89 protein-coding genes, 4 pseudogenes and 1 riboswitch are annotated in these 102,105 nt (G+C 35.0%); of the genes and pseudogenes, 61 read left to right on the top strand and 32 right to left on the bottom strand.

Annotation, left to right across the window (positions count from 1 at the left end; genetic code table 11):
• Positions 1 to 126: 126 nt before the first annotated feature.
• A complete protein-coding gene (locus tag ACQKIH_RS16040) occupies positions 127 to 675 on the bottom strand; it encodes a DinB family protein (protein WP_236706938.1) in 549 nt (182 codons plus the stop codon).
• Between the two features lie 136 nt (positions 676 to 811).
• On the bottom strand, positions 812 to 1,327 hold the full coding sequence (msrA, locus tag ACQKIH_RS16035) for a peptide-methionine (S)-S-oxide reductase MsrA (RefSeq protein WP_427767842.1): 516 nt from the start codon (positions 1,325 to 1,327) through the stop codon (positions 812 to 814).
• 182 nt (positions 1,328 to 1,509) lie between these two features.
• On the opposite strand from msrA, the gene ACQKIH_RS16030 reads away from it, so the two are divergent.
• Entirely contained in the window at positions 1,510 to 2,454 is a 945-nt protein-coding gene (locus ACQKIH_RS16030) for an LCP family protein (protein WP_057989828.1), read from the top strand.
• A 75-nt stretch (positions 2,455 to 2,529) separates the two neighbouring features.
• Positions 2,530 to 3,762, top strand: coding sequence for an AI-2E family transporter (locus ACQKIH_RS16025; protein ID WP_427767840.1), 1,233 nt, complete (start codon positions 2,530 to 2,532; stop codon positions 3,760 to 3,762).
• A gap of 50 nt (positions 3,763 to 3,812) precedes the next feature.
• Here ACQKIH_RS16025 and ACQKIH_RS16020 read toward each other — a convergent pair whose 3' ends face one another.
• A complete protein-coding gene (locus tag ACQKIH_RS16020; RefSeq protein ID WP_427767838.1) occupies positions 3,813 to 4,976 on the bottom strand; it encodes an aminotransferase class I/II-fold pyridoxal phosphate-dependent enzyme in 1,164 nt (387 codons plus the stop codon).
• Between the two features lie 156 nt (positions 4,977 to 5,132).
• Here ACQKIH_RS16020 and ACQKIH_RS16015 point away from each other — a divergent pair, with 156 nt between their 5' ends.
• Positions 5,133 to 5,948, top strand: coding sequence for an ATP-binding cassette domain-containing protein (locus ACQKIH_RS16015; RefSeq protein WP_427767837.1), 816 nt, complete (start codon positions 5,133 to 5,135; stop codon positions 5,946 to 5,948).
• A 60-nt stretch (positions 5,949 to 6,008) separates the two neighbouring features.
• Here ACQKIH_RS16015 and ACQKIH_RS16010 read toward each other — a convergent pair whose 3' ends face one another.
• The 3 genes from ACQKIH_RS16010 to ACQKIH_RS16000 all read right to left on the bottom strand — a co-directional run bounded on the left by ACQKIH_RS16010 (position 6,009) and on the right by ACQKIH_RS16000 (position 8,446).
• On the bottom strand, positions 6,009 to 6,863 hold the full coding sequence (locus tag ACQKIH_RS16010; RefSeq protein ID WP_427767835.1) for a hypothetical protein: 855 nt from the start codon (positions 6,861 to 6,863) through the stop codon (positions 6,009 to 6,011).
• A gap of 31 nt (positions 6,864 to 6,894) precedes the next feature.
• Positions 6,895 to 7,413: an RNA polymerase sigma factor gene (locus tag ACQKIH_RS16005; RefSeq protein WP_427767834.1), complete on the bottom strand. Its 519-nt coding sequence runs from the start codon at positions 7,411 to 7,413 to the stop codon at positions 6,895 to 6,897.
• A 238-nt stretch (positions 7,414 to 7,651) separates the two neighbouring features.
• Positions 7,652 to 8,446 (bottom strand): enoyl-CoA hydratase/isomerase family protein, encoded by a 795-nt coding sequence (locus ACQKIH_RS16000; protein WP_427767832.1) that lies wholly within the window; start codon positions 8,444 to 8,446, stop codon positions 7,652 to 7,654.
• A 172-nt stretch (positions 8,447 to 8,618) separates the two neighbouring features.
• Between ACQKIH_RS16000 and ACQKIH_RS15995 the strand changes: the two genes are divergently transcribed.
• From ACQKIH_RS15995 to ACQKIH_RS15940, 12 genes are all read left to right on the top strand, one after another.
• Positions 8,619 to 9,497: a tyrosine-type recombinase/integrase gene (locus ACQKIH_RS15995; protein WP_427767830.1), complete on the top strand. Its 879-nt coding sequence runs from the start codon at positions 8,619 to 8,621 to the stop codon at positions 9,495 to 9,497.
• Positions 9,498 to 9,568: 71 nt separating this feature from the next.
• A complete protein-coding gene (locus ACQKIH_RS15990; RefSeq protein ID WP_427767828.1) occupies positions 9,569 to 9,964 on the top strand; it encodes a hypothetical protein in 396 nt (131 codons plus the stop codon).
• Between the two features lie 179 nt (positions 9,965 to 10,143).
• Positions 10,144 to 11,415, top strand: coding sequence for an MFS transporter (locus ACQKIH_RS15985; RefSeq protein WP_427767827.1), 1,272 nt, complete (start codon positions 10,144 to 10,146; stop codon positions 11,413 to 11,415).
• A 173-nt stretch (positions 11,416 to 11,588) separates the two neighbouring features.
• Positions 11,589 to 12,269: a VCBS repeat-containing protein gene (locus tag ACQKIH_RS15980; protein ID WP_427767824.1), complete on the top strand. Its 681-nt coding sequence runs from the start codon at positions 11,589 to 11,591 to the stop codon at positions 12,267 to 12,269.
• Between the two features lie 467 nt (positions 12,270 to 12,736).
• A complete protein-coding gene (locus tag ACQKIH_RS15975) occupies positions 12,737 to 13,687 on the top strand; it encodes a tyrosine recombinase XerC (protein ID WP_057989818.1) in 951 nt (316 codons plus the stop codon).
• Positions 13,688 to 13,837: 150 nt separating this feature from the next.
• A complete protein-coding gene (locus ACQKIH_RS15970) occupies positions 13,838 to 14,644 on the top strand; it encodes a HipA domain-containing protein (RefSeq protein WP_427767821.1) in 807 nt (268 codons plus the stop codon).
• Positions 14,637 to 15,035, top strand: a complete 399-nt coding sequence (locus ACQKIH_RS15965) for a hypothetical protein (RefSeq protein ID WP_057989816.1) — start codon at positions 14,637 to 14,639, stop codon at positions 15,033 to 15,035. Before ACQKIH_RS15970 ends, ACQKIH_RS15965 begins: the two co-directional genes overlap by 8 nt.
• Positions 15,036 to 15,246: 211 nt before the next feature.
• Entirely contained in the window at positions 15,247 to 15,981 is a 735-nt protein-coding gene (locus ACQKIH_RS15960) for a DUF2087 domain-containing protein (protein ID WP_427767819.1), read from the top strand.
• 29 nt (positions 15,982 to 16,010) lie between these two features.
• A complete protein-coding gene (locus ACQKIH_RS15955) occupies positions 16,011 to 16,361 on the top strand; it encodes a DUF6176 family protein (RefSeq protein ID WP_427767816.1) in 351 nt (116 codons plus the stop codon).
• 160 nt (positions 16,362 to 16,521) lie between these two features.
• Positions 16,522 to 16,677 (top strand): hypothetical protein, encoded by a 156-nt coding sequence (locus ACQKIH_RS15950; protein WP_057989813.1) that lies wholly within the window; start codon positions 16,522 to 16,524, stop codon positions 16,675 to 16,677.
• Position 16,678: 1 nt separating this feature from the next.
• Complete coding sequence (locus tag ACQKIH_RS15945) at positions 16,679 to 16,849, top strand: hypothetical protein (RefSeq protein ID WP_057989812.1); 171 nt, start codon at positions 16,679 to 16,681, stop codon at positions 16,847 to 16,849.
• Between the two features lie 396 nt (positions 16,850 to 17,245).
• On the top strand, positions 17,246 to 18,949 hold the full coding sequence (locus tag ACQKIH_RS15940) for a putative bifunctional diguanylate cyclase/phosphodiesterase (protein ID WP_427767812.1): 1,704 nt from the start codon (positions 17,246 to 17,248) through the stop codon (positions 18,947 to 18,949).
• A gap of 54 nt (positions 18,950 to 19,003) precedes the next feature.
• Here the strand turns inward: ACQKIH_RS15940 and ACQKIH_RS15935 are convergent, their stop codons facing one another.
• Positions 19,004 to 20,374 carry a nucleoside-diphosphate sugar epimerase gene (locus tag ACQKIH_RS15935; protein ID WP_427767809.1) on the bottom strand — a complete coding sequence of 457 codons (1,371 nt, stop codon included), beginning with the start codon at positions 20,372 to 20,374 and terminating at the stop codon, positions 19,004 to 19,006.
• A gap of 604 nt (positions 20,375 to 20,978) precedes the next feature.
• Between ACQKIH_RS15935 and ACQKIH_RS15930 the strand changes: the two genes are divergently transcribed.
• The 13 genes and pseudogenes from ACQKIH_RS15930 (at position 20,979) to ACQKIH_RS15870 (ending at position 32,683) form a co-directional block, all read left to right on the top strand.
• Positions 20,979 to 21,353, top strand: coding sequence for an rRNA methyltransferase (locus ACQKIH_RS15930; RefSeq protein WP_427767807.1), 375 nt, complete (start codon positions 20,979 to 20,981; stop codon positions 21,351 to 21,353).
• Positions 21,354 to 21,431: 78 nt separating this feature from the next.
• Positions 21,432 to 22,013, top strand: coding sequence for a TetR/AcrR family transcriptional regulator (locus ACQKIH_RS15925; protein ID WP_427767804.1), 582 nt, complete (start codon positions 21,432 to 21,434; stop codon positions 22,011 to 22,013).
• Between the two features lie 60 nt (positions 22,014 to 22,073).
• Positions 22,074 to 23,465 (top strand): MDR family MFS transporter, encoded by a 1,392-nt coding sequence (locus tag ACQKIH_RS15920; protein ID WP_427767801.1) that lies wholly within the window; start codon positions 22,074 to 22,076, stop codon positions 23,463 to 23,465.
• Positions 23,466 to 24,252: 787 nt separating this feature from the next.
• Complete coding sequence (locus ACQKIH_RS15915; protein WP_427767798.1) at positions 24,253 to 24,771, top strand: AAA family ATPase; 519 nt, start codon at positions 24,253 to 24,255, stop codon at positions 24,769 to 24,771.
• A gap of 238 nt (positions 24,772 to 25,009) precedes the next feature.
• Entirely contained in the window at positions 25,010 to 25,660 is a 651-nt protein-coding gene (locus ACQKIH_RS15910; RefSeq protein ID WP_427767795.1) for a Type 1 glutamine amidotransferase-like domain-containing protein, read from the top strand.
• Between the two features lie 159 nt (positions 25,661 to 25,819).
• Entirely contained in the window at positions 25,820 to 26,962 is a 1,143-nt protein-coding gene (locus ACQKIH_RS15905) for a winged helix-turn-helix domain-containing protein (protein WP_427767793.1), read from the top strand.
• A 94-nt stretch (positions 26,963 to 27,056) separates the two neighbouring features.
• Entirely contained in the window at positions 27,057 to 28,310 is a 1,254-nt protein-coding gene (locus ACQKIH_RS15900) for an MFS transporter (RefSeq protein WP_427767790.1), read from the top strand.
• 71 nt (positions 28,311 to 28,381) lie between these two features.
• A complete protein-coding gene (locus tag ACQKIH_RS15895; RefSeq protein ID WP_427767788.1) occupies positions 28,382 to 28,561 on the top strand; it encodes a hypothetical protein in 180 nt (59 codons plus the stop codon).
• Positions 28,562 to 28,941: 380 nt separating this feature from the next.
• Positions 28,942 to 29,256: an ArsR/SmtB family transcription factor gene (locus tag ACQKIH_RS15890; protein ID WP_427767785.1), complete on the top strand. Its 315-nt coding sequence runs from the start codon at positions 28,942 to 28,944 to the stop codon at positions 29,254 to 29,256.
• Positions 29,257 to 29,265: 9 nt separating this feature from the next.
• A complete protein-coding gene (locus tag ACQKIH_RS15885) occupies positions 29,266 to 30,555 on the top strand; it encodes an arsenic transporter (RefSeq protein ID WP_427767845.1) in 1,290 nt (429 codons plus the stop codon).
• Between the two features lie 18 nt (positions 30,556 to 30,573).
• A pseudogene (locus ACQKIH_RS15880) lies at positions 30,574 to 30,657 on the top strand (arsenate reductase/protein-tyrosine-phosphatase family protein); the annotation flags it as partial.
• Positions 30,658 to 30,694: 37 nt separating this feature from the next.
• Positions 30,695 to 31,075 (top strand): annotated as a pseudogene (locus ACQKIH_RS15875) (putative iron-sulfur cluster-binding metallochaperone); the annotation flags it as partial.
• Positions 31,076 to 31,471: 396 nt separating this feature from the next.
• Complete coding sequence (locus ACQKIH_RS15870; RefSeq protein ID WP_427767783.1) at positions 31,472 to 32,683, top strand: MFS transporter; 1,212 nt, start codon at positions 31,472 to 31,474, stop codon at positions 32,681 to 32,683.
• 255 nt (positions 32,684 to 32,938) lie between these two features.
• Here ACQKIH_RS15870 and ACQKIH_RS15865 read toward each other — a convergent pair whose 3' ends face one another.
• On the bottom strand, positions 32,939 to 34,324 hold the full coding sequence (locus ACQKIH_RS15865; protein ID WP_427767780.1) for an NAD(P)-binding domain-containing protein: 1,386 nt from the start codon (positions 34,322 to 34,324) through the stop codon (positions 32,939 to 32,941).
• A gap of 76 nt (positions 34,325 to 34,400) precedes the next feature.
• Complete coding sequence (locus ACQKIH_RS15860) at positions 34,401 to 34,847, bottom strand: MarR family winged helix-turn-helix transcriptional regulator (RefSeq protein ID WP_057989349.1); 447 nt, start codon at positions 34,845 to 34,847, stop codon at positions 34,401 to 34,403.
• 158 nt (positions 34,848 to 35,005) lie between these two features.
• Here ACQKIH_RS15860 and ACQKIH_RS15855 point away from each other — a divergent pair, with 158 nt between their 5' ends.
• Together ACQKIH_RS15855 and ACQKIH_RS15850 are read left to right on the top strand one after the other, a co-directional pair.
• Positions 35,006 to 36,058: a flavin-containing monooxygenase gene (locus tag ACQKIH_RS15855; RefSeq protein ID WP_427767777.1), complete on the top strand. Its 1,053-nt coding sequence runs from the start codon at positions 35,006 to 35,008 to the stop codon at positions 36,056 to 36,058.
• Between the two features lie 398 nt (positions 36,059 to 36,456).
• A complete protein-coding gene (locus tag ACQKIH_RS15850; protein WP_427767774.1) occupies positions 36,457 to 36,798 on the top strand; it encodes a hypothetical protein in 342 nt (113 codons plus the stop codon).
• Between the two features lie 612 nt (positions 36,799 to 37,410).
• Here ACQKIH_RS15850 and ACQKIH_RS15845 read toward each other — a convergent pair.
• The gene (locus ACQKIH_RS15845) at positions 37,411 to 38,835 is read right to left on the bottom strand and encodes an anion permease (protein WP_427767771.1); all 1,425 of its coding nucleotides are present in this window, start codon (positions 38,833 to 38,835) and stop codon (positions 37,411 to 37,413) included.
• Positions 38,836 to 39,613: 778 nt separating this feature from the next.
• On the opposite strand from ACQKIH_RS15845, the gene ACQKIH_RS15840 reads away from it, so the two are divergent.
• The 7 genes from ACQKIH_RS15840 (at position 39,614) to ACQKIH_RS15810 (ending at position 50,719) form a co-directional block, all read left to right on the top strand.
• A complete protein-coding gene (locus tag ACQKIH_RS15840) occupies positions 39,614 to 39,808 on the top strand; it encodes a hypothetical protein (protein WP_427767769.1) in 195 nt (64 codons plus the stop codon).
• Positions 39,809 to 39,909: 101 nt separating this feature from the next.
• On the top strand, positions 39,910 to 40,089 hold the full coding sequence (locus ACQKIH_RS15835; RefSeq protein ID WP_427767766.1) for an HTH domain-containing protein: 180 nt from the start codon (positions 39,910 to 39,912) through the stop codon (positions 40,087 to 40,089).
• 467 nt (positions 40,090 to 40,556) lie between these two features.
• Positions 40,557 to 41,216: a TnsA endonuclease N-terminal domain-containing protein gene (locus tag ACQKIH_RS15830; RefSeq protein ID WP_427767763.1), complete on the top strand. Its 660-nt coding sequence runs from the start codon at positions 40,557 to 40,559 to the stop codon at positions 41,214 to 41,216.
• Positions 41,188 to 43,272: a hypothetical protein gene (locus tag ACQKIH_RS15825; RefSeq protein ID WP_427767761.1), complete on the top strand. Its 2,085-nt coding sequence runs from the start codon at positions 41,188 to 41,190 to the stop codon at positions 43,270 to 43,272. The genes ACQKIH_RS15830 and ACQKIH_RS15825 overlap by 29 nt, the downstream gene beginning before the upstream one ends.
• Before the next feature lie 2 nt (positions 43,273 to 43,274).
• A complete protein-coding gene (locus ACQKIH_RS15820) occupies positions 43,275 to 44,267 on the top strand; it encodes an ATP-binding protein (protein WP_427767758.1) in 993 nt (330 codons plus the stop codon).
• Between the two features lie 104 nt (positions 44,268 to 44,371).
• Positions 44,372 to 45,640, top strand: a complete 1,269-nt coding sequence (locus tag ACQKIH_RS15815) for a hypothetical protein (RefSeq protein WP_427767755.1) — start codon at positions 44,372 to 44,374, stop codon at positions 45,638 to 45,640.
• Between the two features lie 348 nt (positions 45,641 to 45,988).
• On the top strand, positions 45,989 to 50,719 hold the full coding sequence (locus tag ACQKIH_RS15810) for a DEAD/DEAH box helicase (protein WP_427767751.1): 4,731 nt from the start codon (positions 45,989 to 45,991) through the stop codon (positions 50,717 to 50,719).
• A 133-nt stretch (positions 50,720 to 50,852) separates the two neighbouring features.
• Here ACQKIH_RS15810 and ACQKIH_RS15805 read toward each other — a convergent pair whose 3' ends face one another.
• A complete protein-coding gene (locus ACQKIH_RS15805; RefSeq protein ID WP_427767749.1) occupies positions 50,853 to 51,203 on the bottom strand; it encodes a helix-turn-helix domain-containing protein in 351 nt (116 codons plus the stop codon).
• A gap of 130 nt (positions 51,204 to 51,333) precedes the next feature.
• On the opposite strand from ACQKIH_RS15805, the gene ACQKIH_RS15800 reads away from it, so the two are divergent.
• From ACQKIH_RS15800 to ACQKIH_RS15770, 7 genes are all read left to right on the top strand, one after another.
• Positions 51,334 to 52,329: a DGQHR domain-containing protein gene (locus ACQKIH_RS15800; RefSeq protein WP_427767747.1), complete on the top strand. Its 996-nt coding sequence runs from the start codon at positions 51,334 to 51,336 to the stop codon at positions 52,327 to 52,329.
• Positions 52,330 to 52,413: 84 nt separating this feature from the next.
• Complete coding sequence (locus ACQKIH_RS15795) at positions 52,414 to 53,547, top strand: hypothetical protein (protein WP_427767744.1); 1,134 nt, start codon at positions 52,414 to 52,416, stop codon at positions 53,545 to 53,547.
• A 201-nt stretch (positions 53,548 to 53,748) separates the two neighbouring features.
• A complete protein-coding gene (locus ACQKIH_RS15790) occupies positions 53,749 to 55,503 on the top strand; it encodes an ATP-dependent nuclease (RefSeq protein ID WP_427767741.1) in 1,755 nt (584 codons plus the stop codon).
• Positions 55,500 to 56,831 (top strand): UvrD-helicase domain-containing protein, encoded by a 1,332-nt coding sequence (locus ACQKIH_RS15785; protein WP_427767738.1) that lies wholly within the window; start codon positions 55,500 to 55,502, stop codon positions 56,829 to 56,831. The genes ACQKIH_RS15790 and ACQKIH_RS15785 overlap by 4 nt, the downstream gene beginning before the upstream one ends.
• Before the next feature lie 97 nt (positions 56,832 to 56,928).
• Complete coding sequence (locus ACQKIH_RS15780; protein ID WP_427767735.1) at positions 56,929 to 58,041, top strand: DUF5677 domain-containing protein; 1,113 nt, start codon at positions 56,929 to 56,931, stop codon at positions 58,039 to 58,041.
• Positions 58,042 to 58,288: 247 nt separating this feature from the next.
• Positions 58,289 to 59,275 carry a DNA-processing protein DprA gene (locus tag ACQKIH_RS15775; protein WP_427767733.1) on the top strand — a complete coding sequence of 329 codons (987 nt, stop codon included), beginning with the start codon at positions 58,289 to 58,291 and terminating at the stop codon, positions 59,273 to 59,275.
• On the top strand, positions 59,265 to 60,437 hold the full coding sequence (locus ACQKIH_RS15770; RefSeq protein ID WP_427767730.1) for a phosphoribosyltransferase: 1,173 nt from the start codon (positions 59,265 to 59,267) through the stop codon (positions 60,435 to 60,437). The genes ACQKIH_RS15775 and ACQKIH_RS15770 overlap by 11 nt, the downstream gene beginning before the upstream one ends.
• 331 nt (positions 60,438 to 60,768) lie before the next feature.
• On the opposite strand, the gene ACQKIH_RS15765 is transcribed toward ACQKIH_RS15770, so the two are convergent.
• Positions 60,769 to 60,876: a DUF4083 family protein gene (locus ACQKIH_RS15765; RefSeq protein WP_427767728.1), complete on the bottom strand. Its 108-nt coding sequence runs from the start codon at positions 60,874 to 60,876 to the stop codon at positions 60,769 to 60,771.
• Between the two features lie 323 nt (positions 60,877 to 61,199).
• Between ACQKIH_RS15765 and ACQKIH_RS15760 the strand changes: the two genes are divergently transcribed.
• The 5 genes from ACQKIH_RS15760 (at position 61,200) to ACQKIH_RS15740 (ending at position 64,577) form a co-directional block, all read left to right on the top strand.
• On the top strand, positions 61,200 to 61,343 hold the full coding sequence (locus ACQKIH_RS15760) for a hypothetical protein (RefSeq protein ID WP_427767725.1): 144 nt from the start codon (positions 61,200 to 61,202) through the stop codon (positions 61,341 to 61,343).
• 200 nt (positions 61,344 to 61,543) lie between these two features.
• Positions 61,544 to 61,669 carry a hypothetical protein gene (locus ACQKIH_RS15755; protein WP_427767722.1) on the top strand — a complete coding sequence of 42 codons (126 nt, stop codon included), beginning with the start codon at positions 61,544 to 61,546 and terminating at the stop codon, positions 61,667 to 61,669.
• Positions 61,670 to 61,905: 236 nt separating this feature from the next.
• A complete protein-coding gene (locus ACQKIH_RS15750; RefSeq protein ID WP_427767720.1) occupies positions 61,906 to 62,844 on the top strand; it encodes a restriction endonuclease in 939 nt (312 codons plus the stop codon).
• A gap of 224 nt (positions 62,845 to 63,068) precedes the next feature.
• Complete coding sequence (locus ACQKIH_RS15745; protein WP_427767718.1) at positions 63,069 to 63,518, top strand: hypothetical protein; 450 nt, start codon at positions 63,069 to 63,071, stop codon at positions 63,516 to 63,518.
• 3 nt (positions 63,519 to 63,521) lie between these two features.
• Positions 63,522 to 64,577, top strand: a complete 1,056-nt coding sequence (locus ACQKIH_RS15740; protein WP_427767715.1) for a toll/interleukin-1 receptor domain-containing protein — start codon at positions 63,522 to 63,524, stop codon at positions 64,575 to 64,577.
• A 561-nt stretch (positions 64,578 to 65,138) separates the two neighbouring features.
• Here ACQKIH_RS15740 and ACQKIH_RS15735 read toward each other — a convergent pair.
• The 4 genes from ACQKIH_RS15735 to ACQKIH_RS15720 all read right to left on the bottom strand — a co-directional run bounded on the left by ACQKIH_RS15735 (position 65,139) and on the right by ACQKIH_RS15720 (position 69,434).
• Positions 65,139 to 65,408, bottom strand: a complete 270-nt coding sequence (locus tag ACQKIH_RS15735; RefSeq protein ID WP_057989358.1) for a hypothetical protein — start codon at positions 65,406 to 65,408, stop codon at positions 65,139 to 65,141.
• 509 nt (positions 65,409 to 65,917) lie between these two features.
• Positions 65,918 to 66,721 carry a CPBP family intramembrane glutamic endopeptidase gene (locus ACQKIH_RS15730; protein ID WP_427767712.1) on the bottom strand — a complete coding sequence of 268 codons (804 nt, stop codon included), beginning with the start codon at positions 66,719 to 66,721 and terminating at the stop codon, positions 65,918 to 65,920.
• Between the two features lie 109 nt (positions 66,722 to 66,830).
• Positions 66,831 to 67,625, bottom strand: coding sequence for a MerR family transcriptional regulator (locus tag ACQKIH_RS15725; RefSeq protein ID WP_427767709.1), 795 nt, complete (start codon positions 67,623 to 67,625; stop codon positions 66,831 to 66,833).
• A 132-nt stretch (positions 67,626 to 67,757) separates the two neighbouring features.
• A complete protein-coding gene (locus tag ACQKIH_RS15720) occupies positions 67,758 to 69,434 on the bottom strand; it encodes a methyl-accepting chemotaxis protein (RefSeq protein ID WP_427767707.1) in 1,677 nt (558 codons plus the stop codon).
• A 1,831-nt stretch (positions 69,435 to 71,265) separates the two neighbouring features.
• Here ACQKIH_RS15720 and ACQKIH_RS15715 point away from each other — a divergent pair.
• The 4 genes from ACQKIH_RS15715 to ACQKIH_RS15700 all read left to right on the top strand — a co-directional run bounded on the left by ACQKIH_RS15715 (position 71,266) and on the right by ACQKIH_RS15700 (position 75,537).
• On the top strand, positions 71,266 to 71,607 hold the full coding sequence (locus tag ACQKIH_RS15715; RefSeq protein WP_427767704.1) for a DUF485 domain-containing protein: 342 nt from the start codon (positions 71,266 to 71,268) through the stop codon (positions 71,605 to 71,607).
• Positions 71,604 to 73,154, top strand: coding sequence for a solute symporter family protein (locus ACQKIH_RS15710; RefSeq protein WP_427767702.1), 1,551 nt, complete (start codon positions 71,604 to 71,606; stop codon positions 73,152 to 73,154). Before ACQKIH_RS15715 ends, ACQKIH_RS15710 begins: the two co-directional genes overlap by 4 nt.
• A gap of 506 nt (positions 73,155 to 73,660) precedes the next feature.
• Complete coding sequence (locus ACQKIH_RS15705; protein WP_057989367.1) at positions 73,661 to 73,981, top strand: DUF485 domain-containing protein; 321 nt, start codon at positions 73,661 to 73,663, stop codon at positions 73,979 to 73,981.
• A 2-nt stretch (positions 73,982 to 73,983) separates the two neighbouring features.
• Complete coding sequence (locus ACQKIH_RS15700) at positions 73,984 to 75,537, top strand: solute symporter family protein (RefSeq protein ID WP_427767699.1); 1,554 nt, start codon at positions 73,984 to 73,986, stop codon at positions 75,535 to 75,537.
• 248 nt (positions 75,538 to 75,785) lie between these two features.
• On the opposite strand, the gene parC is transcribed toward ACQKIH_RS15700, so the two are convergent.
• Positions 75,786 to 78,212: a DNA topoisomerase IV subunit A gene (gene parC / locus ACQKIH_RS15695; RefSeq protein WP_057989369.1), complete on the bottom strand. Its 2,427-nt coding sequence runs from the start codon at positions 78,210 to 78,212 to the stop codon at positions 75,786 to 75,788.
• A 1-nt stretch (position 78,213) separates the two neighbouring features.
• On the bottom strand, positions 78,214 to 80,184 hold the full coding sequence (gene parE, locus ACQKIH_RS15690; protein WP_057989371.1) for a DNA topoisomerase IV subunit B: 1,971 nt from the start codon (positions 80,182 to 80,184) through the stop codon (positions 78,214 to 78,216).
• 315 nt (positions 80,185 to 80,499) lie between these two features.
• Between parE and plsY the strand changes: the two genes are divergently transcribed.
• The 3 genes from plsY (at position 80,500) to ACQKIH_RS15675 (ending at position 82,283) form a co-directional block, all read left to right on the top strand.
• Complete coding sequence (gene plsY / locus ACQKIH_RS15685) at positions 80,500 to 81,102, top strand: glycerol-3-phosphate 1-O-acyltransferase PlsY (RefSeq protein WP_057989373.1); 603 nt, start codon at positions 80,500 to 80,502, stop codon at positions 81,100 to 81,102.
• Positions 81,103 to 81,221: 119 nt separating this feature from the next.
• A complete protein-coding gene (locus ACQKIH_RS15680) occupies positions 81,222 to 81,512 on the top strand; it encodes a HesB/YadR/YfhF family protein (protein WP_057989375.1) in 291 nt (96 codons plus the stop codon).
• A 144-nt stretch (positions 81,513 to 81,656) separates the two neighbouring features.
• Positions 81,657 to 82,283 carry a YczE/YyaS/YitT family protein gene (locus ACQKIH_RS15675; RefSeq protein ID WP_057989448.1) on the top strand — a complete coding sequence of 209 codons (627 nt, stop codon included), beginning with the start codon at positions 81,657 to 81,659 and terminating at the stop codon, positions 82,281 to 82,283.
• A 98-nt stretch (positions 82,284 to 82,381) separates the two neighbouring features.
• Here the strand turns inward: ACQKIH_RS15675 and ACQKIH_RS15670 are convergent, their stop codons facing one another.
• The 3 genes from ACQKIH_RS15670 to ACQKIH_RS15660 are packed head-to-tail and all read right to left on the bottom strand — an operon-like array spanning position 82,382 to position 84,625.
• Complete coding sequence (locus tag ACQKIH_RS15670) at positions 82,382 to 83,206, bottom strand: MetQ/NlpA family ABC transporter substrate-binding protein (RefSeq protein WP_427767694.1); 825 nt, start codon at positions 83,204 to 83,206, stop codon at positions 82,382 to 82,384.
• Between the two features lie 15 nt (positions 83,207 to 83,221).
• Positions 83,222 to 83,884: a methionine ABC transporter permease gene (locus ACQKIH_RS15665; protein WP_057989378.1), complete on the bottom strand. Its 663-nt coding sequence runs from the start codon at positions 83,882 to 83,884 to the stop codon at positions 83,222 to 83,224.
• Positions 83,885 to 83,887: 3 nt separating this feature from the next.
• Complete coding sequence (locus ACQKIH_RS15660) at positions 83,888 to 84,625, bottom strand: methionine ABC transporter ATP-binding protein (RefSeq protein WP_427767690.1); 738 nt, start codon at positions 84,623 to 84,625, stop codon at positions 83,888 to 83,890.
• Between the two features lie 321 nt (positions 84,626 to 84,946).
• Between ACQKIH_RS15660 and ACQKIH_RS15655 the strand changes: the two genes are divergently transcribed.
• A complete protein-coding gene (locus ACQKIH_RS15655; protein WP_427767688.1) occupies positions 84,947 to 85,717 on the top strand; it encodes an ABC transporter ATP-binding protein in 771 nt (256 codons plus the stop codon).
• A 59-nt stretch (positions 85,718 to 85,776) separates the two neighbouring features.
• Here the strand turns inward: ACQKIH_RS15655 and metA are convergent, their stop codons facing one another.
• Complete coding sequence (gene metA, locus ACQKIH_RS15650) at positions 85,777 to 86,718, bottom strand: homoserine O-acetyltransferase MetA (RefSeq protein WP_427767685.1); 942 nt, start codon at positions 86,716 to 86,718, stop codon at positions 85,777 to 85,779.
• 75 nt (positions 86,719 to 86,793) lie between these two features.
• Positions 86,794 to 86,903, bottom strand: a riboswitch (SAM riboswitch).
• A gap of 305 nt (positions 86,904 to 87,208) precedes the next feature.
• Between metA and ACQKIH_RS15645 the strand changes: the two genes are divergently transcribed.
• Positions 87,209 to 87,754 (top strand): hypothetical protein, encoded by a 546-nt coding sequence (locus tag ACQKIH_RS15645; RefSeq protein ID WP_427767682.1) that lies wholly within the window; start codon positions 87,209 to 87,211, stop codon positions 87,752 to 87,754.
• 130 nt (positions 87,755 to 87,884) lie between these two features.
• Here the strand turns inward: ACQKIH_RS15645 and ACQKIH_RS15640 are convergent, their stop codons facing one another.
• A complete protein-coding gene (locus ACQKIH_RS15640) occupies positions 87,885 to 88,517 on the bottom strand; it encodes a type 1 glutamine amidotransferase family protein (RefSeq protein ID WP_427767679.1) in 633 nt (210 codons plus the stop codon).
• A gap of 74 nt (positions 88,518 to 88,591) precedes the next feature.
• The gene (locus tag ACQKIH_RS15635; protein ID WP_427767676.1) at positions 88,592 to 89,554 is read right to left on the bottom strand and encodes a helix-turn-helix transcriptional regulator; all 963 of its coding nucleotides are present in this window, start codon (positions 89,552 to 89,554) and stop codon (positions 88,592 to 88,594) included.
• 154 nt (positions 89,555 to 89,708) lie between these two features.
• Between ACQKIH_RS15635 and ACQKIH_RS15630 the strand changes: the two are divergent.
• Positions 89,709 to 89,888, top strand: a pseudogene (locus ACQKIH_RS15630) (Tn3 family transposase); the annotation flags it as partial.
• Between the two features lie 214 nt (positions 89,889 to 90,102).
• Here the strand turns inward: ACQKIH_RS15630 and ACQKIH_RS15625 are convergent.
• Together ACQKIH_RS15625 and ACQKIH_RS15620 are read right to left on the bottom strand one after the other, a co-directional pair.
• A complete protein-coding gene (locus tag ACQKIH_RS15625; RefSeq protein ID WP_427767674.1) occupies positions 90,103 to 90,846 on the bottom strand; it encodes a nucleoside-diphosphate sugar epimerase in 744 nt (247 codons plus the stop codon).
• Between the two features lie 15 nt (positions 90,847 to 90,861).
• Positions 90,862 to 94,614 carry a DEAD/DEAH box helicase gene (locus ACQKIH_RS15620; protein ID WP_427767671.1) on the bottom strand — a complete coding sequence of 1,251 codons (3,753 nt, stop codon included), beginning with the start codon at positions 94,612 to 94,614 and terminating at the stop codon, positions 90,862 to 90,864.
• Positions 94,615 to 94,833: 219 nt separating this feature from the next.
• On the opposite strand from ACQKIH_RS15620, the gene ACQKIH_RS15615 reads away from it, so the two are divergent.
• On the top strand, positions 94,834 to 96,291 hold the full coding sequence (locus tag ACQKIH_RS15615; protein ID WP_427767668.1) for a methyl-accepting chemotaxis protein: 1,458 nt from the start codon (positions 94,834 to 94,836) through the stop codon (positions 96,289 to 96,291).
• 77 nt (positions 96,292 to 96,368) lie between these two features.
• Here ACQKIH_RS15615 and ACQKIH_RS15610 read toward each other — a convergent pair whose 3' ends face one another.
• The 5 genes from ACQKIH_RS15610 to ACQKIH_RS15590 form a co-directional block, all read right to left on the bottom strand.
• The gene (locus ACQKIH_RS15610) at positions 96,369 to 96,788 is read right to left on the bottom strand and encodes an acyl-CoA thioesterase (RefSeq protein ID WP_427767665.1); all 420 of its coding nucleotides are present in this window, start codon (positions 96,786 to 96,788) and stop codon (positions 96,369 to 96,371) included.
• A gap of 326 nt (positions 96,789 to 97,114) precedes the next feature.
• Positions 97,115 to 97,321 carry a hypothetical protein gene (locus tag ACQKIH_RS15605; protein ID WP_427767663.1) on the bottom strand — a complete coding sequence of 69 codons (207 nt, stop codon included), beginning with the start codon at positions 97,319 to 97,321 and terminating at the stop codon, positions 97,115 to 97,117.
• A 381-nt stretch (positions 97,322 to 97,702) separates the two neighbouring features.
• Positions 97,703 to 98,167, bottom strand: coding sequence for a DUF6241 domain-containing protein (locus ACQKIH_RS15600; protein WP_427767661.1), 465 nt, complete (start codon positions 98,165 to 98,167; stop codon positions 97,703 to 97,705).
• A 426-nt stretch (positions 98,168 to 98,593) separates the two neighbouring features.
• A complete protein-coding gene (locus ACQKIH_RS15595) occupies positions 98,594 to 99,064 on the bottom strand; it encodes a hypothetical protein (RefSeq protein ID WP_427767659.1) in 471 nt (156 codons plus the stop codon).
• A gap of 206 nt (positions 99,065 to 99,270) precedes the next feature.
• On the bottom strand, positions 99,271 to 100,158 hold the full coding sequence (locus ACQKIH_RS15590; protein WP_427767656.1) for a LysR family transcriptional regulator: 888 nt from the start codon (positions 100,156 to 100,158) through the stop codon (positions 99,271 to 99,273).
• Positions 100,159 to 100,280: 122 nt separating this feature from the next.
• Between ACQKIH_RS15590 and ACQKIH_RS15585 the strand changes: the two are divergent.
• Positions 100,281 to 100,943, top strand: a pseudogene (locus ACQKIH_RS15585) (O-methyltransferase).
• Positions 100,944 to 101,115: 172 nt separating this feature from the next.
• On the opposite strand, the gene ACQKIH_RS15580 reads toward ACQKIH_RS15585, so the two are convergent.
• The gene (locus tag ACQKIH_RS15580) at positions 101,116 to 101,886 is read right to left on the bottom strand and encodes a GNAT family N-acetyltransferase (protein WP_427767654.1); all 771 of its coding nucleotides are present in this window, start codon (positions 101,884 to 101,886) and stop codon (positions 101,116 to 101,118) included.
• Positions 101,887 to 102,105: the final 219 nt, after the last annotated feature.

The following is a 102,105-nucleotide window of genomic DNA, read 5'->3' as shown; positions in this document are numbered from 1 at the left end:
ATAAAAAAACACCCCCTAGTTGAATTTTAGGTATCTAAACCCGAATTCAATCGAAGATGCTTTTTTTATTTGTCTATATTTTTGGGGTCAGTCCCTGTAGTATCATGATGTTCCTGCTCTTTTATTTTATTGTAAGTCATAATATTTTTTGCATAATAAAAAATGTTGTTTTTCATGTATACCTAGTATGTGAATACATTGTATTAAATTTGGATAATGTGCGATTGGGTCAGGGTAACGTATATGTCCAGCTACGTTATCGCTTATGTTAGAAAGCATTTTTTCTAAGAACCTTGTTTCAATATCTAACTCATTTACTAACCATTTAAAAGAAATTTTCTCTTTAATATCCTTTGGAGGCACTAAAACAAAAGGTGCTTTCATCGGCTTATTGCTTTTTTCTTTATATTCAGTAAATATATCGTCACTCTTAATGTTGTATGATTTGCTACTCCTTAATGTAGCAATGGGCTTAGAAAACGATAAATAGGTTTTGTTTAACTGTCTAAAAAGTTTAATCATTAAGTATAAATGATAGTAAGTTTCTCCAAAAGACCACTTACCATCTTGGGGACGCTCCCATTCATTCTCTTTGTAATTGATTAGCACATTCGCAAATTCTTCTCGCTGCTCGTAAATGATGGTGAAATAATGTTTCATGTACTCACTTTTCATAACATTTCCTCCGAATAGATACTATCGTTTTTTTAGCATATCTTACTTAGAGTATATCATAGTGAAGTTCCATTATTTAACTATTTACTAGACCAATTGTTAAACTTTCCTTTAAAACCACGTAAGAAAAGACTTTTTATTCCCAATGTCCCGTAATAAACTCATCCCGACCTGATTGTGCACGGTCTTCTTTGTAATGGGCTTCTTCTTTTTTATAATAATCCTGGTGATAGTCTTCTGCCGGCCAAAATGTTTGAGCCACTGTAATATCCGTAACAATCGGCTTTTTAAACCGACCACTTGCTGCTAAATTTTCTTTTGATTGCTGCGCTTGTGTTGCTTGTGCTTCACTATGTGTATAAATGACCGTTTTATACGATTCACCACGGTCTTGGAATTGACCACCTGCATCTGTCGGATCTATTTGCATCCAGTAAATTTCAAGTAATTGCTCATAGCTAAACTTTTCTGGGTCAAAAATAATTTCAACGACTTCCACATGACCAGAATTACCGCGCTTCACATCTTCATATGTAGGGTTTTCAATATGACCGCCCATATAGCCACTTGTTACTTTCTCGATTCCGTCCCATTGATCAAACGGTTTGACCATACACCAAAAACAGCCACCTGCAAACGTTGCCTTTTCCATTCCATATTCCTCCAATTTTTTAAATGCTTAAATATATGGAATTCTATCATGGAAAGAAAATTCAATCAAATATCATTTGTTTAGTATACAATTGTAATAATTAGGTGAATGGTATAATAAAGAAGAATTAAAACCATTTTTTTAAATGATATATTTACTTGTCTAAAAAGGGGTGTTATGAAATGGAAGAAAATACGCGACAAACGCGCCATCAAAAAAAGAGAAAGTTGCGTAAAGGGCGTTTCGTTATAACGGTGCTTCTATTAGCCGTTATGACTACAGGAATTTATGTGTATGCGCAATTTAAAAGTGGTTTAAAAATGGGTAGTGATACGAAAATCACAGTGGAAGACTTTCAACCAGATGAATTTCAAGAACGGATTGAAACGTACCTCATTATAGGCGTAGACGCACGGGGAACAGAAAAATCCCGTTCCGATACGATGATGTTGCTGGCGTGGAACCATGATACGAATGATATGAAGCTCGTGTCTTTTATGCGTGATATATATGCAGAAATACCTGGCTATCAATCATATAAGCTTAATACGGCCTATTATTTAGGGGGCGTACCTTTGCTAAAGGCAACGTTAAATGAAATGTTTGACCTCCCAGTTCATCACTATGCGTTAATTGACTTTAAAAGTTTTGAAACAATGATTGATATTTTGGCACCAAACGGAATTGAAATGGATGTAGAAAAAAATATGGGTGGCGAGATTGATGTCCAGATTAAAAAAGGACTGCAACAGTTAAATGGCAAAGAATTATTAGGCTATGCAAGGTTCCGTTCGGATGCAGAAGGCGACTTCGGACGAGTTAACCGTCAGCAAAAAGTGATTGAAGCATTAAAAAACGAAATGCTTTCTCCAACCAATGCGAAAAATTTCCCGAAACTTGTCGGAGCGGCACAAGGGTATATCACAACGGATTTAACGAGCACAGATCAGTTGTCGACAATTTTTAAAGCAATTGCAGGGAATGGTGACTTAGCTATTGAAAAAATGACCATTCCTGCAGAGGGATTGTATCAATTTGGAAATTATAAACATGCTGGATCGGTACTTGAAATAAATGTCGAAAAAAATAAACAATTGCTTCATGATTTTTTACAATTAGAAGAGTAAGCATAGTACTATTCTGCAAAATCCATGCTAAAATAAAGGAAATATGAAAATTTGGCAATATGTTGGGGTGGTATTTTGGGAAACGACAACGAGAGAAATGAAGAGAAACGTCTTTTACAGGAAAAATCGACGTTTTTCTCCACGAGCTTCATTCGATTTTTAGGTGGGAAAAATCTATTTTTTTTCCTGGTGATTATGCTGTTATTAGGCGTCATCATCTTTGTTTACGATAAAATATCTTTTATTTTTGCACCGCTTCAAGTTCTATTGAATGTGATTATTTTGCCAGGTGTATTAGGCGTTATTTTGTATTATTTATTACGGCCAGCATTGAAATTACTCGTTAAATGGAATGTACCACGATCGTTAGGTATACTCATCTTGTATATAGTAGTAGCGGGGTTCATTACATTACTTGCTCTACTTGTATTTCCATTTTTACGCGACCAATTCACAAGTTTAGTACAGGATTTCCCGATTTACTTCATGTCTGCTGCCGAGAGCGTTGTGTCATTTTTAAATAATTCCCGCATTAATGATTATTTTCAAACGGTTAACTTTAGCTATGATGAATTTTTAATGGATTTTCAAGATGACCTTGTTGTAACCGTAAAGGAGACAATGACAAATATCGCGAGTGGTGTTGCATCGGGCATTACTGGGTTTGTTTCTACGATTACAGGGATTCTATTATCACTTGTCATCGTTCCATTCATTGCGTTTTATTTATTATACGAAGGCGAAAAGTTGCCTAAATTTGTTTTGAAGATTTTCCCACCGCGCATGCGTAAAGGAGTAGGCGAAGTTTTACATGATATGGACAAGCAAATTAGTTCGTATATTCAAGGTCAAATTTTAGTGTCCTTTTGTATCGGCGTCATGATGACGATTGGTTTCACCATTATTGGTCTTGATTACGCATTACTATTAGGGTTCATTGCGATGATTACGAGCGTTGTTCCATACTTAGGTCCAGCCATTGCGGCGACACCAGCAGCAATTATTGCAATTGTTCATTCGCCGTTAATGCTTGTCTATTTAATTATTGTATGGACAATCGTTCAATTAATTGAAGGCAAGTTTATTTCTCCTCAAATTATGGGGAAATCATTAAGTATCCATCCGATTACGATTATCTTCGTGTTATTAACAGCGGGCTCATTGTTTGGTGTGCCAGGGGTCGTTTTAGGACTTCCAGGATATGCATTAATAAAAGTGTTGGTTACACATGCTTATCGATTATTTAAAAATCGTTACAATGATTTCCAAACAGATGAAGCTAATTATTATGAGAAGAAAGTAAATTGAATACAAAAAACGACATTGGTTTTTACTCCAATGTCGTTTTTTTGTAATGCCTAATGTGCTAATGATTTTAATCGCGCCACAGCTTTTTGAAGTTGCTCTACAGGCTGAACTAAAGCAAGGCGCATATAACCTTCACCTGCTGTACCAAAGGCTGTACCAGGTACCATGACAACACCCGTTTTTTCAATGGCTTTAAAAGCGAATTCAACGCTGTTTAAGCTGCTCGGGTATTTTGCCCAAACGAACATGCCGCCATCACTCGGAGCAACTTCCCAGCCAATAGAAGTTAAGCCTTCCATTAATGTTTTATGGCGCTCGGAAAACGTTTGACGCAAGATAGCTGTTACTTCCTCCGCATTGTCTAACGCAAGGGCTGCTACTTGTTGAATCGGTTCAAAAATACCGAAGTCTAAATTGGATTTTAATTGCTTCATAATGGCAATCATTTTCGCATTCCCAACAATATAGGCAATACGCGTTCCGGCTAAGCTAAAACTTTTGGATAGCGAGTTGATTTCAAGACCGACTTCCATTGCACCAGGCGTCGCCAAAAAGCTAATAGGTGCATCTCCTTTAAAGTAAAACTCTGAATACGCTGCGTCATGCAACACAATGATGTTATACTTTTTAGCAAATGCGACAACTTCCTCGAAATATTGGATGGAAGGCATTGCGGGTACAGGATTACCTGGTAAATTTAAAATGAGCAATTTTGCTTGTTGTGCGATTTCTTCTGGAACGGCTTGTAAATCCGGTAAATAATTATTTTCTTTCGTTAATGGCATATAGTAAGGCTCTGCACCGGCTAAATGAATACCCGCATCATACGCGACATATGCAGGGTTTGTTGTTAACACGATATCACCGGGATCACAAAATGCGACAGGTAAGTGCACTAACCCTTCCTGTGACCCGATCGTTTGGACCACTTCCGTAGCTGGGTTAAGCTTGACATGATTCACGCGTTCATAATAACGGCATACAGCTTCGTTAAACATTTGTATCCCTGTTAACGTATACCCATAGGACGAAGAAAGGGCGGTTAACTCCGCCATTTTTTGGCGTAATGTTTCTGATGGTGCAATATCGGGACTCCCTAAGCTTAAATCGATTAATTCCATTCCATGTTGTTGCTGTAGCTGTGCATGTTTTTTTAAGTCTCCAAAAATAGCTGGTACAAATAATGCCATCTTTTTGGACGGTTGGATCTTCATATGTAACACTCCCTAATCCTTTTAAATGATATGCCCCATTTTATCATACACATCGTTTATAATGAAAAGTAATTCAGAAATCAGAACTTAAGTAACTTCAATCAGCAGACATCGTAGAATTTTATCGAATTATAATTGATACGAGGGGAAAAAATAATGAATATTTATTCTTTAAGTGGTCCAAGTGGTACGGGAAAAAGTACGAGTGCGCTACAATTCGCACATGATCATCAAATTCAAGCCATTATTGATGATGGTCTGTTAATCGTAAATGGCGAAAAAGTGGCAGGTACTTCTGCAAAATTCGAAAAAAATATTGTGACAGCTGTTCGCCGCGCTATTTTTGATGAAGAGTGGCATAAAGCCGATATCATGGATGCATTAAGCAATGTACCTGTTGATTCGATCCTTATTATTGGTACTTCCGATAAGATGACGAAAAGAATCGCGAAACGCTTGGAGCTAGGTGATATTCAGCACTATTATTATGTAGAGGATGTCCGTTCAACGAAGGAAATTCAAATGGCACGCTTTGTTCGTGAATTTCAAGGCAAACATGTCATGCCTGTTCCGTATAAGCAAGTGGAGCAAAATTTCTTCAAACGGCTCGTGCAAAGAGGGAAAGAAATTTTCTCACCGAATCGGGAAAAGCTAGGGGAAACGACGATTGTAAGACCGGATTTTCATCATCAATCAATTACGATTTCGCAAGCGGTTTATACGGACATTATTAAACATGTCGTAGCAAATAACCCGTACATAACACGCATGAATCATTTACACTTTTCCGTTGCAACTGTTCCAACGATGCGGATCGATGTATCTATTTTGGCACCGGTTAATTACTACGTGCCGGACATGTTAAAGCAATTGCAGCGAGAAATTGCGCAAAGCTTTTTATTTCATTTCCAAGTGGAGCCTGAAGAAATTCATATTACGTTATCGAATACGGAGTCGAAAAAATCGCATTAAGGGCGGGGAATACAGTAAGTCCACTATCATAATTAAATGATGGTGGACTACTAGAGTATTTTATTCTTTCTTAATCAATCTTAATTTTTCATACCCATCCACGGATAATGAAAGAGTATCATGCTCATTCCATATACTATAAGGGAATACTGAATTAATAGTGGTGTATCCATCAACATATTCAATATTCGCACCATTCGGAAAGAATTCTACATTACTGTTATTTATTAATGCTGTATCGAAATAGTAATTTTCATCTTTAACATTACGGTTGATTTTATAAGAAATATGCATCGAACCGTTTGTTAATGTAGCTTGTAGTAATTCAAGACCTACCACCTCATTTTCCGCAACAAAATCCTGTGTTTCAATATTTCCAGGTTGTAAATCAAATGCCCATTCTCCGTCTACTGAAATGACGCCCTCTTTATTGGTGTGAAAATGAATCGTTTCAATAGCGATTCTCGCACCATCTAAAGAAGGAACAGCCTTAGAACTTGAATCTGCCAGCATTTCTAGAGTTGCAGCGTTCTTTTTCAGGTTTTTTAATTGATAGGAGTTTCCTGAAAACATTAATGGACCTGCTATTGGCTTTGTATCAGATAAGTGAGCATCTATCACTTCACCTTGAGCGTTATAGAGGAGATACTCCATGTCGATAAAATACAAATCATCCATTTGAATTTCTTCCGTTTCAATATTTAGCTGCAGACCCAGTCGATAAGCATCTGAAAAGAAATGTTCCATTGTAATTTTGATATCTTCAGATTGTTGAGATTGTCCCACATATTGCACATCACCATTTTTACTCGCTGTATTTAATCCGGAATCATTAAACCCTAAAAAAGCTTGTAATTTAGCTAACGCTGTATCATTAGTTAGCAAAATAGCTGAACTTAATGCAATCGTCGCCACTGCTGCGGATACAGGCTTTAGCCATTATTTTTCATAGTGACTGCGCCCCCACTACATAATAATTGTTCTTTAGAAGCTGTTTTGCTTTCGAAATTCTCGATTTAATCGTGCCTTCTGGTTCAGAAAGAAATTCACTAATTTCCTTTGTTGTGAGCCCATTCACATAGTAAAGTGTTAACGCGATCCGGTAATTTTCATCTAAACTATTCAACATATCATCGAGCTCTAACGGTAAATTATCTTGATGTGCCAATGCATTGAGTGTGTCTGAATCGAGTAGTACAACTTGCTTATGCTGTTTCATAAATCGATAACAATTATTCAATAAGATGCGACAAATCCACGTATTGAAATATTTTACCTCTTTTAAAGTTCGGATTTTTTCAAACGCCGTTAATACCGTTTCTTGTAATAAGTCTGCAATATCCTCATCATTCAGTCCTAATCTCTTTGCTGTACGATAAAGAATCAATTCGTATTGGCTAATTAATTGAATAAACGCTTCTCCGTCTCCTTTTTGCGCTTTTTTTACTAAAAATTCAAGTTCCAATGTTACCACCTCTTTCTTGCTGTCTTACCGTTAGAGTATTTTGACTCGTAATTAGTTGCATAGAATGTAAATTTATTTATGGTGGTGAGCGGAAATCTGATTTGTACAAGTAATAATTGGAGGATTTCAAAATAGTAGAGCAGGGGACACAGATTAAAAGCGTGGAATTTGAAACAAGAGCAAACTCCAAATTGAATGATGGAATTTGCTCTCGATATTAATTTTTTAAAGAGATCACCTATAACTTACGTGCAAATTGTGGCTGGCGTTTTTCCACGAATGCGCGAACACCTTCTGAGAAATCAGTTGGAGAGACGAATGGCGTAGAACCTTCCCAAAGCGCAGGTGTTGAATCGACACATTCTTTCACAGAGCGCTTCACTGCTAATAAAGAATCCGGTGACATTCCTGCCACGAGCTTACCCATGCGGATTGCGAAACGATTTAAATCCTTTTCTGCGACTAAATAATTGAGCATACCCGCTTTAAAGGCTTCATCGGCTTTGTACATACGGCCTGTAAAGACGAAATCTTTCGTTGCAGATGGACCTACTAAATCAACTAAGCGCTTTGCAAATCTATTGTTCAACGTGATGCCTAATTTCCCAACTGGAATGCCCATTTTTGTTTTATCAGAGCCGATACGAATATCACAAGCAAGCGCGAGTTCAAGTCCCGCACCCATTGCAGGTCCGTTTATGACACCAATGACGGGAATCGGTAAATTTTCGATAATGGATATCGTTTTTTCCATATGAATGAATGCTTCTTCCGCTTTTTCAAGTGAAATCGAATTGAATTCCTTAATGTCGGAGCCTGCTGTAAAGTTTTCACCTGAGCCGCGTAAAAGTAATACTTTATTTTTAGGGTTTTCTAATGTGCGTAGGGCAATTTTCGCCAATTGATCCCACATATTTGCTGTTAATGCATTTTTTAATTGGGGGCGATGAATCGTAATGATCGCTAATCCAGCCGTTTCTTGATAAATAATTTTTGCGTCTTCCGCTTCAAGCCTTGTCGTACGTACTTGCATAAACTAATTTCCTCCTAAACCTTCATTGCGACCATTATAGCCTATCTTCTATTGAGAAACATGGCATATCGAACTTTCGAGTAAAATAACGTAATATATAGAATATTTAGTCGGATATAATATCGAACGTCTGTGCTTTCCATGTTACAATAGTACAAAAGGGGTGATGACAATGGAGGGAATTATGCCATATGTAAAGGCATTCGAGGCATATTTACGTTCACTCAATAAGTCTCCCTACACGGTAAAACAATATACATTAGATGCCAAGCAGTTTGCTGAAATTGTGGCGATGCAAACAACCATTGAAGATGCGCTACAATTGTATGAGGAAACGATTACAAAACAATACCAATCAGTCAATTCCATCAATCGAAAATATGCGTCTATCCGTCATTTTTTAATCTTTTTACAGCTGAGAGATGTTATAAAAAAGTATGCACCGAAATTTCTTCAACCATTAAATAAAGAACCTGCTTTAATCAAAACATTAGCCCCGCAGCAAGCGAAAAAAGCGTTGGCGGTATGGGTTCAAATGTATAATCACGCAAAAAATGAAGAAGATACGTGGCTGGCACTGCGTAATGCGACGATCGTAGCAGTTATTGCAGAACTCGGGATTAAATCTGCGGAAGTGGTGCGAATGGAATGGAAACATTTTCATGAAGAAACGCAACAATGGACGGTTATTGCGGCGAAAAAGTCTCGGAAATTATCGCTATCCAAAGCGCTAATGAAGCAATTGTTATTTTATAAAGAAGAAACGCTGAAATGGCTGCCGATTGCGAGTGAAGTATCCGTCGTATGGCTAGGGCTTGGCAATAAAAAAGGCGAATCTATCACCGTCAAAACGATTGAACGCATCTTTTTTACGATGTCACAACAAGTTGGATTTAAAGTGACGACGACCAATTTGCGATACCGCGCCATTCAGAATGAGCTCGCCGATTTACATGAGCCGACTGAATTGTATGAGCAATTTGGCTATGCGCGAAAAGGCGTGTTTACAGAACGCCAGCAGCGCATTTCACAGCAAATAAAGGGCGAATGAATGCATATGAAGAATTCCCGATGGTGGAATATGTTACAATAAGTAAACAAAAGAAAGAGGAGGAATTTTAAATGGCTATTTCATTAATGGAAGCGTATATTATTGAAACATTAAAGGCACATCCTTATACATATGAGGAAGTAGTCGGCAATTTACAGCAAGGTGATTTGGAAGTTTTTTCGAAAGACTATGATTATGATTTTACTTTATTGCAAAAACTGTATACTACGGATGAAGCCGCGTTTAAAGCCGCTTACACGGAGCGTTATAGAGTGAAATACGTAACAATTAACGGGTTAGTCGGTTTATTACGCATGAGGTTTGGCATTGCGGACGGCATTACAAAGCATGAAACAAGTGTGACAGGTATTGAAGTGAATACGGAAATAGAAGAAGAAATTCGTTATTTGCTTTCATCTAATTGGAATGTCACGCGTGAAGGGGCTTACATTACGATTTCAGCATAGGAGATGTAAATGGATTTACTTATATTTTTAATTGTCGCTATTGTTTTAATTCCGTTGTTTTTTAAGGTTCTAGGGAAGGTTTTTAAATGGATTATCATTGCCATTATTCTCTATTATCTTTATACAAATTTTATAGCGATCGGTTAACGTGTCAACGGGAAGGAAGAAGGTGTCTTTTGGTGTTTGCTAAAATACGAGAGCCAGATTCGATTGAAACGTATATCGAATCACCAGAAAAGTTGAAAAAGCTTTATAAACGTGTGTTATTCGTCGTTAGTTTGTCGCAAATTTTTGGTGGTGCCGGACTTGCAGCGGGTGTTACGGTCGGCGCATTATTAGCACAACAAATGCTTGGGACGGATGCTTATGCTGGGCTACCTGTTGCTTTATTAACTTTAGGTTCAGCATGCGCGGCTTTTCTCGTTGGGAAACTATCACAAAGTCGTGGGCGCCGTATCGGACTTTCTACTGGATTTATCGTCGGTGGTCTTGGTGCGGTTGGTGTAGTCATCGCGGCAATGGTAAATAGTGTGCTGCTATTATTTGCCTCGCTATTATTTTATGGTGCAGGGACGGCGACGAATTTACAAGCACGTTATGCAGGGACAGATCTAGCGAGTACGAAACAAAGAGCAACGGCTATTAGTACGACGATGATGATGACGACATTTGGTGCGGTTGCTGGTCCAAACTTAGTTGGCGTGATGGGGAATGTTGCAACGTCCATGGGTATCCCTTCACTTGCGGGTCCATTCATTTTGTCCGCAGCAGCCTTTATTTTTGCGGGGATTGTGCTATTTATGATGCTCCGTCCAGATCCATTACATATCGCGAATAAAATCGCAGCGTATCAACAGCAAAATGGAAAGTCTACATCGTCCGATACACAAAAGGCGGATAATAAAAAAGGTTTAGCAGTCGGTGCGACAGTCATGGTGCTTACACAAATTGTGATGGTAGCGGTCATGACGATGACTCCAGTTCATATGCAACATCATGGATATGATATGGCGGATGTAGGATTGGTCATTGGTTTCCATGTCGCAGCGATGTATTTGCCATCTTTATTCACGGGGATTCTTGTTGATAAAATAGGCCGAACAGCGATGAGTATTGCAGCGGGCGTAATTTTGTTACTCGCTGGATTATTTGCAGCGTTTGCACCAAATGATTCCTTACTTATGCTAATAATAGCACTATCGTTACTTGGTCTTGGATGGAACTTCGGTTTAATTAGTGGAACGGCTCAAGTAGTCGATTCAACCGAGCCGTCTACGCGTGCAAAAACGCAAGGAAAGTTGGATGTGTTAATTGCATTAGCGGGCGCATCTGGTGGAGCACTGTCAGGAATGGTCGTAGCGAGTGCAAGCTATGATGTGTTAGCTTTAGGTGGAGGGTTACTCGCTTTACTTTTAATACCGGTAGTCATTTGGTCAAAGAAAAGTAATTAGATAGAAAATGCAATAGCAGCGCGTCCTGAACAGGGGGAGCGCTGTTTTTTTCATGAGTAAACGGTAAAAATCTGCGCGACGAGAAATTAACAAAGCTGCTAGCTGCATATATTGCAATGGACAATGATTAAATTTGAATAGGAGGGGTCAATTTTAACGGAAATCATACATTGTTGGACTGGAAGATAGGGGATGTAAACGGAGATGGTATTTTAGATACCGTCTATTTATATGGTAATGTCGATGGATCACCAAGTATCTTCGCCGACAACATTACGCTTGTGATTCATGATGGGTGGTCAAATAAAAGTACAACCGTTCATTTTAAAAACAATGCGGGATATAATGCTAGGTTGTTTCTTGGCGACTTTAATAACAATCATATACCTGACATTATGGTAAGTATTGATACGGGTGGGAGTGGCGGATATGGCATCTTTTATATCTATTCCTTCAAAAACAACAATTTAACTGAGCTGTTTAACTTTGATAAATATAATGAAGAATACACATTTCAATTGAATTACGCCGATTTTTATAAGGTTCGTGTTGAAAGTCACTCGCCTTATAGGTTGTTCATAATAGACATTAGCACCAAAGGACCTGATTACTTATCAGAGTTTTATGACGCCAATGGACGACTTAAAAAACCAATAGTAGGCGGGGTTCTGGCCTTAGGAGTTGTTAATCCGATCATTACAAATAACAAAAGCTATAATTTTGACTTAGTAGCTCTACAGCGTATGATTGGCCCAACAAATGCAGATACTTTAGGATACGTTGAAAACCTTCTGTCATGGAAAGGTTCACAATTTCATTCAAATCGCTTGTCTGTTTCAATACCATTTGAATAAAAAATAACCACCTTTATGAAGGTAGTTGGTCTCGTGTAGATTATGGTATTCTTGTTAAACGTTACGAATAAATAAATAGATTTACTAATCTCAATACATGACGAACCAAGCCTGCTCAAATAATATTATGAGCGGGCTTTTTAAGTTGTCTATAAACCGCTCGTTCAGTAAACCACAGATTCTCCTTTATATGGAAAAACAATCCTTAATTAATAAGGAAATCACCAATTTCCAAATTCGCTCTGAGACGAATTGACATGTACCATTGCCCATGAAAGTGAAATTCACTGCGTCTGAATGCGAAATAAAATACAGGGAATATATGTTCTATTTTAGAGGAGAAACGGGCTAAATATAACCATTTAATTACAAAAATTACATGTTAAAGCCTATAAATCGAAATAAAGTTCCCAAATATGAATTTGGGAACTTTATTTCGTGCTATAATAGAGTTAGAGGTGAGGGAATTGACGAAAACAGCTTTGCCAAAAGTTTTGAGAGATTTTTTAGTTTACTTAACGACGATTACCGGAAAATCACCGCGCACTCGGAAAGAATACGAATATGATCTCGTACTATTTTTCCGCTTTTTAAAAAGCGTGGAGAAAGATATATCACCGGACCTTATACATACGATTGATATTTCAGATGTTACCGCAGATTGGATTAAGGAGTTATCACTGGAAGATTTATATTATTTTATTGAATATTGTGAAGTGCAGCGGGGAAATTCAGCATCGGCAAGAGCGCGGAAAGTTGCAACTCTAAAAGCTTTTTTTAAATATTTGAAAGGCAAGCGACGACTCATAGAAGAAAATCCAGCTGAGGAGCTTGAATCACCGAAAATCGGTCGACGAAAACCTATTTATTTGAATATGGATGAAGCTCAAACATTTTTAAAGGCAATTGATGAGCAACAATATTCTACGCGAGACTACTGCATGATGGTATTTTTCTTAAATCTTGGTATTCGTGTATCCGAACTCTGTTCCTTAAATGTCGACTCCATTAATGGACGCCAGCTGACGGTAATTGGTAAGGGGAATAAAGAACGCACGGTTTATTTAAATGACGCTTGTCTTGCCGCGTTAGAGCGTTATGTAGAAGAGCGTCATACATACAAGGGAACAGATCCAGAACCGTTATTCGTTTCGCAAAAAGGGACGCGTTTTGCCCGCCAAACGGTTGCGAAAATGGTGAAAAGAATCAATGGCCAATCGATTAAAAAAGACAAGTTAACACCACATAAGCTGCGCCATACTTCCGCGACAATGATGTATAAAGCGGGTGCAGACATTCGAAGTCTACAGCATATTTTAGGGCACTCCAGTGTAGCAACGACGCAAATTTACACACATATAGAAGATGAGCAAATTCAAGACGTATTGAAAAACAATCCGTTTAATACCATAAAATGATTATGTAAACTAGATGTTCATTTAACGCACATACAATTATAAAAATCCTTTGTTTACTATTTGATAATGAAGATTATTTTCCAATTATCACGATATCGTTTATAATTGATTATTAATATAGTAGAAACTCATAAATTGGACGTGAAATGCATGGATAAAATTCATATTCCGACGGATGCTATTCGCATTATTAGTACCTCAAGTAAAGGGGATCAATCGAAATGGCGAGTAGGTAATAAGTGGGTTAAGCAAAATACACGTGGTTACGAGGGACAAGCAGAAGAATTAGCGACACTTGTGTTATCATGCTCAACCTTACAAGAAAAAAAATATGTAAAGTACTATCCTTGTGAAATTATTTTACCTGATGGGGAGCTCTCGCGTGGCTGTTATTCGGAGGACTTTCGAGGTAAATTACAAGAAGTAACGTTAGAGCGTTTATTTGAAGCGAATTTCACTTCAACAGACCCCATTTTGAATGATACATCTTTATCGACAACGGAGAAATTTGAACAAATCATGGAGCAAGTTCAAAATTTTACAGGGCTGAATGTACGTGAAGAAATTACTCGCCTGCTTGCCTTTGATGCACTCATTCTAAACGAAGATCGACATACGAATAATATTTTATTCTTGTACAATCCGCTCGATAAAGTATGGCAGCTTGCACCGATTTTTGATAACGGATTAAGCTTATTATCTGATGAAAAAGATTATACACCTGGTAAGCCCTTAACCATTTTAAAAAGAAAAGTGAAAGCCAAACCATTTAATTCAAGTTTCTCCAAGCAACTAGCCCTGTATAGGGGAACGGCTTTTATTGATAAAGCCAAGTTACTGCATAAACTTGAAACAAGCACAATTGATTTTGGGCGTGCCGAGCAAGTCTTACGGTCACAGTTAAACGATCCTAACTTGTCTCGTTTGTTCTTTGAAGGAAGTGAAATAAATGATTGATACGATGAAGTTTAACGTAATGTGGATGGATGATGTCATAGCAACCGTTAATTTAAAGCCGGCTAATGGTGGGACACCCTATGTCATCAACTATATTGAAGACTTCAATAAACAATTTTCACCGAACATGGAAGGTCACATTTCATTAGAGGAATTAGAAAAGTGGTTAAAGTGGCGTACATTCCCACCAACGCGGGCAAATGCAGATGAATTACTAGCAAGTCTAGGTATGCAAGCCTATAACCGATGGGGGATTGTTCGAAAAACGCACGGTGTTATGGCGGATGACGAAATATGGTTATGCTTTGAGGGAGAAAATTTGAAGCATAAAGATGTTTGTTTACGAAAAGACCTGTATTATCCTGAAACGACAGAGTTAAATAACGATTAATCTTTAAGTCCGTTGCCTTTTCTGGGAATGGTCTTTTTTGATTTGAAAATCACTTCATTGAATTGCATAAAATGATTATGTAAACTAGAAGTGCATAAGAGAAAAAGTGTATCCAAAGTATTTAATGCAGAATTTTCAGATTTATAATTTACTTAAAAATAAACAAATGTTATATTGTTTATATAATAATAAACGAAGGTGGTATTTGTTTATGGATTTTGAAAGTCTATCAGTCGAGCATCTCGTAAATGGATATGAAGAAAGTGACAATGTGTACCATTGTTTATTTTGTGAGCAGCAATATGATAAGCTTGAAGTTTTTCCAGTAGAAGGACGTTTTTTCACGGCGCTCAAGATGATTAAGCAACATCAAAAAGAAGTGCATGGTTCAGTGTTTGATGCACTTATTCAGCTAGATAAGAAGCATACAGGACTATCGGATATTCAAATTGAATTACTGACGCTATTTGCACAGGGATTGCCAGATAAAGAAATTGTTCAGCATACAACTGCAAACAGTGTATCAACAATCCGTCAGCACCGCTTTAAATTGAAGGAAAAGGAGAAACAGGCAAAAGTCTTTTTGGCGATTATGCAAGCGTTTGATGGGATCGAACAGTACGAACCGATTCATAAGGGGGCAAAACAAGTGGATGAACGTTATGCGATTACGGCGGATGAAAAGAAAAAAGTGTTAGAAACGTATTTTAAGGAAGGTTTAGAAGGCCCAATTAGCACGTTTCCAAGTAAAGAAAAGCGTAAAATTATTTTGTTGCAACAAATTATGACGAATTTTGAAGCTGGGAAAAAGTATTTGGAAAAAGAATTAAACGATATTTTAAAGCCTATTTTTAGTGATTATGTAACGGTACGTCGCTATTTAATTCAATATGGTTTCATGGAACGAACGGATGATTGCACCTTTTACTGGGTGAAGGAAAACTAAAATGATGTTTAATTACGAGGGGGATTACTGTGGAGATTGAATTGACTCGATTTAAAGTAATGGAAGGAAAATCAAAGCGCGTGGATGAATGGCTCAAGTTTTTGAATGATCATATGGACGATGTGCTTGTCACTTTAGAAGGAGAAAAAATGTATGTGGAGACGATATTCCGCGAGCATCTTAATGGGCATGAGTATTTATACTGGTATTCCGTTCGCGGAGAAGGTGGTCAAGAAGTAGAGGAATCGGAACATTGGATTGATAAAGAGCACTTACTATTTTGGGAGGAATGTATCGATAAAACATTTCGCCCCGTGGATTTAAACACTGAAGTTGTGATGATACCTCACCGAGTAAAAGCAGCGATGCACGATAGTTGATGGATAGATATGCAGGAATCCTTTCTTAACTAGAAAGGATTTTTTAGATCCTAAAGAAAATCATAAAATTTCTGAAAATATTGTTGACAACTGTACTATAACTGCACTATATTTAATTCAATAAATAAAATCTGTTATAGTACAAAGGAGAGCGGTTAAAATGACAATTTATCGACAAGGCTATGAAGTGTATGTGAAAAAATGCGAGCAATTCGGGCTAGAGCCAATTAACTTTCGCTATTATGTAATTCAATTATCACCAAAGCAATTAAGTGAATTTAATGACCAAGCAATGCAACAAGAAGGGGGGAAGTAACATGCATGATTATCGAATGGGGTATGAGTATTATAAAGAAGCATGCGAAAAGTTTGGATTAGAACCAATCAATTTTCATTATTACATTTTAAACTTATCTCAGGAGCAATTAGACGCCTACAACTACCGCGCTACGGAGAATCGAGGGAACTATGAGTTTGCAATTTCATAAAGTTAGATAAAAAATCTTCCATTGATAAGGGAGATTTTTTTGCTGTCAAAGGATATTGTATCCATGCGAAACATTGAGTAAACTTTCGAGTCCATCAGTGTGCGCGACCTTACATCCGCATCAAAAAATTATAATGAAGTGGTAAAAAGCTTAGATCAAGTTATTTTGGAACTAAATCGAGTTTCAGAACATATGAAAAAGTTAACAGACAAAATTGGTTATATGTGCGTATATTAGAATAGTGAGAGAATTTTGAATCCTTGCCTTTTTTACTTGGGGTGAATGAAGGTAATTTAAACAAAAAATTTAGAAAAGTTGGATTTATGAGTTAAGAACTATTATAATTTTCTATGAATAGTAATATTAATAGAATTAATTTGGAATGGAGAGGTAGATATGCAGGAAGAATCAAATTCAAAAATTCTCGAATCAATGGATTTTTCGTATGAACAGCTCGTCAATTTAAAAGCTGCACTTGATAAAACGTCTATTGTTGCTGTAACGGATCGAAAGGGTCAAATTATGATGGTGAATGATCAATTTTGCGAAATCTCGAAATATTCGCGTGAAGAACTAATCGGCCAAGACCATCGAGTATTAAATTCAGGTTTTCATCCGAAATCTTTTTTCAAAGAAATGTGGCGTGCAATCGGACTTGGACAAACGTGGCATGGAGAAATTTGCAATCGTGCAAAAGATGGTTCTTTATATTGGGTCAAAACAACGATTGTTCCATTTTTAGGAGAAAATAAAATTCCAAATCAATATATTTCGATTCGTACAGATATTACTGCACAAAAAAACATTAAAAAAATTGCTCATATTGCTTATCATGACGATTTAACGGGCTTACCAAATCGTCGTAACTTAACAAAGCGTCTTGAAAATGAAATTGCGAACGCTATGCGGACTAAAACGCCATTTGCGCTATTTTTCTTCGATATCAATCGCTTTAAAAATATTAATGATAGCCTCGGTCATAAAGTTGGCGACTTATTTTTAAAGGAACTTAGCGCGCGTTTTCGTGGAATTGATATTCAAACCAATTCATTCTACCGTGTAAATGGAGATGAATTTGTCTATGTACTAGAAGACGTTTCATTAATAGACGAAATGGCTGAAAAGATTTTGGATGTTTGTATGAATAGTTTTATATTTGACACGTATGAATTTTATGCGAGCATTAGCCTCGGCATAAGTGTGTATCCAGCGCATGGTGATTCTGCCGCTAAACTATTGAAAACAGCGAATGTTGCGATGAACGCAGCCAAAGTAAAGAATGGCAATAGTTACAATGTGTATAAAAAGGAAATGCGCGGTACAAACGACCAATTTTTACGTTTAGAAACAAAGTTACATAAGGCTTTGAGAGAGAATGCATTTGAGCTTTATTACGAACCGAAATATAATCTCCAAACGAATGAACTGATTGGGGCGGAAGCGTTAATTCAATGGGTTGATGAAGAAATTGGTACGATGATGCAAGAGCAATTGATTCCGTTTGCAGAGCAATGTGGACTCATTCATGATATTGGCAGTTGGGTAATTAGAAATGCCGTAAAGCAATTACAGCAGTGGCAACCTATTGTTTCACCACAATTTAAAATTTCGGTGAATGTTTCAACAAGTCATATTAACGAAAATGATTTTATAGACCAATTAAAAACCATCCTTGAAGAAACGAATTTAAATCCAAATCAACTAGAATTAGAGATTTCTGAAATGAGCATGCTTGATTGCTCAGCTGAACTAATTGAAAAGATTCAAGAACTAAATACTTTAGGTATTGAAATATCCATTGATGATTTCGGAACGGGGTATTCGCCATTAAGTTATTTACGTGAAGTGGCTGTAACTTCCTTAAAAATAGACCATTCGTTTACACAGGACTTAAACTTAGTTCCAGCCAATGCTAAGATGGTGTCGTCCATCATTTCATTGGCACATGCACTCGGTTTACAAGTCGTAGCAGAAGGTGTGGCAAATGGTGAAGATTTAGCGATTTTAAAAGAATTGAAATGTGAGTTTGTACAAGGCTTTTATTTAAGCGCTCCTTTAAGCAAGGATGAATTTGCAGACTATATGAAATCTAAAGTGTAACAAAAAAATGCACCATACCAATGTTGATTGGAATGGTGCATTTTTGTTATGGGTTTAAAAGTAAGATTCTAATCGTTCAAACTCATCATAATCAATGCAGTCCATATATTTATATAAAGTTTCTAAGTCTACTTTAATTTTGTTTTTATGCATTAAGTAAAAGGGCTCTGTCAAATGACATATAATGAGTGGAACGGGTTGTTGGTGATTGAATTTATCCATATGTTGCGATAAAAATGCTTCATCTATAAAACAATAGATATTATAGCCAAGTGCCTGGAAATCAATATTGTCCAAATGGGCAGTTAAAAAGTCTTCAGTTAAATTTTCATTGTACTGACAAATTGCATGCCAATCCAATTGACTTTGATAACGACTAAGCCAGTGTAAGTGGGCAGATGCACTAAAAAGCTGCAATTGAAGCGCACTATATTGCGCAATTTTTTTATCCATCTCGCTATTTGTTAATTTATGATCCCCATAACGATCATATTGTTGGCAGTATAAAGAAGGGATTCCTTTTACTAAATGCTCGCCACCTGGCCATTTATCGGTTCCGCAATCATATTCAAAAAATAATAGCTCCATTTCTGGAATTTCATCCACTTCAGGCAAGTAAATGACATCATGTAAGACAAAAAATACATTGCTCTCTATGAATTCTTCTAATTGGTCTTTAAATTCATCGTTAAGCGCTTTTTGCTGTAGCTGTAAGGTGCTAACAAGATGGGCTTTAAATGACGCAGTAAGGCGAGCCAGGACCGGTTTATTATATTGCAACGCATCAAAATCCACCTGCTCGATAAAATCAATTAAAAATTGCTCTGAAAGAAACGGGTTGGCATAGCAAATATATGAAAATGGTAAGTAATCCAAATAGTTTAGTAGTTTGCTATGGTGCTCAGTAATGACATTTTGGCACCAATGCATATAGGCGACGACAAATGCGCGGTCATAATGCGCTAAATGGGCATAGAGCGCTTCGTCTTGATTTTGAAATTGTTGAAACAGCTCGATACTATTGAAATCTTGTAAACTAAAATATTCTGGAAATTTTATATTTTGAAAAGATTGTTTGATCGGAAATGGTCTTTTTGAGCGATTCGTCACAAAACTATAAGAACCAATTGCACCGCGTTCTTCCAATAGGATATAGGCAAGCTCCTGGCGCTGATCACGCGTCAGTTTTGAATCCTTTGGAAACTTAACGGATGCAAAAAATTGTACTTTTGCCATATCATAAAAAAATTTATAGTCTCCATCTTTTGTAAAAGGTGCATCGGACGTATTCTTTTGCCAGTAGAGTAGAGCACCAGAGATGGTTTTATAGTTTGAAAATGTAATATTTGCAACAGAAAAGAAATTTTGAGTAAGTGATTCATCATAGTGGACTTTGATGAATTCAATTTTTTTTATTTTTAGCATCGTACACCCCCTTTAGTTATTATATACGTTTTACAAAATTCGACTAGGTATAAGTCTTGAAATAAAATTTTTAACTTAATTCAGCTGAGGTTTCTGAAAAAAGATGTTTAGAAAATATTAGGAACGGATATTATATAAGTAGTAAAGTTGCAGTCACGCAGTAAGGTTAAAAAGTTTTGTGAAGTAGTAACACAATGGAATAAAAGGATTTCAATTAGCTACGTTGTATGCGTTCTTTTTAAAAGATGTAAACACGGTTTATTGTTTTGAGCGTTATGAAATTTATTATGTAATTAATTGACAAAAAGGTTTAACGACGGTTTTCGAAAGATGCTACTATTTTGGCGAACAAATGCATAAACGATCAACTCGGCTTTAAAGTATGATTTGTAAAGAAACTATGGTGAATACAATACAACTGAATAAGCACGTACCGACTGTAACTTTACGCCATTCACTCCTTATCCCATAAGGAGTGTTTTTATTTTCATTCAGCAGAAAACTCTTTCAGAAGCTGGACGCAATTACGCCAAGGCGAAATTGATTTGTGAAAATGTTATTATAGAAAATGTTATTATAATAGAAGGGAAAGGTGGGGAAGTACATGTGGAAAATCATCAATCATAAACTGATTCAAACGACCGATGCATCACGTATACGTTATAAAACACGTATAAGCGCGGCACTAATTGAACAGTTAAAGCAATACGCAACAGAGCACAATACGCATATTGGTTATTTACTAGAAAACGGTTATCTGAATCTTTTACAAAACGAAACGATTTCTTATAATAAAAAAAATCGCCCAAAAGATCGTGTAGAATTCAGAACGACATGTGATGAACAATTACTTACACACTTAAAAGACTTGGCGAAGCAGCAGCAGTTGAATTTAAATGATGTCATTGAGGAAAGTGTCAAATACATTCAGTTTGATCAAGTGAAAAATGCAAGCTGGCGCTATCGAGTAGAGCTATGAAGGGATACATACATTTTGACGTAATTCTAAAATTGCGGTATGATATGTTAGTGGTAACTAACATGTCGAGGTGAAGTAATGACAAATAAAACACGCGAGCGCATTTTACATGCTGCGAGTACATTAATGGAGGCAAGGGGATACAATCAAGTTCCTGTAAAAGAAATTGCCGAGCTTGCAGGTGTTAGTGAAATGACGATATTCCGTCACTTTGAAACGAAGATGGGGATTTTGGAGGCGCTTATTCAGCAGCAATCGTATTTGCCGTATTTTGAACAGTATTTTCAAACATCCTTAACATTTGATGTAAAAAAAGACTTAACGGACATTGCGCATCAATATTTGCTGTATATGAATCAAAACAAGGTTATTTTCCTTATTAGTATTCAAGAACGAGGGAATTTACCAGAACTATCAAATCTCATTACGGAAGCCAATACGAACCAGCTACAATCATTGCTCGCATCGTATTTTGATCAATTGATTGAAAAGGGTATTTTAAAACCATTTCATTCAGAATCACAAGCGCTTATTTTTTTAACAACAATGTTTGGTTATTTCGTAACAACGACGATTTCAATAAACCACTTTTTACAAGATCAACAAAAAATGTTTATCGAAAACTATGTCGAAACGTTTTTATATGGTGCTACCATGTAGTACCACTTTTTTTACTTTAAAATGTTAGTTATCACTAACAAACATACAAGGGGTTATTTTATGGAACAAACAATTACAAATTCAAAAAGGACACTCATTGTAGCAATCGTTTTATCGGCAGCATTTGTTTCGATTCTGAATCAAACATTACTAATGATTGCGATGCCGCCGATTATGGCTGATTTTCAAATCAATGCGAGCGCGGCACAATGGTTAACGACGATTTATTTATTGACGAACGGGATTTTAATTCCAATCACAGCATATTTAATTGGTCGATTTTCAAATAGGTCCTTGTTATTAGCTGCATTAAGTTTATTTACGCTCGGTACATTAATCGGAGCATTTGCACCAAATTATCCGGTTTTACTCGGTGCGCGAGTTATTCAAGCGGCTGGGGCAGGGATTATTATGCCACTAATGCAAACAATTATTTTAACACTGTATCCGAAAGAGCAGCGCGGATCTGTGATGGGTATTGCAGGACTTGTTACGGGCTTTGCACCAGCTGTTGGTCCAACATTAGCTGGCTGGTTGCTCACTTATTTTACATGGCGTCATTTATTTTACACAGTATTGCCAGTAGCTTTAGTAGTCATCCTACTTGTTTTCGTATTTATGAAAAATGTTACACCGAGACAAGAAAAACAATTTGATATGGTTTCAATTGTTTATTCAACATTTGGCTGGGGAGGCTTACTATACGGATTTAGTATGGTCGGTTCAGTTGGATTTACATCTTGGTATGTCATATCATCATTAGCAATTGGTATTGTCGCACTGTATTTATTCATCCGTCGTCAATTCAAACTACCACAACCGATATTAGAGTTTCGTGTGTTCCAATCAAAAATATTTACAATTTCAACTTCTTTATCTGTTTTAGTGTATGCACTCATGATTGGTACGCAAATTTTATTAACATTTTATGTGCAAAATGTTCGAGAGCTTTCAGCGTTAGAAACAGGGATTATTCTGTTGCCAGGGGCATTATTAATGGGCTTCATGTCTCCAATTACCGGTAAAATTTTCGATAAGTTCGGTGGGCGCGGATTGGCAATGTACGGATTCACATCGATTACATTCGCATTATCCGTTTATATGTTCTTGTCTGTCACGACGCCTATTTGGATTATTGCTATACTTTTTGCATTCATTTCGTTGGGCATTGCAATGATCATGATGCCTTTAACGACTGCGGGAATGAATGCATTACCAGGACATTTAATGCCGCATGGAACAGCCGTTAACAGTACATTACGCATGGTTGGTGGTGCGATTGTCACAGCGCTTCTTGTTACGGCGATGACGGGTACAATGAGTTTCTTAGATGACGTTTCATCGGATGGGATGCTCATCGGGATCCGCCTAGCCTTTGCCATTGCAACGATTTTAAGTATTTTAGGATTAGCGCTTTCGTTCATGTTAAAGGGGAGTAAGAGCAGTTCATAAAGACATAATAAAGCACTTCCGAATACATTCGACATGTATTTGGGAGTGCTTTATTTTGATTAACCGTTGTCCTATGCGTAATATTACTATTAAAGTGATGGAAAAAAGAGTATTATAGGCTTGACGGTGGTAACTTACGTAAAATGTTTCACATATATAGTTGATTGTTTAGTAAACTTGTTAGTAAAAGAATGCTAATGAGGAGAATAAAAGGGATCCTATTTTGAAAAGTATTACATAATATATTATAATGAGTACCAAAGATAATCGAATAAATCCAGTTTACCTAAATGCCTAATAATGTATTAAACATATTAGCATGGGTATAGGGTAGGTAATTATCTTTTGTATTCAGAAGAGTATTTAAGATAAAATCTTTTATTTTCAGTTTCTAGGAATAAAACCAGTGAGAAGGCATGTAATTTCCATCTTTTTTAGGAAACACATCTTTGAAAGGTACCTAGTTAACACAAAAAAGACAGTATTATGTACTGTCTTTTTTTGTGTTTAAATTTATTGTTTTATAAAAAGTTTGAACAACTAAATGTAAGTAAAATTATAATGTCTTAACCTGATAGAATCATATCTGTTGGTTTACCTAAATAAAAAACGTCTGGCGTTGTATTTTCTTTAAATTAAAATAGCTATTAGGATATCCAACATACGGCGCATATTGTTAAATGTCAGTAGGAACCCGTAAGAAGAGCTTGATAAGAGAAAGGATATTTCGATAACCAAATCGAATAAATGGTAAAGGTAACTTCTATGATAAGTGGTGGTGTTTACTTTGAAAAATAAAATTCCTAATAAAATACATATTATAGGTTCTGTAGGAAGTGGGAAGACAACTTTAGCAAGAGAATTATCTTCTATGTTAAATGTTCCATTTTATGAATTAGATAATGTTGTTTGGAAAAGGCATGAGGGTCATGAAGATATAAGAAGAACCGAAAAAGAAAGAGAAGAATATTTGAATACCCTAATTAGTTCCAATACTTGGATTGTAGAAGGCGTACATAATGAAGAATGGGTTTCTAATAGTTTTCTGAATGCAGAATTGATCATTTTTTTGGATATAAATTATTCGGTAAGAACCTACCGAATTATAAGGAGGTTTCTTTTACAAAAACTTAGATTAGAAAAATCAAACTATAATCCAACATTAAAAATATTCTTCAAGATGTTTAAGTGGAATAGATATTTTGAAGAAGTCGGTAAACCAAATTTCTTTAAGAAATTTGGGGATTATGATGACAAACTATTAGTTGTAACAAATAAAAAAGAACTTGAAAATTACTTCACTTAAAGAGACCTTTCTTGAATGTTTTTTGAGGCTTGGAATTCAGAGAACGTTATTCCGTAATCGGGTGCCTTTCCTGAATATAGAAAGGCGTCTTATCTGAATTTTTGTGACAAATTAATTGTGCTATAAAAAGTCACTGTTCATGAATGGGACCATATTAAGGATATTGTGTTAGTGACAAGAAAACGAAATGAGGAACGCAGAAAATTAATGTTATTTACACTTTGCTACGGGGGGACTTATGAAAATTCATTATTATTTAGGGTGGTTTAACAAATTTTTACCAGAGAGTCTAGGCAAGGTGTTACAGGAGGATATAACTGATAGAAAATCACTTGTCATGATTAGCTCAAATCCATCAATCTATGAAGAAGATGGCGCCACTGAACGCTCATGGCTTGACCAGACCGGCATTATGTTTGATGAATATCATTTAATTAATTATCGCGTACAGAAGGAAGATGCCCAAACGTTAATTCAAAATGCTTCAGTCATTTTCTTGTTGGGTGGAAGTATTCTTAATCTAAATGATTTTTTGATGGACTATGAATTGTCGAAGTTGATAAAAAAAAGCAGAGCCGTTGTGATGGGAGCTAGCGCTGGTGCGATCAATATGTCCGCTAAATGGTTATGCTCGAAGAACTTTGGGGATGAAATAAACTCTGTTTACGATGGAATCGGACTTGACAATTTTTCTGTCCTGTCTCATTTTGATCTTGAAAATAACATGGCATTGGTTCAAGACGAATTGTCTCTTTTATCGGAAGAAATTAATATTTATGCTTCAAACAAAGAATGCGCTGTACGTGTAAAAGGAGATAAAATCGACATTTTAGGCAATGTGTATTTAATTTCCCACTCAAAAATTCGGAAATTAGATGAAACGCTCTAGTTGTGGTGAATGGTTATAACCTAATACACAAAATAGGATTGTATCTTCGTTAAAAAGATAGCATAGATATGCAGTACGACCTTGCGTTATCGGTCGCTTTTCTTTAACGTATTTGTTAAATGAACTATAAAAACAATACCATTTTGTTGAGGTGAAAGAATGGAGAAAATCAAGTTTTCCAACACGGGTCATAAAGTAAATTATCGTTCTGAAGAAATCATTTTTTTACCGAAGGAATTTCAATTGTTTAGATTTTTATATCAATATCCTTCACGGATTTTTTCAAGAGAGGAACTTTTGGATGCTGTTTGGCCAATGGAAGATCCAGTAGATAGAACAGTAGATGACCATATTTATAGAATCAGAAAGAAAATTGAACCACTGTCATCTGTGATTAATATTGAAACAGTCAGGGGACAAGGATACCTTCTTCTAACTAAAGAGGTACATGAGAGCCCCTTATTGAAGGACGATGAGGTATCCACACAATTTAATAACTTGTTTCACAAATATCATCGCTTCGGACAGGGTGATGCTCTAAAGCTATTCCAAGAAAACCAGGATGTGTTCGGTTTTCAAATAGATTTGCCTAACCTTATGTATCTACATTTCATGAAAGGAGATTTCAGTTGGTTTCTTGAGAAACGGGATATCACCTTTTGGGAAAAATGCTTTTATTTATTACACATCTATTCATTAATCGAATTAGATAAGACAAAGTGTCTTGATTATTTTACGGTTGCTCTATCTGCTGAAAAGATGCCTGAATACCATCGATTAGAAATCAAATTGTTAAGTCGCTTGTCGTTATTGATAATCACAAATCAACTAGGTGAAGCACTTAACCTTCTTCGGCAATCTAAAATAGAGATATATGAAAAAAATATCGAAGGATTCATACCATTGATTACACTTTCGGAACTCTATATTGCTTTACTTCAAAAGGATTTTCAGGAGATAGAGAAAAGGATGGGAGATACGGAAGAAAAACTTGTAAATTTCCCTTATTTAAGAGAAAATGCGAATTTTATAATTGCTAAAGGTATTTATTGTATGCTTAAAAATAATGAATCAAAAGCTGAAGATTATTTTAATGAAGGATTTCAGCTGCTACAAGAATCAAAATTCATACCAGGTATGTTATTAAATATAAACATTATTTTGTTCTTCTTAGAAGAGTCTGGAATGAATAGTAGATTACAGACTTACTATCAAGAGCGACAGAAAAAGTATATGAAAGAGTACAAATTGAATGAATTACATAGCAAGATCGAACTTCAGTTAAAACACCACTTAAAATAATTGATCGGAATTTTTTTATTTCTGCTTCTCTGATATTCCTCTGATAATTACACGTTATGCTCGTATAAGCGTTACTAATGTGGGGGGATTATTAATGAACAAGGAAATATCAATATGGCAAAACAGAAATTTTATTAAATTTTTTTCTGCTAATACTTTAGCTAACTTAGGAAACTGGTTTGATGTTATTGGTGTCCTTATCTTATTTAGGTATACATGGAAGGCTGATCCGATGCTGATTGCTCTAATACCTATCATGTATGCCATTCCTAGTATACTTTTAGGACAATTCGCAGGTGTTTTTGCAGATCGAATAGATAAGAGGAAAATTCTTATCTATTCTAATTGGTTTCGAGCGGTATTAACTTTGTTGCTTGTTTTTACACCTTCACCTTGGCTTGCTCTACCAATCCTGTTTTTACGAAATACAGCGGGTGTTATAAGCCTTCCTGCACAACAGGGATTGATGAGAAATATAGTTGACGAAAAAGACATCATGAAAGCAATTACTATTAATGGAAGTCTATTTCAGTTGGTAAAGGTTATTGGACCGCTGATGGGAGGTTCAGTCGCAGGAATTTTTTCTCCAAACTTTTCAATTGCATTAAACGCGATAGCCTTCACTATTTCTGGAATAATTCTCACTCGTGTCAAGGTACAAGAAATAGAAACAAGTGTAGAAATAGGAGCCAAACAATCTGGATTTCTACGATCTTGGAAGGAAGGATGGCATATTGTTTTTAAGAGTAAAATCCTTTTAGCTAGTATCATATTTGGGATATTCAGCACCCTAACAATACAAATGATCGACGCACAGATTGTAACTTTGTTCAGTGAGGTGTTTCCTAACAAACCTGGGTTTATCGGCTGGGCAATTTCGGGTATTGGAATGGGATCACTCCTTGTGGTCATACTTCTAAGCAGACTTGAAAAAATCTCTAAATTTGGTTGGTTTTTCGGTACCGGAAGTCTTCTAATTGGTGTAATGTCTGTGGGATTTGGATTCCTATTGAATTACAATTTCATAGCACTTGCAATCTTTCTTTCAATTATCGGCGGAATCGGAAATGGGTTAACTTTCGTGTCTATAAATTATCTCATTCAAACTGAACCACCTAAGGAAGCTATAGGAAGGGTTACCAGTATAATAGATTCCTTAATGAGTATTCTTTTTATTGCCGGGCCTCTTCTGGGCGGGCTATTGATTACACATTTAGGGGTACTAACCGCCTTTAAAATAATCGGTCTTGGACTATCCGTAATTGGTATTATTGGTATAGTCCTACAAAGGCTAATTTGGAAGCAAAACAATCATGCAAAAGAATTAATTAAAGTGAAAGTAGGGTGATGAATTCCTTTTTGAATTCATATGGAAAACAAGTTTTTCTTTACTTTAAAGGGAGGATCATTACTAATGCTTTGTATCAAATAATCGGAAATATGCAATTGCCAATACAATCGGTAGTCATACCGCATCAAAGGCTATTTAGCGTGGTGCAACAAATGATACCATCACAACCGGGTATGATGCTCAATCAACAACCACAAATGCATGCAGCATCCACACAAATGGAACAACTGTTGTCCATGTTGACGTAATACTCTCATGACCCAAAAGTTCTTGGAATACTCTTTATTCAACGTTTGCGACCCTATTGTTGCAAGAAAATGGTCGCAAACGTGTGACGTAAATGATGCAAAGAGAAACGGGCAGGCGGCAGCCCAGCTTGTTTAACACTTTTTAAAGATACCCTATAACCCGCGCGCGGATCTAATACTTGGCCATCTTTATTCAAAAAAACAGGCTCTGTTGAATACGTTTGATGAGGCTTTAAAGACGCCTGATAAGCAAACGTGAATTAGTTGATTTTGAAAATAATGTGACATCTTTATAATATTACTTTGCGTATTAGTGGTTGCAAAAAGGATCACTATCACATAATATAAGCATATAATTATATAGTTATGGAGGTGTGAAAATGGAAATCGAACTAATTGAGAAACAATTAAAAGCTGTAGCAGATGCAAACCGACTGAAAATCCTTGCTTGTTTAAAAAAAGGAGAGGTATGTGTTTGTGATTTTACGGATGTATTAGGTATCTCACAGCCAGCAGTTAGTCAGCATTTAAGAAAGCTAAAAGAAGCAGGGATTATTACAGAGCGTAAAGTCGGCACGTGGAAGCATTACCGGATTCAAGAAAATCAAACAACGTTAATGCAAGGGGTTATTGCTTCCATTAATGAAGAGTGGACATGCGGCTGTAAAATTGAAATTGAATGTGTGGGGGACTAAAAATTGAATATGTTTGTATTAGCGGCACTTATTTTTATCGTGACATTGATTTTTGTCATATGGCAGCCAAAGGGACTGAACATTGGTTGGTCTGCAATGGCCGGCGCTATAATCGCTTTACTCGTAGGTGTTGTTGATTTTAGTGATGTTGGTACAGTTATAGATATTACGTGGAATGCGACATTATCGTTTATTGCGATTATTTTAATTTCACTTGTTTTAGATGAAATCGGATTGTTTGAATGGGCAGCATTACATATGGCACGTGCGGCAAAGGGAAGCGGTATTAAAATGTTTGTCTATGTCAGCTTACTTGGCGCGGGTGTTGCAGCGTTATTTGCTAATGACGGGGCAGCCTTAATTTTAACGCCGATTGTCCTTGCGATGGTACGTAATTTGCAGTTTAGCGAAAAAATGATTTTCCCGTTTATTATGGCGAGTGGGTTTATTGCGGATACGACGAGTTTGCCTTTTGTAGTGAGTAACTTAGTGAACATTGTCTCAGCTGACTTTTTTGATATTGGGTTCGTTGAATATGCCGCGCGCATGATTATTCCGAATTTATTCTCACTTGTGGCAACTATTGTCGTATTACTCATTTACTTCAACAAGTCGATTCCACGTGAATACAATGAATCGATGCTAAAGGAGCCACGCTTGGCCATTAAAGATATGAAAATGTTTAAGTTGTCTTGGTTTGTGTTAGCGATTTTAGTTGCTGGGTATTTTTCAAGTGAGTGGATCGGTGTACCGGTATCGCTTGTTGCGGGAATTGTCGCGATTTTCTTCTTATTCATGGCACGTCAAAGCGCGGTCGTTGATACAAAAGCGGTTGTGAAGGGTGCACCTTGGAATATTGTGTTCTTTTCGATTGGGATGTATGTGGTCGTATATGGGCTTGGTAATGCAGGATTAACACCGGCGCTTGCAAGTGTCATTGAATGGACCGCGGAACAAGGTTTATTTGTAGCAACAGTTGGAATGGGCTTTATTGCTGCATTTTTATCGTCTGTTATGAACAATATGCCAACTGTGATGGTCAACGCATTAGCGATTGCCGAAACAACTACGGATGGCACATTACGTGAAGCGCTTATTTATGCAAATGTTATTGGTTCTGACTTAGGACCGAAAATTACACCAATTGGATCACTCGCAACACTAGTTTGGTTATATGTACTGTCCCAAAAAGGTGTGAAGATCTCCTGGGGTACGTACTTTAAAACAGGGATTGTGTTAACGGTACCGATTTTAATTTTTACGTTAATCGGGCTTTACATTACACTAATAATTTTTTAATTAAGGGAGTTTATTTATATCATAAAAAACATACTTTATTTCTTATGTACAGGAAACTCGTGTCGTTCACAAATGGCAGATGGATGGGCGCAAAGGTTAATGGTCAGCTTGGGTTAGTATTACTAGGCTTCGAACAATCAACGTAAAGTTGATTACACTAAAGTCAATACTTAAACCGACCGCATTAGAAACTTTAAATGCGAATGTAAATCACTATTTCTGTTCAAGCAAAGAGTGTGATGTAGTTTATTTTGATGCTGATAATAAGAAGTATCTTACAACTGATATAAAGGTAGCTGTACATCAAAAAGATGACCATGTAACAACATCTATTTGCTACTGCTTTGACTGGACAAAAGAGAAACTTGAGAAGTATGTAAAACAAGAACTTTTCCCTAATCCAATTGAACATATTCGAGAAAACACAAAGGAAAACCGATGTGGTTGTGAGATAAACAATCCACAAGGAAGTTGCTGTTTGGGTAATGTTACAAAGTATATAAGGAGTATTAAAAGTTAATTTGTCTTCAACTCCCATGAAAGAACGTCATAATCTTTCATTCTCTGTGGTATAGCGCTGGTTTTGCGCTACATGGATGGCTAACGGGGTGCTTTACTTGAAGAACATTGAGTTGCTTAGGCAGCTCTTTTCTTATTGAACTTAAGGGGCAGTTTAGCGGAAGTAGGGTTCTTTTATTTTTATGGAGAATATATGGTTATTAATTACTGTAGAGTGTAATATATTGAAAAGCAATTCTATAATTCAAATAAATATTTATTGATGATACAAAACTTGTGATAAATCTAAATCCCCCAGATTTGTCCGATAAATGATAGGAGTTGAATTTTAATGAATAGTCCAATCTAATATTCCCCTAATAAGCCAAAATTCAAATGAAATATCGGGGGATATATAATGAAATTGAATAGAAATTTTTCTTTATTACTAATAGGTCAGTCACTCGCTAATATAGGCGATGTATTATATATAGTCAGTGTTATAAGTACAATTTTTGTATTAACAGGTTCTGCAATTGCAGCATCGTTTGTGCCATTTACGATCGCTTCTTCTATGTTTATATCCAGTCTACTGACACCTCTTTTGGTTGAAAAATTAAATCTTAAATGGTTACTTGCTGGGTCACAAATTGCAAAAACGATTTTAATCTTTATTCTAGGATTTATGTTAATTGGTTTAACAGCAGCTAATTATTATTTTATCTTTTTAATAATAGGATTGATTGCTTTTTTTGACGGATGTGCAAATCCAATAAGACAGACATTGACTCTATACTATGTTAAACCTGAACATCTTATTCAAGCTAATGGAATTTCGGAAACTATTACGCAGGTCATCCAAGCTGGTATGTGGTTCGTAGGAAGTTCATTGCTAATTATTATGAGTTCTCAACAACTTATTTGGTTAGTTGGATGTTTATTTGTAATTGCAAGCATATTACTTTGCCACTTAGAAAGAGTAAACAACCTTGAAACAACCGAGCTAAAAGGGAAACTAGAAAAGATTAAAGAAGGTTGGAAAACTTTATCTAACACTCCGGTATTAAGAAGGATTGCTTGGATAGAATTTTTGGAAACAATTGCAGGAACGGTTTGGATAGCTGCTATTTTATATGTGTTTGTCAACGATGCTTTGAACGTTGATGAAAAATGGTGGGGATTTATCAATGGAGCTTTCTTTTTAGGTCTGATTTTAGGAAGTGTTTATTGTATTAAATTTTCTTCTTTTGTTGAAAAGAAATTAGGAACCTTTATTTTTGTCGGTTCATTCGCAAGTTTCTTATTTACATTATTATTTAGCCTAAACAGCATTCCAATCATTTCCTTACTTTTATCGCTCTGTGTAGGACTCTTTGGACAAATAAAATACATTCCTCAACAAACGGTAATACAAACTAGTGTTTCAAAAGAACAGTTGTCAACAGTTTATACCTCATTAGGTGCTATCGGAACTGGGATTTTTGGCGTTGGCTCTCTTGTTATGGGAGTTTTAGCAGATTTGTTAGGAATTAGAATTGTATTCGTCATTTCGGGGCTATTACTGGCGATAGTAAGTGCAATTGCTCATAAAAATAAGCAATTGTTTGTTAGAAATGTTATGGAACAATAAAATTAAAGATAAAGGATTTTATTAACTAAAATATCCTTTGTTTTTAATAACTGTATGATATTTTGTGAATTAGGATCATCATTTTTGATGGTCTTTTTTATTGAACTTATTGTACTAACGGGGGCTTTAGTTGAATATAAAAACCAACTGTTTTGAACAAAATTTATTTCAAAACAGTTGGTTTCTTTCTGTATAAAATCAGCGTTTTCATCTTACTTTTCATCGAACCTTATTCAAAAGCTACAGATACTGTGTTTAACAGCAAGTTGTCTCGTTATTATTGTTACTTAAATCTAAACTACATACACCTGTTTCAGGTAAATCTAATTCCACTTTACGAGCAGCCTCTAAATCACCTGTTAAATACGCTACAATGGAACGTACTTGCTCATAACCAGTTGCCATTAGGAAGGTAGGTGCGCGGCCGTAACTCTTCATACCGACAACGTAGAAGCCGGTTTCAGGTTGGCGTAGTTCTAACTCACCGTGTGGACGAACGGTTCCACAGCTATGTTCATTTGGATCAATTACCGGTGCCAATGCTTCAACGCTCTCAACAGCAGCATCAATCGATAATCGAATTTCTTTTAAGAAAGAGAAATCTGGACGGCTGCCAGTATTAGCAATGATTTCATCAACAGCAGGGAGTTGTGCCTCACCGTTTGGACCTTCGCCTTTAATGATGATGCCATCGGATGTTTGTGAAAGTTCCTCGATATAAAATGGGGTAAAGACCTTTACTTTCCCCTCATCTACTAATGCATGAATGCGACTACCTAATTCCCCACGAGCAGCAAGGGCATCTTTTTCTTCACCGCCGTATGCATCTTCAACACGCTTTTTACGTAAAATCCATGTAATTTCAACAGCCTCTAGTTTTTCTAATTCTAAAATGGTATTAATTGCAGAATGACCACCACCAACAACAGCGATACGTTTGCCTGTATAACGTTCTTTTAATGACTCCACATTTGGGATGCCATAAAAGATTTTATCAGTAAGTTTTTGTTCAGCAGAAGTCCATACGTTGTCAGCATGAACAGGATTCGGACTTGCCCACGTACCCGTCGCATCGATGACAGCATGTGCAAGTATTCGTTTTGATTCACCATTTTGTTCCGTATAAATAACAAATGGTGCCTCGTTACGACGAGCAGACTTCATTTTATCGTGATTTTTTTTACTTATACCAACCACAGTTGTATTAAATGAAATGAATGGCTTGATTTCAGGCACATTCGCTAGTGGTTGTAAGTAAGCTTCGCGAATTTCTTGACCTGTTGGTAATCGATCTTCTTGTGGCATTTCCCATCCAGCTGCTAGTAAAAGTTGTTTTGCCGCTTTATCGACATTGTACTGCCATGGTGAAAATAGACGAACGTGCTGCCAAGACTTGATGTTTTCAGCGACGTCAGTTCCTTTTTCTAAGATGATGAACGCTTCACCAGCAGTGGCTAAATGGGCTGCTGCAGCTAGACCAACAGGACCAGCACCTAGAATTGCAACAGGATATGCCTTAGTTGATTGAAAAGGGGTTTCTTTATTCGATTGTACAGTTGGCTCGCAACAAGAAGTGGCAGGCTCTGGACTAGGTGTACAACAGCTTGATGTTTGTGATATTACATTTAATTTGATTTGCATATAATAATCCTCCATAAAATGAATTTAGTTGTAACTTGCAAGTAATGATCAAAATGAAAAGCAAGATTGCTCCTGCTTAATAGAGAGGGGTGCAACATACAGTAGACTTTGACATTGCAACGTTTAACAATTCGATTGAGCGAAGAACTGTTTCTTTTTCGGAATCATTCATATGAGAGAAAACTTCCTCTAAGTAAGCATTCATTGATTCCTCGATCGTTGTAGCGACAAATTTCCCTGGTGTTGTTAAGTTTAAAATGGAAACACGTTTGTCTTGTGTTGACGGTGTTTTTTTTACTAAATCCATTTTGATGAGTGTTTGAATTTGTCTACTAAACGTTGTAATATCCATTGCAAGTGCCTCGGCAATTTGCTGCATAGAAGGCGCGTGTTGTTTATCGATTTCATACAAAATATGACTTTGGATTGTAGAAATTTCAAAAGAGCCTATAGAGCAACAATTTTTGTTTAATAAGCCAAACCTTCGTGTGAGTATGTGAAAAATCTCGCGTTTGTTCTCCATTTGATCACCTCTAATTATAAGTAAAACAGATATACTTGCATAATACAACTATTATGTTTACAATTTAAATAATTTATAAACGATAATGGTCAATGTCATTTGATTCTAAACCAATTAAACAATGGAAGACAAATTTGCGAAATACGAGGGAGAATAATATGAAAAAAATACTAGATACAATTGTAATTGGAGGGGGACAGGCGGGACTTGCTTCGGGTTATCATTTACAGAAGAAAGGACTGCATTTTTTAATTTTAGAGGCAAGTGATCAAATAGGTGGGTCTTGGCCACGTTATTATGACAGTTTGAATTTGTTTTCCCCAGCAGGCTATTCCTCGATGCCAGGTATGAAGTTCCCTGGAGATCAAAAGAGATATCCAGACCGAGATGAAGTTATTCGATATTTACAGAGCTATAAATTGAAATTTGATTTGCCAGTTCAATTGAATCAGCAAGTCGATTTGATTGAAAAAAACGAAGAAGGATTTGTGATTCGAACTAAGGCAGGAGAAATATTTAAGGCTAAAACGATTATAAATGCTACTGGCTCATTTAGTAGTCCATTCATTCCAAAAATAGCTGGGATGGGGGATTATCAGGGAAATACACTCCATTCTTCGCAATATCGAAATTCGCAACCATTTCATAACCAAAGAGTAATCATTGTAGGTGGTGGGAATTCTGCTGTGCAAATTGCAGTTGAATTGTCTGAAGTAAGTCGAACAACTATAGCAGTACGCCAACCGATCCAGTTTGTGAATCAACAGATTGGGAGATTAGATTTACATTTTTGGATAAAACTAATTGGTTTTGATAATTTCCCATATTGGCGATTTGGGAAAACTGCGCCGAGTTCAAATGCGGTAATTGATTCAAATCGATTCAAAGAGCGAATAACTGCAGGGAATCCAAATCAACAATCAATTTTTACATCCTTTTATGAAAGTGGCGTTATTTGGCCAAACGGAGATAAAGAACACGTGGATACCGTAATCTTTGCGACAGGTTTTAGACCTCACCTTCCTTATCTTCAGACGATTGGCGCATTAGATAACGAAGGCTTGCCGATACATAAAGCTGGAATTAGCAAGGTTCCAGGGCTTTATTATGTGGGGCTGGAAGGGCAGCGTTCCTTTGCTTCGGCTACATTAAGAGGAGTCGGAACGGATGCACAATTTGTTGTGAAAAAAATATTGAAAGATCTTAAGTAGTTTTTTTGATAAGCTTTCAAGTAGGTAGACAGAATAAAAATAAAATCGGTTTATTAATTGGGAAATTTAGCTGTTCTGTCATTAATGTTAATAGGTATTGATAGTATTAGAAACCATTTACTTTAACCGTTTCAGCCAAATCTAAGTAGATGGTATTGGCTTTAGCACGGGATAATTGGGGTGAGGTACTTGGTTATTTTTATGTGTGATTTATTTGCGGGCTTACATTATTCCAAACGGCTATAACTGTTTGGAATAATCGTTATCAAGCTTGATCCTAGTAATCTACGGCTTAATTAAAAAATAAGAAATTTTCCGAATGGATAAGAACAATCTCAGTTGGATAGAATATTTGTGAACTTAAAAAGTTCAAATTTCAAGGATTGGGAGGACTAAATATGTCATCTGAAATGGGAGAAATACATCGTACTGGTCGAGACATTAACGACGAAATAGTACATTTTGGTGGGCAAGCTGAGAGTGTTTTTAGTTCATTGGCTGAACCAGGTCGACTTTCAATACAAAAGAAAGCAGACGAATTAGCTGCACAGTATCTTGAAAGTAATCCTAATCCAGACTATTATGATTGTGTTAAAATTGTAGCAGATGGAGTTTTGACAGCAGGGAAAGAAATAAAGGCTAGCAGTGGTTCTTGGGGAGAATCAGTAGATGCAGCACTTGGTGCTGGTGTTGGAATTCCAGCAGCAAAAATAGCTTGTAAAAGAATAACATTGTCTTAACATTAATTTTTGAAAAAGCGTAGGCGTAAAAAGCTTATGCTTTTTGATATTTATTGATTTCTTTTATCCTTTCGTCAATAGTAATTTTAGTTGTCTGGACATTCTAGTCCATACTGTAAAAGGACAAGAACATCGGGCCCAAATACATATTCGATTGTTAAAGTCTTTCCAGTTATAATATTTATTTACCTCAATTTTCTATTTCTGTTAAATATACAAGAATAATACCAACAGCCTTCTTTGTTGATGCGGAATGTGTAAAAACATTTCTATCAATCAAGAGGTTTTTTTTAAAATAGATTTAAAAGGAAAAATTGGGGAGTTCAACCGAATTGAAAAGGTTAAAGGAATGGATGGCTTTCTTTTTTTGTTGAAACTCAACATACGTATAAACTTGTGTTGAGGTAATACTCTCATGCATAAATTCTATTTGATAAAAAAGACCGAAACACAGGGGGGGCTCTGAATTAGAAAGAGAAGAAACCACTACACAAGAGAAATCCAAGGCTATGGGATTTGGCGAAGCAGGAAGAGAATTTAAATGAAGAAAAAAATTACTAGAGCACGGCTAAAAAGACTTGTTGTCCTTGTGTAGCCGTGCACAATTTTATCTTACCAATAGCCAAGTAGCTTCCACCATAAGCCGCCGATAATAACAAAAATAAGAATCGTAACGATAGAGACAATAAAGCCTACCGTCCACCATTTTTTCTGTTCAATATAACCTGCGCCAAAGAATACAGGAGCAGGACCAGAACCGTAATGAGTTGTCGCACCAAATAAATTACTGAATGCTGCTAATAGGATTACCGAAAGCATGGCTGGTGCTCCCGCTTGAAGCATAACAGATAGAAACGCGGCATACATGGCACTAATATGCGCTGTAGAACTTGCAAAGAAATAGTGTGAATAGAAATAGATAAGTGCTAATATCAATACCGCAAACATCCAATTATAGCCAGAAACAAACGAACTGACCTCTTTACTAAACCACGGAATCAGTCCAAGCTTGTTCATATAAGAGGCCATCATAAAGAGCGTCGCAAACCAAACAAGCGTATCCCAGGCTCCTTGTTCATTTTTAATATCTGACCATGTTAGTACTTCTAATAATAAAAGTAAGGAAAGCCCTATTAAAGCAGCTGTTGTGGCACCAATGCCTAAAGAATCCCCACCAATCCAAAGTCCTAAAATAACAATAAACACTGCAATCATGCGTTTTTCAGAGCTTTTTAATGGCCCAAACTCATCTAATTTCTCTTTGGCAATTCGACTTGCTTCTGGAGTTTGTTTGATCTCTGGAGGAAAAATCTTATAGATAATAAATGGAACAACAATCAATGCTACTAATCCTGGAACAATCATAGCAGTTGCCCACCCAAACCACGTTATTGTCACACCAGCCGTATCACTTGCTAGCTTAACAATTAAAGGATTGGCTGCCATAGCTGTCATAAACATAGCTGATGTAATCAAGTTCCCTTGAAATCCTACCGTCAAAAGAAAGGCTCCCATTTTACGTTCTGTACCATCTTCTGGTTTAGAACCAAATGTATGTGATAAGGATTGGATAATAGGAAAAATCACACCACCTGCACGTGCCGTATTACTCGGAATAGCAGGTGCCAAAATTAAATCACTTAGCAATAAAGAATACGACAAGCTTAACGTTTTCTTTCCAAATAACCGAACAAATACATAAGCTATACGTTCACCTAAACCCGTCTTAATAAATCCACGCGAAATAAAGAACGCAATAACGATGAGCCAAATCGTCGAATTACCAAACCCACTTAGCGTTTCTTCAATTGTTAGCGTGTTAGTCACCGAGATCACTGCCATAGCAATAATTGAAATAGCTCCCATAGGTAATGGTTTAGAAATAAAACCGACAATTGTCGCAACAAACACAGCAAACAAATGCCATGCACTTTCTTCTACTCCAGCAGGTGCCGGTATAAACCAAATAATAATACCAATTGCAATGGTAATGAAGAAAGGAATCCATTTTATCGTACTTCCTGATGTTTCTTTCATGCCAACAAACTCCTTTTATGTCTATCTTCTATAACAATAACGCCCTCTGTTTAACATTTCCCCTTCATTGGTTACTCACATTAAGTTTAACCAATTTAAATTGTTAACTATGCACCACATTTACTTGAAAAATAAAATTTTATTACTAGTTCATGTCCTAATGATAAGAATTTTTTCATCATTCAATGCATTTTCTTTGGATCTCACCAAAACTCGAAGTTAGAGAGATCACAATAGACTTACTAAAGGGAAAAAGGAATTATTTTAATAGTGATGAAGCTTCTATTATTAAAGGCTTATCACTTGGTGGACATGACTATATTGTATAGCCGTTTAGTATACATGAAGTAAATGCGCGAATCGAGGCCCATTTAAGACGGGATGCTAGACCGAAAAAAGGAGCCAAAAGTGTGTTTATCGATGGGGACATATTTATTGATTTAGAAGCAAATAAAGTGATGATTCAAGGGGAGGAAGTGAGTTTTACAAAGACTTAATATAGGATTTGTGAACTGCTTGCTTTACATAAAGGGATAATTTTTTCTAAAGAAGATATTTACGAATCTGTCTATTCCATTGAAAATTGATTCTCAGATTTCAACAATTGTTGAACATATAAGGGTGATAAGGAAAAAAATTGCTCAATTTAATTTAGCCCCCTTTAATACAATCTGGGGCGTAGGGTATATATGGGAATAAAAAATACGTTTTCGGTTTAAATTAACGTTGTTCTTCTTGAACTAGTAGCTTTTGGGATATACAAGAATTAGCTGAAATGATGGGTTACAATGAATGGGATTTTGAAAATAATCTTATAAAGACAGAGTTTACAAACAATCTATTTATTATTCAAAATCTATTGAAAAAATTCTATGGATTTCATGCGCGTGAATTTGGGCAAATACTTCCACAAACCTTGGTATCAGGCGATACAATACGTGTCATTAAAGAAAAACCAATTGAGATGTATTAGAAATCGATTTGCTAGATAAGGTGAGGTTGACTCTTTTTAATGCTTTTACGATTCTCAAATTCCTAACAGACTTTCATGAATGATAAGGACGGACGACAGCGATGAGTAAACAATTATTTTCACTTAAACAGATCGAACAACTACAAAAGAATCCACATGTATTAAAGGTAACTGAACGTACAATTACATACGCAGATGCATTTAAAAGTCAATTTATTGAAGAATATTTAGCGGGTAAAACGCCAAAGAATATGGATTTAACGTTGAAGTGCTTTGGATGAAGCGCGTTGAACAAGCATATAGACAAAACTATTAATGAGATTTGTATTGCAGCAGGTAGTGTAGACCTATTAACACAGATTATATTGCTAAACTATACCCAGCAAGAAAAAAGATCAAGAACCGAAGCAATCCTAAATAAGCATAACAATATCTATCCAGAATTATTGCCATAGGTTTGAATTTAACTATTTTTATACGTAGATGCTTTTCTCTTTACAAAAATTTAAGATCCAAAGTTCCGTAAAGACAAGAAAGTCTTGTCCATGTACAAGTGTAAAAGGACAAGAAGATTTAACTCTTGTATTTTTCAAAAAGCTTTTAAATCAATGTTTCTAAATAAAAAAAGTTAAAACTTCTTGTCTAAAATTAGACAAGAAGTTTTATTTATTTTAAAATAAAGACAAGAATTTTTAACTGTTATATTTTCTGAATTTTTAGAATTTATTTTTATTGGGAGGCTGATATAATGTTTTTAAAGCCAGTTATGACTAAATTCAGCAATAAATACGGAAATAATAGATGGTTAGTTAAAAGTATTAAGTTACAGAGGATTGTATATTTATACAGCGATTTAGAATATGCTAATTGGCTAAAATTAGAAAATGATCCTAACGTGAAATATTTTTGTGAGCAACCTCTACGAATAGAATCTAAAGATAATAATGGGAAATATTATGAATCTATTCCTGATATGTACGTCTTATATAAAAACGGTATCGAGGTTATTCAGGAAGTAAAATATGAAGGGGATTTACTGAAGGAAAGAGTCATTAAGCAAGTAGAAATTCAGAAAGACGGGTGTATGAAAAATAATTATAAGCATGAAGTGGTTACTGAAAAATCATTATCTCAAAGCGCTCTATTATTATCTAATTTAAAACTTTTGTCTAAGTATGGGATTTTAGAAACTTCATACTTTCTCGATGAGGTAAAGAAGCATCTTTCATCCACACCTAAAACACTAGGACAAACTTCAAACGAAATGGGATTAGATTTTTCTGAAGTAGCAGACCAGTTTTTTTCACTAATAAAAAATCAAGATATAAGCGCAAATATTAAAGATCTTTTTTTAGGCCCTTTAACGGAGGTATGGATTGATGAAGCGAAAATATCTGGAGAAGTTTGATATTGAACCTGAATTTTTGAATCCTTTAAATTGGAATGAGCTTTATATAATGGACTTACCGGCTGAAGAACAACGTGAAATAATAAAGAAAAAAGAAGCAATAGATTTATTTTTACAAAGTGACCTAAGTGTTAAAAATATCGTCCTTCAAACAGGAATTCCAAAAAGTGAAATATATAGGCTACTGAAACGATGTTTAATATTAAAAAATGATACGGAAGTTTATGGTTATGCAGGCTTGTTAAATAACCTAAGAGTAAAACCTTATATAACTACTAATTACGAAAATAGTAATTCTGGAAATTTCAATAAACTTCTTGATGATTATCCTGAATTACATGAGTTTTTATTTGAAGAATACTTTAACACAAATAAAGATAAGGTGCGGGAAAAAAAGCAATCTGTTAAAAATATTCATAAGCGATTCATCCACAAATGCCAAGAAATAGGTATCAAAGAAGCTCAATACCCGTTAAACACAACTAGTATGGCATTTAAATCTGTTGAGAGATATTTAAAAGAATTATTAAAAATTAATAGTAGCTTAGGCACAAAATTATCAGGAAAAGAAGCCGTAGCCTTAGCCAAAAATACGAACAATTCTAGTAATGCACATACAGAAATTATTCGCCCTTTCGAAAGGGTGGAATTTGATGCACATACAATAGATGCAATATTCTCGATTATCACATACACACCACAGGGAGATAAAATCATTACCGTGATGAATAGGCTATGGCTCTTAGCTGTAGTAGACGTCGCCTCTAGAGCGATAATTGGTTACCATATTTGTTATAACAACAACAATTATTCTTCCGATGAAGTAATAAAATGTTTTAAGAAATGTCTGTTACCTTGGAAACCTCGAAAATTAGAAATTCCGACTCTTCAATACAATACAGGAGATGGATTCCCATCCTATTTGATTGATGCTGCTAAATACGGTATTTGGGATGAAATATGTTTCGACAATGCTAAATCTCATTTATCTGCTAAAATTTTAAATCATTTAACTGAACTAAATTGCGCTGTTAACTTTGGACCGGTAGCAACTCCTACAAGGAGAAGTATTATAGAAAGGTTTTTTAAAACACTAGAATACAATGGTTTTCATCGTCTCCCATCAACAACAGGGAGTAATGTTTTAGACCCTAAAAGAGATAACGCTGAAGAAAACGCTGTGATTTATGAAATAACAGTGGATCATTTAGAAGAAATTATGGATTTAGTAATTGCTAATTATAATAATACCGCTCATTCAGCTAACCATGGCTTCACCCCACTAGAAATCATACAAAGTCGTACAGAACGAGGTATGTTTATACGAAAATTGCCTAATTATAAGCGAACAGCAATGAATCTTTTTCCTATAGAAGAAAAGGTTAAAGTCCAAGGGAATATCCATAAAGGGATAAATCCTTATATTTTTTATAAATATGTACGTTACAGTAGTGAAAAGCTAAACAACGATAAATCTATGATTGGCGAAAGGTTAACATTAGTTATAGACGAAGATAATATTCAAACTATACGTGCCTATAAAAATGATGGGACTCTTTATGATACACTAACCGCAAAAGGATTTTGGGGTAAAATTCCTAATAGCGTAAAGATTAGACAAATGATTATGCAACATAAATATAAAAAAGACTTTGCTGATATCCATCACAAAGATCCTATGAGTTCATATCTTGATCATCTTTCCACATTATCTTTAACAGATAAAAAAGCTAAAATAAAATTGCGTGAAATAATGCGTTATATAAAAGAGCATAATATTAATGTAATAATTGAAAAACAGCGACTTGTTAATGAAAAAATTCAAGAGAATCAAAAAGAGTTACAAGAAAATACTATAAAGAAAATAGAAGATAAATTAGCTAACAGAAAAAAAGAAGAGCCTACTATTGATGTGTCTGAAAACTTAAATCAAGAAGATTCGAAATTCCATTTAACAGAACATTACGAAATTAATGACAGGCATAAAAATATAATACGTAATTCCAGATTTACTGTGGGAAGTAAAAGAAAATCAACGCCATCCGAGGAGGACTAAATATGCAATCTGATGATAAGCTATTAGAAATTCACCCTTTAATCCAAAGAAATTATTGTGCGTGCAGTAGACAAATAGCTGATGCAGCTGCACTAATTTATAGTTGGGTAGAAATGGCTATTCCCGGTGCTATTATTTATGCGAAACCGAGAATGGGGAAATCTAGATTAATCCAATTCATTCAAGAAAATTTTTCGTTAGATTTTGGTAAAAATATTCCTATATATTCAATTGAATGGACTAGCCACTCTCCTAAAGAAAATACCTTTTTTGAGATTTTATTAGATAAGTTCAATCATGATATTCCATTTGAAGGGCGTGCCATTGAAAAAAGAAAACGCCTTCGCAATCATATTATAACTATCGTATCAGAGAGCAAACAAAATAAAATCATAATATTTATTGATGAAGCGCACCGTCTGAAAAAGCTAGAGTATGAGTGGCTACTAGATACTTATAATGATTTAGAAAGACATGGGATTATACTTATTACATTTTTAGTAGCGGAAGATAAAATTCTTCGTACTTTTAATGAACTGAGAGCAAAAAAAGAAATGCAAATTATAGGTAGATTCATGACCGAAACATACCGTTTTACCGGACTTATGCAAATAAATGATTTCAAATTTCTCTTGAATGAATTTGATAACAATTTAAAATTTCCACAAGATAGTGATTTGACCTATACAAAATTCTTCTTTAAAGAGCAATATGAACAAGGTTTTAGACTTAGTAATTACCTTAATCAATTAATTGAAGCATTAAAATTCATACAGTATAAGTACAATATTTCTGAGTATAAAGAAGTACCTGGAATGTACGCAGTTCGTTGTATTGAAGAAATCTTAAAAACTCACGGAAGATTTGGTACAAATGTTAATGAATTAAATACACAACATTGGATAAATGCATTAGAAAGTTGTGGATATATTTCTGGTAGTAATAGTGTAGACAATGAAAAAGTGATTGATGCTTCCTACCGTAAGGATTTGTAAAAAAGAATTTTATAAAATTTCTATAGGCGATTAAATATAATTGAGAGGTGATTTCAACGTATACGTATACATGGAAATCTAATTGGATAAGTAATGATGAGTCTTTGTGGGGAATAGTTGAAAAATTTAAATTAGCAAATAGCATTACAGGTGAAAGTTTCTTCAACACATTTAGTATTAGTCATAACTCTAAATTTTCTAAGAATTTGGAAGGTCAATCCTCACTATATAATTTTAGGCATCTAGATGTTACAAAATTAAATAGTATTTTCGGAATTGATTTTGAACATTATTCTAATAACTTCTTGAATAAATTAAATATTTCTAATTTAAATATTCCTATATTTCATAAAGAACTATTTTTCTGTGAAAAATGTTTATCAAATTCATATCATAGTATATTCCATCAGTTAATAGTTGTTGAATTTTGTCCGTACCATCCAGATATAAAAATAACTAATTTATGTCCCTCATGCAGTGAGAATTTTAGGTACTATAACATAGGTTCATTCGAGAAAGCGTTTTGTTGTGAAAATTGTGGTTTTTCTGTTAATGATGATTTATTTTCAATGAAAATAAAAAAATGGGTAATTTATCCTCGAATTGTTGCGCCAGTCTATAAGTTTTTAAATATTAAAGGGGTAGGAACATACGGATTTCATTTTATATTTGTAAATCGGATTAAGAAGGATGCTAGAAAATTTTCATACACTAAAACATTAGAATTATTAAACGAAGACTTTGAGAATTTAAAGAAACCTTTTTGTAAAGATAAAACTAGTGAATTTCAACTTAGATATTCAAATGGAATGAATATTAACCGGTGTTATAATTTCAAGGAAATCATGCCCGGCAACTCACGATTTGTACCTTTTTTTATTGATAAATATTTAGACTTACTTTTATTTAATCAATCAAAAGCCATTTTAAAATCAGTGGAGAAATATATTTTAAAAAAATTTAATAAAAAAGTGGTTCGTTCGTTAAAAAAAAGCTATGGACCTACAGGCTACCTTGAAGAAAAAGCACTTAATTCGCCTTTTATAGTTTGGAAAAATGAATGCTATGGAAAATGGATTTATGACATTAAATACGGGGATTATAAAAAATTTGATCAAAAGAATTCAGCTAATAAATATGAAAAGCAAATTTTTCCTTATTTATATTATGCAGATGATTTTAGACAAGACCTAATGGAAATAACCCCAAAAATAGATTCATTTTCTTTAATATTTAATCTGTTTAGTAAATTATTATTTGTATATCTTTATGACCGTTATTTAGAAATTAAAAATACTTTCGCGATAGCAGATTTTGAGATAATTTCTACCCATGTAATAGTTAATCATAAAAATAAATATATATTTATTTAAATTAGATGAATGTTCCGGCCTAAAAAACTAAGAGCGCGCTAAATTAAGTCATTTGATATGGAAGCATGGGGATTACTTCCCGCAGAATAAAAGCACTATATGTTCAACAACGTATTATCTTTTGCATTTATTACTTCATATTCATCATTATTTCCAATTTGTTTACTCATTTAAATAACCACCTTTTATATACTATAAATTCCTATTACAAAGTATATTTACCTGCATTTAATCCAAAAATTTTAATAAATACAAATGATATGAATTAATAAATTTGAACCAAATATAAATTTTACCTTTTTTGTAAAAATGATATATTGAAGATACAAAAAGAAAGCAGGTGTTTAAATGATTAATGAAGATTTGATTTATTTTAATGAATTAGCCGAGCATCGTGCGCGTATAGCGGTTACATTGGATGATCCCGCTGTCGAAGGTTTTAAAAGAGCTGTTGTAGAAAAATATTCCGATCAGGCTCATTTTATTTACGAGCTATTGCAAAATGCTGATGACGCTTATGCTACAGAGGTACATTTTGAACTACACAAACATCAACTTGTGTTTGTTCACAATGGAACTCGTCGCTTTACTATTTCAGATCAAAAGAAAGAAAAGCAAGATAAAGAAAATGGTAAATTGGGAGATTTAAACGCAATTACATCTATTGGTAATTCAAGCAAAGAAAAAGCCTCGATAGGAAAGTTTGGTATAGGCTTTAAATCAGTTTTTCAATATACGTTAACACCACATATATATGATCCAGGTATCGCATTTAAAATTCATAGCTTTATCGTTCCAGAGCGACTACTATATGATTATCCAGGACGTGGTAATCAACAAACAGTATTTGTGTTCCCTTTTGATCATACAGATCGCTCTGAGGATGTGGCATTTTTAGACATTGCAGAAAAGCTACGCACATTAAATTATCCGGTATTATTTTTACAAAATTTATTGAAAGTTACATTTAGTATTTTAGGTGAAGAAGGGCTGTATGAAAAGAGTGTGTCATCTGAAGTAGTAGTTGACCAAACGCGGCAGCAATTTATTACAATAACTCAAAATGATACAAAGACAGTGAATAAAGAGAAATTATGGCTTTTTTCACGAACGACAAGCGACAAATTAACCTACTCTGTAGGTTATTTCATAGGAGAAGAAGGGCAACTTATTCAAAAGAAATGTCCAGCATTTTGCTTCTTTTCAACTAGAGAGACGACAAACTTGAACTTTGTAATTCATGCACCGTTTTTATTAACGGATAGCCGTGAAGGCATCCAAGCATCACAAGAACATAATCGCACTATGGTTCAATTATTAGCGAACCTATCTGCAGATAGTTTAGTGTGTTTACGCAATATTGGTATAAAACAGCAGCACTATCTTATTACAGACAATATTTTTGATATTATTCCTTATAAACCATCCGATTTTACTGATATTTCTGACCGTAACAGTATTTCATTTAAGCCGTTTTATGACACAATTATCAATAAAATGAAAATTGAATATTTACTTCCAACAAAGGATGGCTATACAAATCGAGAAAAGGCCTATTGGGCAAATGTAGCACAGCTTACAGAAATTTTCCCATTAGAACAACTTGCACAACTTACTGGGGATGAAGAAGCACAATGGGTATTTATATCCTCCAGTCGTCAAGAAAGTGAGCTAATAAAGTACATAAATGAAATTACCTGTCTGCAACTTACAGAAGAGAAGATTTTTAATGGCTGGCCGTCTAATAATTCTACAAGGATACCTGGTATAACGAAGGACTTTATCAAAAAACAACCTATTGAATGGTTAACTATATTTTATGATTGGATTTTAAAAGTCGAAGGAAGAACTAACCGTATTAAAAGTAAGCCTATATTTTTAAATCAAACGCGTCAGGCAGTTTCAGCTAAAGATGAAACTGATAAAGTCATTTTATTTTTCCCTACTGAAACAAAGGGATATACAACCGTGTGGCCCGAATTGCTCGGAAGTGAGCGAGCAGTAGCTCTATTAACACAGCTCGGTGTACAGCAACCAACACTATATGATGAAATTTACAATCAGATTTTTCCTATCTATAAACAGGGGGGGAAAATAGTGACCCAAACCCATTTCAAAAAATTCTTTGAATACTATACACAGTGTCCAAAAATAGAAAGTGAAAAATTGATTAATCAAATTAAAGACCTAGAATTTATTAGAGGTAGTGCCTTAAATTCAGAGGAAGTCCTTCGATATGTAGCAAAGAATCTGTATTTGCCAACGGAGCATCTAACAAAATGGTTTCAGAATAAGAAGGAAACTGTATTCGTGAAGCTAGATGATTATGTAAAGCTTGTAGGTGAACAAAATAAGGAACAGCTTATTCGATTTTTAAAGGATTTAGGTGTAAATGACGAGGCTAGACTTCTAAAACATGAACCTGATTCACAGCAGCTATCGAAATTGAACATTGAATGGCCATATTCAAAGTATAAAAAAACTTGGACAGAATATTTTTTAGATGGTAGTAAAGAAAATATCGAGGCAGTTATAAAAAATAATGATAAACAACTCTCATTGTTATTATGGGAACAATTCGTTAAGTTTTCTCATCTATCTAATAGTTACAATAAATTCAAATCTATTATTACTGGTCGATGTGATTATTTTTACTATTCACAATATACAGAGACATATAATTCATCTGAAATTTTAAACCTTCGCCAAAAGGAATGGTTATTTGATGAAAACGGCAATAGATCAGCTCCACAAGATATAAAAGTAGAGAAGTTAGATAAACAGTACAATGTAAACTCAGCAGCTGCACAAGAGCTATTAAAAGATTTAGGAATTCAATATAAATTTAATGAGAAGGCTTATAGTGACTTAGATGAAGAAGCTCAAAAAAAGCTTCGATTAGGTCATCTTATTTCAGATATTCCTGAAGAAGATTTGAAACGTCTGATTGAGCAATATCATGCAAATAAGCAAAATAGCCAACAGTTAATAACAGCTTTGTCGCAAACTGAGGAAGAACCACAAACAATAGAGGAACGTCTAGCAAGGGAAATTGGGAAGCTAGCTACTTCTACTAAAGGCGAAAGTAGCACTGAGAGCGAAGTTGACGATAGGGAACTAGAAGACGAGGATACTTATATAAAGCCTAGCGTAAATTTCCAGGATAAAATTGAACGTGCAAAAGAACAAAGTGCAAATGAAATTGCACGTATAGCCCATTTAAATAAGCTCACTGAAAAAGCAATGTCACATTCTAAATATAGTTTCGGGTGGTTTAAAGCGCTATTAGATTTAGAGGCATACAATAAAAAAGAAAGTGCAGCAAAATATGAAATTTCGATAGGGTTTGCAAAGGTAGAAAAAGAGGAGCATACTTCACGTATTTTAATTTTAACGCACCCAACACATTCTATTCCTCATTCTCTCGAAGACTTAGCAGATATTCCACTTGATTTATATTTTATAAATGGCAAAAAAATAAGAATGATGATTGAAGTAGTTAATGTAAAATCATATATATTACGTGCAAAGCTAAAGTCAGACGAGCAAATAGAGCATATTGATTTATCGTTAGTACGAGAGGCGAAAATCGAGGCGAAAAATCCCATCTTTCTTATGAAGGCTCTTCAAAAGGCGTTCCGCAGTTTGCCATTAGAAGAAGATTTTGATATGAAGCAAAATTTATCTAGTGATATTGAATTTGTATTCGGACCGCCTGGGACTGGAAAAACGACATATTTAGCGAAGGATTTAATTTTACCGTTAATTCAAAAGGAAAGTCCAAAAATTTTAGTACTCACTCCAACAAATAAGGCAGCGGATGTTCTTGTACGTCGACTAATGGATATAGACGAGCAGCAAAATTACAAACAATGGCTTGTGCGATTCGGTGCAACAAATGATCCTATTATTGAACGAAATGGTGTATTTTATGACAAAACGGTCGATATCGAGGCATTTACTAAAAATGTAACCGTCACAACGATTGCGCGTTTTCCTTATGATCATTTTATTTCTGATGATGGTACACTTGTACGTTTAAGTGAAGTGGACTGGGATTATATTATGATGGATGAGGCCTCTATGATACCGCTAGCTGATATTATGTACCCACTTTATAAAAAGAAGCCTAAAAAATTTATTATTGCAGGTGACCCATTCCAAATTGAGCCGATTACAACAGTTGACTTATGGAAGAATGAAAATATATATACAACGGTACAACTGAAATCCTTTGAAAATCCTGTAACAGTACCGCATGCATATAAAGTGATTTTATTAACGACGCAATATCGTAGTGTACCAGAAATTGGATCCTTATTTAGTCAGTTTGCATACGACAGTGCATTAAGCCATCACCGCACAGTGGCGAATCCAGAAAATACAATCATTGCGGACAAACTACAGCTACAGCCTTTAACGTTTGTTAAGTTTCCTGTAAGTAAACACGAAAGTATCTACACTCCAAAACGTTTGCAAAATAGAAGTAGCTATCATATTTATGCGGCGTTATTTACATTTGAGTATGTCAAAAATCTTTCAGCCGCAATTGAGCAGCGTGATGAGCCGCTTCGCTTAGGTATTATTACACCATATCATGCACAGGCAGAGTTACTTGATAAGTTAATCGCTTCATATGCTTTCCCAGACTCAATAGATATACAGGCTGGAACGATTCATGGCTTTCAGGGGGATGAATGTGATTTCGTTATTACGTTGTTTAATTCTCCTCCATCAAATTTGCAATCGAAGGAAATGTTTTTAAATAAACTTAACATTATTAATGTTGCGATTAGTCGAGCGCGTGATTATTTAATCGTTGTGATGCCGGACAACGCCACAGAAAATGTAGATTCTTTAACGATGATAAAGCGACTTGAATCACTAAGCAAGTCACAGCAAAATTATGTAGAGTACCATGCCAAGGAGATTGAAAAAAGTATTTTCGGCAGCGAAACTTATTTAGAGGATAATTCATTTTCTACAAGTCATCAACTTGTAAATGTGTACGGCAAACCTGAAAAGAAATATGAAATCCGTAGTGAGACAAGTGCAATTGATTTACAAATTTACGAGTAATTTAATAGTGTTAATAAAATAAAAATTAAATGAGATTAGTAACTCTTTAATCGTTAAAAATGACAAATGTTGTTATATCAACCTTTGTCATTTTTTTGTGGAACATTATATACTTTTTGGGAAAAAGAAAAAATCACTTGTCTATAAAACCAAAAATTTCATCAATAAGCTTTATGATTAATTTTAACTCTTCCTGTGACCTCCCATTCAACTTCTCATTTATTAATAATAACAATTCATGTTTCTCCATATAATCATCCTCTATCTTTAAATTTTCAAGTCTAATTATCTTTGAAGGAGATTCTCCAAGCCCAGCAGCAATTTTTTCAAGCGATTGTAATGTTATATTACGTCGGCCTCTCTCTACATCTGCCAAATAGGTTGGCTGCATCTCACAAATTTCTGCTAACTGCTCTCTTGTTAATCCTTTTTCTGACCTTATTGATTTAATATTAGCTCCTACCATTTTTAATAACCCGTTCATTTAATCACCTCATCTTTAAGGTTATGTGAGGTGTTAAATACATTAAAGCCACTTATAAGTGTAAAATATTTGTTTTTTACACTTATAAGTATTATATTATTGATTAATATTTGTAAAGGAGAAAATGATTTTGATTAATAAATTAGGTACCAATATAGCAATTGAAAACGTTGTTCAGTCTAAAATGCGCGGCAGAGTGTTCTATCTAGGAGGAATATCATCACATGTTGCCGTTAGTTTCGCTTTTTCAAAGCTATACAACGATCCTTCTGGAAAGGGTTATCAAAGACCAGTTAGTAAAAAGCGGGCAGCTGATTTTGCTGATTATTTATCTACAGGTGAGGGAGCGCTATATACCCCAATTCTGCTTAATGCGGGAGGAAATTGGGAGTTTCATTCATACGATAAAGCTCGCCCTTCATTCGGTCGATTAATTTGTAAACAAAAAGCTACAATTATGGATGGCCAGCATCGACTAGAAGGTATTAAAAACTACATTGAGGAAACTGGAACAACTTTAAACGTCCCATTTTTGGCTTTTCATTATTTAGATGAAGATGAAGAAATACGTCTTTTTGACACTATCAATACTAAAGCTAAGGGACTTGGAACATCTTTAAGTAGATATCTAAATAGAGAGAATGACGATTTGAGTTGGGTGGCAACTAATCTAATACTGAAGCCAGAAAGCCCTTTTTTCTCGAAAGGAACGCTAACCGGACTACGAACTAAGGAACGAAATATTACACTTCAAAATTTATATAACCTAGTTCATTTGCTGACTAAGAAATCTGCTTTAGCTAAATTATCAAAAGAAAAGAAAATGAATTTAGCTCTTTTTTATTTCAATTTAATAAAAGAACTTTTTCCAGATGAATGGGCTGATAATACATTTTATAGAATGACTCATATTACTTGTCTAAATGCGCTTGCTATAGCTGGGAATACGATCATTAACGAAAACTACTTAGAGAAATCACAGCAACCAGATGCAGTCAAATTAGCTGGGAAGTTATCTAACTTAGATAAGGTTGATTGGTCTTCGATAGGGGATTTGAAATATTTAAAGGGAATGGCTGGATCAAAAATGTTAGCAGCGGATATTTTGAATTGCTTAGATAAATAATTTTAAAGCGAAGTTGGTTGATTATTTTAATTCGACCAGCTTCGCTTTGATTTTCTACCAAAGTTTAAAGCAGGGGTGATAGACGTGACAACATGGTCAAATAATTGGATATCTGCTAATGATTCATTTTGGTCAATACTCATGAAATTCAAAGTTGCCAATACTGTAGAAGCCGATTTTATAAAAAAACAATATCTTAAAAGAGACTCTATTTTGTCAAACGATTATTTAGTAACACTTCTACCAACTAATTTTGATTACCTAACTCTTTCAAAACAACTTAACCTGGATTTACTAGGCTATTTTGAAAATCAAATAAATGAATTAGGCATATGTAACATGAATGTAAATACATTTAAAGAGTTATTTGCGGAGCAATTAAGATATTGTCCATCGTGTATAAAGCTCGGTTTCCATATTAATACACATCAATTTAGGCACATACTTTACTGTCCTTTTCATAAACAAGTTGCATTGAAGACAACATGTAGTAAGTGTAATTTGCCTATAGATTTATATAATGCGCTAATCAATCATAAAAATTATTCTTGTAAATGTGGTTACCTATTAACCCAATCAAACGATTTTATAGAGATGAAAAAACACTGGTGTCAAACTGCTCATTGGAACATCAAAGAAAAATTGTTTAGTAAAAATAGCTATATCATCTTAAACAAACGTTTTAAGGCTGCTAACATTAATCCAGAGAGCGACTTTAAAGCCTCTTATATAGTTAATAACATTTCCTCTAAAAAAGGGATAGAAGACCTTCTAAGCGTTTATAAATGTTTTCTAAGGCGCATGCGTAAGCAATGTAAGCTGAAATGCTTTAAAAAGCATTTTAAACTAGGCATAGTTGCAAAATTATGTACAAGGTGTAGAGCCTACATCAAATTGAGAATGGAGCTAGAGCAATTGGCTAACGACTGGGACATTTATTATCGAAATAAAGATATAACTTTGAATCCTTCTCTTTATATTTTTTCTGCTCCGAAACAGTTAGGTGACATTCAATTGCAGTTGAAATTGCCTTACATTTCTGAATTAGCCATTTTCAACATTCAAATTTATGCGTTATTTTATATGGTTTCTAATACTTTTGATAAATGGTTAGCCTTTCAAAATAAACAATTTTCTTATGAAGAACATCAATTATGTTTTATCATTAGCACAGTAACTAAGCAGAAGTTGAAGTTCACAATTCAAACAGTGACATAATCCCCTTTAAAATAAAGGGAATTATAATGTATATTGCTTCCAAAATAGGTATAATAGAATACAAATATCTATTTCAGGGAGGCAATTCAATGAAAATAATAAAATGACAGATTTAGAATTAGAAGCAATATATAGCACCGTTAAATAGATTATTAAAGCAATATTATTACTAATAATTATAGAAAAGTGGGTACTATCTATATGTTAATTTCTAAAGCGTCAATCTACGGCTATAAAAGTTTAAAACAAGTTAACCTAGAATTTAATAGACTAGTAATCTTTATAGGAGAAAACAACAGCGGTAAAAGTAATTTATTGAGAGCTATTACATTACCATTCGTAAACAATGAAATTGGCGTTGTAAACAAAAATCTAGGCTGGCATGAGATTAACAACGACCTTAAAAGAGAATACTTTAATTTTATTGAGGCTAATATAGATAGAATCAAAAATGAGGAACTTTCTGTCGAGAAATTTCAAAAACATATACCATATGTTTCTGTTAAAGTAACATTTACCCCCGAAGGACATGATACGTATTTTGTTCATAAATGGGTAAGTTCAACTGAACCTAATATTTCATATGAGATTGAATATCGTTACTATATTACAAATCCTCAAGAGTTACTCCAACATGTAAAACAAATTTTAGCTACTAAAACAGCAGAAGAAATTAAAAATATTCAGATGAACTTGCTGCCAATTGAAATGTATCAATATTCGATTAATATTCCATCTATTAATGAGCCTGTAGCGTTTAATGATCTATTGAATTTTAAATATGACTCGCTTTCAGCTGAGCGTGACGATTTCTCTAATAAAGCGCAGCTAGGTTCGCAAGCATTAGTGAAGCTGTTGCACAATAAATTAGGCAATGAGCAAAAAGTTAAAGTTGAAGAATCTTATGGGACTTTCTTTAATGAATTAAAAACCGTTAGTGAGTTAGATAACGTATTTAATTGGCAAGAAACATCTGATATAGAAAATGCTAAAGATTTTTTCAGCAAAATCACTCTAATGCCTAACATGCCTAGTATAAGCTCTTTGTTAAACAACGTGAAATTAGGGATTGGTGACGAGTATCTTCATACACAGGGGTTAGGCTACAGAAACCTAGTCTATTTATTAGTAATGATTAATTCGTTGGAAATCAATAAAGACATTGCATTGAATATCTTAACTTTAGAAGAACCTGAAGCACATCTTTGCATAAATAATGAGCGCTTATTAGCAAGCTTCATCAACAACATAATATCTAAAACCAGCAAAACACAACTATTCCTGTCAACTCATAGTTCGGAATTTTTAAATAAGTTAGAACTTGAAAACGTTACCGTAGTTAAAGAAGGACAAGCTTTTTCATTAAAATCTGTAGCCGAACAGAAGGATCTAAATTATTTATCCAAAAAGTTCAATTTAGATTTTTTGAAATTTTTATATTCTCGTAAATGTATATTAGTCGAAGGGCCGAGCGAGGAAATGTTAATTAAATCTTATTTGCACCACCAACAAAATTCTCTAAGTGATATTGAGGTCTTATGCATACATAAGGGATTTACTACAATGTTGGATATTTGGTTAAAAGTTAATTCAGATACAAGCCATCGAATAGGTATAATTAGAGATTTTGACAATCAACCTAAAGCAAAAAAACGACATGAAAAGTATAACGATTACGCAAATATATTGGTTACAACAACTACCGAATATACATTAGAGCCAGAGTTTGTTAAAACAGAGGGAAATTACTCCAAGTTAGAAGCTTATTTTAAAGAAGTACATGGTTGGACAGACATAGAAACCTCAGACAAACTTTCCGACAAGTGGAGAACTGCTAAAACTGATACTATGCTAAGGTTTTGCCAAGACATTGGTACAGATTATTTAAAAGATATAGATCTACCTAAACATATTGCCGCTGTCCTAAAATTCCTTCAGAGTGGTGTTAAAGAATGAAGATTATAGTTGCAGGAGCTGGAGCAGGGAAGACAACTTCAATGGCTACAGAAGTAATAGAAAGATACCGTCAACTTACTGATAGCAAAATAATCTATGTTATTACTTACACAAACGCAGCAAAGGATCATATTAAAAATAAGCTTACCGAAGAACTTGGAGCCATACCTAGTAATATTAAAGTCGAAACATCACATGCCTTTTTACTTCACGAATTAATTATTCCATTCCATAGATTATTGTATGAGACGCATTTTTCTTCCGTTTCATTATTAAATTTACCTACAGAACCAATCTACAAAGCAAGAAAATTACAAGAATTACACAAGCAAAACATTATCCATGTTGATGAAGTAACGAAAACCGCTAAGTATGTATTATGCGGTAAATCAAACGATAAAATAAGGATTAAGCAAATGCGCGAGAAAATAATAAATATCCTCCGTAATTATCTGGATTCTATTTTTATGGACGAAGCACAGGATATGGACGAGCATTTATCACAAATAGTACAGAAATTAGATGCATCAGGATTTCATTTGCATTTGGTAGGGGATCCTAAACAAGATTTAAGAGGATATCAACAATTCAGAGCGCTAATTAAGGCAAATGATAGCTCAGTCGTATATTTGAATCAAAATCACAGATGCCCGGATTCTCATATCATGTTGGCAAACCAATATACTACCGAAAAAGAACGTCAGCAGCTTTCACATAAGAATAAAGGTGTTCTCAATCTAGTTTATGAAAGTACGACCGATTTAAATGTCTTATTAAATGATCCGAAATGGGATTACAAATACATTTCAAAAAAGCAATCTTGCTATCAGACTGGTACAGATAAAGACGAAAAGCCATTGGATTCGTTAAGATATGAATTGAAACTAGTAGTCAAAAAATCTGCAGTCAAACAATTTAGTTTAGAGCAAAAAGTTTATATTTTAGAGAAATGGATTCTAAAAAAATTAAGCTCGTTTGATAATCAAAGTATCATGGCCCACATAAGCCATTCGTTGGTCTTTAAATTCAACAAAGGCGAAATGCGTCGATTGGATTCAGCAATCGAGTTAAATCGCTTAGAAAAGAAGCTAGAGGGTTTTTTAGTGCATTCTATTGATAAGGTAAAAGGGCTAGAAGGAGAAAGATGCCTTTTTATTTTGACTACCGACTTATCAGATTATCTTTTTAAGATAAAAACTGAGCAGAATAAGATGATGAACTACTTATATGTTGCGTTGACACGTTCTAAAAAAGATTTAACAATCCTGATTACAAAAGAAGTAGAAAAAAAATACGGCGCAGGCTTTATTTCTAATTGGTATACTTAAATTTTTTTGTTAATGAGAATATAGTTACTAATACTATTAATGGCTAACTATTAATCAAAATCTATGTTTTAACTACAAGAATTTTAGGAGTGAGAGAATGAATCTATCTTTCGAACGTTTATTTGATGAAGCATTAGAAAACATAATTGAGCAATATGAAAAAGAAGGAAAGACTTTATCCGAAGAAATATTGACACAAGCTATTCAAAATTCCCTTGAAGATGATTTATTCGAAAATATTGCTGAGGATTTTTATCAAATTTTGAAAAATAATATATATGAACCATTGGAATCAGAAAGGCTATTACATACTGAATTTAGATCACGTATTAAACAACGTTGGCTAAAGCCTTTAGCATTATTTAATGGTTTAATTATAATTGCTGAAGAAATTTGCACTAACGATATAAATAAGTCAAATGAAATCAAGGTATTAGATGAGAATACCTTAGAACATACTTTGAAATATTATACAATCATGAAATTACTCGCAAAACAAATTCTTTTAGCAAAGGAAATAATTTATCTTTTGGAGGGAGGCTTTGCTGATGCAGCACTTTCTCGTTGGCGTACTGCCCATGAAACAAAAATTATTCTGTTGATATTTTTAAAATATTTTGATGATGAAGAACTTTTGAAAGAGCTTTTGATTAGATTTAATGATGCCTCAATAATTGAAGAATATAAAGAACTCAAACCATATGGGGAAAATACTTCAGAGGACGAATATTATAAGGATTTAAAAAGTAATTACAAAAAGGTTTTAAACAAATATGGAGATAGTTTTAGATTTGACTATGAATGGGCAAGACCTATATTTAGTAAACTAGGTAGGCGTATTTATTTTAAAGATCTTGAAAAGCATATAAGAATTCATGAAGAAACACTTTCTTTTTATCAAAAAGCGAATTATCAAATACACTCAAGCCCTTTAGGTACATTTGATAGCTTAGGTACAATAGACATTGAAGGTATGGAATCGCCGGCATATGTTTTTGGTCCAAGTAATTTAGGATTAAGAATCCCTGGACAATTAGAAATATTTACTTTGTACGAGGCTATAGTATCGTATCTTAATACGGACCCTTCAATAGACAATTTAATATATATAAAAACATTAGGTAAGTTTATGAATGAAATTTTTAAAGAATTTGAAAAGGTTGAAGATGAAATCATTAATGATGAGCTTAGTCTTCGCGAAGAAGGATAGTTCTACATGGCTTTATAATAGTTCATTTAAACACAACAGATTAAGCTTTGTCAGATTCTATTGTGTTTTTTTAGGACCTTTCCCACCATTACTTTTATTGCACAACACATAAACCTCGAATATCTTTATGTTTGGAAGCATTTTTACTATTACTATATGAAAGTGTAATACAGTTAGAAAATTAACTCCATCTAACGACATACATAAAAAGGTTACGATTATGAGAAATAAATGATCTATAGTATTGGTGGGAAATTACAAAATAGCGTTAATTCAAAGAACTAATGATGACACAGTTTATTACGTTTTTCCTGGTGGTGGAATAGAGCATGAGGAAGCGCCGAAATCAGGTGCGAAAAGAGAAAGGGGGGAAACTATGACAAATAAAATAAGAAGTAACTTATTTTATTTGAAACAATTTGGTTTCAATGATTCACTTTTACAAACTATTTTCCAGTTAAGATTAGACCCCCTAGAAAGTATTTTTAATAATGAAAACGAAATGATTATGGAGATTGAAAGTAAATTTACAGATAAAGATAGAGAATTAGCAAGAAATTATCAAAAATATAAAAATTTTAAATATGAATTATTTAATACGGAAGCATTTTTAAAAGATGGTAGCAGTAAGATTTATTTTAAATATGATCAAAATGAATTGACCGCATTGATTCCAGAAAAAAATATGCCACTTTTTATGTATTCTAAAGGTGATGTTTCACAATTGTCATTAGATAGAAAAAGAGTTGCTATTGTTGGTACTCGTAAGCCATCGGGAAAATCTATTGAATTAACAAAAAAAATAACTCAAGAATACGTTCGCAATAATTATATTATTGTGAGTGGACTAGCTGAGGGCATAGATACGGTCTCACATGCTACTACTCTGGATCTTGGTGGAAAAACGATTGCAGTGTTGCCTACAAATTTCAATAAAATTTATCCAAAAGAAAATCAAGTTGTAGCGGATCTAATATCTGAAAAAGGTTTATTATTAACAGCTATCGGTCCCAAAGAAAACACTTATAAATCAAGCTTTTTAGATAGAAATCAATATGTGGCCAATATTAGTGATTTAATAATAGTTATCGAAACAAACTTAAAAAGTGGCACTATGAATACAATTAGAAATGCATATAAAGCGAACAAAAAGATACTTTTTGTAGATCAAGGTGACGAAGCGATAAATAATAAAATATTTGAATTTGGAGGGGAAATGCTAAATGACAAATAAATTGATTCTAATTTCAAAATTAGTTTTCTTTACTGAAGAAAATGAACTGATTGAGAAAAATTTAAGGATATCTGATTTGTTTAATGATGCGAATGTAATTTTAGCTATTGTAGCTAAACAAAGTACAATTAATATACTAAAAAGTAAATTACCTAAAGAATATAATAAAAAATTAAAATTATTAGATCGTAGTAAAGAAACAAAAGCAAAAATTAAAGATTTGAAAGAAAAAGGTGCAATTATAGGAATGATAGGTATTGTTAATGATGATGCTATATTCTCGTTCCATTGCAAAATCCCATTGTTTAATCCAGAGTCATTGAGTAATAGAGTAACTGTTTCAGAGAAAGTGAAAAAATATGGCTTACCCATATTTGACTTTAAAAACGTAATAGACTGCTTAAAGGCATATGAAATACATAAAGAAAATTACTTTCAAATGATTTTTGGAGACTCATTTAGCGTTATTAGTTTAAATAACGCGAATACACATTATAGACCGGAAGAAGAAGCAAGAGTTAAAAATATATTTGAAACTAATTTAAAGGGTACTGAATCTAGACGTGATCAAAGAATATTACTTCTTTTATTATTCCATCTAATAAACGAAGTAACAACTAATAATTACTACGAGAAGGTAGATTATTGGGGTACCTTTCCTTCTTCTAATCCTCAAAATACATTTACTTCAGTTTCATTCTTAAAGGAAGCTGTTAGAGTAATTCTTAATGGAGGACCTAGAACAGGGCCAGAAATATTAATCAGACATCAACAAATGCAATCTAAACATAGCAGTGGAGCAATTCGTTTGAAAACAAAAAGTAATAGCGATTTCGAAACTTTAATTGTGAATCCAATTTTAAAAAATAGCATAAAGGGGAAAGTAATTTGTATTATTGATGATTATATTACAAATGGCTATTCATCTGAGGCGGTGAAACACGTACTGTTTGCTGCAGGTGCTAAAGAAGTAATATTTCTTTCGTTTGGTAAGTTCGGAAAAAAATACTTTTCAACTAATTATGTAATAGACGGAGACGTATATTCTAAATATTCTTATGAGTTTATAGGGGAAGAACTTTATGAAGGTAATATTGGTAAAGAAAAGTTTTATAATCCTAATAATGATTCAGAAATTTTAAATTTTGCAGAATTGATTTAGAACTATTACTAATAAATTTAACATAAAGATTACTTTAAGACCTATTAACAGTTTAGTTAAATATCAATTACTGTAGCTTTTTAATAAAGTTCGATTAAAAGTAAGTTGCAAACGCTGATTTTATACAGAAAGAAACCAACTGTTTTGAAACAAAGTTTGATCAAAACAGTTGGTTCATTATTTATCTAGTTTGATTTTTATAAAAAAGTTTGATTATTTCGGGATGCGAATATTCAATTAAAGCCTCCGTTAGTTGAATAGGAACAGAGATGCTTATTCAACAATCGCGCCCGATCGTTGTGTACAGATCAATATGAAGAAGCTATTGTAATCACTCTTTTTTTTCTTTTTCGAGAAGGTCAATAATCTTATCAAGTTTATCTTCAAAATTTTTAGAATTGGAGTTCCCCGATTGTTTTAGAATTGAACGAACAACCACCAGTCGTGCCAACAGCACTTCCTAAAAATAATTGGAGAATTGTTTGATTGTAAGCGTCAAATAGCACCCAGCTGTTAAATCAGAGGGGCGCTATTTGACGCTTACTTTTATACCATATCAACTCAATTAATCAACTTAACTATATAAGTTGAATTAAATACTTACAAAAGTGAGCAAAGTTTGCAGTTGCGCCTGCACAGGGAGAATAAGACCCCGCAGGAAGGGCGAGGTATGAGGCATTTTGAAGAGGCTCATAATGAGCGTGTGGCTAGCGCAAATACCTTTAATCTTTTGCTAAACTGCAACTAACAAGTCCATTACTTATGCAAAAGCAGCAAGCAGAGATTAAATGGTTAGAGGAAGTCGATCGCATCAGCAAAGGTCGTTTTGTCACAATTCCTTGGGTAAAGGAAGCAACTGTTGGCAAGGACGGATTACAAAGATTAAAAGGAGAGACGATACAATGAAAATGAGTCCAGAAGGTAAACAATTTATTGAGCAAGTTTTAGCACATGCATAGGGCGCAACACTATGCTTTTACGGTGTAGCAGGGTGCTGTGGTATGAATTTAAGTGCAGAAATTGCCGTAGATACACAAATCGCAGAGCAGTTAACAGACGTAACGTTTCACGCAGAAGAGGAAAAGGTCAGCTAGGTTTAGTATTACTTGGCTACGAGCAAAAGAGCTGCTAATATGCATGTGCATCATTCAAGTACCTTAACTGCTGATTATTTTATAAGCTATGCACAGCTTATGATGAATAGTCGAGAATTATCAGTAGAAGAAACATAACGATATATGGAAGAGTTTTTCTTTAAAGGTAATCCACTTGTTTACGGAGAGTCGACTCGCCAGCAATGTTAACAATCATTTGAACATCTGATTCATTGCAGCTCTTATTAAATTATTTGATTTGGATTTTTTATCCATTAGGATATTATTGGAATTTTATTAATTACAAACTATAATCATAAATAGATATAGGATTTTTTGTATTTAAAATTGGTTTTTACTGGAGTGAGTATATGTTGAATTTTAATGAGTTATCTATTGATGGGACGGATTTAGAGAGGTTAACAAGGGAAATATTTGTAAGAGAAGGATTTGAAGTACATTGGACAGGAAAAGGAACTGATGGCGGTAGGGATTTAATAGTAGTTGAACGGACGGAAGGACCTTTAAGTAGTTTCGAAAGGACATGGTTAGTACAGTGCAAGCATTTTGCTCAATCGGGAAAAAGTGTCGGCAAAAACGAAGCGAACTCAATAATCATGGATTGTGAACGTGTTAAAGCGGATGGATATTTATTAGTTTGTACAACAGCATTAACATCGGGCTTAGTTACAGCGTATAAGGAATTAGAAGAAAGTAGGGTGTTAAAAATTCGGTATTGGGACGAAATTAGGCTAGAGGAACGATTGATGAAACCGTGCAATTTCCCATTAATAAGTCAATTTTTCCCTCAGAGTTCCAAAAATGTTGGATGGAAAATTCAACCGACTTACTATCCATCTTTATGGACGGCTCAATATAGAAACGCATTCTTGTATCTTTCAACAAGGTTAAGTATTCATTTCAAAAGTTTTATATACTTAACCCAAGCTTACGATGAGATATATAAATTTCAAAAAAAGTCAAAGTTGAATATGAAAAGTGTCCAATTAAGAGCAATTTATTTTGATGATAAGTATACAAATTACTTGGTTTTTCTAGATATTATTTTTGACAAAGAAAATGAACCTGAGAATCCATTTAATACAGAAACGATAGATCTTAAAAAGCATATTGAAACTACACTTAGCGAGGAAATATTACCATATATACTAACTACTGATGAAGGGGCTGTAAATGTTCAGTGGGATGTGAAAATCTACTATGAGAAGTTATTTAGTGATGGTTTTGATCCTCATGCAAAAGAGTATTATGACCCTTACATAAACAATTTTAAATATGGATATGGGAGATAATATGAATAAAAAATAGCGTTATACCAATATGGAACGCACTTGCTCATAGCCAATTGCCATTAAAAAAGTTGGTGCGCGTCAGTAACTCTTCATGCCGACAATATAGAAGCCAACTTCTGGTTGACGTAACTCTAGCTCTCCATGTGGTTTGATAAATAATATTAAGACAGTTGTCCAAGTATACAGTAATTTAAGATATACAGATTAAAGAAGGAGCTAAGATAATGAGTAATGTTTCGTTTTCTATAAGCATACCAACTGATTCTGATGGTTATTTTAATTCATGTTGCCCTTATTGTAAAAATCATTTCAAAATACTTGGTTCAGAATTTAAAGAAACCGAGGTAGTCGATATTTATTGTCCAGTTTGTGGTTTGATAGCTGAATTTAATTCGTTTTATACAGATAAAGTAATTAATAAAGTACATTCTATAGCAAAAGATTATGCAGAAGACCTTATTTATCAAATGTTTAAAGACTTAGAAAGAAAAAATAGAGGAAATAAATTTGTAAAAATTAAAGCAGGGAAGAGGCCAACTACCGATGAATCTGAACTTTATGAACCCGATAATCACTTAGTAGTTGTAAAAAAAATATGCTGTGATTCACATTTTAAAGTTACTGAATTGGACAAGTGGCTTATACCTTATTGTATTTACTGTGGAGGGAAATAAAATATGGATTTAAAACAAATTAACAAATTAGGAAGGGATTTTAGAGCGAATGCTTCTAGATTACTTTCAACAAAATTTGGTTCAGAACAACAGGATTTATCAAGGTTTTTATTATTTATTGAAAACAATAGTTTAATTAAGGAATATATATCTGAATGTATACAGAATACTATCAACTTCGAAGAAATATTGAGTAATAAAGAGTGGAATGATAAATTAGAGTTACCCTTGGATTCTAAAGAAGAAGTATCATATATATACCAACTATTAAAATATATTGAAGCAAAGAATGTATATATTAGTGTAAGCATGGGTTATGGAAGTGGAAAGAAATATCAAGATCATATTGACGCTTTTAACCATCAAGTTACAGTACATTTAATTAACCATATTAGAGAATATCTTGAAGACATAATTACAGGAAATGAATCATTACCATTACAAGTAGTGGCAGACAATCAACCTAAGATATTTATTTCATATTGTTGGGAAGACAAGGTATTTGCTGACTTAATCGATGAAGACTTCAAAGTCATGGGGTACACCTTAACTAGAGATATTCGTGGGCTTAAATTTAAAGATAGTATAAAAAGCTTTATGCAATCTATAGGTAAACATGATTTTGTAATTAGTATTATCAGTGACAATTATTTAAAGTCATTAAACTGTATGTATGAAATATCTGAGGTAATGCGTTTACGTGAATATAAAGAAAAAATGCTATTAGTAATACTAAGGGATTCAGATGTTGAACTTTTGCCTACAGAATCAGATGTGCCGGAACAATTTGTTGCAAATATTTACTCAATGGAACAACAAATAAATTACATTACTTATTGGGAAAATAAAGAAGCTGATTATTTAATTATGATTAGTAAAATAACACAGGAAATTAGTAAAATACAACCTTTACAAGAATTAAAGAGGATTAAAAATATTTCAAGCAATGTAAGCGATTTTTTAGCTGATATAAGCGACTGGAACAATACTAATTTATCTGAATTAAAAAAATCTGATTATGCAGCTTTTGTGAAAGAGATTAATTCTACAGTTAATTAATATATAAACCTGTTCATTTAATAAATGAGCAGGTTTAGCTCTTTATACACGAATTATGCATTAAGAGCAGATGTAAATGATTTATGTATTGGATATGTTTAATCAATGAGAACTGGGTATAATATTTTATATGTATAATAATAAAAGTTAAAACTTCTTGTCCAAAACAGGGAAATACAAAAAGTTTAACTTTCTTGTCCATAAAAGTTAAAACTTCTTGTCCTTTTACAGAGGTGGCAATTCTTTTGTTCTTGCACAAGCAACGATATAAAAGGGACACGGTCATAATATATATTATAGGAAGTTAAGTCTCATTCGATAAGTATACTTTAAATAGTGAGACGGAATCTGAATTTAAAGAGATATTAAAGTTTGGACACCAAAATTTGAGCCTGATCTTATTTTTAATCATGGTCTTATATACAGGTTGTTTTTTATCAATTTACCCAGAGTTAACCAATCTAATGCTCTTCTTTATTCAACTATTAGAGCATATTTTAGTTGCTGTTAAAAAAGTTATTGCGACAATTAAATTGCCAATAACTTTTTTATACATATTCATTATGTTTTCTTAGAATCATTTATAAAGACAAAAAACCTAATCAACAGGCAAAATAGATTAGCCACCCCGAATTGCGAATAAGCAAATCCTTCAAAGCCTCGAATAACCACATACCCTAGATAAAACATTATAATTCCTGTAGCTAATAGAACAATTATAGGGATCATTATAACTAATTTAGAAAATCCTTTATTCTTTAAATAAGCTGAGAGTGCTATTAATATAATACCGGCTAAAATACCTAATAAAAAAGGACTCCAAAAAAGCATAAACAAACATCTCCCAACTAAATATTGTAAAAATATAAGCCGCTTTTTCAGCATAGACAAGTATTTAATAATTAAGCGCCTTAAATATCAATGTATGCTACTCTACATATATAATAACTTATATGTAGAGTCATAATTACTAAAAAATGGATGTACATATGTTTTTTTATACCTTTATCATTTTTTAGAAAACTATTTTTCTTGTAGAAAAAGCTCTTACCATTGCCATCGGGTCTAAAACTTTCACCGCGCCTTGCTCCGCTGGCAACTAAGGCTATAATCCCCTTTTTGTATGAGAATCAAAGCTTTTAAAATCAGATAGAGCATTTTCTGAAAACTTCATTCTCGTTTAATATTTCGCTAACTCTATTTCTAATTTTCTAACCACGTTGACATTAAACAATAATCTTATTGAATTGTTCTGCGATTATCATGAACTCATTTACTCACATAATATCAAATCTAAAAAAATTATTACGATTTTACATTAGAATATTGCTCATTACAAGTTATTCTTCATACTTTCCATACAATGTATTTTTGGGATTTATAATGATAATTAAAACCGCGACTACTAAGTAAAAAATTGCGTTATACATGATTAAATCAATTAAGTTTCCGTTTATTAATCCAATAAAAAAATTAAAGAATTGGTGGATAATGATTGGAATGATTAAATTCTGATTTAAGTTATAAAAGGCTGTCATAACAATCTTAGTAGACATGATTGCAATCATAAAGAATAGTATATATTTGATTAAATCACTTCCCACAAGGCCCGTAGTAAACCATATAGGTAAATGCCAAATCCCCCACCAAAAGCCAATGATTATCGAAGCTATTAATGGTGAATATTTCTTTTGAAGTTCCATTTGAGCGAAACCCCTCCACCCTAGTTCTTCTCCTAGTGGCCCAGAAAGCAGGCTTATAAAAAAGAAATAGATCAGCAATCCCCATGAAGAAACAGTAAAAATGGAGTTTACTTCACTATTATTAGTAATAATAAACAAAATCATTAAAAATATGAAAGCTTGAATCATACTCGCAGTAAGAATAACAGAAAATTTAAGTTTACTCTCGAATTTCCCTTTTACAAACTGTATAAAACTCTGCCCAGGATAGATTCTTTTAAACAGTAATACAAAAGCAAATGTTGATGACCAAGCTGCAATACAAAATGTTACATCACTGACCCATGTTGGTAATCCTAACATGTATGTGGCTCCTACAAGAAAAAAAAGCGGTAAAAAAATAATATTAGTTAATAAAATAAAACTTGCTACTGGTTTTTTTAGTTTCTTTTCTCTATTCATGAACAATCCCCACTCCAAGCTAAGTATTTAGTAAATATAACAATGCATCTACTTACTAATAACTTCAGCTTAAACCTAGGTGTTACTCACAGGTCAATACATATCTGTGTTATTTTATAGGTGCGTAAATTTCTAAAAATACACGTTCAAGTCCATCTTCATAAGTGGTAAGTAATAAATTAATATAAACTAGCCCTAAAAGTTCATAGCCTTTTTTTATTGCAAAATTTCTTAAACTAGCTTCCACATTATAATCAATATTTTCCCCACCAGTTGACCATCTCCCATTTTCAATAACTGTATAAATACATCTTGGATGGGATAAAATTTCACCTTCAATATCTTTATCAAAGTCATCTATTTTCCTTGTAATTATAAATTTTTCTTCTATAATGCCATCTTCATTAAAACGTATGATTCTACTTAAAGATGTTAGGGTAACTGCTTTTTTTAAGCTGTCTGTCTTCTTTTTGAGAGTGTCGTATTCATCATACGCAGTAAAATGTTCTATTTCTCCTTTTATTTCTAAAGGTTTCATTTCTTTTACTGTAAATATTCCTAAGGATTGTTTAATTTTTTCGCAATCATCTTTTACTAGCTGAATCTTTTTTAAAAGAATTTTTTTATATTCTATTTCCTCTAAAACTTCTTGTTCTTTTTCTTCTAACAATGATTTTATGCCCTCTATACTCTTACTTTTTCTTAGTTCTTGGATTTTTTTAATTTCAATATCAATTTCTCTATAGAAATTCACTGTTGTTAGATCATATATATCAAAATGATTATATTTTCTATACCCATTCTCAATATGTTGCTTTGGCTTTACTAATTCCTTTTCTTCATAAAATTTTAAGGTATCTTTAGACACACCTAAAAATTTTGCGACTTGTCCAATTGTGTACATTATACTCTCCTTTATCATTGCAAAAAAATAATGCAGGTTTTATTATTAACACTAAGTTAGCTATGCTTCTTCTATTGTATAAACTAAAATAAAAAAACCAGAGTGATCTTTCCCTTTCACTCTGGTTGTTCCTTAATATTTAAAACTATGAATAGACTCCTGTAATTCAATCGCCATTTGTGATAAATGCGTAGATGCTGCTGCGACTTCTTCCATCGCGGCATTTTGCTCTTCTGAAGCGGCTGCAACACTTTGAATATGATCGTTTGAATCAACAGCAATTTCATTGATATCATTAATTTCAGTCACTAGTTTTTTCACATCTTCTGCGATTACACGGATTGCCTGGGTTACGTTCGACGTTTGTTCCTGCACGTGATTAATTGCAGTATCGATTTGTAGGAAGGTTTCGCGTGTAACGGCAACTTTTTCTTTCCCAGCTTCAACCGATTGATTATTATGAATAATATCTTCTTCAATCACGCGTGTACTTTCTAAAATATCTGCAACAATATGCTCGATTTCAACAGCTGCCACATTCGAATTGTCTGCGAGTTTACGTACTTCATCAGCAACGACTGCAAAGCCCTTCCCTGCCTCACCCGCGCGTGCAGCTTCAATAGATGCATTTAACGCTAATAAATTGGTTTGTTCAGCAATCGTTTTAATCACTTGAATAGCCGTTGAAATTTTCGCCGTATTTTGATCTAATTCTTTGACCCGTCTATTTAATTCGGATGTATTATTATCGATGATATCCATCTGCTCGATGACGTTACGAACGGATTGGCGCCCTTCTGATGCCATTTGCTTTGAATAAAGAGATGAATCATTTACTTCCTCAATACTTGTGGAAATATCATCTACTTTTTTCATTAAATGATCCGAGAATCGTTTTGCATCATTCGTCATTTGTTGCTGGTCAGCCATTCCTACTGCAATATCAGAAATAGACTCTGTTACGACTTCCGTTGCATGCGTCACTTCTAAGCTACTTGCTGTCAGCTGCTCAGACGTACCAGCAACCTGTTCAGAGGAGCTCCCTACTTGCCCTACCGTATCCCGTAGCTTTTGTGCCATTAAGTTAAAAGAATCTGCTAATTGACCGAACTCATCCTTTGATTTTACCTTTAAATGCGAAGTTAAATCCCCATTTGAGAACTTATGCATTCCTTTCATAACTGCTTGCATGTTGAGTGCGATACGGCGGGCAAACACCGTTGAAATAACGACACTTGTAATAACCGCAATTAGTGCTAAAACAGCGACTTGCACCATACTTGATTTACTAAGCGAATAGAAATCTGTAATGACCGTTTTTATTTCGTCATTTACACTTGTTGCTAATGATTTTGCAAATACGACCAACTCTTGAGAACCAGCACCTAAAACCGGCTTAGCAATTTTTTGTGCCTGTTCAATATCACCACGATCAACAGCTGGAATGATTTCGTTATCAATGGCATTTTCCCATGCAGTTAACTTAGATTCGAATTCCTGAAACCCTTCATCTGCCCCATGTGCTTTTAAATTTTGTACTTGTTCATTTAATGTAGCGCGAATTTCATAATGATTGGCCTTCATACTATCGTCTACATACAGCATATAACCACGAATCGCTGCATTCGCACGGACCGCTTGGAAAGCAATATCATTATACATTTCTACTAATTTTGTATCTTGCTCGATTTGATCAAGTTTTTCGGTATTATTATTAATAATGTAAATACTTAATCCGGAAATTAGCATTAAAAATAGAAGGATAACCCCGAAAGATAGTTGGAGCTTTAATTTCACGTTCAACTTCATTTTATTTCCTCTTTTCGCAAATTCTATATAACCTTCCATGAGTATTCCATAGTTTAAAAGGTAGGTCAATTGTTCCTCTACTAGATAGGCTATTTATTCTAAAAATTGTTCGAAAATAGTTCACTAATAGAATATAAGTACAAACTACTTTTTCTGGCGTAGAAATTTCGTAAACTGAACTTACCCACTGCTTTTAATTTTTCAGACAAGGGAAAATTCACCGTAATTTCATCGGAATAACTAAATACATTAGAAAGCTCTTTATATTAATTTCTCTGGTATTTCTTCCCGTTTTTTAATACTTCTTCTCACTTTGAAATTTGTACTGTTATTTTTTGGGGTGATAGACTAGTTTTCAGGGCGGGTAGAGTATCCTGAAGTTACTATATGATCCTTATCCAAGGAATAGGGTTAAACAAGTTGTTGAGGAATGAAATTATGCGTGTTATAATTTGAAGAGTAAATGTATATAAATAAATAAGACCATTCGGTGCGCTAACACCAAATGGTCTGTCGTAACAAGAAAAATCGCTTCAAAGGCGATTTGCAATCGAGAAAGTAAACTACTCACATGCGCGGTGCAGGGGGCAGTTTACTTTTTTTGTGTAAAAGTAAATGACAACGCAAGAATAGATACAATAAGAGCGGACATACTTATTGCTACCATCATCGCTTCGTATACGGTCATCGGCAACATCTCCTTCCCCCCTATAAAAATAAGGTTAATAGGTAGAAATAATTACCAACCGCCCATGAAACACACCAATCAAGCTACCTTCTTATTATACCATCTTTACTCATAATAAATAGACTTTTCATAGAAATTAGATATAAATAACATTGATATAGCAAGGTTATTAGCGTTTTTTATTCCCGACTTGTGAATTGCCTAATTTATAAAAAGGCAATTTTTTTGTTTTTTTACAACCAATAATTAAAACATCCCCTTCTAATTCCGCGCAATCTTTTCTTCCGAGTTTTCTTCTAAAATCATAAAATGAATTTAATTGAATCAATTTCATTGGTGTTAATTACATATGAGATTTTCTTTGCATAATTTAATCACTCCCTAGCTTATAACTAATCGCATTTCCGAACTGCTAGAATTTCCTCGAAAGAAATGGCCATTTCTTTCTGCGCACTTATACGAAGCCCAGCAGGAGTGGTTTCTTATAGCAAGCATGTTTTAAAAAAAAACGGTTACATCAATGCAATTCGATTGAACTCCCCTCTATTTTGGTATTTTTTTGATCAAGACTCTAAAAAAACACGGGTTTTTACTTTTATTCGGTCAGATTAATATTATTTTTCTTGATACCCTCTTTTTTTCACTATCATTTTTCTATAATCGTTTAAATCATAAAATGCCTAAGCAAACCCCTTACTACGCTACAAATCAATTACGTCTTCCCGTAAATGTTGAAACAAGGTAAATAAAATTTTAAAATAAAAAAAAGCAAAAAAATATCATTCTCCTTATTGTTATATAACAATAAGACCTACATCTCTAAAATAGGGTGGTATTATTATTTTAGTTTAGCTAAATACTATATTCTGCTTTATGTATTTAAATTACTAGAAAAAATGGAAATTCAATAATAAAGATCAAAAAGTACAATATTCAAATAGTAAAAACAAGGAAATTCGTGTGTAAATTTTCTGAAAAGTGCATGTTAATTCTATGTATTAAAGAGTTTGTTGATTTTGAGTTTTCTGAAAAATGTTATTGCATAATAGAGAATTCCCTATTACAATATGGTTTATCGACGTGATATTAAAGTAATATTGCGTTTAGAACAGAATAATAATCCTTAAGGGGGAAATTACAATGATGGATGAAAAACAATCAAAATCCAAAAAACACGATAATATTAACTATGATGTTATAGATCGTATGGATAGTTTCAATGCCTTTGTAAAGAAGAAAAACACGTTATTGTTCGGTATTACTGCAGCATTTTTAACATTTTACATTTTGCTGCCTATTTTAGCCTTCACTTCTGTGTTACAACAGCAAGCGATTGGGTCAATAACATGGGTTTGGGTTTATTCTCTTGCTCTATTTATTATGACAATTATTCTTTGTATGATTTACGTTAAAATGGCTGGCAAATTTGATAAAGAAGCAGCCGCAGTTTTAGCAGAGTATAAAAAGGCAGGTGTGTCACGATGAATTTAGTATCAGCAGGATTTTTCCTTGGCATTGTAGGTTTAACATTAATCGTAACGTATATCGCTGCAAAACGTACGTCATCAGCGACTGACTTCTACACAGCAGGTGGCGGATTAAAAGGATGGCAAAATGGATTTGCTATTGCGGGCGATTACTTATCAGCAGCCGCGTTTTTAGGGGTATCCGGTGCGATTGCCTTAACAGGTTTTGATGGGTTCTTCTTCTCGGTTGGATATGTTGTAGCAAACTTAGTACTACTATATATGATAGCAGAGCCTATGCGTAACTTAGGTCGTTTCACATTAGCGGATATGTTAACAGCTCGTTTCAATGAAAAGCGTATTCGTGGTGTTGCTGCAACAGGAACGATTATTATTGTTATTTTATATATGATTGCACAGCTTGTTGGTGCAGGTGCGTTAATTAAACTTCTATTTGGTATTGATTATTGGGTGGCTGTATTAATCGTAGGTGTTATGATGACGACGTACGTATTATTTGGTGGTATGACGGCGACTTCTTGGGTACAGATCATTAAAGCAGGCCTATTGTTATTTGGTACGTTCCTATTAGCTATTTTAGTATTTAAGCAATTTGATTTTAATTTATTGACGATGTTCAGTACGATTAGTGAAAATTATGGGGACGAGTATTTAGTTCCAGGGATGAAATATAGTTCAAGTATCGACTCGGTTTCAATGATGATGGCTTTAGTATTAGGTACATCAGGGTTACCACATATTTTAATGCGTTTCTTTACAGTTAAAGATGCAAAAACAGCACGTTCTTCTATTTCATGGACAACTTGGATTACGGCGATTTTCTTCTCTTTAACAATTTTCTTAGGCTTCGGTGCAATGCACTTCGTAGGATTTGATGCCATTATTGCTGAAAATGCTGCGGGGAATACAGCTGCTCCATTATTAGCGGAGTTTTTAGGTGGTAATGTTTTATTATCATTCATCTGTGCGGTTGCTTTTGCGACGATTTTAGCGGTTGTTTCAGGGTTAGTATTAACAGGTGCTTCTGCTATTTCGCATGATATTTATGGAGAAATTTTAAATGATGGTAAATTAACAGAGAAACAACAAGTATTAGCTGCGCGTATTGGTTCCATTTCAATTGCGATTGTTTCGATTATCCTTGCGTTATTTGCGCAAAACTTAAATGTATCGTTCTTAGTATCATTTGCATTCTGTATTGGTGCGTCTGCAAACTTACCAGTTATTTTATATACAATCTATTGGAAGAAGTTTAATTCTAATGGTGCTGTAGCTGCAATGGTAACGGGTCTTGTATCTTGTCTAGTGTTAGGTGCAATGGGACCAAATATTTGGAGTCCAACAGGTAATGCTATTTTCGTTGGAGATCCACTTGTAAACTTATCAGTACCAGCAATTATTACAATTCCACTAAGCTTCTTAGCTGGCTACCTAGGATCGGTACTGACGGCTCACAAAGTAGAAAAAGCAGAAGCGGAACGTGTTTATCAAGAAATTCGTGTAAAAGCGCATACAGGCGTTTCTGTACAAGATGTATCACATTAATGAAGAGAATGAAGAGAAAAAGTAGGGATCACTCCCCTATTTTTTCTCTTTTTTTGGGGAAATAAAGAGCTATTTTTGCAGGTTTTTATAGCAAATTTGCTCGAAATATCGTATAAAATGTAAAATAAAACGACTTTTTAACCGGAAATTAAAGATAATAAATTAAATCAAATCACTTTTCAAATATTATAATTATGAAAAAATTAAACTCTTTTTTACGTTTGCTATTTTCTCGATAAAACTTATATTTCATTTGTCAATCTATTTAGAAATGTTGGTAATTCAACGTTTTTGGGGAATGTTTATTCTGAATAAATTAATTTTTAGCTTAAAATTTCTCTTATTTTCTCTCTTAAACTTATTTTTGTGAAAAATTTTTTTAAATAATTTGTCAGAAAAGTATTGCAATTTTGTGACGGCTAAAATAGAATAAAAATGTAAATTGCTTGAAAGTAGTAATTTACGAACATAGAGCAGTGAATTTTATCACAATTGGGGGAATGTTTATGGGGAATAATCAACCGCGAAAAATTGATTATGACAAAATCGCATCGCAAGAATCTTTTAAGGCGCTTACAAAACGTAAAAATGCTTTTCTTTGGTCGGTGACAGTGTTTTTCTTAGCGGCATACATGCTGCTACCAATCTTAACTTCGTACACAAAGATTTTGCATCAACCAGCAATCGGGGAAATTACATGGGTTTGGATTTATTCAGCAGGATTATTCTTAATGACATGGGGATTAGCGCACTTTTATGTAGCAAAAGCAAATCGTTTTGACAAAGATGCGAAAGCAATTATCGCAGAATATGAAGGGGGTCGCTAATTATGAACGATTTAAGTTTCACGGCGATATTCTTCTTCGTAGCAATCGTAGGTTTAACATTAGTCATTACTTGGTGGGCATCTAAGAAGACATCAAGTGCAAGTGACTTCTATACAGCAGGTGGCGGTTTAACAGGCTGGCAAAATGGTCTTGCAATCGCAGGGGACTACTTATCAGCTGCTTCTTTCTTAGGGATCGCGGGTTCGATCGCATTATTCGGATTTGACGGATTCTTCTTCTCACTAGGTTATTTAGTTGCTTACTTAGTGGTACTTTACATCGTAGCTGAGCCATTACGTAACTTAGGCCGCTTTACATTAGCGGACATGATTACAGCTCGTTTTGACAAAGCAAAAGTTCGTGGAACAGCTGCTTTATCAACAATTACAATCGTATTATTTTACATGATCGCACAGCTTGTAGGTGCGGGTGGTCTTATCCAATTATTATTAGGTATTGAGTATTGGGCTGCTGTATTAATCGTAGGAGTTATGATGACAATCTACGTATTATTCGGTGGTATGACAGCAACTTCTTGGGTACAAATTGTTAAAGCTTGTCTATTAATGTTAGGTACAATTATTATTTCGTTCTTAGTATTAGCGAAATTCGACTTCAGTATTTTAAAAATGTTTGCTGAAATGGCAATGGTAACAGAGAATGGTTCTGCTTACTTAAACCCAGGCTTACGTTATACAAATGGTATTGATACGATTTCAATGTTAATCGCATTAGTACTTGGTACAGCTGGTCTTCCACATATTTTAATGCGTTTCTTCACTGTAAAAGATGCACAAACAGCTCGTTCTTCTGTTATTTGGGCTACATGGATCGTTGGTGGATTCTACGTATTAACAATCTTCTTAGGCTTCGGTGCTGCGGCATTCGTAGGTAAAGATGCAATTGTGGCTGCTAACCCAGCTGGTAACATGGCTGCTCCATTATTAGCAAAAGCACTTGGTGGAGAAATTCTATTCTCATTCGTATGTGCAGTAGCATTCGCAACAATTTTAGCGGTAGTAGCAGGTCTTGTACTTTCAGGTGCATCTGCCCTATCACATGATATTTACGGTCAAATATTCAAAAAAGGTAAAGTTACTGAAAAAGAAGCAGTTAAAGCTGCTCGTATCGGTTCAATTATCATTTCAATCGTTTCTATTTTATTAGCATTAGGCGCGCAAACATTAAACGTAGCGTTTTTAGTATCATTGGCATTCTGTATCGCAGGTTCTTCAAACTTACCAGTAATCATTTACACGATTTACTGGAAACGTTTCAATACAAACGGTGCAGTAGCGGCGATGTTAACAGGTTTAATCTCTGCGTTAGTTTTAGTAGCAATTTCTCCAAACGTTTGGAATCCAGAAGCAGGTAAAGCAATTTTCGTTGGCGAACCATTAATTTGGTTAACAAACCCAGCGATTATCTCAGTACCTCTTGGCTTCTTAGGTGGATACCTAGGAACGATACTTTCTAAAGAGAAAGACGAAGCGAAATACCGTGAAGTTGAAGTTAAAGCACAAACTGGTATTTCTGTACAAGACGCATCACACTAAAATTCAAAACCACTCTCCCTTCACTTAGTTGAAGGGAGAGTGGTTTTTTCATGCGCTCAATCACAGCGAGGTAGTATTTTTAGCCCGAGTCCCCCACTCATGCGCCGTTTGGAATGAAAAAAAGGACATCATCCAATGCGGTGTGCATGGTGATGTCCTTTTATTAAATCAATAACACCTCGGCGTTATTGCGTCCAGATTTTTTTTCGACAGGGTTCCCCACTTAATTAAAGTAGAAAATCAAGTTATTATTTCTTTTCGATATAAGCTCGTACAAGCTGTCCATCTGAAGTTGGGTCCACACGTAATGAACCGTTTGAATAGCGGTCAGCACGTGTCAAAGTTGTAATTTGAATGGCTTCTTGAATGCCTTTTGCGGTTTCTAAAACAACTGTATGACTAAAGTGAACAACTAACACAGCGAATATACGGTGTGGATTGGTTTTTAATTCTTTTAACGTTACGACCCCGCGCTTTGCACGATTGCCCAGTTCGATTTCTGAGACACTCATACGCTTGATGGCGCCGCGCTGTGTAACAATAACAAGTTCCTGCGCGCTATTAGGCTGTAAAATTGCGACTGCTGCAAGCAATTCCTCGTCTTTTACTATAATGCCTTTCACCCCTGCTGTTTTCACACCTGTAACAGGTAGTTCACTCATTGGGAAACGGATTGCATAGCTTGTATTCGTTACTAACAACAGCTCGTCATTTTCCGTTACAAGACTAGCAAAAATCATTTCATCTTGCTCTTTGACGTTCATTGTTTTAATCGGCTTAGAATAGCGTGTCACGACATATTCTGACAAGGACGAACGTTTAATCTGCCCATCCTTTGTCGCGGTAAATACGTACTTCTCAGGCTGCTCAAACGTATCCACGCCAATGACTTGAAGAATTTCTTCATTTGCCTCTAACGGAACGATACTCGAAATATGTTGACCGAGATCTTTCCAACGAATATCTGGGAGCTCATGTACTGGCTGGAAAATGTAGTTTCCACGATTTGTAAAGAGCAATAAATGATGCTGCGTATTAATATTGGCTTCGAAGAGTAAATAGTCCGATTCCTTCATCGCAAAATCTTTGCCATTCGAAGCATTGTGAGAACGAAGGCTTGTCCGTTTTACATAGCCGTCCTTCGTTACAGTGACGATAACTTCTTCACTTGGAACGAGTACATCGAGCGTAATTTTAAGTTCTTCAATTTCTGCTTCAATCGTTGACATACGAGGCAGTGAAAAACGTTTACGAATATCTGTCAGTTCGGTTTTGATAACGCGAATTAATTTTTTCTCATCCGCTAAAATCGCAGTCAATTTAATGACAAGTTGATCTAACTCTTCATGCTCATGTTGTAGCTCCGTAATATCGGTATTCGTTAAACGATATAGTTGTAAGCTTACAATAGACTCTGCTTGCTCCTCAGAAAAATCGAATTTGTCGATAATATTTGTTTTCGCATCCCGTTTGTCACGAGAGGCACGGATTGTTGCGATGACCTCGTCTAAAATCGATAAGGCTTTCATTAGCCCCTCAACAATATGTAAACGGTCTTCTGCACGTTTTAAATCATATTCACAGCGACGGCGGATGATGACCTTTTGATGGTCAATATAGGCATCCAGCATTAAAGGCAACGTCATCATCGTTGGACGACGCTCGTGAATAGCAATCATATTGAAGTTGTAAGAAACTTGTAAGTCCGTTGATTTGAATAGGAAATTTAAGATTCCTTGTGAGGGCACGTCTTTTTTTAGTTCAATGACAATACGTAAACCATTTCGATCCGATTCATCACGAATTTCAGAAATCCCCTCTAATCGACGGTCGCTTACACGCAGCTCGTCCATTTTACGAATTAAATTCGCTTTATTTACTTCAAATGGAATTTCGGTAATGACGATTTGTTCCTTATTCCCTTTAATGACTTCCATTTCGGTACGAGAACGAACGATAATTTTGCCCTTCCCTGTTTCATACGCCTTTTTAATCCCGTCTACACCCTGAATAATGCCGCCTGTTGGGAAATCGGGTCCTTTAATAACGGTCATCAGTTCATCTGTTGTGCAATTTGGCTTATCAAGACGCATTAATACGCCATCTAGCACTTCTTGTAAATTGTGCGGTGGAATATCTGTCGCATAACCAGCAGAGATTCCAGTTGCACCGTTAACAAGTAAATTCGGGAAACGTGACGGTAACACAGTCGGTTCCATGTCTTGATCATCAAAGTTAGGTACAAATTCGACGGTGTTTTTATTTATGTCACGCAGCATTTCTGCAGCAATCGACGATAAACGTGCTTCTGTATAACGCATTGCTGCGGGTGAATCGCCATCAACAGAACCGTTATTCCCATGCATTTCGATTAACATATGGCGCGATTTCCAGTCTTGACTCATGCGGACCATCGCTTCGTAAACGGATGAATCACCATGTGGATGATAGTTACCAATCACGTTTCCGACTGTTTTCGCAGACTTTCGGAATGGCTTATCGAACGTATTGCCCTCATGGAACATCGCATATAAAATTCGTCGTTGCACAGGTTTTAAACCATCGCGAGTATCTGGTAATGCACGGTCTTGAATAATATATTTGGAGTACCGCCCAAAACGGTCCCCCATTACTTCTTCTAAAGGTAAATCTTGAAATTTTTCAACAAAGCTCATATTAGTTAACCTCCTCATGCTGGATGAATTCATTTTCTAAAATGCTTGCATCCTCTTCCATGCCGAAGTTTACATTCTTTTCTATCCATTTGCGGCGCGGTTCTACTTTATCACCCATTAATGTTGTAACATGACGTTCTGCACGCGCACCGTCTTCAATTTTAACGCGAATTAATGTACGCGTTTCAGGGTTCATCGTTGTATCCCATAATTGATCGGCATTCATTTCCCCTAAACCTTTATAGCGTTGGATAACATAGCCTTTACCAATTTTTTTGATGGCATCTTGTAATTCATTTTCTGTCCATGCGTAAACAAGTTCTTGCTTTTTGCCAGAACCTTTGGACACTTTATAAAGCGGTGGTAAGGCGATAAATACTTTCCCTGCTTCGATGAGTGGTCGCATGTAACGGTAGAAGAATGTGAGTAACAGTACTTGAATATGCGCGCCATCTGTATCGGCATCGGTCATAATGACAACTTTATCGTAGGCAGCATCTGCTACTGTAAAATCAGCCCCAACACCCGCACCAATTGTATGAATAATGGTCGCGATTTCTTCATTTTTCATAATGTCTTGTAACTTGGCTTTTTCGGTATTAATTACTTTTCCTCGTAAAGGCAAGATTGCTTGGAATGTACGGTCGCGTCCTTGTTTCGCTGAGCCACCTGCAGAATCACCCTCTACTAGGTATAATTCATTGCGTGCGGCGTTTTTTGATTGAGCTGGTGTAAGCTTCCCTGATAGCAGCGTACTGGATTTTTTCTTTTTGCCGTTACGTGCATCGTCGCGGGCCTTTCGTGCGGCTTCACGGACTTGCTGTGCCCGAATAGCCTTACGCACTAATGATGCCGACAGTTCAGCATTTTCTTCTAATACGTAAAGTAATTTTTCAAATACGACCGTATCAACAGCAGAACGTGCCTCACTCGTACCAAGCTTGCCTTTTGTTTGACCTTCAAATTGCAGAATTTGCTCAGGAATTCGTACAGAAACAATTCCTGTTAAGCCTTCACGAATATCGGCGCCTTCTAGATTTTTATCTTTTTCCTTTAATAAGCCAATTTTTCGAGCATATTCATTGAATACACGTGTTAATGCAGCTTTGGCACCAGTTTCATGTGTTCCACCATCTTTTGTACGGACGTTATTAACGAACGACAAAATGGTTTCTGAATAGCCATCATTAAATTGGAAAGCAAACTCGACTTCGATTTCAGAAATGAGCCCTTCCACATATTTAACGGGGTGAAGAACATCTTTCTCCTCGTTCAAATAGGATACAAACGCCTCAATACCGTTTTCATAGTGGAATACTTCATGCTTGCCTTCTCCACGTTCGTCGATCAATTCGATTTTTAATCCCTTTAATAAAAATGCCGATTCTCTTAATCGCTCAGCCAATGTATCGTAGTTATACTTCGTTACAGAGAAAATCGTCTCATCCGGTAAGAAATGAACGAGTGTACCCGTTTCCTTTGTCTTGCCAATTGTATCAAGCGATGTAACAGGCTTCCCACCATTCTCAAAACGTTGGCGGAAAATTTCACCTTCACGATGAATGGTCACTTCTAAAAAAGTAGATAATGCGTTCACTACAGAAGAACCAACCCCGTGTAAACCACCACTCGTTTTGTAGCCGCCTTGTCCGAACTTTCCACCTGCATGCAGCACGGTGAAAATAATTTCAGGCGTTGGTTTGCCCATTTTATGCATACCAGTAGGCATACCTCGACCAAAGTCGCGTACAGTAATACTATTATCTTCATGAATCTTTACGGTAATATGATTACCAAATCCAGCAAGTGCTTCATCAACAGCATTGTCTACAATTTCAAAAACTAAATGATGAAGACCTCGGCTATCAGTGGAACCAATATACATACCTGGTCTTTTACGAACGGCTTCTAAACCTTCTAATACTTGAATGGCATCGTCGTTATATGCGATGCCCGGTTGGTTTTTAACCAAAATGAAATCCCCTCCAAAACACAAACGAACGTTCTATTTACATTGTTAATCGTACATTCTATCGCACCCACTGTCAATTAGTGAATCCGAAATAATCAGCTTTGCAAAGACTAATTGTACCACCAACGAATGCGCATTAAAAGTTCATCCTTCGATTGATAGCATATAATGTAACTTTTTTCCTGCTTTAACCGCTAAATATAAGAAAAAATAATTCTTCTTTCCTTCCATTCTAAAACGGTGTAGAATAATTATCACATAGTATTAGTACCAACTAATAATTTAAAAATTCGAAATTTGAAAGGAGCACAACTTATGATTAATGGATTCATTCTCCTTTGTGCTTATGTAATCGGTTCAATACCTTCTGGGCTTTGGATCGGCAAACTATTTTATAATACGGATGTCCGTCAGCATGGGAGTGGTAATTTAGGTGCAACGAATACATTTCGTGTGCTAGGAAAAAAACCAGGACTTGTCGTGACATTAATTGATGTCTTTAAAGGGACAGCAGCCGTTCTATTATTAGCACTGCCATTCTTTTCAGACGCAACGATTCATCCACTTATTTTAGGTGTTGTAGCTGTTGTTGGTCATATGTTCCCTATTTTTGCAGGTTTCCGCGGTGGAAAAGCGGTAGCAACAAGTGCTGGTGTCATTCTTGGTTATTCTTGGCCACTTTTTATCGTGTTATTCTTTACATTTTTCCTGTCGTTAAAATTAACTAAAATGGTCAGCTTAACTTCGATGATTACAGCGGTTGTCGCATTAATTTATAGCTCCGTTTATTGGGTTGTTACGGGTGATTTTGCACTCTTTATTTTGATTGTTTTTTTAGCGACATTTATATTTTACCGTCATCGTGAAAATATGACACGTATTAAAAACGGGACGGAACCAAAAGTGAAATGGATTTAACTCTCTCTACCTTAGAGGGAGTTTTTTTATGGATAATTAAATTTTGTGGAAATTTTCGTCATCAACTTGTATGATTTGAGTTGAGACATGTATTGCATAATAGATTTTGAGGTGAGCTTATGGAAATTATACTATCAAACGAAGCAATCGAATGGTTCCACAATGAGATGGAAATTGAAAATGGCGACTTTATTCGCTTTTATGCACGTTACGGGGGTTCTTCTCCTTTTCACGAAGGTTTTTCATTAGGGATGAATCGTGAGCAACCGCATGATATGGGTGTAAATGTCGTTGTTGAGGATGTTCATTTTTATATTGAAAAGGCGGATGAATGGTTTTTTAATGAGCATAATTTAATCGTAAACGTCGATAACAGCTTAGATGAACTAAGTTATACGTATGAAAAGTAGCGATTTTTAAAATGATTAATCTATGCATAGCTACCCTTTAAGTTTTTTGAATTAACAGTTATCCCTCTTTTTCTCTCGTTGTCGTTATAATGATAGTTGGATTATGACAACTTAGATGAAATATAGAGGGATTTTTTTATGAAGATAAAGCAAGAATTTTATTGGCGTTGCCTATTTTTTATAACAGGAATTATCGTGCTTTCTTTAGGCGTCACATTGACAATTAAGGGGCAAACACTTGGCGTCGGATCGTGGGACGTATTGCATATCGGACTTGCGAATAATGCAGGCTTAACGATTGGTGGATGGTCCATACTACTAGGTGTGTTGATTTTAGTCATTGATGCCCTATTTACGAAGCGACTTCCACGTGCTGGGACGTATATCGATATGTTTTTAACGGGTATTTTTATTGATATTTTTAATTTTTTATTACCAAATGCAAATGGGCTTGTAGAACAATCAATTGCATTCATGCTCGGCTTACTATTGCTTGGCTTTGGCTGTGGCATGTATATCGTGGCGAATTTAGGTGTAGGACCACGTGATACGTTGATGCTGCTCATTGTTAAGAAGTTAAATTGGTCTGTTAAACGAGCACGTACGACGATCGAAATCAGCGTTGCGGTACTAGGCTTCCTATTGGGCGGCCCAATTGGTATTGGAACAGTCATTATGGCATTTGCTTTAGGACCGATTATACAGTGGGCTCTAAGCTTCAATGAAAAGCTGTTTTACCGCGCTTCGGGTGTGGAAAGCGCTATTAATTAAATAAATAAAAAAGAGCTGAGATGAATCGATTAGTAGTATACCCCACTACATGATGTTTCGATTCGTCTCAGCTTTGTTTTTTATTCAGTGAAATTTACTTAAAATGCAGGTGTTGCCGTTTCTTTATGGTTTTCCTCTAAAAATTGGCGAACCGTATCACTTGTCATCGCTTCTTTTAATTTTTGAATTGCTTCGTCATTTTGATTTTCTTCACGCGTTACGAGTTGAATCGCAAATTCATTCCCTTCGCCTTCCGTTAAAATAGCATCCTCTGACGGTGTTAACCCAAGTGGTGCTGCATAAGCTGGATACATGACAACTGCATCCGCCTCATCATACATACGTGCTAACATGAGTAAATCCACTTCTTTAAATACTAAGTTTTTCTCGTTTGTCGTAATGTCCTTTAATGTATAATACGGACCCGTTTTTTCCTGCAGTTCGATTGCATCTGACATTTCTAAAAGACGTAAAGTACGGTCGATATTCGATGCATCATTTGCTATCGCAATCGAAGCCCCTTCAGGAAGCGCATCCCATGAATCATAGTTTTTTGCATAAATACCGAAGTTCGGATAATAAATTTCTTGAATGGCAACTAAATCAGAACCGTTGTTGCGATTATATTCTTGCATGAAAAATTGGTGTTGGAAAAAGTTCGCATCTACTTCTTTCGCTGCTAAAGCGGCATTTGGTTGTACATTATCGCCTAATACAACAACTTCAAGCTCAATGCCTTCTTTTGCTAAAAGAGGTTTCGTTTGCTCTAAAATTTCTGTCATTGGTGGAATCAATGATGCCACTTTTAATACCGTTTTTTCTGATTCTGAGTTTGTCGAATCGACTTCTTTTTCTTTCTTGTCACCACAAGCGGCTAATACAAGGACGAATAACGCGGTAACAATTAACAAATATTTCTTCATTTGAATGCTCCTTCTCTATCGTTTATCTATTTTTCTTGCCACAGTCATTCCAATGATTTGAATGAGCTGTACAAGAAGTATCATAATGATGATCATATACATCATAAGATCCGTTCGGAATTGCTGATAGCCATAGCGGATCGCAAAGTCCCCAATGCCTCCACCACCTACGACACCCATTATCGTTGAATAGGAAATAAAACTAATGGTCGAAGTTGTCAAACCAAGCACAAGACCTGATCGTGCCTCAACATATAAAAACTTGAAAATGATTGCGTTTACAGAAGCACCCATCGAAATTGCTGCTTCTATGACCCCTTTAGGCACATCCAGTAACGATTGTTCAACTAAACGTGAATAATGCGCAATCGCGATAATCGCCAGTGGGACAATTGCTGCAGTCGTACCAATGGCTGTTCCCACGAGCAAACGTGTAAATGGAATTAAAAAGACGACTAATAATAAAAACGGGAACGATCGGATAATGTTAACGAGCAAATTAAGTACAGTATGGACTAATTTGTTCTCTAACACTTTTCCTTTTTGACATAAAAACAGCAATGTTCCAACCGGTAAACCGACTAAAACAGCTGCGACTATAGAAGCACCAACCATTATGAATGTTTCTAAAATGGCTTGTACAATTTCTGCTTGATACTGAATGAGTACATCCGGCATAAGTTATTCGCCCCCCATTCGTAAAGAGTCTACAAACGACTGCGGATGGGCTTCAATCGTATGAATCCCTAATGGCGTAATGTCGACTGTTTCATATAATTGCCCTTCTGAAAGAACGCTTACACGGGTACAAATGCTTTTAATAACATCCATTTCATGACTGACGATTACAATGGTCACGCCAAATGTTTGATTGATTGACTGTAAAACCGATAAAATCTCATTCGTTGTAGAAGGATCAAGTGATGAAGTCGGCTCATCGCATAATAAAATCGTTGGATTGTTTGCAATGGCACGAGCAATGGCAACACGCTGTTTTTGCCCGCCACTCAGTTGTGCAGGATATTTATGCTGCATCGCTTCTAAACCGACAAACTTCAGGCATTCCTCTACCCTAGCCTTCCGCTCGCTTTTCGGGAAATTTGCAAGCTCTAAGGCAATTTCGATATTTTTATAGACGGATTTATTTGCAACAAGATTAAATTGCTGAAAGATCATCCCAATCGATTTCCGTGCCTCTCGTAGCTTTGCATTCGATAAATTCGTTAAGCTTTTTCCTTCTATGAATACATCTCCAGTAGTTGGACGTTCTAACAAATTCATCATACGCAACAATGTAGACTTTCCCGCGCCACTTGGACCAATTAAACCGTAAATATCCCCTTTTTGAATGGTTAATGATACGTCTTGAATGGCCATTTCGTTATTAAACTTTTTACTTACCGTTTTTAATTGAATCATAAGAAATCCCTACCTATGTATTGACTTTCTTCATACCGATTTTAAGTATACCGTTTTTAATTGAAATTGAAAGGAATATTCATTCTTTTTGCTTATTTTTTTCACAGAAGGCGATAAAAAACCGTCTGTAATGTTGAATTAGCAACGTTTTAAGTGGATTTTTTATTATATAGAATATTCGACTAAGTCTGTAATGAAATGCGATTCAAATGAGAAATGTTGAATGGATTATAGAATACATTTCCTTTTCCTCTAAAAACCCCCTCACACTCTTTCTGAATTTTAGAAAATATTGCATAATTAAAAGCGGAGGTGTTTGGAATGATACATATCGAAAATATTCATCTTTACCGCAATGAAAAAGTCATATTGAAAGATTTCAGTTGGCACGTAGAAAAAGGACAGCATTGGGCGATTTTAGGGTTAAATGGTTCGGGTAAAACAACTTTATTAAAAGTAATTAACGGCTATATTTGGCCAAATGCGGGAACAGTGAAAGTGCTTGGAGAAACGTACGGTAAAACGTATATTCCAAAGCTTCGAATGCGCATCGGATGGGTAAGTAATGCGATGATTGACAATTTTAACATGCAGGACAATGCCATCGAAATTGTACTTAGTGGGATGTTTGGAGCTTTGCGTTTATTTGAAAAAGTAAGTGATGCCGATATAAAGAAAGCGGTAGAGGTGATGACGCATTTTAATTGTGCTCATTTAGCGAATAAAACGTTTGAACATTTATCTCAAGGCGAAAGACAGCGCGTTCAAATTGCACGGGCAATCATGGCTAATCCTGAAATATTAATTTTGGATGAGCCTTGTGGTGGCTTAGATTTGATTGAACGAGAAAACTTGCTGCAAACGATTGAACAAATTTCAAAGCAATCAGGAGGACCGACGCTAATATATGTGACGCATCATGTAGAAGAAATATTACCTTGTTTTTCTCACGTTTTGCTTATGAAGGATGGTCAAGCTTACGATCAAGGTAATCGGCAAACCCTGTTAACAGAGCAGCAGTTAAGCGCCTTTTTCAATACCCCTATTCACCTTCAAATGGAACGTGATCGCACATGGGTGGCGTTGAAGTAATGTGAATGAAATAAATCAGCTCCTATCGCTAAATTTCTGCGTTAGGAGCTTGTTCTATTTTAAATATGATATTCTAATGCATCTTCAACAAAATGCCATTCATAAGGTGTTTCTTGGTACACATAATAGTTCAACCAGTTATAAAATAGTAAATGTGAATGCGCACGCCAAGTGTTTTTCGGTTCATTTTGTGGGTCATTATTTGGGAAGTAATTGACTGGAACTTCTGTCAGTTCCGGATCCTTCTCTATATCACGGAAATACTCATCTGACAGCGTCGTTGCATCATATTCTAAATGACCGGTAATCATAATATGCTTGTTATTTTTAGATTGAACAATGAATACACCTGCATCATCTGAATAGCTCAACAAACGCAATTCTGGATGGGCGCGAACTTCATCAATCGAAACTGATGTATGACGTGAATGTGGCGCGACATACTGATCACTGAAACCACGTACTAAATCTACCGTTAAATCCGTAATGACATGCGAATAAATGCCTGAGCATTTTTTCGGTAATTCAAATTTCCCAATGCCGAAATGATGGTATAACGCTGCTTGTGCCCCCCAACAAATATGCATAATAGACGTGACATTTTTATCTGCCCAATCCATAACCTCTTCAATTTCTTTCCAATAGCCAACCTCTTCAAATTCCATTTTTTCAACAGGAGCCCCTGTAATAATAAGCCCGTCATAGCGACGATGCTTAATCTCGTCGAATGTTTGATAAAACGTGTCTAAATGAGATTTCGATACATTTTTTGATTCGTATGTAGCTGTGTTTAAAAATGTAACATTCACTTGCAATGGCGTGTTGCCAAGTAAGCGTAAAAGTTGTAGCTCCGTTTTTTCCTTTTCTGGCATTAAATTAAACACTAAAATATTTAGCGGACGAATTTGCTGTGTTTTCGCGCGGTCTTCTTCCATTACGAAAATTTTCTCTTGTCGTAGCAATTCCCCAGCTGGCAGTTGTTTTTGAATGTTAATAGGCATGCTCGTTCCCCCAATTTCATTGATATTAAACAAAAATCCCTCATTCCAGAAAAAGAATGAGGGACGCTAAGCTCGCTCTTATCTTTCAAGGGGAAATCCCTTGCTGGAAGTAGCACCTTTCTAATAAAAATTAGAGGTTGCTGAAGCTTCACCGGGCCAAACCCCTCCGCTTCTCGTGATAAGTCATATATAATTGTTAAACATCGTAACACGGATTTGAGAATTTTGCAATAATTCTTAAAAATTTGTTTAAATGCATGTCCGGTTACAATGTTGAGGGATTATAGAATGCTAATTAATTTGCTATCCCATGATTTACAGGGGTTTTGACATAGATTGACCAAGTTACCTTGTAGATCTTATCGGCTCGCCTGCGGTAACAATCAATCTCTTTTGTTACTCTTACACATCCATCACGCACCGGTAATAGGAAGTGTGTTACACTTCAATGAAACAACTGATTATTCAGTTATTCAATTAACGGTGCATTTTGGCAGAACAAGATAAGGTAAAGGGGCGTTATATGAAACGGAATATTATTATTTTTACTACAATAGGAATTATTTTTCTATTATTGGCGTTTTCATTTAACCATACTTTTGCTCGCTCATATCATCATACATTTACGAAAACAACAGATTTAAGTAAGGGAAACATTGAAGGTTTGTTTGTAAATGATGATTTTTATAGCGAAGAAATAACAAAAACATATGGGGAAAAGACAGAACAAAGTAGAAATGTAAAGGGTTATGATTATTTTGAGTTAAAGAAAGGCATTGAAATAGCAGTAAATGAAACAGGTGAAATTACGAGATTTATTATAACTGACAGCAATATAGAAACTATAAAGGGAATAAAAATTGGTGACAAAAGGGAGGAAGTAATAAAAACATATGGAAAAAATCATTATTTCCGTTCAGAACAAGGAGCAAATATTATCGGCTATGTCGATAAAAAAAGAAATACTTCTATAGAATTTTGGTTTTATAATGATATAGTTGAATTTTATAAACTTGATAATAAATCAATGAAATAAAAGTGATTTATTTGATTTACTATTGGGGTAGCGTCAGGAAAATGCGGATTTACAACGATAAGGAAATTCCAAATTAAAAAGCCCAACTTCTCTACAAATCAAAATAGAGAAATTGAGCTTTTCAGTTACTTCATTTATTTATTGAATTCATTAATTGGAAGAAGTATTCAGGTTTATGAGTCTTATTTAAGTTATACCATGAATGTAATGCATCTGGTGGAAATACATCTATTTTTTTCAGTACCTCCATTGCAAATTCCAGAGGAGCTATTCCTGATGCAGTAACTAAATTGGCATCAGATACCGCAGATTCCAACTCATAGAACTTTTCCCCTTTATAGTTAGGACATACCATTTTAGTATAATCTAAGTTATTACTTGTATGCTTTCTAGTATCTAAATACCCCATATTCGCGAGTGCATCAGTTGCACCACAAATTGCAGCAACAATAGTGCCAATCTTTAAAGCTTGGCCAACTCTTTCCAAGATAGGTAGATGAATTTCTTCACTCCAAGTAGTCCCTCCTGGTAAAATTAAAAGATCTTTACTCTCAAGCGTACATTCATCAAGGGAAATATCTGGTTTTATGCTCAGTCCTCCCATAGTAGTAATCTTTTCTTTATTAGCTCCTACTGTAATTACTTTTAAAGCTACTAAATCTTTTTTGAAATACCTACCTGAGTTTAGTTCAGCAATTAAATATCCATATTCCCAGTCCGACATTGTATTAAATACATATAGAAAAACTTTTCTTGTTTGCATCCAATAACACTCCAATCACAATTGATATAGCTATTATAAGATAACTTCCCTGACAATTAGCGTCAGGGAAGTTATCATTCTTGATGAAATTCTATTAATTCCGACAGAACTTCAACAAGTCTTTTCTTAAGACTTATTGGCTCAATAACTTTAATAGATTTATTGTACGGTAAAAGTAAATAAGGTACATATGTATGAATAATATCTCTTTCAAGTAGAAAAACTGCTTGATTTGAAGTCCGTTCTTGTAAATAATGTCCTAAAAACCAATGTTGGCAAATATCAGCTAATACACTTTTATCCCCATTAATAACCAAAGAAATAATCCCTTCCTTATCTTCTATAGTTGGAAGTAGATTTTTTATAAAAAAATCACGTGCTGAAAAGTTTTCTGGCCGGTTAAACTTATTTTCGGTTAGCATTAGACTTTCAATTCGATCTACTCTAAAACTACGGATATCATTTCTAAGATGACAAAATCCAATCATATACCACTTATTATTCCAATAGATAATTCTGTACGGATCGATCAATCTATAATTTAATTGCTTTTCGCCACTTTTATGGTATAGAATTTTTACTGAGTACCCGTCAGCTACGGCCTGCTCCAACTCCTTAAAAAAAGGTTCTATAGAGAGTGAACTTAATCGACTTATTACTTCAAGACTAGTTACATGTTGGTTTATCTTTGTTTCCTGCTCTTGATTTGAGTATTTACTTAGTTTTGAAATGGCCCTATTGAGTGCTTCACCTCCATAATATCCGGCTTCTTCTGCAAAAACAGCAGCGTGAAATAGTGATGTTTGCTCCTCAAAATCAAAAAAAAGAGGAGCCTCAATAAAATTGTTCAATAAAGTGTATCCACCGTTATGTCCTGGTTCTGAAATTATAGGTACGCCACTTGTTGAAAGTGTATCAATATAACGATACACAGTCCTTATATTCATCTCTAACTTTTCTGAAATTTGTTTTGCAGTAATTTTTTCACCTGAACGAAGCATCCATAGAATCGCTAACATATTGTCAATTTTAGGCATATAATCCCACCTCTATATGAATTTTATTTTCTGTTATATATTCCTAATTTTTTTGGTATAACTCATCAACCGTTTCTTTCCGATAGCTTTCTATATAATGAGGCCCTAGACACCAATGTAATTTCACAAATTTATCAATGCTGTAATTATTTGAAATACTCTTCACCTAACAACAGCAGTTGAAAATAAAAAACGGACAGGTAGTTTTAATGAAGATTTGTTACACCATATGCCGCCCTTAGGTTGGGAACATATTAATTTACTAGGAGAATACCATTTTAACTCAGAGAAAGTAGTCTTATTAGATTCTTTAAGACCACTAAAACTTTCTTAACGTTGTAAATCCGCATTTTCCTGACGCTACCCCTATTTAACTTTCCATTCAAATTTTAATGTTTTCTCCCCGAAAAACGAATCCATTATCAACTAACAGGGGCTTTAATTTAATAAGGAAAGGACTTACACATATGATTAATTTCATATATGCAAGTCCTTTTGTTATGCTATTATCCTCTGTAACAATGATTAGCTATGTTCTTTTAGCTCTTTTACCAATTTTCCTTCTCATGCGTAAAAAGAATTGAAGCCACGTGTGTATCCCATTCATTTGTTAATGTGTTATAGGCTCGAACATCATGCCGCTCTTCCTTTTGATCATAAAGGACAAAACATAGCACGGGCACATCATTAATTTGAATGGATTCGGTTGCATGGATGGACGTAATAAACGTTTGCGCTTCGTCTTCTGCAAGTTCATTGGATTGTTCGAGAGCTTGCAATTGCTCAACTAACATCGCTTCATCAAGTGCACCGATTTCCTCTGAATCCATGTATGGAAAGCTATCAGGAAACTGTTCGATATCTAATAATGTCTCGATATCCCCTTGTAATATGCCCTTATGCAACGCGCTATATTGTAAGTGACGCGACACAAGCGGCAATTCTTCTTCAAAAATACCAGCTTGTAATTGCGCAATCCCTTTTGCTGTTAATGTGTAATGCTCTTCCTTTTGAATCATTTGAAGATGCATCATTTTATTCGTTAAATCATGAATGAAAAGCGGCTCCACTAATAAAATATCCGCTAAAATCGCAGGGCTTTGCAGTTTCGCTTTTTGAAAGGAGATCAACATCATTTTCATTAAAATATCCATCGCGTTGCGTACGACTGGATGATAACTAACTTCCAGCGTATGGACGGGAATCGAATACTGCAGTTGTTTTTTGATTTCAATGTTAGGATTTTGCAGGAGCTCTTTTGCTAACTTTTCTTGGAATGCGTGTAAATCCATTTTTCCGCTCCTTTTTTACGATTCAATAGTATGGTAACCGCCCTGCTGTTTCACGGTTTCGAGTAACTGTGCGTACATCGCCTTCGTTTTTTCCTGCTTCGGACGTTTTGTAAACATCGTGGCACTACCAATTAAAATTAGCAGTTCACGGGCACGAGATAAGGCGACATTTAAACGGCGATAATCTTTCGCGAAGCCAATATCTCCGCGCTCATTTGCATGATTTCTCACCATGCTGACGACGATAACATCCATTTCCATCCCTTGGAATTTATCGACAGAACCTGTACGAATATGCAAGTGTGGTACAGAAATCTCCTGTTCAATTAAACGATTAATGCGCTTCACTTGCTCCGCATAGAAAGAAATAACACCGACTGATTTCAATGCATCTTCGGCAATGAGTCCTTGCTGCTTGGCATTTGCAGTTGCTTCGTTAATCGCGATTAGCTGCTGTTTAATTTGCTCCAACTCACTTGCATTAAATAGGCTGGAACCTTCTTTCATACGTTCCTCGAAATGCTGCTTGTCATTTGGAATATCAAGCCACATTAAATGGTTTTCACGCTTCACTAAATCGGTTTCTAAATAGTGATCCCGTAATTGATCGGAATCTTCTAACCCACATTGTAATGCTTCGTTTTCATTTTTATAAAACGGTGAAATTGTCGCCATAATGTTTTCATGCATGCGGTATTGAATCGCGAGCATCGTTTTATTTTGCTTCGGTAAATTTTTATACAAACGCTCGAATAATGATTCTTCAAGTAATTTTTCGAGCTCACGTTTCTCTTCAAATGTCGTACTTTCCTTCACCACTTGCTCTAAAGTTTCTTCAAACGTTTCGTCACCTACTAGCGGTGGAAGCTGATGATGATCCCCTACTAGGATGATTTTTGCGCCTTTTAGCATCGGTAAAAGAAGCTCAGGTGGTGTCGCTTTGGAAACTTCATCAATAATGACCACATCAAACGTTGGATAATTGTCCATGAATTCCTTGTTTGCAGAAGCAACACATGTTGTACCGATCACATTAGCATGTTTTACATACAACTTTCGAATTTCTTCTAAGTCATGACTATTTGCTTGTGCTAATAAGCTATGCCACTCTGTTTGAAGCTGTTGCGTAACCGGTAGCATTTCGATTATTAAGCGCAAGCCAACGATTTCTTCATTGCATATGTTCAATGCTTCATCCGTTTGTGCAAGCGCCTGTTCAGGATTTGAACGCGTCAATAGTTCGAGTTCCGCGCGTCGTTTTTCGAGCTGAACCCCTTGTGCATTAATTTCTTTAAACTTTGCGGTATGCTGTTCAAGTGTTTCATTGCCGAGCGTTATTTGCTCTGTAAGCACTTGAAGTTCTTCGGATTTTTTCGCATGCTGTGCCTCAAGTTTTTCACGATTGCCGATTTGCGTTTCGGTTTTCACTTGCTCAAGCTCATTTTGTGCGATTTGAGCTTCGAGTTCATCAATTGATACGGCAGGAATAAAGTCAGTAGGAATCTCATTTTGAATCGTCGTCATTTGCAGCGAAATTTTTTCATGCTCTTGTTGCAAGCCTTGTAATTTTTGCGCTTTTTCACTGTTTTGCTCTTTGAACTGGGTAATGATTTCTTCTTTTAGCTTTTCAAAAATGAGCACCGTTTCACGAATGGCATCCATATATTTTTCATTGAGCTGATCGAGGTATTGCTTGCGTAAATGAAGCCCTTGAATTGAGCGCGTGCCGTTCGTCGCATTCACTTTTTGATCTCGGAAGGCCGTGCTGAGCTTCGTTAAAAATTCACTTACTTCTGTTAATGAATACGTATGATTCATCGGTAAATCGTCAGGTGTCACATGAATCGCCAGTGCAGTTTCACTATATTTAATCGCTTTTTCAATTCGCTCGTACACGTCCTTAATTGGCTTGTACTGCTCCATTTCAGGTTGAATCCGCTCTAGTGCTGTTAACAAACGGTCCATTGCATAATTACGTCGAATATTGTATTGCTCCATAAACTCTTCAATTTGAACGACCTTTTTTAAGGCGGCAATTTTATCAATTAATGATTCATAATTGGCAGTTTCCTGCTCGCGTAAAATAGCTTGAGAGAGCTGCTGGTGTATTGCTTCAAGCTGTTGGAGTTGGCGGCTTTGCTTAGAAAAATGAAGATTCTCGGAACCCGTTTTTTTACCCTCGTGTAGCTGTTGTAATTTTTCTTGTAAGGCGTCAGTCGTTTCACCTTGCGCAAGCTGTGTGATGAAGCCTTGAACAATCTCGTTAAGCGGTGTATGCGTTTGCTGTAATTTCTCTAATGTGCGCTCTGTTTCATCGAGTGCTTTATTGCAAACGGTTAACTCTTTTTTTAATGCCGAGATTTTTTCCGCTAATAGATGAAGTTCTGCTTCGGCGGCTTTCTTTTGCTCGACCTGCTGCTGAAGTTCTAGCTGTTTTTGCTGTAGTGCAGTAATTTCTGCTTCAATCGTTTGAATGTTTTCCGTTAATAATTGCTCTTTTTTGGCATGCAAAGAAATTTCACTCGAAATCGCTTCAAATGTTTGTTTTTGCCAGTAAGTTGCAACATTTTCTTCGATGAATTTCTTGCCTTCCTCTTCAATACTTTCCGTACGACCGTAGCGTAAAATGCGGATATCTTGATTCGAAAGTAAACGACTGAGCGCATTATCAACCGCTAAGTTTGATTGGGAGGCAACGAGCGTTTTCAATCCGGCCTTTGCATTTTGATAGCAAATTTCTGAAATAACCGTCGTTTTTCCGGTTCCAGGCGGTCCTTGAATGACGTACAAATCTTCCGCACTAAATGCCCCTGCAACAGCGGCTTGCTGGAATTCATTTAAGCGATTATGAAATTCGAGCTCAACCGCTTTTTTCCGCTCTGCTAAAACGGGCTTGTCTTCAAATAAAATCGTTTCGAGATTGGCATTGGCCGCTAATCCTTCTTTTAATCGTTCAAAGCCTTTTAATAAGCGCTTTAGCTGAGATTTTGTCGAGGCATTGGAAAATGAAACATCCTCTGATTGAAAATGAAGCTCGTTTTTTCGTGCCAATTGTGCGTTAAACGGTTTTAATTCAATTTCAACCGTTTGCTCTGCGCGATTGACCTTCACCACTTCGCCAATTTCCTGTACATACCCACGTAGACGCGCACTAAGCCCTTTTATCTGCTGCCACTGCTTTTTGTCTACATTGGCAAGGCGCATCGTCATATGTGAAAAGGCGGCATTATACGTAACGGTTGAAAAACGGGCATGAATATCTTCAATGTCCGCGTTTTTATTTTGTACTTTTAAATACCCTTCCCAGCTCGAAATCCGTTTATTGACATAGTCAAATCGCTCCTGTGCAATTGGTAGAGCGGCAAGCATTTGCGTAAAGTTTTCCTTATATGTATGACCACTAATGCGTGATGGCACAAAATGAATTTGCATCGCTGTTCGTCGATTCGTTGCGACCGGTGTCCCCTTGCCGCGCGTTCGGAAGCTTTTTGCTAGGAGTCCATTTTTCGGATCAAACACACAATCCATAATGACGACACGTTCATTAAATTTTTGCTTCAAAACATTATTTTTTTCATTATCAAAATAAAGCGTAATATTCATTTGTTCGTTTTCCACTGAAACCTTCTCAATATAAACGATGAAATATTGCTGGAAATTAAAAAAGGCGTGTTCATCTGGAACATGCTGCTTCAACGCTTCACGCGCGGTATTCGTCAATAAAATGTGACAACGCGTTTGCTCATATGTCATTGTTTTCTGTACCATGAACACCCTCCTCTTCTTAAATAGTCATAGCTTTTATTATACCAAGATTTCGTGACGTTAGAAAGTAACAAGTGCGGGTAAAAGTTGATAGGAAATGAATGCGGAAAACTTCCACTTCAAATTTTAATGAAAACCAAAAATATAGTAATACACGGAAAATATTCCAATGTTATAATATTAGAATATTTGTTGTAATCCAAAAAATGAGGGGGAATAAATTTGAATATACAAGAATTGAAGTTGTTAGATTTACACAAAAAGAACTTCACCTTAATGTTAGCATATGGGATTGCCGGGTCACTTGGTGTGATTGCACAAATCGCATTAGGAGAACCTTTAGTAGTTATCATTTCATTAGGATTACCTTTAATTATTTCATTAATCGTGTTTGCTTTAACGAAAAAAAATGCAAAAATGGGACTAATTTTCCCATACGTTATTGTGTTGGCAGGTGCCGCAACGACAATTGCCACAAGCGTATCCGACGTAGTCAATGTATCCACAATTATATTAGCACTCTTTATATTAATTTTAGGTGGGTTACATAATAGTCAGGCTGTTTTCGTGTTCGGTTATATTTGGTCCCTTATTGTAATGAGTGTGAATGTGATGTTTGACGAAAGTGGTGTAATTGGAGGAGAGATTGTCAATGTATTTTTAATCCAAACAATCATCGCTTTAGGAATTTTATTACAAGTAAGACAAAGTACAAAGCTATTTGCAAATGTAGAGGAATTAATGGGAAATGCGATGCAAAAAGCATTAACAGAAGAAAAATTAATGCAAAAGCTTGAGTCTTCAGTGTCGGTTATCTCTTCAAATTTAGAGCAAATCCGTACGAATACATTTGCTTCGAATAACGCACAGCAAGAGATGCTACTAGCGGTTGAAGAGGTAAGCATTGGTTCGCAACGCCAATCCAATCACGTCAGCGACATCGTAACCAATACGGAAAATACAACGAATGCTGCTAGAGAAATGGTGCATCACTTAAATGACATTGTCAATCAAGCAGAATTTGCAGAAAAAAATGCGACAAATGGCACTATATTGATGGGGGATATGATTGTACACATCGCCGAATTTACAGTGTTCTTTGAAGAGTTGAATAAAACATTCCAAGAGCTTTCAGAAAAAATCAATGAAACGAATACATTCGCAGCTGCGATTCGACAAATTACTGAGCAAACAAATTTACTCGCGTTAAACGCATCCATCGAGGCGGCAAGAGCTGGAGAGCATGGAAAAGGATTTGCCGTAGTAGCAGAAGAAATCCGCAAGCTAGCGGGTGTAACCGATCAAACACTTGGAAAAATTGATGGTAATTTACATGAAGTGAATCAACACAATGAAGCAGCACTTGTTAAACTAGACAATGGCTTCACTCAAATTTCAAAGCAAGTGCAAGCAGCTGAGCAGTCTAATCAATCGTTCCAGGACGTGCATGAAACAATGCAGGCACTACAAAAAAGCCTGGCTGAATTCACACAAGATGTCCAAACGATTTCGGTAAGTAGCGAATCGATTCATACGAGCACAAATGAATTTGCTGCCATCATTGAAGAAAGCACAGCGACGATTGAAGAATTAAGTGCAACACTGATTAATATTTCAGAAGACCAAAAAGCGATTGCAAAATATATTGATGATACTTATGAAGTAGCGCAATCGATTTGAGTATCAGATCCATATAAAGTAAAAACCCATTTCGCCAAGTAGAGCGAAATGGGTTTTCTTATAAATATAAATATAAATTAATTATGTGCAATTTCGACATATTTAGCATCCCACTCAGGATGGATTTTCTTTAATGAAACGGGACGGAAATTTTCCTTTTTCACAAGAATATGCTCAGATGTCGCAGTTGCCGCAATCGTTCCGTCTTCGTGTAAAATTTCATAGCCATATGTCGAGCGTAGTTTTGTATGCGACTCAATCCACGTGCGAACTGTCGCTGTCTGACCGTAACGCATTGCCGCCTTATATTGAATTGAAAAATCGATTACTGGTGATACATAACCATCTGCCTCAAGCTCTGCATAGTTAAAGCCAAGGTCTTGTATAATTTTTGTGCGACCAATTTCGCACCATACTAGGTAATTTGCATGGTATACCACACCCATTTGATCTGTTTCCGCATAACGGATATCTACTGTTGTTTCTGATGTATACATTTCTTTCACCTCTATGTGCTATTATACCTTGATATTGCTAGGTTTGTAAGGTTTATTTTCCTCACTAGTGGATGACGTTTATTTTAAAAGAAGGTTTTATTTCAAGTGGGAATTAAGTTTGTAATTTTTGGATATTATCAGTTATATATCGTTTTAACTCGTTCTCCACCGCTCAATTGGGGTACAATTGGGGTACACATGGGGTACGGAAAAAATAAAAATATGCCGGGCAGGTGTGCGGTTTAAAGGATATTTTCAATGGTGATACCAGAGAGTTTTAAATCAATTGATAAAAATAGCCCTCCACTTTTGTGGAAGGCTATTTTTTAATTTGCATATGATTTAATTTGATATTTAACACCGTTTACCTCTGCACCCTTCATTTCCGTTAATTTTATTACGATCTCATTATCTTCAAATCTGATAAAAGTTGCGCCATCTGAAAAAATCATTGGGACAATATCGTCGATATGATACTTACTTTCAAACGACAAAGTTACTCCGCAATTAGTTGTGAATTTGTATTTGTGCATTAATTCACCTACTTGTACCTAAAATTTACAATAAAGTAGGATGAAAGTCTATAAATTGTGGCAAAATATCTTTTTGGGGTCCCGTCATATTTATGCGGATTTACAACTTAAAAAAATATAAACGACTTTATGCAAAGTGAAACATAAACCAAACCGGTAAAAATGCTTCTACATCAACCTTTTGCCCACTTGTATAAAAAGACGTATAAACAATTTTCATAGGAAAAGCCACGAACGTTGATTTAACAACAATCATGGCTTAATGGTGTGTTCCAAAACTTTAATTTGGGAACGTTATTTTGTATTGAAATGAATAAATTTTAATATACTTTTGTCACTAAATATTATATGATTTACAATTCTTCTGTCGAACCAAAAATCTTATCTATCATAGAAAGTGTGGAGTAGGTCATGATCATCATAAATTACTGAAAAATCGCCTTTTTCCCAACGCTTTAGTATATCTACATATGCTTGATAATGCATCAAAATTGCTTTATCTGCTTCGACTATCTGCATTAACTTGTCAACCCGTTCCGATGTTATCTCCATTGAACTTCCATCTACATGTACTTCACCCTTTTGATGCGTCATATCTAACAGCATTTTGTGTATTAAACGCTCATCAAACATTTTCTGTCCACTTTCCCAATCGTCAAGCATCTCGGCATGAACATCATCTATCCAAGATAAATCCCTCTCCTCGGTTGATGTAGATTCATCCCTTGTATCTTCGACAATGTTAGAATCTGAACCTTCATCATTTTTAGTCATAATCAAAAATGTAATGCTCACTCCCAATACTATACCTATAATAAATACACCTAAAATATAACTTTTTTTCATTTTTGAACCACCTCTATCAATATTATCTCAAAACTATTAAATTCAAACAATGGAAATACAAAAAAGCCTCCCTACTTAAAGAGTGCTTTTTCTTTGAGAATATTCTCCCGTAAAATGACCCGATTGTTGAACACAAGTTAAACAACACTCTTCAAATAACCTGTCCGTTAGTCGAAGAAGAAAAGTGCCCAAAGCGTCCTTTGGTAACATTTCATTGAGATTCTATTTATATGTTACCGACATTCAGAACAAGTGAATCGAACAATCCTCTTTAAAATGATTTCTCGCAGCGTCTCAGAGTGCTATTTTCTATAAAAAACACTTCAAACACTGTTAAATCGGTGTTTGAAATGTTACCAAGCTTGCATTTGGGAACGTTATTTGAATAATGGGTGTATGTTGCACATTGAGTATTGATTAACAAAGTTATACACCAAAGTGAATCATCCATTTATCTCCTTTTATTGCCTCGGTTATTTTTTTCATCAATTCTTCTAGTTCTTCTGATTTGTATTCGTCGTTTGCTTCATTAACAATATGTAAAAACTGTTTATGAGAACTCGGTGGTATCAATGTTATACCAAAATAGACAAGGCTTTTATAAGGGAAATTTGTGTTATGTGCGAATGTATCTAACTGAAGCATTTTTTCACCAAAATCCTTAGACATTAGTTCATCAAGGAAATCACCATCCACAATTATGCAATCATATTTTTCAGGTTCATAATGATCATATTCTTTATCTTTTTCTATACAAGCAACTATTCCAAACTCGTGAACGTAAGGCATATTACACCTCCCTGGTTTTACCTTAATATATACATCTACTATCCTATATTCCAATGAATATTTATATAAAATGTCTAAAGAGGTTCCCAAAACGTCGTTTGGTAACATTGCATATAAGGCTGTTACTCCACAATATGGACCGATTGTTGACCCAAGTTAAACAACACTTTTAAACTAACCTGCTCCGTTAGTTGAAGACGAATGCACTGTTAACGTAAAAAGATTTAGAAGATCACAAAAAAAATTCATGTTAAATCTCTTACTTTTGACTTATTAAACAGTCGCTGTCTTTAACGAAAAAGGGTAAAATTTCATCACAGATTATTTTTAGCAATTTCTATAAATTTTTGCACAAGTAAGCTATGCTTCTCAGCTTTTCTTGTACAAATAGCGATTTTATGTTTAATATGTATATCCTGTACATACACTCTCGCCAATTGGCCATTATCTACATACTCACTAACAGCAAGGGATGAAATAAAACTTGCACCATATCCAGCCATTACAGAACGAATTGTTTCATTAATGCCACTAAATTGAAGTGAAATTTTGGGTGATCTTACTTGGTGAGTTTGGCATAAAGAAAAAAGGTGTTCTCTCATAGAACTTCCTTCTTCACGCATAATAAATGATTCTTTAACCATTTCCATTAATGAAATAGTTTTATTAGCAAACGGATGAGAAGTAGATACAACAAACCAAAGTTCGTCTTCAAATAACTCTTCCCACGCTATTTCATCCGGCCTTTCAGATACTCCCCCCCCATAAATGGCAATATCGGCTTTATAATTTATGAGCTGCTCAAATGCATCTTTCGTATTGGCAGTTGTAATGACTAAATTGACATCTTCATTTGCACTTTTAAACGTAGCTGCCCATTTAGGTATTAAAAAATTTGCAGGTAAATACGTAGCAACAATTTGAATTGTTCCTGCCTTTGCAAGTCGATAATCCTCAATAAAAGATTCAATATGCTCTTCAAGAGTAATAAGATTTTTTGCCTTTTCTGCTAATGCTTCACCGAAATCAGTTAATACAACACCTCGCCCTTGTTGCTTAAATAATGGAACGCCAATTTCATGTTCAAATTTTTTAATTTGGCTAGAAACTGCAGGTTGACTAATACACATCAATTTGGCTGCCTTTGTGAAACTACCTGTACTCGCTACTTGATAAAACAATTTTAAGCCATGTATATTCATCGTTCCACTCCAATCTATAACCTAAAGTTATGGAATCATAATGATAATATATTTTTATTATGATTCATTTTATCATACACTTTTGTTGGAAGAATAAAAAAAATGGAAAAGGGGTTAACATTATGCCAAATAACGTTTGGAAAGATGTAGATGAATATTTTATTGATAAATTAATACCATCTGATGTAACACTTGAAGGTGTATTGCAAGCTAATAAAGAGGCTGGTATTCCAGAAATTGATGTATCTCCAACACAAGGTAAGCTTCTATACCTATTGGCTAAAATTAAAGGGGCTAAAAACATATTAGAAATTGGTACCCTAGGTGGTTATAGTAGTATATGGCTTGCACGTGCGCTCCCTGAAACTGGTAAAGTATATACACTTGAAATTGAACCAGAGTATGCAAAAATAGCTATTAAAAATATTTAGAACGCAGGTTGTACGAATAAAGTCGAAGTATTAGTAGGAAAAGCATTAGAAACCTTGCCCATCCTTAAAGAAAAAGATATATTTTTTGACTTAATTTTTATTGATGCAGATAAACCCAATAATCCCGATTACTTAAAATGGGCATTAGAATTGGCGAATAATGGGGCGCTGATAATCAGTGATAATGTCGTTCGAAACGGTGAAGTTATTGACGAAAAAAGTGAAGATGACCGCGTACAAGGTGTACGTAAATTTATGGATCTATTAGAAAAAGAACCACGTATTGAATCTACAGCTATACAAACGGTTGGCAATAAAGGGTACGATGGCTTTGTAATAAGTATCGTTAAATAAAACCCAAGGCTGTGTCAAAATTAATTTGACGCAGCCTCCTATTATCATCTTTACAGCCACTACTAACTATTCATTTTTTGTACTAAACTGCTGCGTTAGTTCAAGAAAAAAAGCTACCCTAAAGGCAGCCTTGTTCCACTAACGCCCCCGTTAGTTGAACAAGGATTTCAGTCTATTTTTTAATATATATGGAATATTTTAACGGATTAATAAATCCTAATTTACTACCTAAATTAATAGAAGCACTATTATCAACATCACAATCCCAACGTGGTTGAATATTTTCGGAAAGGCAATAATCGATAAATTGTTCAGCAACAATACTTGCTAACCCTTTTCCTCTGTAACTCGAGTCGGTTATTATGTCTATTTCGGCATAATTATTAGATTTAAAAATTGAAACTGCTTCGCTAATAATCTTTTCTTTATCCTTCACACAAAAACCAATTCCATTTCCAAGAAAATTACCAATGGATCCCCAATATTCGTCATAGTATTTTTTATCAAACTCCAAACAATGTTCAATCAGGTAGTGATTAATTTTTGTAACATCATAATCACTAATTTCATTTCTTTTTCTATTTTTATATGTGATTAAATCAAAAGAAAAAGCATAACGGTGTATTTTTCTTACTCTCTTGTCGAGGTGGTTTTCAATTGCCTGATTCCAAGCGGTAGTGGGAGAAAATAATGTAAATCGTTTACCTTGATTTACTGAGGCCTCAAAAACACTGACTAAATTCTTAAGAAATAGTTCATCAGTTAATTGTCCTGCAACATAATACAAACCTGAATCCGTGTGAAAAAGGAGTGAATCATAATTAGTGGAATCTGCAAGTACAGTTCCCTTAATTGTAGAATCTAATACACTAAATACAAATGTTGGTACTTCTTTAATTTTCTTTTTTATAAGATTATAATGCTCTTTTGGTACAGTAATCATTTCGTTATACCTCCATCATTCCTATTAATCTGAATGTCTTAAACCTATATTTGTTTCACTAAACTGCCCCGTTAGTTCAATAAGGAAAAAAAGAGCTGCAAATGCAACTCAATGATCTTCAAGAAAAGCCCCCGTTAGTTCAATAAGGAATTTCTAATTAAAAAGCTACTTTAACTGACCATCCTATATACTCACCTTTATATTTTTTTGAATATAAAG

The organism is Solibacillus cecembensis (assembly GCF_050272495.1).
In the GTDB taxonomy this organism is placed as follows: domain Bacteria; phylum Bacillota; class Bacilli; order Bacillales_A; family Planococcaceae; genus Solibacillus; species Solibacillus cecembensis.
The sequence above is the reverse complement of the archived record's forward strand: the minus strand, read 5'-3'. Positions and strand labels throughout refer to the sequence as shown.

Excerpts from the sequence above, each read along its gene's own strand:
- ACQKIH_RS16040 (WP_236706938.1), bottom strand. The coding sequence starts at position 675 with ATGAAAAGTGAGTACATGAAACATTATTTCACCATCATTTACGAGCAG.
- msrA (WP_427767842.1), bottom strand. The coding sequence starts at position 1,327 with ATGGAAAAGGCAACGTTTGCAGGTGGCTGTTTTTGGTGTATGGTCAAA.
- ACQKIH_RS16030 (WP_057989828.1), top strand. The coding sequence starts at position 1,510 with ATGGAAGAAAATACGCGACAAACGCGCCATCAAAAAAAGAGAAAGTTG.
- ACQKIH_RS16020 (WP_427767838.1), bottom strand. The coding sequence starts at position 4,976 with ATGAAGATCCAACCGTCCAAAAAGATGGCATTATTTGTACCAGCTATT.
- ACQKIH_RS16015 (WP_427767837.1), top strand. The coding sequence starts at position 5,133 with ATGAATATTTATTCTTTAAGTGGTCCAAGTGGTACGGGAAAAAGTACG.
- ACQKIH_RS16000 (WP_427767832.1), bottom strand. The coding sequence starts at position 8,446 with ATGCAAGTACGTACGACAAGGCTTGAAGCGGAAGACGCAAAAATTATT.
- ACQKIH_RS15995 (WP_427767830.1), top strand. The coding sequence starts at position 8,619 with ATGGAGGGAATTATGCCATATGTAAAGGCATTCGAGGCATATTTACGT.
- ACQKIH_RS15990 (WP_427767828.1), top strand. The coding sequence starts at position 9,569 with ATGGCTATTTCATTAATGGAAGCGTATATTATTGAAACATTAAAGGCA.
- ACQKIH_RS15970 (WP_427767821.1), top strand. The coding sequence starts at position 13,838 with ATGGATAAAATTCATATTCCGACGGATGCTATTCGCATTATTAGTACC.
- ACQKIH_RS15965 (WP_057989816.1), top strand. The coding sequence starts at position 14,637 with ATGATTGATACGATGAAGTTTAACGTAATGTGGATGGATGATGTCATA.
- ACQKIH_RS15960 (WP_427767819.1), top strand. The coding sequence starts at position 15,247 with ATGGATTTTGAAAGTCTATCAGTCGAGCATCTCGTAAATGGATATGAA.
- ACQKIH_RS15950 (WP_057989813.1), top strand. The coding sequence starts at position 16,522 with ATGACAATTTATCGACAAGGCTATGAAGTGTATGTGAAAAAATGCGAG.
- ACQKIH_RS15945 (WP_057989812.1), top strand. The coding sequence starts at position 16,679 with ATGCATGATTATCGAATGGGGTATGAGTATTATAAAGAAGCATGCGAA.
- ACQKIH_RS15940 (WP_427767812.1), top strand. The coding sequence starts at position 17,246 with ATGCAGGAAGAATCAAATTCAAAAATTCTCGAATCAATGGATTTTTCG.
- ACQKIH_RS15935 (WP_427767809.1), bottom strand. The coding sequence starts at position 20,374 with ATGCTAAAAATAAAAAAAATTGAATTCATCAAAGTCCACTATGATGAA.
- ACQKIH_RS15930 (WP_427767807.1), top strand. The coding sequence starts at position 20,979 with ATGTGGAAAATCATCAATCATAAACTGATTCAAACGACCGATGCATCA.
- ACQKIH_RS15925 (WP_427767804.1), top strand. The coding sequence starts at position 21,432 with ATGACAAATAAAACACGCGAGCGCATTTTACATGCTGCGAGTACATTA.
- ACQKIH_RS15920 (WP_427767801.1), top strand. The coding sequence starts at position 22,074 with ATGGAACAAACAATTACAAATTCAAAAAGGACACTCATTGTAGCAATC.
- ACQKIH_RS15910 (WP_427767795.1), top strand. The coding sequence starts at position 25,010 with ATGAAAATTCATTATTATTTAGGGTGGTTTAACAAATTTTTACCAGAG.
- ACQKIH_RS15905 (WP_427767793.1), top strand. The coding sequence starts at position 25,820 with ATGGAGAAAATCAAGTTTTCCAACACGGGTCATAAAGTAAATTATCGT.
- ACQKIH_RS15900 (WP_427767790.1), top strand. The coding sequence starts at position 27,057 with ATGAACAAGGAAATATCAATATGGCAAAACAGAAATTTTATTAAATTT.
- ACQKIH_RS15890 (WP_427767785.1), top strand. The coding sequence starts at position 28,942 with ATGGAAATCGAACTAATTGAGAAACAATTAAAAGCTGTAGCAGATGCA.
- ACQKIH_RS15885 (WP_427767845.1), top strand. The coding sequence starts at position 29,266 with ATGTTTGTATTAGCGGCACTTATTTTTATCGTGACATTGATTTTTGTC.
- ACQKIH_RS15870 (WP_427767783.1), top strand. The coding sequence starts at position 31,472 with ATGAAATTGAATAGAAATTTTTCTTTATTACTAATAGGTCAGTCACTC.
- ACQKIH_RS15865 (WP_427767780.1), bottom strand. The coding sequence starts at position 34,324 with ATGCAAATCAAATTAAATGTAATATCACAAACATCAAGCTGTTGTACA.
- ACQKIH_RS15860 (WP_057989349.1), bottom strand. The coding sequence starts at position 34,847 with ATGGAGAACAAACGCGAGATTTTTCACATACTCACACGAAGGTTTGGC.
- ACQKIH_RS15855 (WP_427767777.1), top strand. The coding sequence starts at position 35,006 with ATGAAAAAAATACTAGATACAATTGTAATTGGAGGGGGACAGGCGGGA.
- ACQKIH_RS15850 (WP_427767774.1), top strand. The coding sequence starts at position 36,457 with ATGTCATCTGAAATGGGAGAAATACATCGTACTGGTCGAGACATTAAC.
- ACQKIH_RS15845 (WP_427767771.1), bottom strand. The coding sequence starts at position 38,835 with ATGAAAGAAACATCAGGAAGTACGATAAAATGGATTCCTTTCTTCATT.
- ACQKIH_RS15840 (WP_427767769.1), top strand. The coding sequence starts at position 39,614 with ATGGGTTACAATGAATGGGATTTTGAAAATAATCTTATAAAGACAGAG.
- ACQKIH_RS15835 (WP_427767766.1), top strand. The coding sequence starts at position 39,910 with ATGAGTAAACAATTATTTTCACTTAAACAGATCGAACAACTACAAAAG.
- ACQKIH_RS15830 (WP_427767763.1), top strand. The coding sequence starts at position 40,557 with ATGTTTTTAAAGCCAGTTATGACTAAATTCAGCAATAAATACGGAAAT.
- ACQKIH_RS15825 (WP_427767761.1), top strand. The coding sequence starts at position 41,188 with ATGAAGCGAAAATATCTGGAGAAGTTTGATATTGAACCTGAATTTTTG.
- ACQKIH_RS15820 (WP_427767758.1), top strand. The coding sequence starts at position 43,275 with ATGCAATCTGATGATAAGCTATTAGAAATTCACCCTTTAATCCAAAGA.
- ACQKIH_RS15810 (WP_427767751.1), top strand. The coding sequence starts at position 45,989 with ATGATTAATGAAGATTTGATTTATTTTAATGAATTAGCCGAGCATCGT.
- ACQKIH_RS15805 (WP_427767749.1), bottom strand. The coding sequence starts at position 51,203 with ATGAACGGGTTATTAAAAATGGTAGGAGCTAATATTAAATCAATAAGG.
- ACQKIH_RS15790 (WP_427767741.1), top strand. The coding sequence starts at position 53,749 with ATGTTAATTTCTAAAGCGTCAATCTACGGCTATAAAAGTTTAAAACAA.
- ACQKIH_RS15785 (WP_427767738.1), top strand. The coding sequence starts at position 55,500 with ATGAAGATTATAGTTGCAGGAGCTGGAGCAGGGAAGACAACTTCAATG.
- ACQKIH_RS15780 (WP_427767735.1), top strand. The coding sequence starts at position 56,929 with ATGAATCTATCTTTCGAACGTTTATTTGATGAAGCATTAGAAAACATA.
- ACQKIH_RS15770 (WP_427767730.1), top strand. The coding sequence starts at position 59,265 with ATGACAAATAAATTGATTCTAATTTCAAAATTAGTTTTCTTTACTGAA.
- ACQKIH_RS15760 (WP_427767725.1), top strand. The coding sequence starts at position 61,200 with ATGCAAAAGCAGCAAGCAGAGATTAAATGGTTAGAGGAAGTCGATCGC.
- ACQKIH_RS15745 (WP_427767718.1), top strand. The coding sequence starts at position 63,069 with ATGAGTAATGTTTCGTTTTCTATAAGCATACCAACTGATTCTGATGGT.
- ACQKIH_RS15740 (WP_427767715.1), top strand. The coding sequence starts at position 63,522 with ATGGATTTAAAACAAATTAACAAATTAGGAAGGGATTTTAGAGCGAAT.
- ACQKIH_RS15735 (WP_057989358.1), bottom strand. The coding sequence starts at position 65,408 with ATGCTTTTTTGGAGTCCTTTTTTATTAGGTATTTTAGCCGGTATTATA.
- ACQKIH_RS15730 (WP_427767712.1), bottom strand. The coding sequence starts at position 66,721 with ATGAATAGAGAAAAGAAACTAAAAAAACCAGTAGCAAGTTTTATTTTA.
- ACQKIH_RS15725 (WP_427767709.1), bottom strand. The coding sequence starts at position 67,625 with ATGTACACAATTGGACAAGTCGCAAAATTTTTAGGTGTGTCTAAAGAT.
- ACQKIH_RS15720 (WP_427767707.1), bottom strand. The coding sequence starts at position 69,434 with ATGAAGTTGAACGTGAAATTAAAGCTCCAACTATCTTTCGGGGTTATC.
- ACQKIH_RS15715 (WP_427767704.1), top strand. The coding sequence starts at position 71,266 with ATGGATGAAAAACAATCAAAATCCAAAAAACACGATAATATTAACTAT.
- ACQKIH_RS15710 (WP_427767702.1), top strand. The coding sequence starts at position 71,604 with ATGAATTTAGTATCAGCAGGATTTTTCCTTGGCATTGTAGGTTTAACA.
- ACQKIH_RS15705 (WP_057989367.1), top strand. The coding sequence starts at position 73,661 with ATGGGGAATAATCAACCGCGAAAAATTGATTATGACAAAATCGCATCG.
- ACQKIH_RS15700 (WP_427767699.1), top strand. The coding sequence starts at position 73,984 with ATGAACGATTTAAGTTTCACGGCGATATTCTTCTTCGTAGCAATCGTA.
- parC (WP_057989369.1), bottom strand. The coding sequence starts at position 78,212 with ATGAGCTTTGTTGAAAAATTTCAAGATTTACCTTTAGAAGAAGTAATG.
- plsY (WP_057989373.1), top strand. The coding sequence starts at position 80,500 with ATGATTAATGGATTCATTCTCCTTTGTGCTTATGTAATCGGTTCAATA.
- ACQKIH_RS15680 (WP_057989375.1), top strand. The coding sequence starts at position 81,222 with ATGGAAATTATACTATCAAACGAAGCAATCGAATGGTTCCACAATGAG.
- ACQKIH_RS15670 (WP_427767694.1), bottom strand. The coding sequence starts at position 83,206 with ATGAAGAAATATTTGTTAATTGTTACCGCGTTATTCGTCCTTGTATTA.
- ACQKIH_RS15665 (WP_057989378.1), bottom strand. The coding sequence starts at position 83,884 with ATGCCGGATGTACTCATTCAGTATCAAGCAGAAATTGTACAAGCCATT.
- ACQKIH_RS15660 (WP_427767690.1), bottom strand. The coding sequence starts at position 84,625 with ATGATTCAATTAAAAACGGTAAGTAAAAAGTTTAATAACGAAATGGCC.
- ACQKIH_RS15655 (WP_427767688.1), top strand. The coding sequence starts at position 84,947 with ATGATACATATCGAAAATATTCATCTTTACCGCAATGAAAAAGTCATA.
- metA (WP_427767685.1), bottom strand. The coding sequence starts at position 86,718 with ATGCCTATTAACATTCAAAAACAACTGCCAGCTGGGGAATTGCTACGA.
- ACQKIH_RS15640 (WP_427767679.1), bottom strand. The coding sequence starts at position 88,517 with ATGCAAACAAGAAAAGTTTTTCTATATGTATTTAATACAATGTCGGAC.
- ACQKIH_RS15635 (WP_427767676.1), bottom strand. The coding sequence starts at position 89,554 with ATGCCTAAAATTGACAATATGTTAGCGATTCTATGGATGCTTCGTTCA.
- ACQKIH_RS15625 (WP_427767674.1), bottom strand. The coding sequence starts at position 90,846 with ATGGATTTACACGCATTCCAAGAAAAGTTAGCAAAAGAGCTCCTGCAA.
- ACQKIH_RS15620 (WP_427767671.1), bottom strand. The coding sequence starts at position 94,614 with ATGGTACAGAAAACAATGACATATGAGCAAACGCGTTGTCACATTTTA.
- ACQKIH_RS15610 (WP_427767665.1), bottom strand. The coding sequence starts at position 96,788 with ATGTATACATCAGAAACAACAGTAGATATCCGTTATGCGGAAACAGAT.
- ACQKIH_RS15605 (WP_427767663.1), bottom strand. The coding sequence starts at position 97,321 with ATGCACAAATACAAATTCACAACTAATTGCGGAGTAACTTTGTCGTTT.
- ACQKIH_RS15600 (WP_427767661.1), bottom strand. The coding sequence starts at position 98,167 with ATGAAAAAAAGTTATATTTTAGGTGTATTTATTATAGGTATAGTATTG.
- ACQKIH_RS15595 (WP_427767659.1), bottom strand. The coding sequence starts at position 99,064 with ATGTTACCAAACGACGTTTTGGGAACCTCTTTAGACATTTTATATAAA.
- ACQKIH_RS15590 (WP_427767656.1), bottom strand. The coding sequence starts at position 100,158 with ATGAATATACATGGCTTAAAATTGTTTTATCAAGTAGCGAGTACAGGT.
- ACQKIH_RS15580 (WP_427767654.1), bottom strand. The coding sequence starts at position 101,886 with ATGATTACTGTACCAAAAGAGCATTATAATCTTATAAAAAAGAAAATT.